This is a genomic window from Cystobacter fuscus DSM 2262, assembly GCF_000335475.2.
Classification (GTDB): Bacteria; Myxococcota; Myxococcia; order Myxococcales; family Myxococcaceae; genus Cystobacter; species Cystobacter fuscus.
This window is the reverse complement of record NZ_ANAH02000011.1, coordinates 346,029-460,444: the sequence shown is the minus strand read 5'-3', so window position 1 is coordinate 460,444 and position 114,416 is coordinate 346,029. Positions and strand designations below refer to the sequence as shown.

At 69.9% G+C, this 114,416-nt stretch carries 99 protein-coding genes; 51 read left to right on the top strand and 48 right to left on the bottom strand.

Features of this window, described 5'->3' with window-relative positions; translation table 11 throughout:
- Positions 1 to 105 precede the first annotated feature (105 nt).
- Positions 106 to 525, top strand: a complete 420-nt coding sequence (gene queF / locus D187_RS22190) for a preQ(1) synthase (protein ID WP_002622837.1) — start codon at positions 106 to 108, stop codon at positions 523 to 525.
- A gap of 6 nt (positions 526 to 531) precedes the next feature.
- Here the strand turns inward: queF and D187_RS22185 are convergent, their stop codons facing one another.
- The 5 genes from D187_RS22185 to D187_RS22165 all read right to left on the bottom strand — a co-directional run bounded on the left by D187_RS22185 (position 532) and on the right by D187_RS22165 (position 4,757).
- Positions 532 to 747 (bottom strand): hypothetical protein, encoded by a 216-nt coding sequence (locus tag D187_RS22185; protein WP_002622836.1) that lies wholly within the window; start codon positions 745 to 747, stop codon positions 532 to 534.
- Between the two features lie 18 nt (positions 748 to 765).
- Positions 766 to 1,776, bottom strand: coding sequence for a serine/threonine-protein kinase (locus D187_RS22180; protein WP_043430967.1), 1,011 nt, complete (start codon positions 1,774 to 1,776; stop codon positions 766 to 768).
- Between the two features lie 204 nt (positions 1,777 to 1,980).
- Positions 1,981 to 2,340: a response regulator gene (locus D187_RS22175; RefSeq protein ID WP_002622834.1), complete on the bottom strand. Its 360-nt coding sequence runs from the start codon at positions 2,338 to 2,340 to the stop codon at positions 1,981 to 1,983.
- Positions 2,337 to 3,917: a DUF7125 family protein gene (locus D187_RS22170; protein WP_002622833.1), complete on the bottom strand. Its 1,581-nt coding sequence runs from the start codon at positions 3,915 to 3,917 to the stop codon at positions 2,337 to 2,339. Before D187_RS22170 ends, D187_RS22175 begins: the two co-directional genes overlap by 4 nt.
- Positions 3,918 to 4,046: 129 nt before the next feature.
- Positions 4,047 to 4,757, bottom strand: coding sequence for an Imm52 family immunity protein (locus D187_RS22165; protein ID WP_002622832.1), 711 nt, complete (start codon positions 4,755 to 4,757; stop codon positions 4,047 to 4,049).
- Positions 4,758 to 4,894: 137 nt separating this feature from the next.
- On the opposite strand from D187_RS22165, the gene D187_RS22160 reads away from it, so the two are divergent.
- Positions 4,895 to 6,397, top strand: a complete 1,503-nt coding sequence (locus D187_RS22160) for a Ppx/GppA phosphatase family protein (protein WP_002622830.1) — start codon at positions 4,895 to 4,897, stop codon at positions 6,395 to 6,397.
- Positions 6,398 to 6,559: 162 nt separating this feature from the next.
- Positions 6,560 to 7,780: a zinc-dependent alcohol dehydrogenase gene (locus tag D187_RS22155; protein ID WP_002622829.1), complete on the top strand. Its 1,221-nt coding sequence runs from the start codon at positions 6,560 to 6,562 to the stop codon at positions 7,778 to 7,780.
- A gap of 19 nt (positions 7,781 to 7,799) precedes the next feature.
- On the opposite strand, the gene D187_RS22150 is transcribed toward D187_RS22155, so the two are convergent.
- The gene (locus D187_RS22150) at positions 7,800 to 8,411 is read right to left on the bottom strand and encodes a 2OG-Fe(II) oxygenase (RefSeq protein ID WP_002622828.1); all 612 of its coding nucleotides are present in this window, start codon (positions 8,409 to 8,411) and stop codon (positions 7,800 to 7,802) included.
- A gap of 48 nt (positions 8,412 to 8,459) precedes the next feature.
- Here D187_RS22150 and D187_RS22145 point away from each other — a divergent pair, with 48 nt between their 5' ends.
- Positions 8,460 to 9,080: a DUF4230 domain-containing protein gene (locus D187_RS22145; RefSeq protein WP_002622827.1), complete on the top strand. Its 621-nt coding sequence runs from the start codon at positions 8,460 to 8,462 to the stop codon at positions 9,078 to 9,080.
- Between the two features lie 40 nt (positions 9,081 to 9,120).
- Here D187_RS22145 and D187_RS22140 read toward each other — a convergent pair whose 3' ends face one another.
- A complete protein-coding gene (locus D187_RS22140) occupies positions 9,121 to 10,761 on the bottom strand; it encodes a zf-HC2 domain-containing protein (RefSeq protein WP_002622826.1) in 1,641 nt (546 codons plus the stop codon).
- Positions 10,758 to 11,315, bottom strand: coding sequence for an RNA polymerase sigma factor (locus D187_RS22135; RefSeq protein ID WP_002622825.1), 558 nt, complete (start codon positions 11,313 to 11,315; stop codon positions 10,758 to 10,760). Before D187_RS22135 ends, D187_RS22140 begins: the two co-directional genes overlap by 4 nt.
- Positions 11,316 to 11,669: 354 nt before the next feature.
- On the opposite strand from D187_RS22135, the gene D187_RS22130 reads away from it, so the two are divergent.
- The 4 genes from D187_RS22130 to D187_RS22115 all read left to right on the top strand — a co-directional run bounded on the left by D187_RS22130 (position 11,670) and on the right by D187_RS22115 (position 17,771).
- The gene (locus D187_RS22130; RefSeq protein WP_076606195.1) at positions 11,670 to 14,393 is read left to right on the top strand and encodes a CHAT domain-containing protein; all 2,724 of its coding nucleotides are present in this window, start codon (positions 11,670 to 11,672) and stop codon (positions 14,391 to 14,393) included.
- A 114-nt stretch (positions 14,394 to 14,507) separates the two neighbouring features.
- Positions 14,508 to 15,131, top strand: coding sequence for a hypothetical protein (locus D187_RS22125; protein ID WP_002622823.1), 624 nt, complete (start codon positions 14,508 to 14,510; stop codon positions 15,129 to 15,131).
- Positions 15,132 to 15,347: 216 nt separating this feature from the next.
- On the top strand, positions 15,348 to 15,569 hold the full coding sequence (locus D187_RS55365; protein ID WP_155893504.1) for a hypothetical protein: 222 nt from the start codon (positions 15,348 to 15,350) through the stop codon (positions 15,567 to 15,569).
- A gap of 372 nt (positions 15,570 to 15,941) precedes the next feature.
- Positions 15,942 to 17,771, top strand: coding sequence for a hypothetical protein (locus tag D187_RS22115; RefSeq protein ID WP_043430962.1), 1,830 nt, complete (start codon positions 15,942 to 15,944; stop codon positions 17,769 to 17,771).
- 58 nt (positions 17,772 to 17,829) lie between these two features.
- Here D187_RS22115 and D187_RS22110 read toward each other — a convergent pair whose 3' ends face one another.
- From D187_RS22110 to D187_RS22080, 7 genes are all read right to left on the bottom strand, one after another.
- The gene (locus tag D187_RS22110; RefSeq protein ID WP_002622820.1) at positions 17,830 to 19,074 is read right to left on the bottom strand and encodes a tetratricopeptide repeat protein; all 1,245 of its coding nucleotides are present in this window, start codon (positions 19,072 to 19,074) and stop codon (positions 17,830 to 17,832) included.
- A gap of 33 nt (positions 19,075 to 19,107) precedes the next feature.
- Positions 19,108 to 19,764 (bottom strand): DUF2378 family protein, encoded by a 657-nt coding sequence (locus D187_RS50220; protein WP_002622819.1) that lies wholly within the window; start codon positions 19,762 to 19,764, stop codon positions 19,108 to 19,110.
- Positions 19,765 to 19,789: 25 nt separating this feature from the next.
- Positions 19,790 to 20,392, bottom strand: a complete 603-nt coding sequence (locus D187_RS22100) for a TIGR02265 family protein (protein ID WP_051256468.1) — start codon at positions 20,390 to 20,392, stop codon at positions 19,790 to 19,792.
- Positions 20,393 to 20,420: 28 nt separating this feature from the next.
- Positions 20,421 to 21,044 carry a TIGR02265 family protein gene (locus D187_RS22095; protein WP_020918197.1) on the bottom strand — a complete coding sequence of 208 codons (624 nt, stop codon included), beginning with the start codon at positions 21,042 to 21,044 and terminating at the stop codon, positions 20,421 to 20,423.
- 232 nt (positions 21,045 to 21,276) lie between these two features.
- Positions 21,277 to 21,972, bottom strand: coding sequence for an HAD family hydrolase (locus D187_RS22090; protein WP_002622816.1), 696 nt, complete (start codon positions 21,970 to 21,972; stop codon positions 21,277 to 21,279).
- Positions 21,973 to 21,985: 13 nt separating this feature from the next.
- Positions 21,986 to 22,612, bottom strand: a complete 627-nt coding sequence (locus tag D187_RS22085) for a TIGR02265 family protein (protein ID WP_063725007.1) — start codon at positions 22,610 to 22,612, stop codon at positions 21,986 to 21,988.
- Between the two features lie 148 nt (positions 22,613 to 22,760).
- Positions 22,761 to 24,821 carry a hybrid sensor histidine kinase/response regulator gene (locus D187_RS22080; protein WP_002622814.1) on the bottom strand — a complete coding sequence of 687 codons (2,061 nt, stop codon included), beginning with the start codon at positions 24,819 to 24,821 and terminating at the stop codon, positions 22,761 to 22,763.
- Between the two features lie 79 nt (positions 24,822 to 24,900).
- On the opposite strand from D187_RS22080, the gene D187_RS22075 reads away from it, so the two are divergent.
- Both D187_RS22075 and D187_RS22070 read left to right on the top strand, forming a co-directional pair.
- Positions 24,901 to 25,686 (top strand): DUF2270 domain-containing protein, encoded by a 786-nt coding sequence (locus tag D187_RS22075; RefSeq protein WP_002622813.1) that lies wholly within the window; start codon positions 24,901 to 24,903, stop codon positions 25,684 to 25,686.
- Positions 25,687 to 25,714: 28 nt separating this feature from the next.
- Entirely contained in the window at positions 25,715 to 26,719 is a 1,005-nt protein-coding gene (locus D187_RS22070) for an isocitrate dehydrogenase (NAD(+)) (protein ID WP_002622812.1), read from the top strand.
- Between the two features lie 3 nt (positions 26,720 to 26,722).
- Here D187_RS22070 and D187_RS22065 read toward each other — a convergent pair whose 3' ends face one another.
- Genes D187_RS22065 through D187_RS22055 form a run of 3 tightly spaced genes read right to left on the bottom strand, consistent with a single transcriptional unit; the run spans position 26,723 to position 28,764 of the window.
- Positions 26,723 to 27,100: a translation initiation factor gene (locus D187_RS22065; RefSeq protein WP_002622811.1), complete on the bottom strand. Its 378-nt coding sequence runs from the start codon at positions 27,098 to 27,100 to the stop codon at positions 26,723 to 26,725.
- Between the two features lie 9 nt (positions 27,101 to 27,109).
- The gene (locus D187_RS22060; protein WP_002622810.1) at positions 27,110 to 28,441 is read right to left on the bottom strand and encodes a vitamin K epoxide reductase/DsbA family protein; all 1,332 of its coding nucleotides are present in this window, start codon (positions 28,439 to 28,441) and stop codon (positions 27,110 to 27,112) included.
- Entirely contained in the window at positions 28,438 to 28,764 is a 327-nt protein-coding gene (locus D187_RS22055) for a cupin domain-containing protein (RefSeq protein WP_002622809.1), read from the bottom strand. Before D187_RS22055 ends, D187_RS22060 begins: the two co-directional genes overlap by 4 nt.
- Positions 28,765 to 28,802: 38 nt before the next feature.
- Here D187_RS22055 and ygfZ point away from each other — a divergent pair, with 38 nt between their 5' ends.
- Complete coding sequence (gene ygfZ / locus D187_RS22050; protein ID WP_002622808.1) at positions 28,803 to 29,870, top strand: CAF17-like 4Fe-4S cluster assembly/insertion protein YgfZ; 1,068 nt, start codon at positions 28,803 to 28,805, stop codon at positions 29,868 to 29,870.
- A 29-nt stretch (positions 29,871 to 29,899) separates the two neighbouring features.
- On the opposite strand, the gene D187_RS22045 is transcribed toward ygfZ, so the two are convergent.
- Both D187_RS22045 and D187_RS22040 read right to left on the bottom strand, forming a co-directional pair.
- The gene (locus D187_RS22045) at positions 29,900 to 30,736 is read right to left on the bottom strand and encodes a dihydroneopterin aldolase (protein ID WP_002622807.1); all 837 of its coding nucleotides are present in this window, start codon (positions 30,734 to 30,736) and stop codon (positions 29,900 to 29,902) included.
- Positions 30,733 to 31,458 (bottom strand): SDR family oxidoreductase, encoded by a 726-nt coding sequence (locus D187_RS22040; RefSeq protein WP_043430960.1) that lies wholly within the window; start codon positions 31,456 to 31,458, stop codon positions 30,733 to 30,735. Before D187_RS22040 ends, D187_RS22045 begins: the two co-directional genes overlap by 4 nt.
- Before the next feature lie 142 nt (positions 31,459 to 31,600).
- On the opposite strand from D187_RS22040, the gene mutM reads away from it, so the two are divergent.
- Positions 31,601 to 32,455, top strand: coding sequence for a bifunctional DNA-formamidopyrimidine glycosylase/DNA-(apurinic or apyrimidinic site) lyase (gene mutM, locus D187_RS22035; RefSeq protein ID WP_002622805.1), 855 nt, complete (start codon positions 31,601 to 31,603; stop codon positions 32,453 to 32,455).
- 26 nt (positions 32,456 to 32,481) lie between these two features.
- On the opposite strand, the gene D187_RS22030 is transcribed toward mutM, so the two are convergent.
- From D187_RS22030 to D187_RS22015, 4 genes are all read right to left on the bottom strand, one after another.
- The gene (locus D187_RS22030) at positions 32,482 to 33,645 is read right to left on the bottom strand and encodes a 4-hydroxyphenylpyruvate dioxygenase family protein (protein ID WP_002622804.1); all 1,164 of its coding nucleotides are present in this window, start codon (positions 33,643 to 33,645) and stop codon (positions 32,482 to 32,484) included.
- Between the two features lie 50 nt (positions 33,646 to 33,695).
- Positions 33,696 to 34,343: a maleylacetoacetate isomerase gene (maiA, locus tag D187_RS22025; RefSeq protein WP_002622802.1), complete on the bottom strand. Its 648-nt coding sequence runs from the start codon at positions 34,341 to 34,343 to the stop codon at positions 33,696 to 33,698.
- Positions 34,340 to 35,317 carry a fumarylacetoacetate hydrolase family protein gene (locus tag D187_RS22020; RefSeq protein ID WP_002622801.1) on the bottom strand — a complete coding sequence of 326 codons (978 nt, stop codon included), beginning with the start codon at positions 35,315 to 35,317 and terminating at the stop codon, positions 34,340 to 34,342. The genes maiA and D187_RS22020 overlap by 4 nt, the downstream gene beginning before the upstream one ends.
- A 159-nt stretch (positions 35,318 to 35,476) precedes the next feature.
- The gene (locus tag D187_RS22015) at positions 35,477 to 36,475 is read right to left on the bottom strand and encodes a hypothetical protein (RefSeq protein WP_002622800.1); all 999 of its coding nucleotides are present in this window, start codon (positions 36,473 to 36,475) and stop codon (positions 35,477 to 35,479) included.
- 250 nt (positions 36,476 to 36,725) lie between these two features.
- Here D187_RS22015 and D187_RS22010 point away from each other — a divergent pair, with 250 nt between their 5' ends.
- From D187_RS22010 to D187_RS21925, 19 genes are all read left to right on the top strand, one after another.
- A complete protein-coding gene (locus tag D187_RS22010) occupies positions 36,726 to 38,060 on the top strand; it encodes a sensor histidine kinase (RefSeq protein WP_002622799.1) in 1,335 nt (444 codons plus the stop codon).
- Between the two features lie 145 nt (positions 38,061 to 38,205).
- Entirely contained in the window at positions 38,206 to 38,397 is a 192-nt protein-coding gene (locus tag D187_RS22005; protein WP_002622798.1) for a hypothetical protein, read from the top strand.
- A 116-nt stretch (positions 38,398 to 38,513) separates the two neighbouring features.
- Positions 38,514 to 38,687: a hypothetical protein gene (locus D187_RS55360; protein ID WP_002622797.1), complete on the top strand. Its 174-nt coding sequence runs from the start codon at positions 38,514 to 38,516 to the stop codon at positions 38,685 to 38,687.
- Positions 38,688 to 38,953: 266 nt separating this feature from the next.
- Positions 38,954 to 39,475 (top strand): hypothetical protein, encoded by a 522-nt coding sequence (locus D187_RS22000; protein ID WP_020918195.1) that lies wholly within the window; start codon positions 38,954 to 38,956, stop codon positions 39,473 to 39,475.
- 36 nt (positions 39,476 to 39,511) lie between these two features.
- Entirely contained in the window at positions 39,512 to 40,261 is a 750-nt protein-coding gene (locus D187_RS21995) for a hypothetical protein (RefSeq protein ID WP_002622794.1), read from the top strand.
- 35 nt (positions 40,262 to 40,296) lie between these two features.
- On the top strand, positions 40,297 to 42,168 hold the full coding sequence (locus D187_RS50215) for a tetratricopeptide repeat protein (RefSeq protein WP_002622793.1): 1,872 nt from the start codon (positions 40,297 to 40,299) through the stop codon (positions 42,166 to 42,168).
- 146 nt (positions 42,169 to 42,314) lie between these two features.
- Positions 42,315 to 43,529, top strand: coding sequence for an IS3 family transposase (locus tag D187_RS21985; protein WP_002622792.1), 1,215 nt, complete (start codon positions 42,315 to 42,317; stop codon positions 43,527 to 43,529).
- A 110-nt stretch (positions 43,530 to 43,639) separates the two neighbouring features.
- Positions 43,640 to 45,214 (top strand): NAD(P)-binding domain-containing protein, encoded by a 1,575-nt coding sequence (locus D187_RS21980; protein WP_002622791.1) that lies wholly within the window; start codon positions 43,640 to 43,642, stop codon positions 45,212 to 45,214.
- 21 nt (positions 45,215 to 45,235) lie between these two features.
- The gene (locus D187_RS21975; RefSeq protein ID WP_002622790.1) at positions 45,236 to 46,315 is read left to right on the top strand and encodes an alpha-hydroxy acid oxidase; all 1,080 of its coding nucleotides are present in this window, start codon (positions 45,236 to 45,238) and stop codon (positions 46,313 to 46,315) included.
- Complete coding sequence (locus D187_RS21970) at positions 46,300 to 47,697, top strand: cytochrome P450 (RefSeq protein ID WP_002622789.1); 1,398 nt, start codon at positions 46,300 to 46,302, stop codon at positions 47,695 to 47,697. Before D187_RS21975 ends, D187_RS21970 begins: the two co-directional genes overlap by 16 nt.
- Entirely contained in the window at positions 47,694 to 48,521 is an 828-nt protein-coding gene (locus D187_RS21965; RefSeq protein WP_002622788.1) for an iron-containing redox enzyme family protein, read from the top strand. Before D187_RS21970 ends, D187_RS21965 begins: the two co-directional genes overlap by 4 nt.
- The gene (locus D187_RS21960; RefSeq protein ID WP_002622787.1) at positions 48,518 to 49,876 is read left to right on the top strand and encodes a cation:proton antiporter; all 1,359 of its coding nucleotides are present in this window, start codon (positions 48,518 to 48,520) and stop codon (positions 49,874 to 49,876) included. The genes D187_RS21965 and D187_RS21960 overlap by 4 nt, the downstream gene beginning before the upstream one ends.
- Before the next feature lie 163 nt (positions 49,877 to 50,039).
- Positions 50,040 to 50,768: a response regulator transcription factor gene (locus D187_RS21955; RefSeq protein ID WP_002622786.1), complete on the top strand. Its 729-nt coding sequence runs from the start codon at positions 50,040 to 50,042 to the stop codon at positions 50,766 to 50,768.
- Positions 50,765 to 52,141 carry a sensor histidine kinase gene (locus D187_RS21950; protein ID WP_002622785.1) on the top strand — a complete coding sequence of 459 codons (1,377 nt, stop codon included), beginning with the start codon at positions 50,765 to 50,767 and terminating at the stop codon, positions 52,139 to 52,141. The genes D187_RS21955 and D187_RS21950 overlap by 4 nt, the downstream gene beginning before the upstream one ends.
- 87 nt (positions 52,142 to 52,228) lie before the next feature.
- On the top strand, positions 52,229 to 53,590 hold the full coding sequence (locus D187_RS21945; protein WP_002622784.1) for an efflux RND transporter periplasmic adaptor subunit: 1,362 nt from the start codon (positions 52,229 to 52,231) through the stop codon (positions 53,588 to 53,590).
- 22 nt (positions 53,591 to 53,612) lie between these two features.
- Positions 53,613 to 54,359 (top strand): ABC transporter ATP-binding protein, encoded by a 747-nt coding sequence (locus D187_RS21940; RefSeq protein WP_002622783.1) that lies wholly within the window; start codon positions 53,613 to 53,615, stop codon positions 54,357 to 54,359.
- Complete coding sequence (locus tag D187_RS21935) at positions 54,356 to 55,591, top strand: ABC transporter permease (protein WP_002622782.1); 1,236 nt, start codon at positions 54,356 to 54,358, stop codon at positions 55,589 to 55,591. Before D187_RS21940 ends, D187_RS21935 begins: the two co-directional genes overlap by 4 nt.
- On the top strand, positions 55,591 to 56,943 hold the full coding sequence (locus D187_RS21930) for a TolC family protein (RefSeq protein ID WP_002622781.1): 1,353 nt from the start codon (positions 55,591 to 55,593) through the stop codon (positions 56,941 to 56,943). The genes D187_RS21935 and D187_RS21930 overlap by 1 nt, the downstream gene beginning before the upstream one ends.
- 230 nt (positions 56,944 to 57,173) lie before the next feature.
- Positions 57,174 to 62,168: a protein kinase domain-containing protein gene (locus tag D187_RS21925; RefSeq protein ID WP_002622780.1), complete on the top strand. Its 4,995-nt coding sequence runs from the start codon at positions 57,174 to 57,176 to the stop codon at positions 62,166 to 62,168.
- Between the two features lie 6 nt (positions 62,169 to 62,174).
- On the opposite strand, the gene D187_RS21920 is transcribed toward D187_RS21925, so the two are convergent.
- From D187_RS21920 to D187_RS21900, 5 genes are all read right to left on the bottom strand, one after another.
- Positions 62,175 to 63,350: an NAD(P)/FAD-dependent oxidoreductase gene (locus D187_RS21920; RefSeq protein ID WP_162159672.1), complete on the bottom strand. Its 1,176-nt coding sequence runs from the start codon at positions 63,348 to 63,350 to the stop codon at positions 62,175 to 62,177.
- Between the two features lie 29 nt (positions 63,351 to 63,379).
- A complete protein-coding gene (locus D187_RS56405) occupies positions 63,380 to 65,611 on the bottom strand; it encodes a LodA/GoxA family CTQ-dependent oxidase (protein WP_162159671.1) in 2,232 nt (743 codons plus the stop codon).
- A gap of 17 nt (positions 65,612 to 65,628) precedes the next feature.
- Entirely contained in the window at positions 65,629 to 67,587 is a 1,959-nt protein-coding gene (locus D187_RS21910; RefSeq protein WP_155893501.1) for a fascin domain-containing protein, read from the bottom strand.
- Between the two features lie 299 nt (positions 67,588 to 67,886).
- Positions 67,887 to 68,822 carry a class I SAM-dependent methyltransferase gene (locus tag D187_RS21905; RefSeq protein WP_438356961.1) on the bottom strand — a complete coding sequence of 312 codons (936 nt, stop codon included), beginning with the start codon at positions 68,820 to 68,822 and terminating at the stop codon, positions 67,887 to 67,889.
- 173 nt (positions 68,823 to 68,995) lie between these two features.
- A complete protein-coding gene (locus D187_RS21900; RefSeq protein ID WP_002622775.1) occupies positions 68,996 to 69,289 on the bottom strand; it encodes an acyl carrier protein in 294 nt (97 codons plus the stop codon).
- Positions 69,290 to 69,499: 210 nt separating this feature from the next.
- On the opposite strand from D187_RS21900, the gene D187_RS21895 reads away from it, so the two are divergent.
- Together D187_RS21895 and serA are read left to right on the top strand one after the other, a co-directional pair.
- Positions 69,500 to 69,877: a SpoIIAA family protein gene (locus D187_RS21895; RefSeq protein ID WP_002622774.1), complete on the top strand. Its 378-nt coding sequence runs from the start codon at positions 69,500 to 69,502 to the stop codon at positions 69,875 to 69,877.
- Positions 69,878 to 69,927: 50 nt separating this feature from the next.
- Positions 69,928 to 71,178, top strand: coding sequence for a phosphoglycerate dehydrogenase (gene serA, locus D187_RS21890; protein ID WP_002622773.1), 1,251 nt, complete (start codon positions 69,928 to 69,930; stop codon positions 71,176 to 71,178).
- Between the two features lie 49 nt (positions 71,179 to 71,227).
- Here serA and D187_RS21885 read toward each other — a convergent pair whose 3' ends face one another.
- Both D187_RS21885 and D187_RS21880 read right to left on the bottom strand, forming a co-directional pair.
- Complete coding sequence (locus D187_RS21885; protein ID WP_002622772.1) at positions 71,228 to 72,628, bottom strand: FAD-binding oxidoreductase; 1,401 nt, start codon at positions 72,626 to 72,628, stop codon at positions 71,228 to 71,230.
- Between the two features lie 63 nt (positions 72,629 to 72,691).
- Positions 72,692 to 73,567 carry an SRPBCC family protein gene (locus D187_RS21880; protein ID WP_002622771.1) on the bottom strand — a complete coding sequence of 292 codons (876 nt, stop codon included), beginning with the start codon at positions 73,565 to 73,567 and terminating at the stop codon, positions 72,692 to 72,694.
- A 212-nt stretch (positions 73,568 to 73,779) separates the two neighbouring features.
- On the opposite strand from D187_RS21880, the gene D187_RS21875 reads away from it, so the two are divergent.
- Together D187_RS21875 and D187_RS21870 are read left to right on the top strand one after the other, a co-directional pair.
- Positions 73,780 to 74,424 carry a hypothetical protein gene (locus D187_RS21875; RefSeq protein WP_155893500.1) on the top strand — a complete coding sequence of 215 codons (645 nt, stop codon included), beginning with the start codon at positions 73,780 to 73,782 and terminating at the stop codon, positions 74,422 to 74,424.
- Positions 74,425 to 74,437: 13 nt separating this feature from the next.
- Positions 74,438 to 75,004: a hypothetical protein gene (locus D187_RS21870; protein WP_002622769.1), complete on the top strand. Its 567-nt coding sequence runs from the start codon at positions 74,438 to 74,440 to the stop codon at positions 75,002 to 75,004.
- Here D187_RS21870 and D187_RS21865 read toward each other — a convergent pair.
- The gene (locus D187_RS21865) at positions 74,994 to 75,653 is read right to left on the bottom strand and encodes a hypothetical protein (RefSeq protein WP_002622768.1); all 660 of its coding nucleotides are present in this window, start codon (positions 75,651 to 75,653) and stop codon (positions 74,994 to 74,996) included. The genes D187_RS21870 and D187_RS21865 overlap by 11 nt on opposite strands.
- Positions 75,654 to 75,778: 125 nt before the next feature.
- Here D187_RS21865 and D187_RS21860 point away from each other — a divergent pair, with 125 nt between their 5' ends.
- From D187_RS21860 to D187_RS21845, 4 genes are all read left to right on the top strand, one after another.
- The gene (locus tag D187_RS21860) at positions 75,779 to 76,849 is read left to right on the top strand and encodes a ketopantoate reductase family protein (RefSeq protein ID WP_002622767.1); all 1,071 of its coding nucleotides are present in this window, start codon (positions 75,779 to 75,781) and stop codon (positions 76,847 to 76,849) included.
- A 48-nt stretch (positions 76,850 to 76,897) separates the two neighbouring features.
- Complete coding sequence (locus D187_RS21855) at positions 76,898 to 77,575, top strand: lytic transglycosylase domain-containing protein (protein ID WP_081713793.1); 678 nt, start codon at positions 76,898 to 76,900, stop codon at positions 77,573 to 77,575.
- 58 nt (positions 77,576 to 77,633) lie between these two features.
- Positions 77,634 to 79,253 (top strand): vWA domain-containing protein, encoded by a 1,620-nt coding sequence (locus D187_RS21850; RefSeq protein WP_002622765.1) that lies wholly within the window; start codon positions 77,634 to 77,636, stop codon positions 79,251 to 79,253.
- 74 nt (positions 79,254 to 79,327) lie between these two features.
- Positions 79,328 to 79,819, top strand: coding sequence for a hypothetical protein (locus D187_RS21845; RefSeq protein ID WP_002622764.1), 492 nt, complete (start codon positions 79,328 to 79,330; stop codon positions 79,817 to 79,819).
- Here D187_RS21845 and D187_RS21840 read toward each other — a convergent pair whose 3' ends face one another.
- On the bottom strand, positions 79,820 to 80,563 hold the full coding sequence (locus D187_RS21840) for a glucosamine-6-phosphate deaminase (protein WP_043430952.1): 744 nt from the start codon (positions 80,561 to 80,563) through the stop codon (positions 79,820 to 79,822).
- 210 nt (positions 80,564 to 80,773) lie between these two features.
- Here D187_RS21840 and D187_RS21835 point away from each other — a divergent pair, with 210 nt between their 5' ends.
- On the top strand, positions 80,774 to 81,811 hold the full coding sequence (locus tag D187_RS21835) for a 6-phosphofructokinase (RefSeq protein WP_020918194.1): 1,038 nt from the start codon (positions 80,774 to 80,776) through the stop codon (positions 81,809 to 81,811).
- A gap of 130 nt (positions 81,812 to 81,941) precedes the next feature.
- Here the strand turns inward: D187_RS21835 and D187_RS50210 are convergent, their stop codons facing one another.
- Both D187_RS50210 and D187_RS21825 read right to left on the bottom strand, forming a co-directional pair.
- Entirely contained in the window at positions 81,942 to 82,715 is a 774-nt protein-coding gene (locus tag D187_RS50210; protein ID WP_245591781.1) for a type VI immunity family protein, read from the bottom strand.
- A 278-nt stretch (positions 82,716 to 82,993) separates the two neighbouring features.
- Positions 82,994 to 83,593: a hypothetical protein gene (locus D187_RS21825; protein WP_155893498.1), complete on the bottom strand. Its 600-nt coding sequence runs from the start codon at positions 83,591 to 83,593 to the stop codon at positions 82,994 to 82,996.
- Positions 83,594 to 84,382: 789 nt separating this feature from the next.
- On the opposite strand from D187_RS21825, the gene D187_RS21820 reads away from it, so the two are divergent.
- The 4 genes from D187_RS21820 to D187_RS21805 all read left to right on the top strand — a co-directional run bounded on the left by D187_RS21820 (position 84,383) and on the right by D187_RS21805 (position 89,054).
- Positions 84,383 to 85,315: an HD domain-containing protein gene (locus D187_RS21820; protein WP_002622759.1), complete on the top strand. Its 933-nt coding sequence runs from the start codon at positions 84,383 to 84,385 to the stop codon at positions 85,313 to 85,315.
- A 105-nt stretch (positions 85,316 to 85,420) separates the two neighbouring features.
- Positions 85,421 to 86,911: a YcaO-like family protein gene (locus tag D187_RS21815; protein ID WP_002622758.1), complete on the top strand. Its 1,491-nt coding sequence runs from the start codon at positions 85,421 to 85,423 to the stop codon at positions 86,909 to 86,911.
- A gap of 91 nt (positions 86,912 to 87,002) precedes the next feature.
- The gene (locus D187_RS21810) at positions 87,003 to 87,839 is read left to right on the top strand and encodes an aldose epimerase family protein (protein WP_002622757.1); all 837 of its coding nucleotides are present in this window, start codon (positions 87,003 to 87,005) and stop codon (positions 87,837 to 87,839) included.
- Between the two features lie 9 nt (positions 87,840 to 87,848).
- On the top strand, positions 87,849 to 89,054 hold the full coding sequence (locus D187_RS21805) for a threonine synthase (protein WP_002622756.1): 1,206 nt from the start codon (positions 87,849 to 87,851) through the stop codon (positions 89,052 to 89,054).
- A 56-nt stretch (positions 89,055 to 89,110) separates the two neighbouring features.
- Here the strand turns inward: D187_RS21805 and D187_RS21800 are convergent, their stop codons facing one another.
- Positions 89,111 to 90,028, bottom strand: coding sequence for a hypothetical protein (locus D187_RS21800; protein ID WP_043431101.1), 918 nt, complete (start codon positions 90,026 to 90,028; stop codon positions 89,111 to 89,113).
- Between the two features lie 326 nt (positions 90,029 to 90,354).
- On the opposite strand from D187_RS21800, the gene D187_RS21795 reads away from it, so the two are divergent.
- Both D187_RS21795 and D187_RS21790 read left to right on the top strand, forming a co-directional pair.
- On the top strand, positions 90,355 to 90,597 hold the full coding sequence (locus D187_RS21795; RefSeq protein ID WP_002622753.1) for a hypothetical protein: 243 nt from the start codon (positions 90,355 to 90,357) through the stop codon (positions 90,595 to 90,597).
- Positions 90,598 to 90,815: 218 nt separating this feature from the next.
- Positions 90,816 to 91,382 (top strand): DNA-binding transcriptional response regulator, encoded by a 567-nt coding sequence (locus D187_RS21790; protein ID WP_162159670.1) that lies wholly within the window; start codon positions 90,816 to 90,818, stop codon positions 91,380 to 91,382.
- A gap of 62 nt (positions 91,383 to 91,444) precedes the next feature.
- Here the strand turns inward: D187_RS21790 and D187_RS21785 are convergent, their stop codons facing one another.
- On the bottom strand, positions 91,445 to 92,665 hold the full coding sequence (locus D187_RS21785) for a hypothetical protein (protein ID WP_002622751.1): 1,221 nt from the start codon (positions 92,663 to 92,665) through the stop codon (positions 91,445 to 91,447).
- A 111-nt stretch (positions 92,666 to 92,776) separates the two neighbouring features.
- Positions 92,777 to 94,357 (bottom strand): FAD-dependent oxidoreductase, encoded by a 1,581-nt coding sequence (locus tag D187_RS21780; protein WP_002622750.1) that lies wholly within the window; start codon positions 94,355 to 94,357, stop codon positions 92,777 to 92,779.
- Between the two features lie 87 nt (positions 94,358 to 94,444).
- On the opposite strand from D187_RS21780, the gene D187_RS21775 reads away from it, so the two are divergent.
- Entirely contained in the window at positions 94,445 to 95,095 is a 651-nt protein-coding gene (locus tag D187_RS21775) for a TetR/AcrR family transcriptional regulator C-terminal domain-containing protein (protein WP_002622749.1), read from the top strand.
- Positions 95,096 to 95,199: 104 nt separating this feature from the next.
- Here D187_RS21775 and D187_RS21770 read toward each other — a convergent pair whose 3' ends face one another.
- The 9 genes from D187_RS21770 to D187_RS21725 all read right to left on the bottom strand — a co-directional run bounded on the left by D187_RS21770 (position 95,200) and on the right by D187_RS21725 (position 110,628).
- Positions 95,200 to 95,517 carry a hypothetical protein gene (locus D187_RS21770; RefSeq protein WP_002622748.1) on the bottom strand — a complete coding sequence of 106 codons (318 nt, stop codon included), beginning with the start codon at positions 95,515 to 95,517 and terminating at the stop codon, positions 95,200 to 95,202.
- Positions 95,518 to 95,532: 15 nt separating this feature from the next.
- Positions 95,533 to 96,177: a hypothetical protein gene (locus tag D187_RS21765; RefSeq protein WP_155893497.1), complete on the bottom strand. Its 645-nt coding sequence runs from the start codon at positions 96,175 to 96,177 to the stop codon at positions 95,533 to 95,535.
- An 8-nt stretch (positions 96,178 to 96,185) separates the two neighbouring features.
- A complete protein-coding gene (locus tag D187_RS21760) occupies positions 96,186 to 96,566 on the bottom strand; it encodes a hypothetical protein (protein ID WP_002622746.1) in 381 nt (126 codons plus the stop codon).
- A 22-nt stretch (positions 96,567 to 96,588) separates the two neighbouring features.
- On the bottom strand, positions 96,589 to 96,825 hold the full coding sequence (locus tag D187_RS21755) for an SH3 domain-containing protein (protein ID WP_155893496.1): 237 nt from the start codon (positions 96,823 to 96,825) through the stop codon (positions 96,589 to 96,591).
- Positions 96,826 to 97,465: 640 nt separating this feature from the next.
- Complete coding sequence (locus D187_RS21745; RefSeq protein WP_002622743.1) at positions 97,466 to 99,118, bottom strand: alpha-amylase family protein; 1,653 nt, start codon at positions 99,116 to 99,118, stop codon at positions 97,466 to 97,468.
- Positions 99,119 to 99,164: 46 nt separating this feature from the next.
- Positions 99,165 to 99,761: a D-alanyl-D-alanine dipeptidase gene (gene ddpX, locus D187_RS21740; RefSeq protein WP_002622742.1), complete on the bottom strand. Its 597-nt coding sequence runs from the start codon at positions 99,759 to 99,761 to the stop codon at positions 99,165 to 99,167.
- A gap of 3 nt (positions 99,762 to 99,764) precedes the next feature.
- Positions 99,765 to 100,466, bottom strand: a complete 702-nt coding sequence (gene queC, locus D187_RS21735; RefSeq protein ID WP_002622741.1) for a 7-cyano-7-deazaguanine synthase QueC — start codon at positions 100,464 to 100,466, stop codon at positions 99,765 to 99,767.
- Positions 100,453 to 101,073 carry a hypothetical protein gene (locus D187_RS21730; RefSeq protein WP_002622740.1) on the bottom strand — a complete coding sequence of 207 codons (621 nt, stop codon included), beginning with the start codon at positions 101,071 to 101,073 and terminating at the stop codon, positions 100,453 to 100,455. The genes queC and D187_RS21730 overlap by 14 nt, the downstream gene beginning before the upstream one ends.
- A gap of 12 nt (positions 101,074 to 101,085) precedes the next feature.
- Positions 101,086 to 110,628 carry a hypothetical protein gene (locus tag D187_RS21725; protein WP_020918189.1) on the bottom strand — a complete coding sequence of 3,181 codons (9,543 nt, stop codon included), beginning with the start codon at positions 110,626 to 110,628 and terminating at the stop codon, positions 101,086 to 101,088.
- Between the two features lie 322 nt (positions 110,629 to 110,950).
- Between D187_RS21725 and D187_RS52515 the strand changes: the two genes are divergently transcribed.
- The gene (locus D187_RS52515) at positions 110,951 to 112,174 is read left to right on the top strand and encodes a helix-turn-helix domain-containing protein (RefSeq protein ID WP_155893495.1); all 1,224 of its coding nucleotides are present in this window, start codon (positions 110,951 to 110,953) and stop codon (positions 112,172 to 112,174) included.
- A complete protein-coding gene (locus D187_RS52510; protein ID WP_076606192.1) occupies positions 112,161 to 112,517 on the top strand; it encodes a type II toxin-antitoxin system PemK/MazF family toxin in 357 nt (118 codons plus the stop codon). Before D187_RS52515 ends, D187_RS52510 begins: the two co-directional genes overlap by 14 nt.
- Before the next feature lie 19 nt (positions 112,518 to 112,536).
- Here the strand turns inward: D187_RS52510 and D187_RS21715 are convergent, their stop codons facing one another.
- On the bottom strand, positions 112,537 to 112,863 hold the full coding sequence (locus tag D187_RS21715) for a hypothetical protein (protein WP_002622737.1): 327 nt from the start codon (positions 112,861 to 112,863) through the stop codon (positions 112,537 to 112,539).
- A 463-nt stretch (positions 112,864 to 113,326) separates the two neighbouring features.
- Between D187_RS21715 and D187_RS21710 the strand changes: the two genes are divergently transcribed.
- Together D187_RS21710 and D187_RS21705 are read left to right on the top strand one after the other, a co-directional pair.
- Positions 113,327 to 113,779, top strand: a complete 453-nt coding sequence (locus D187_RS21710) for a hypothetical protein (protein WP_155893494.1) — start codon at positions 113,327 to 113,329, stop codon at positions 113,777 to 113,779.
- Entirely contained in the window at positions 113,776 to 114,369 is a 594-nt protein-coding gene (locus D187_RS21705; RefSeq protein WP_155893493.1) for a hypothetical protein, read from the top strand. Before D187_RS21710 ends, D187_RS21705 begins: the two co-directional genes overlap by 4 nt.
- Positions 114,370 to 114,416: the final 47 nt, after the last annotated feature.

Here is a 114,416-nt window from a genome sequence, read left to right as displayed (position 1 = left end):
GGGTCGATCTCGTTGAGGGCCGGACAACCCGACAGCCCGGGAGGCAGGAGAGCGTTCACCATTGGCGTCTGGAATCCCCGAGGTGTGTGTTAGACGACATCCGCCATGGCTTCCCAACGTGCCCCGTCCCAACCCACCCAGCCCACCAAGGAGCTGCAGACCTTCCCCAACCCCGCGCCGGATCGCGACTATGAGATCGCCTTCGACGTGCCGGAGTTCACCTGCCTCTGTCCCCTCACGGGGCAGCCGGACTTCGCCCGGTTCCGGATCCGCTACGTGCCGGACACACTATGCGTGGAACTCAAGAGCCTCAAGCTCTACATGTGGTCCTACCGCGATGAAGGCGCCTTCCACGAGAAGGTGACCAACACGATCGCCGACGACATCGTGCGCGCCATCCAGCCGCGCAAGCTCACGGTGGAGGGGGACTTCTTCGTGCGCGGCGGCATCGGCACGGTGATCACCGTCACCCACGAGAAGCCGGCTCGGAGCGCGAAGAAGGCCGCCCCGGCGCGCCGCAAGTAGGCTCCGTCAGGGGTCCGCCCGCATCTTCGCTTCCAGCTCCTTCGCGCGCGCGTCCGCCTCCGACTCGATGCGGCTGGCGGCGCCGCGCACGTTGTCGAGCTGCCGCTTGGGCGCGCTGGTGCCAGGGGCGGTGGAGTCCCCCGCCGCCGCGCGCTGGAGGGCGTACCACGCACCGCCCCCGAGCAGGGCGAGACCAAGAACCGCGGTGAGAACCTTTCCCATGGAGCCGCTCCGGAGACGTCAGCGGACGGAGAGCCGCTGCACGAGCTCCATCCAATAGGATTGGGTGGACAGCAGTCCAGCCCCCACCCCTCCGGCGGCAATGGCGAAGGCGGCGAGCCAGCGCTTCCACGGCCGCACGGGTGCCGACTCCTTGGCGAGATTGCCCGCCACGCCCAGCTCCTCCTGGGTGAGGTGGGCCAGCGCCTCGCTCTCGGTGAGCTTCTCGCGGTGGCGCAGGAAGCCCACGAGGAAGGCCTCGCAGGACATGCCCAGACGAGGCGACAGGAAGGCCTCCAGGTCGCGGCGCATGGCGGCGGCGTTGGGGTAGCGCTCCTCGGGCTTCACGCGCAGGGCGCGGTGGATGATGTCCGCCAGCGCCTTGGGCACCTGGGGCGCCACCTTGTGCAGCGGCTTGAAGGCGCCCTCGCGGATGCGGGCGAACACCTCGCCCGCGTTGCGGCCCAGGAAGGGGCGCTGCCCGGCGAGCGACTCGTACATCAGCACCCCGAGGGAGAACAGGTCCGTGCGTCCGTCGATGGGCGCCCCCGTCACCTGCTCGGGGGACATGTACGAGGGCGTTCCCACCGCCATGCCCTGCGCGGTGAGCGCCTCCAGGCCCACGTCCTTGGCCACGCCGAAGTCCATCAGCTTCACGTCCCCCGCCTTGGTGAGCATCACGTTGGCGGGCTTCAGGTCGCGGTGGATGATGCGGCGGAAGTGGGCGTGCTCCAGCGCGTCGGCGATGCGCGCCCCCACCGCGGCACCCACCTCGGGGGGCAGCGCGCCCTCCTTGATGAGCTCGTGCAGCGTGGGCCCATCCACGTACTCCATCACCATGAAGAGCACGTCGTTCTTCTCCACCAGATCGTACAGGGTGACGATGTTCTGGTGACGGAAGGCGGCGAGCGCGAGCGCCTCGCGGCGGAAGCGCGACACGGACTCCTTGTCCCTCAGCGGGTCCGCGAGCATCTCCTTGATGGCCACCTCGCGCTGCAGCATCTCGTGCAGCCCTCGGTACACCTGGGCCATGCCACCACGGCCCAGCTCTCCGAGCACACGGTAGGCACCTATCTTGCGATGTTTGACGACGGGTTTGTCAGTGGAGGGCACGGGCGCGAGGGTAGCGATTCGTCCCGGAGGCGTCGACCCGTCCGGAGGGGCGCACAGCCCCGCGGTAGAAATCGCCAGTCATCGCACACACTTACTCCGTCACGTCACACCCAGAGTGAGGGCTCAGCCCCGCCCATCCGGGGAGGACACGCGGTTGACCGCGTCCAGGAGCTGCTCGAGCCGGAAGGGCTTCTTGAGGAAGAGCTGCCAGGACTGGGCGATCCTGGGAATGGCCTCGCTCATGAGGATGACGGGCACCCGGTCCAGGCCCGGCGTCTTGCGCATCACCTCCAGCACCTGGAGGCCGGAGAGCACGGGAAGCATCACGTCCAGGAGGACGACATCCGGGCGGGACTCGCTCAGGCGCCGCAGCGCCTCGGCGCCGGAGCCGCACACGGACACCTCATAGCCCTCGTCCTTCAGCACGTCGGCGACGACCTGCTGCACGTCGAACTCGTCCTCGACGACCAGGATGGTCTTCAACGGCCCCTCCCCGAGGGCCGCGCGCGCTTCTTGCCCGCCGGCTTGAGGGTCCCCGCTCCCTTCTTCTTCGGGGCCTTGTTGGGCCTGATCATCCCATGCGCCTCCCGCACGCGCCCGAGCCCGCTGAGGATGGACTCGGCGCTCTGGAAGGACTCGGCCACGTCGATGCCGCCGGGGGTGATGTGGAACTCGCGCAGCGAGGTGTCGTAGCGGCTCTCGCGCATCTTCATGACGGACAGGAGCCGGTAGATCTGCGAGCGCAACTCCACGTAGCGCAGCAGCACCACGGACTCCGCCACGTTGGCCAGCTCGGGGGTGGGCAGCACCAGCTCGGACTGGAACAGCTCCAGCTCGTCGGTGATGACGGTGGTGATGTCCAGGGAGCGCAGCTGGTTGGTGAGCGCCGACAGGAAGATGGGGACGCGCTCCGGGTAGACCGCCGCGGCGCGAAAGCCCTCGGCCCCGTCGATGAACAGGCGCCGGCGCTCCCTGGTCGACTCGGCCCGGACCTTCTCCAGGAGCTGCTCGGCCAGCGAGTCCATGAGGTGCTCGAGTGGAGGCTGCCACTCCAGCGAGATGCTGCCGTCCCGGACGTAGCGCCCCAGGGGGATGCCCACCTCCTCGGCCTTCTCCATGAGGCGGGGGGGAGGCTCATAGAAGCCGAAGTACGTGCCCCGCTGACCCCGCCGGGCCCCCTCCACCAGGAAGGAGAGTCCGAGCAGCGTCTTGCCCGTGCCGGGCGAGCCCACGAGCGCGGTGGTGGACCCCGAGAGCAGCCCTCCCCCGAGCATCTCGTCGAAGCGGGGCAGGCCGAAGGCCATGCGCAGACGCGACTCGCGGGAAGAGGGGCCCGGATGGGCGAACTGCACCTCGGTCCGGGGATGGATGGAGATGCCGTCCGAGGAGATCTCCACCTCGTGACGGCCCCGGAGGTAGTCGCTGCCCCGGAACTTGTGCACCGTCAGCTCGCGCACCGCCCGCGGGCCGATGAGCCGATCCGACAGCTCGACGACGCCGTCGACCAGGGCGTTCTCCGTGTGCGTGCGATCGCGCACGTTGGAGACGAGGAACGTGGTGCACCCCAGGAGGCTGGCGAGCGCCTGGAGGGAGTGCACGAACTCGCCATAGGCCTGGGCGGTGGGGGCGAACTGCTCCGCGCTCTCCATGCCATCGATGACGAAGACGGTGGCCTTGCGCTCGCGCAGCGTGCCGCGGATGAGTTCCAGGAGCCCGCTGAAGCCCTGGTCCCGCACCACCTTGTAGCCGCTGATGTAGTAGAGATTCTCGGGGATCTCCTCCAACCGGAAGAAGCTCAACGACGCGAGGTGGCGCAGCATCTTCGCGTGCGACTCGATGAGCAGCGTCATGTAGACGCACCGCCCCTCGCTCTTGTCGATGTGGTTGAAGCACAGCTGGTTGACGAGGATCGTCTTGCCACTGCCGGGCGGGCCCATCAGCGCGTAGATGCCGCCCTGTTTGAAGCCCCCCTTGAGGATGAAATCCAGGCGGGGAATGCCGCTCTCGACGCGCTCGTCGCGCGGGGGCTGCCCCGAATCGTCCGTGTCGGATCCACTCATGCCGCCTGCCGTGCTCCAGGGTTGCTCCCGCGCGGAGGGATGTGCCACAAGCCGGGAGCCTCCGAGCCGCGGAAAGCCGCGGGCCCGGACCAATCGTCACGTGGCGGACGGATGCCCACGCGAAAGGCCTCACCCGGCCCGGGCGGGCAGCAGGCCCGAGCGCTCCAGCCGCTCGCGAACGCGCCCGGCCAGCTCCGCGTGCGCCGGATTGCCCGGCGAGAAGGGCTGCGGCGTGAGGATGATGAGCGTGCCCAGCTCCTCCACCGGCTCGACGCGCACCGGGCGCGGCAGGGAGGGAACGCGCCCATGAGCCCGCGAGAAGTACGTGAGCCAGCCGACGCACGCGCCGTCCGCCTCCACCATCCGCCTGGCGGAGGGATCCGCCTCGGACACCACCGCGCACCGGTCCGGCTCCCAGGCCCGCGCCATGGCGCGCACCACCTGCTTGAGCACCTGCACGGTGAGCACGCGCTGCGCGGCAGCCCCCTCGCGCGGCAGGTGGAGCAGACAGCCATTGGCGTAGAAGGGCGTCCCCGAGCCACAGGTGAGGTTGAGCAATCCACCCCGCCCCGTCTGCTCCTGCCCCGTCCATGCATCGAAGTAGAAGGCATCCCGGCCGAGCCGGTACTTCTTGCGCTCGAAGAAGCGCAGGAACGTCTCCGCGGTGGGCTCGAAGGGCAGCCGCAGCGCGTTCTTGCGGGAGTACGCGTACTCGAACCAGCGGGAGTAGGCCGGATCGCACTCGGCCAGCAGGCGGAAGAACTCTTCCGCCCGCGCGGCACACGCCGCGGCGGACTCCTTGCGGCCTCCCCAATGCGCCCCCGCCTGGAAACGTTCCATCCGCCATGTCATACGCCATGGGTAACAAAGGCACCACCCGGAAGCACATCGGAGCCGGGAGGAAACACCCGGCCGCGGCGCCCCCGCCCCAATCTGTTACCAAAGACCCCCCTGGAACTTTGGTAAGCAGGGTCTCCATGGCCCCTCCGCCCCTGCAAACCGTGCTCGCCGCCATCGACGTGGGCACGAACGCCGTGCGCCTGGAACTGGCGCGGCCGGACGCCGACGGCTCCCTGGAAACCCTGCACCAGGAGCGAGATCCCATCCGCCCGGGAGAAGGGGTGTTCGCCAGTGGGATGATGCCCGAGGAGACGGCGGACCGGCTCCTGTCCACGCTGCGGCGCTACGCGGCGCTGTGCCGGCGGCACAAGGCGCGGGTGCGCGCGGTGGCCACCAGCGCCATGCGCGACGCGCGCAACCAGCAGCAGATCGTCCAGCGGGTACGCGACGAGGCGGGGCTCAACCTGGAGGTGGTCAGCGGCAAGGAGGAGGCGCGCCTCATCTGCCTGGGTGTGCTGCACAGAAAGCCGCCCAACGTCCGCTCGCTGCTGGTGGACATCGGCGGAGGCTCCACCGAGGTGGTGCTCGCCACCGGGGAGAAGCCGGACGAGCTGTGGAGCCTGCCCATGGGCTCGGTGCGGCTCACGGAGATGTTCGACGCGGCCGGCAAGGTGACGCCCAAGCAGTTGCGGCTGATGCGCAGCTACGTGGAGGAGCAGTTGCGCAAGGCCATCCCCGAGCGCCTTCCGGGCCTGCCGCGCATGGCCCTGGGCTCCTCGGGTACCATCAGCGCGGTGGTGGGCTTCGCGGCCAGCGAGGGCACGGCGCACGCGTCGCTGCGCCAGTTGCAGAGCACGGTGGAGACGCTGGCGGAGATGACGCCCGAGCGGCGGCGCAAGCGCTTCGATCCGCGGCGCGCGGACATCATCGTCGCGGGCGCCACCATCCTCGAACGCGCGGCGCGGCACCTGGGCGTGGAGAGCATCGCCGCGGTCAACCGGGGCCTGAGAGACGGGCTGCTGGTGGACCTGCTCTACCGGCAGGACGAGACGCGCGAGGACCACTCGCTCGCGGACGCGGCGGTGGCCATGGGGCGGCGCCTGTTCTTCGACGAGAAGCATGCGCGCCAGGTCACGCGGCTGGCGCTCACGCTCTTCGACGAGCTGGCGGCGCTGCACAACCTGCCCCTGTCCGCCCGGCCCTACCTGGAGACGGCGGCGCTGCTGCACGACGTGGGCAACGCCGTGAGCTACGAGCGCCACCACAAGCACGCCTACTACCTCATCCACCACGGAGACATCCCGGGCCTGGCCGACCGCGAGCGCGAGCTGGTGGCGCGAGTGGCGCGCTACCACCAACGCAGCCCGCCGGAGCTCAACCACTCGGGGATGCAAGGGCTGAGCGCCGCCGAGGCCCGCCTGGTGCGCAAGCTGGCCACGCTGCTGCGCATCGCCAACGCGCTGGACGGCAGCCATCACCAACCCATCAAGGAGCTGCGCGCCACGAATGGCCGCGACGCGGTGGCCCTGCACCTCAAGGCGCGCCAGCCCGTGGACCTGGAGCTGTGGTCCGCTGAGCGCGAGGTGGCCCTCTTCCGCCGCGTCTTCGGCAAGCGGCTGACCTTCCACATCGGCCGCTGACAGCCCCCACCATGGCGGCCGGTCCCCCCGCCGCCCGCCCTCCACGAGGGGAAGCATCCGCCGCTGGCACCCGCACGGGCACGTGCCCACTCCTCACCGGGAAGAGTCCAGACCGGTGGCGCCCCTGGCGCCCGGCATCCCCCGAGGGGAGAAGGAGCGGCAATGAAGGCGGTCGTCTTTCATGGAATTGGAGACATCCGGCTCGACGACGTGCAGGAGCCCGTCCTCCAGGAGGACACGGATGCCATCGTCAAGCTGACGGCCAGTGCCATCTGTGGCACGGACCTGCACATGGTGCGCGGCACGATGCCGGGCATGGTGCCGGGCACCATCCTCGGGCACGAGGGCGTGGGCGTCGTGGAGGCCCTGGGCAAGGACGTGCGCAACCTGCGCGTGGGCGACCGGGTGGTGATTCCCTCCACCATCGCCTGCGGCAGCTGCTCGTACTGCCGCTCGGGCTACTACGCGCAATGCGACGTGGCCAACCCCCATGGCAAGCGCGCCGGGACGGCCTTCTTCGGCGGTCCGGCGCCGTCGGGCCCCTTCCATGGCTTGCAGGCGGAGAAGGCACGCATCCCCTACGCCCACGTGGGGCTGGTGAAGCTCCCGGACGAGGTGACCGACGAGGAGGCCATCCTCCTGTCGGACATCTTCCCCACGGGCTACTTCGGCGCGGACCTGGCGGAGATCAAGCCGGGTGACACCGTGGCGGTGTTCGGCTGCGGACCGGTGGGTCAGTTCACCATCCTGAGCGCCAAACTGATGAACGCCGGGCGCATCTTCGCCATCGACTGCCACGAGGATCGGCTCGACGCCGCCCGCGCCCAGGGCGCCGAGGTCATCAACTTCGAGGAGGAGGATCCGGTCGAGACGCTCGTGCGGCTGACGGGTGGCATCGGCGTGGACCGGGCCATCGACGCGGTGGGCGTGGACTCGATGCACGCGCACCACGGCCCCGCGGGCAAGAAGGCCGACGCGCTCAAGACCGAGTTCAAGCGCGAGCAGAAGGAAGCGGCGCCCAAGACGAAGTCCCACGGGGACAACTGGGTCCAGGGCGATGCGCCGATGCAGGCGGTGCTGTGGGCGGTGGAGGCGCTCGCCAAGGCGGGCACCCTGTCCATCATCGGCGTGTACCCACAGCAGATGAACACCTTCCCCATCGGCATGGCGATGAACAAGAACCTGTCGCTGCGGATGGGCAACTGCCACCACCGCAAGTACATCCCCCACCTGCTCGAGCTGGTGCGCACCGGCGCCGTGGAGCCCACGGAGCTGCTCACGCGCGTGCAGCCCATCACCAGCGCCATCGAGGCCTACCAGTCCTTCGACCTGCGCCAGCCGGGCTGGCTCAAGGTGGAGCTCGAGCCGCAGCTGCTCACCTGAGCCGACTCACTGAGCCGACTCACCCCGCGTCGCGGCCGTAGAACCAGGCCGTGAGCGCGAGCCGGGGAGCCCGCGCGGGTAGGACTTCGTGCTCGATGCGCTCGCTGAGGAACACGACGAGCCGATCGAGCCGGGGCTCCACGTCCACGGGCCCCCCCTCCGGGTAGAGGCGCAGGAGCCCCCCGTGCTCCGGCGTCCACTCCGGGTTGAGGTAGTAGATGGCCGTCACCCGCCGGTTGGACTGGCCGGGGAAGGCATCGGCGTGGCGGGCATAGCGCTCGCCTCCGCCCGGATACCAGGCGAGCTGGAGATCGAAGCGGCCGAGCCCCAGGTAGGCCCCCGCCGACAGGGCCTCCCCGAGCGCGGTGTACGTGTCCCGGAGCCGGCCGAAGGCGGTGTCGGCCTCTCCCGGCTCCACCCAGGTGATGAAGTCGCCCCGCGTGGAGCGGTCCAGGGTGAGATCCGCGCCCCGGCGGATGCCCGCGGGCCGCAGCCGGCCGGCCTCCACGCACGCCCTCGCCTCCACGAGGAGCGCCCGGGCCTCGCTCTCCCCGAGGAAGCCCTCGCGGGTGAACCAGCCGTGCTCACCGAGTGCTTGGACTTCCTCATCGCGCAGGGACAGGGGGTGCATGGCGGGGCGAACCCTACCGCACCTCCAGATGGCCTAGAATGGCGGACCATGGTGCGTCTGCTCGTGCGGGTGGTGGTCGTCGTTCTCGCCCTGGTTGCCGGTGCCGTGGGCACCTTCCTGTTGATGCGTCCCAAGGCGCCCGCCCTGCCGGACACGCCCGCGCTCGTCACGCGCGTGCGCGAGGTGGCGCGGCTGGAGACCCTGACGGTCTCCCTCTACAAGAAGGTGGAGTTCTCGCCGGAGCCCCAGAGCACCAACTCGCTCTGGAAGGACGTCATCAACTGGGCGAGCTACTCGCTGCACACGCCGCGCGGCCGCGCCATCGTCTTCGCCGACGTGCACCTGGGCTACGACTTCGGCCGGCTCGATGACTCCGCGCTGCGCGTGCAGGGCTCGCGCGTGGACGTGGTCCTCCCGCCCCTGGAGACGAAGGTGGAACTCAAGCCGGGCGAGACGGAGATCATCGGCTCCAACCTGGACAGCGCGGAGACGACCCAGCTCCTGGAGAAGGCGCGCGAGGCCTTCGAGCGAGAGGTGAAGGCGGACGCCCGCCTCAAGGAGCGCGCCCGGCGCTCGGCGGAGAACACCCTGCGGGTGCTGTTCTTCTCCGTGGGCTTCAGCCAGGTGAACGTGGTGGACGTGCTCCCGCCCAAGGCCAGCGCGGGGTGACGCGCGAGGCCTCGTCCGAAGGGAATTACTCGAAGACGACCTAGGGCAGCCGTGAAGCCGCTTCATTCAAGTAGGCCCGGGCCAGGGCGAACGCGCCCCGGTCACGGCTGATGTCGCTCAAGTGTTGGAGGAAGCGCGTCTCCAACTCCATGTTGTTCGTGGCGCGTGCGCGCTGCCCACCGTGGAGCGCGTGCTCGCGCGCTTCCACCAACCGATGCTGCACCGTGTAGAGGTGCGTGAGGAACGACTCGAGTTCCCCGCATCGAGCATCCAGCCCCTGCCGCTCGCACTCGGGCAGGGCCGTGAGCACCGTGGCCTCGGCCTCACCCAGACGGGTCTCCGCGAATTGGGCCTCGGCGCGTCGCAGCTCCACGTTCATCAGGAACCAGGGATCTCCCAACTCGCGCGCCGCCCGCGTGTACTCGTCCAACCGGGCCGGGAGCAGTCCGAGCAGGGGCAGAGCCCCCAACAACAGATCCGTCTCGCCCGCTGCCTGGATGTTCCGAATGAACGTCTCCGCCGCGCCGGGGGCGCTCCGTCCCGCCAGCACCTCGGAGAAGGTGGCCGCCAGCGGCCCTCGCTGGCGGAAGTCACGCCGGGCCATGCGCTCGACGTAGGGCTCCAGTACCCGGGCGCCATAATGGGCGTCCAGTTCCCGGGCCAGGGGCAGCAGCTCGCGGAGGCGCTGCGCGCTCGGTGCCGACCAGACCGACAGGTACAGGTGCTCGCGCGCGAGCGACGGCGCATCACGCAGCGTCCCCTCGGGCAGGGGCGTACCCTTCTCGAGCAGCGCCTTGTTCGCGTCCCTGGCCACCTCCCACCGGCGGGAGCGCGCCTCGGTCCGTGCCTTCAACGACGCGGCCCTCTCGCGCGCCTCGGTGCTCCAGCCCGGCTCGTTGCGCTCCGCCACGCGCGTGAAGGCCTGGGCCGCCAGGAGGTTCAGCTCCAGCTCGCGCAACACCAGCCCGCGGTTCCACAGCGCGGCGGAATGGTTCGGGTCCCGCTCGAGCACGTCCTCGAGCAGGATGAGCGCCGCCTCCAGCTCGCCCTTGGACAGCAAGGCCAGGGCCCGGTCACTGTCCGCGTCCGGTGTGGAGGGCGCCCGCTCGAGGGCCTCGGCGGCCTGCTCCCGCTCGCCTCGCAGCAGGTGCGCCGCCGCGACGCCCTGGAAGTCCCCCTCCTCTTCCAGCCGCACCAGCACCTTGAGCGGCACCGGATCCGTCGGGCGCTCGTTGCCCGAGCGGTTCACCGCATAGGGCCGGTACGTGCTCGTCCCCCGCCAGCTCAGCCGTCCCTCGAGGGAGCGGGTCGGCCCCAGCGCCAGCGCCTCGGGCCCCCACTCCTCCGAGCCCGACAGCCGTGGAAGGACGAGGAGCAAGGCCGCGGCGAGCGACACGCCCACCGCGGAAGCCAGCCAGGTGCGGTGGGCCCAGACGGTACGGAAGGCTCGCGCCCTCGGGGCCTTCTCCGGGCGGGAGGTATTCCGGAGCGGAGGGGATGCCTGTTGCCTCGCCAACTGCTCACCCAGGGACTGGAGCTGGAGCACGTCTTCCATTTCCTCCTGGCAGCGCGTGCACTCCCCGAGGTGGTCGCGAAAGGCCTCCGCCTCGGCGGGCTCCAGCTCGCCATCCACGAAGGCATGCAGCCGATCATGAATCTCTTCATCGATGGGCGTGCTCATCGGGAGACATCCTGTCCGCTGGTGGGGGGGATCAGCAGATCCTTCAACCGGCGGCGCGCGCGGATGAGGCGCGTGCCCACCGTGGCCTTGGGGATGCCCAGACTCTGGGCGATCTCCTGGTAGGAGCGGCCCTCCAGGGCGTGGAGCCGGTACACGGTGCGAAACTCCTCGGGAAGCCGCTCCAGCGCCGCGTGCAGGGCGTCCGGCCCCAGCGTGGCCCACGCCGGAGCGTCCTCACGCTCGGGTTGCGCCACGTGCTCCTCGAGGGTCTCCGGGGACACGTCCGCATGGGGTTCGCGCTTGCGCGAGCGGCAGCGGTCAATGAAGAGGCGGTTGAGGATGGTGAGCAGCCAGGCCCGTCCGTTCGTCCCAGGCTGGAAGCGCGCGAGGTTGCGCAGGCCCTTCTCGAGGGTGTCCTGCACCAGATCCCGCGCGTCCGTGGAATTGCCGCACAGCCGGAGCGCGGTGGCTTGAAGCGCCGCCTCATGCTCCCTCACGAAGGCAGTGAACCAGGGACCGTCCAGGGCGACGGCGGCAGGAGGAGGCGATTCCAAGACATCAGCACATTGGACCGTGCCCGCCGGGCCGGTCAAGCTCCGTGAAATCCAGGAACTCCGTACCGAAGGCTGCGCTGAGAGAGAGAAGGCATTCATGTGGTCCGCCTTCTCAACGCCACGGCCCCGGGATCTTCCCGGGCCGATTTTCCTCCCTCCAGAAGATCGACTCCTCGGGCCGGGCCGTCTGCTCCAGACAGCACGCCGGGCCCGGCGGCCTGGCGGCCGATTCGGTACACTGCCCCCCTTGGGAACTGACTCCGTCCCACCACGAAAGGGGAATTGAACCCGTGAAACTCCCGGTGCCGCTTCGACTCCTCGAGCGCCGCGATTGTCGCGTCTGGTGAACGCCCCGTGAGGCGCCAGGGAAGCGGGTGGGGCGTGGGGCTGGTGCTCGCCGCGGTCGCGGCTGGAGCGCTCTTCTTCTTCTTCGCGCGGCCGCGAAAGCCCTCGGGGGATGTGTGGCTCGCCCGGACGCAGACGCGCGCGCGAGAGGCCCGCCTCGGCTATGCGGCCGCCGATGTCTACCGCCCCCACTCCCCCGTGCGCGCGGGAGCCTCCGCCATGCTCCCTCCACCGCTCCTCCAGGAGCTCGCCGCGCTCGAGGAGGCCCAGGACTTCCACGGCCTCGCCGCCGCGTATCTGCTGCGCGGCAACGCCACCCAGGCCGCGGTGTACCTGGACAAGGCCGGGCACTCCCCGGACGTGGACTGCGACCGCGCCCTCCTCGCCCTGGACAAGGGAGACCTGCCCGAGGCGCTGGAGCTGCTCGACGGCGTGCTGACCGCCTCCCCCCGGCACCCGCGGGCGTTGTGGAACCGCGGACTGGTGCTGCGTGAGCTCGGCCTGGGCCTGATGGCCGCCGACGCCTTCGAGCGTGTCGCCTCCGTGGGCGAGCCCGGCTGGAGCACCGAGGCGAAGCAGCGCGCGGAGGAACTGCGCCGACAGGTGGAGGCGCACCAGTCCGCCTACGCCAGGGCGCTCGAGGTCGGCAACGCGATGCGCGCCGGAGGCCCCGTCCCGCTGGAGCAGGCCCGCGCCTTCCCGGGACTCTTCCGCCTCTTCTTCTACGATGCGCTGCGCGCCGCCCCCACGCGGGAGCGGACGCTGGAACTGCTCCCCCTGGCCCAGGCGCTGGACACGCACGAGGGCCAGGGCACCCTGGTGGCGCTGGTGCACCACGTGGCCGGGCGGGACTTCTCCCGCCGGGGGCCGCTGGCGCGCGAGCATGATCGGCTCCGCCGCGAGCGCGGCCCTCCCGCCGGGTGGCGGGCCCTCATCGAGAAGTCCCGCCGGGCCGGTGAGACGGACGTGCTCATGGGCGCGCTCTTCCACAGCCAGTCCATCCCCACCCACCTGGAGGATTACGAGGCGCTCGCCGCCAGCACCGGTGACGCCTGGTTCACCCTGCTCGCCGCGCACTGGCGCGCCGGGGCCGTGCAGAAGCTCGGAGACCGTGTCCACGCCGAGCAGCTTCTCCGGGCCGCGCTGCGCACCTGCTCCACGAGCAAGCTGGACTACCTCTGCGCCGAGCTCGAGAACGATCTCGCCTTCGTCTATTCCGTGCTCCACCGCCCCGCCGACGCACGCCAGCACGCGCTCGCTGGACTCCAGCGTGCCCGGCGAGACCACGACTGGGTGATGGAAATACGCCTGCTCCTCGCCCTGGGGCAGATCGCGTACCTCGTTCGCAGCCCGCCGCTGGCGGAGGCCTGGTTCGGCGAGGCGCTCGCACGAGCGCCTCGGGACTGCCCCATGGTGCAGGGCATCCAGCAGAACCTCGCGGTGATGTACCAGCTGGCCCTGCGTCCCGCCGAGGCCCGCGCGCGCCTCGAGCTGGCGAGGGCGTGCGGCCCGCTCAACCTGCTCTCCGGCGTGGCCGTGCTCGCCGAGCTGGCCCGCTCCAGCACCCAGCTCGACGAGGACGCGAAGCACTTCGGGGCCGCGCTGGCGTCCCTCCGGGCCAGCGGGACGCTCAACCCCGGCGAGCAGCTCCTGCTGGCCCACTACGAGGCCCGCTTCGAGCTGGAGCATGACCCGGCCCGGGGCCGCGAGCTGCTGCGCGGCAATCTGGAGGACACGGCGAAGCTCGCGCGCGAGGACGTGAACGCCCGCAAGGCCCGCACGGCCAGCTACTCCTCGCTGCTGTTCGACGCGGGAGGGGCCGGGGACTTCGAGGCCGCGCTGACGCTCTTCGCCGAGGAGCAAGGCCTGCCGGTACCGGAGCGCTGCTCGCTGGCGGTGGCCGTGGACGACGAGCGCACCCTGCTGGTGGCTCGCGGCCCCGAGGGAGGTGTGCGGGGCCATCAGGACGCGAGCCGCACCACCCCCTTCCGCGAGGCCGAGGGGCTCGTGCCCGCCCCCCTCTTGGAGATGCTCCGCCCGTGTGAGCACATCCAGGTGCTCGCGCGTCCCCCCGTGCAGGGGCACGCGGGTCTGCTGCCCCCCGAACTGCCCTGGAGCTACCACGTGGGCCGCGCCGCTGCCCTCCACCCGGCTCCCGTCGCGGCCCGTCACCTGGTCGTCTCCGACGTGGAGCCCCCGGCGGAGCTCGGCCTGCCTCGGCTCAAGGCCTGGGCACCGGGCGAGCCGGACGTGCGGCGCGGCGTGCTCTCCGGGGCCTCGGCCACTCCCGGACGGGTGCTCGCGGAGATGGCGGACGCCACCGAGATCGAGATCCACGCCCACGGCCTGTTGAATACCGAGGTCTCGGAGGCCTCGCTGGTGGTGCTGTCCCCGGAGCCGGACGGGCGTTACGCCCTGACGGCCCGCGAGGTCCGCGCCCAGACCCTGCGGGGCTCGCCGGTGGTCATCCTGGCGGCCTGCCGCGCGGCGCACACCGCCCCCTTCCTGCACGAGTCCTTCAGCCTGCCGGTGGCCTTCGTGGAGGCCGGAGCCCGTGCCGTCTTCGCCGCCACCGTGGACCTTCCGGACGCCGAGGCCGGTCCCTTCTTCGAGTCCGTGCGTGGGCGCATCCGGGCCGGAGCCGCGCCCTCGGTGGCCCTCCGGGACGAGCGTCGGCTCTGGCTCCAGCGCTCCCACACCCCTTGGGTCCGTGACGTGCTGCTCTTCGAGTGAGAAAATCCCCGGGAAATTCCCCCGGGAAGATTCCAGGGGGGCAGCGTTCTGCTGGCAGCTCGTGAGAGTTCCAGCAGCCATGTTCCAGGAGCCATGGGGCGAGGGAGAATGACGATGAAGGACGTGAAGCCGTTGATGGGGGCGCAGGGGTCTGGGTTGTCCGTCGCGGGCGGCATCAAGCCGACGGAGCCCCCTCAGGGGGCGAGCGGGGCGGGCGCGGCCCCGGCGCACCCGGGGGTTCCCCCTCCCGTCATCACCCTGTCGAGCACGGTGAACCTGAACCAGCTCTGGCGGACGACGAGGACCGCGCGCAAGTTCGTCCAAGTGGTGGCGTACACGCTCCCGCCCAATGCCGTGGGCCAGGTTCCTCCGCCGCGCTTCCGCGCCTTCGGCCTGGACATGTCCACCGGCGCCTACGTCTTCGTGATCGATGGGCAGCTCCAGACGGAGCTGGGCCCCTTCACCGAGAACATGCTCCGCCAGAAGGCCATCCTCATCACCACTCCTCCCGGGGTCAGCTACCACGGCTCGTTTCCGAGCCAGACCACGGACGTGGCGACCGCGGATGCGGGCCCCCCCATCTCGTGGGGCACCGAGCCCGTCCCCCCGCCCCCCCCGCCCCAGGGCAGGGATGGTTACGCGCCTGACTGGGACGTCGATTGGGATCGATTGCCGGAGATGGTCCGCGCGGTGAACACCGTCCTCCCCGACAGCTTCCTGCCGGGCGGGTCCAGCTGACCCGGGCCCCGGCCCTCGTGCGCCGCGAGGCAGGTGCACACGTCCCTCCCTCACACGCAACGTCTACCATCACCTGTCCAGGCTTGATTCCCCACAAGGAGTCGCCTGGCAAATGGTCACGACACCCTGAGTCGACGAGATGACTCAAGAAGCCCCACGTCCCAGCCGCATGTCTACCTGCTCGACCAATTGATGCGCATGCGGCTGGGAATGCCCATGCAACTCCTGTTGAGCATGGGCGAAATCAACACCACCCGGGGGTGGCCTTCGTCGCTGGCTAGTACGGAGGCGTGGGCTCAGCTCTTCGAGGAAGTGGCCTGCCGCGCCCGCTCATCGCAGACATCCTGGGAAGCGTCCCGCGGCTCCTGGGTGTCCTGGGCCTCCTGGGTGGAGGAGGCCTGGGAGACCGAGGCCTGGATGACGCTGGGCCGGCAGTAGTCCACGCAGATCTCATCCGCACAGCTGCTTCGGAAGGTGCCCTGATAGCAAGGCGCGGCACAGCTGCTGTTGCATGAACAAACATCCATACACTGCGGGGGATAGGCCAGGGCCGCCGACGAGGTCCCCAGAGACAAGAAGAGGCCGAGACTCATACCGAGCTGCTTCATTCCATTGCGCATGCATGCTCCTGGTGAAGTTGCCGACACAGCCTATCCCAGGTCCCCATTGCGGAGGGGCTCCAAAAAAAGACCGGGAAATACCCAGCGGGAAGATCTCCTCCAGGCTTCGTTTCCTTCACAAGCGCCCCGGCAAACGGATGAGCGCGAGGAAGTTGAATGAGCCTGAAGGCTCACGGAGAGACGACTCGTGATGAAGAAAAAGAACTCCTGGACCGCCGTTTTCGCACTCACCCTGGCTGGCTGTGGGGTGGGGGATCCCCAGACGGACCTCGCGGCCGACGTGCCACAACGCCCCGAGCCGCGGGCCGAGCAGCTCTTGATGAGCAGACAGGCCCTGCCGATCACGCGGGTGCCGCGGGAGTCCTATCGCCTGGCGGCGCAGCTCCTCGAGGACATGCGGGGGACCGAGAGCGCACCGACCTGGGGGAGCGCCCTCCTGGCTCCCGATGTGCAGCCCCTGTACCGGCCAGATGTCCTGGGCGTGGCCTACTACGAGTTCCGCGTGCTCGTCCGGGATCGGTCCATGGGCTTCATCATCGTGTCGACGGGCTCCCACGACTATCCCATCGCCCACTGGAGCTTCGAGGGGCTGTCGCCGACCGAGACCCTGACCCGGACGGCTGGCAAAGCGGTCACCACCTTCTACAAGGTGGACGCCCTCTCCTATGTGGCCGAGGGACTCGAGGGCGAGATGCTGGCGAACATGGGCGGCTTGCCCCACCGCATCGTGGGTCAGGACCCGGCCGCGCTCGAGGGCCCCATCACGCCAACGGATGTCTCGTGGGTGCCGGAGGTGGCGATCGCCGATGACCGCGAAGCCTCCAGGGCCGTGGCCCGCCGGGTCGTCGATGGCCCGAGCACTCCCACCCAACCCCTCGAGCTGACCGGCTGGCGATCGTGGCAGGAGCTCAAGGCGGGCTACCGTGAGTCCTATGCCCCCATCGCGGAGTCGCTGAAGCGTCAGGCGGAGGAGGAGTGGACGACGGATGCCCTGGCGCGGGACTCGGGGGAGGGGCTCGTCGAGGGCCGGACCGCCGAGCTGGCGTTGCTGTATCCCCAGGCCGAGTTCCGGCTCAGCGGGGAGGGCTCCCAGTTCGTCAGGGCCCAGCTCGTCACCACCTCCGCGGGCAACCAGAAGCTGGTGCTGACCGCGGTCGCGGCCAAGCCCGGCGTCGAGCTGCCGCTGACCGTGGACATCTATTACCCCGGTGCCCCCGCCGAGTCGGTGCGCTTCGTCGTCCTGGCGCGCGAGGATGTGAGTCCGGAGGCGTCCACCTCGAAATCCGACGGCTCCGAGAGCCTGCACTGGGCGGACCAGGGACTGCTGGGAGCCTGGAGTCCCTGGTCCACCTCCTTCGCCGGCAGTCATGCGAATCAGCGCCTCTACGGGCAGATGTCCTCCGGCACCGGGCCGAACACCTCCGGGTGCTACAGCGGTTGTGGCGCCACGGCCTGGTCGATGCTGTTTGGCTGGGGTGATCTCCAGGCGTCCCTGGGCAACCCGACCTGGGCCAAGCGCTGGGGCATGTACCGCGCGAATGGCGGCTACGACGCCGACGCGGTGGCGCCCGCGAGCATGGACACCGGCGTGCGCAACATGACCTGGGAGCTGCGCAACCACGTCGACACCTTCTGCAACCCCTTCAATGACAATGGTGCCACCGCCCCCTGGAACATGGACGAGGCCAACGGCTACCTGAAGAATCGCTCGGGGGCGACCGTGTCCACCCACTACAACGTTCTTGGTTACCACGCGACGAGGCTGCGCGAGAGGGCGCGTGACTCCATCAAGGATCGGAAGGTGCCCGCCATCATCGGCACCGGCTGGCTGACCCACTACCCGCTGGCCTACGGCTACCGGTTCCGCAGCCGCACCGTGAAGAAGTGCGTGCTCTTCATCTGCTGGAAGGACACCGAGTACCAGCGCCAGTTCTACGTCAACCAGGGTCACAGCGGGTACGGCAACAGCTGGATCGGCGCGGGCACGTGGTTCGCGGGCGAGCTCTCTCCCAACAACTGAAGCGCTGAGCGACGTGCTGCCGCCCAAGGCCAGCGCGGGGTGACACGCGCCGCGGGACTCAGAGCACCTCGAGTCCCCCGTCCGCGAGCCGGAAGAGGCCCTCGATTCCATCCGGGGCCGCGCCCAGCCGGGAGAGCGCGCCGCGCGAGGCCTCGTCCGACTCCCGGCACACCAGCGCGAACTCGCGCCAGCCCAGGTGCACGCACCAGGGCCCCTCGCCCACGTGCGCGACGAGCCGCCGCCGCTGGGCCTCGGTGAGCAGCCGGGCCCCATCCAACCCATCGCCCCCCGCCACCGCCCAGACACCGGTGCCCCGCTCCACGAGCACCACCCGTCCCTCCTCCAGCACCACGGCGCGCACCGGCGCGGGGTTCGCCTCCAGGTGGCTCCAGGCGAGCGCGTCCACCTCGGGCGCGGAGAGCCCGGCGGGCCCCAGCGACGTCTCGGGCAGGTAGCGCACGAAGGCCTCGTCCTCCAGGACATAGAAGACCTCGAGCCCCGCGCCCGCGGGCCGGTGCAGCGCGCCCACCGCCCGCTCCGAGAACCGCGCGGGCCGCAGCACCGGGCGCACCCGCCGCTCCCACCCGTCCTCCGCCCCCGCGGGCCCCGACAACCCCCGCAGCCGCGCCACCAGCTCCGCCACGTGCTCCGTCAGCGGCTGCGCGCTCTCGCGGTAGGCGGCATGGAGCGAGTCCACGTCCATCCGGCCCACCCCTCCCGAGGCGAACTTCACCAGCAGGTGCGTGCCCTGCCGCCGGCACGCCACGCCCGCGCGGTGCAGCGCGGCGAGCAGCGCGGCGAGGAACTCCGCGCGCGACGCCGGAGCCGGAGGCACGGGGGGTGGAGGAAGCTCACCGGACTCCAGCTCCTCCTTGAGCAGGCGCGCCTCCGCGTCGAAGGGATCCCGCGCCAGCGCCTCCGCCACGAAGGCCCGCGCGCGGCCGTGCTCACCCCGCCGCAGGGCGAGCACCGCGAGCACCTTGAGCGCCTCGGGATCTCCCGGGTTGAGGGCGAGCACGTCGCGCAGCACGGTCTCCGCCTCGCCCATCCGCTCCAGCCCGAGCAGCGCCCGCGCCAACCCCAGGCGCACCTGAATGTCCTGGGGGAAGTCACGCCGCAGGGACTCGAGCAGAGGCAGGGCCTCGCGCTCGGCGCCCGCGTTCACCCACGCATGCGCCAGGGTGAGCCGCAGCGTGGGCCCCGGGGTGTCCCGGGCCGCCGAGCGCAGCACCTCCCACTCCCGCTCCTCCAGGGGCTCGCCAGCCTCCACCTTGCGACGGATCCGCTCCAGGGCAGTCAGCACGAAAGGAGTCTAGCCCTCCGGCGCCGTCCCGGCTCAGCGCCAGGAGATGTCGTACTCGCCCTCGAGCGTATCCAGTTGCCGGCCGTACACCGTCACGCCCAGGATGCGTGCCTCCTCGAACAGGCCCAGGATGACGCCTTCCTGGAACGGCATGGGCATGAAGTCGCGGTGCATGCTCCACACACAGCGATTGGTCCCCAGCCACCGCAGGGAGTGCACGCCGGCGTTCACGGCGATCCGATAGGCCTCGGGGGCATGGTTCATCAGCCGCCTCGCGTCACTGCCCGCCGCCACGAGCAGCGCCCGGCCGACGTGGGACGCCAGGAAGTCGCGCACACACCGCCGCCCCAGCATCCGCAGGACCTGGGCGGGGCCTCCATGCCGGGCGGCCAGGGGCTCGAGGGCCACGCTCAGTACCTCGAGCTGCAGCCGGGAGGGGTACTGGAAGGAGTCCACGTACGTGTCGTGCTGCGCCCACACCTGGCGGCAGCGCTCCAGCACGTCCGCGTCCCCCTCGCCGAGCGCGAGGACCGCCGCCTGGAAGCTGCGCACGAACAGCCCCCGCGTGGTGTGCGAGGACGGCACGAGTTCCAGCCGCCGCGAGAGATCGGGAACCCACCCGGCTTCGACTAAAGGAGAAGCAATCAATCGGACCTCGGATTCGAAGGGGGGCGCGAAGCCCGGATCCAACCGCTGGGGTACCTCATCCCCACACTCACCGCCAGGAGATGTCGTACTCGCTGTCCAGCACGCCTGTCTGCACACCCACCACGTGGACACGGCGGGCATCCATCCGCTCCAACATGGCCACCAGCATGCCCTCGTGGAACGCCGCGGGCGCGAAGTCGCGCTTCATGGTGAAGCGGCAGTGCTGGGGGCCCAACCACTCCACCGAGCGCGTGCCATTGACCGACACCAGATAGGTGGACGGCAGGTGATTGACGAGCCGCCGCGCCTCGCCGCGCACCAGCACCTGCATGGCCCGGCCGGCCTCCGACTCCAGGAAGTCCGTCGCCACGCAATGCCCCATCAACCACAGGGTGCACTCCGCCTCGCCATGGCGCTCCATGAGCGGGGGCAGCGCCGTGGACACCATCTCCAGGAAGAGCCGGATGGAGTAGTTGAAGAAGTCGAAGAACCAGGCCTGTCCGCACGCGGCGGCACACCGCGCCGCCAGCTCCTCGTCGCCGAGGACCCGGATGGCCCGCAGGGCCCCCTGGAAGAACAAGCCACGCGCCATGTCCTCCGAGGTCGCCTGGGCCAGCCGTGGCGCCCACAGCGTGGCCTCGCGTCCCGGAAACTCGAGGGGGGGGCTCACCGTGCTCCCTCGCCCATGAAGGAGCCGCTCACTGCCACCAGAAGTCGCATTCACTGTCGAGCCCACCTGTCTGCCTGCCACTGACACGTACCGCGCGCCCCCCCCACAAACCCAACGATGTCTTCACCACGCCCTCGTGGAACGGATAGGGCATGAAGCCCTGCTTGAGCGTCAGCCGTCCGCTGCACGGCCCCATCCAGCGCACCTGGTACTCGCCGAAGCTCACCGACGTGCGATAGGCCATGGGCAGCGCGGACTGGAGCTGCCGGGGACTGAGCGGTGACAACGACAGCATCACCTTGCCCACCCCGAGCCCCCACACCCGTTGCGCCACCTGCTGCCCCAGTTGCCGCAGCCCCTCCTCCGCTCCCCCGTACTCCCGTGCCAGTGCCGGCAGCGCCGTGGAGACCATCCGGTAGTGCAACCTCGCGGGGTAGCTGAAGAAGTCCAGGAAGTGGGATTCGCCACTCTCCTCCACACAACGTCTCACCAGCGGCTCGTGCCCCAGGGAGCGGAGCGCATCGAGTGTGCCATTGAAGTACATCCCACGCACCGTGTGCTGCTCCGCGACCAGACCGCCGCGCCGCGCCAGCTCTCGCTCCCAGATGTCTGCCTTTGCCCCACCAAGGCCCACGCTGTCATTCACGGCCATGAGTGCCCCCTGAGCGGCAACCCGTTCGAACGACCAATTCCTAGCGTAGGGCATCCCCGCCGGGATGTCGGTAACAGCCAGCGCCATCTTATTCCCTTTTCCAGGGAAAAGGATAGGCATTGTCTGTCTTTCCATTCCCCTTGTGGGATTGCGCTGTCATCACCCGGCCCCTACCGGAACGTTGAAAGCTTTCAATCCGGCCACAGCGAGGGGGCGCGCGCGGTGTCGAGGCTCAGCGCGCGTGCAGCAGCCAGCGCTCGAGTTCCTCGGGCAGCGAGGCGAAGTCAGGAATGACCCAATGGGCGCCCGCCTCACGCAGCGTCTGTTCCGGCAGGAGGGTGGTGACACCCACGGCGAACATGCCGGCCGCGCGCGCCGCGAGGATGCCGTTGAAGGCGTCCTCGAAGACGACGCACCCGGAGGGCTCCACGCCGAGCGCCCGGGCGGTGGCGAGGAAGATGTCCGGCGAGGGCTTGCCCCGCTTCACGTCCTCGGCGCCGACGACGCGCGAGAAGAAGGGGCGCAGCGCGAGCCCATCGAGCACGAAGTCCCGGTTGGCCGCGGGCGCGGCCGTGGCCACCGCGAGCCCCCGCCCCGCCTGCCGCAAGCGGGCGAGCAGTTCCAGGGCCCCGCGCAGGGGCGTGAGGTGCGGCCCGTACAGCTCGCGGTAGTGCGCTTCCTTCCGTTCGGCCAGGCGCGTCACCTCCTCGGGGGCCATGGGGCGGCCCAGGAGCGCGGGGAGGATCTCCTCGTTGCGCTTGCCAGCGAACTCCCGCTCGAAGCGCTCCTCGGGCGCCCCGGCCTCATCGAGGCCGAGCGAGCGCGCCAGGGCGACCCAGGCCTGGACGTGGAAGCGCATGTTGTCGACGAGCGTGCCGTCCATGTCGAAGAGGACGGCGGTGGGGGCAGGCAGGGGGGACATGGACATGCCCCACGCCCTATCACGTCTGCCAGGAGACCTCGTACTCGCTCTCCAGCGTGGAGAGCTGGTGGCCGCGCACCTGGGCGTCACGCGCGCACGCCTTGTCCAGCACCCCCATCAACACGCCCTCGAGGAACGGGTAGGGCATGAACTCCCGGCGCATGATGAGCCGGCCGCGCGTGGGGCCCGTCCACACGATGGAGCGGCTGCCAAAGCTCACCGAGGCCCGGTACGTCGCCGGCAGGTTGTCCACCAGCTTCTTCACGTCCCCATTGGCCAGCAGTTGCAGCGCCATGCCCGCCGCCGAGCACAGGAAGCCATCCGCGGCGCGGTAGCCCAGGGCCCGCAGCGCCTCGTCGATGCCTCCACAGCGGTCCTCCAGCATGCGCGCCGCGATGAACACCATGCGCAGGCTGGCGCTGACCGGATAGGCGAAGAAGTCGACGAGCTTGTCCTCGCCACTGGCCCGCTGGCAGTCGCGCACCGCCTCCTCGTCACCCAGACAGCGGACCGCGTCCAGCGTGGTGCGCAAGAACATGCCCCGCGCGGTATCCGTGGGCGACGCCATGGCCAGACGTCGCGCCAGATCCTCATCCGAGCCAGGCGGGGCCACGACCCATGGGTCCTGTTCATCGTGTCTGTGCATGAGCCCCAACTTCACACCGCTCCCCCCCTCGGCGTCCACAGCCCCCGCGCATCTTTCCCTCCATGGGCGCCAACATGTCTGATCATTGACCAGCTCAATCTGGCTGCATAAATCCATCCCACCTGCAAACCAGAACTGAAGAGAGGGATTAACCCGGAAAAGAGGGCGAGGCGGAGCCGGAGGAGGAGAGGTCGGACTGCCCGAGGAAGTCGTCCAGGGCGCCCACGTCGATGGGTTTGCGGAACACGGCGTCCACGAGGGCGAGGTTGGCGCGATTCTGCCCGCGCACGTCCATGCCGGTGACGATGGCGAGCAGCGCATGGGGAGAGCGCTGGCGCAGCTCGCGCGCCACCTCCCATCCGGACAGGTCCGGCATCACCGCGTCCAGGAGCGCCGCGTCATAGAGCCGCTCGTCCCACATCTTGAGCGCCACCTCGCCGCCCGGGGCCACCTTCACGTCGTAGCCCTCCTCGCTGAGCAGCTCCGCCATCATCCGCGCGTTGTCCGGATCGTCGTCCACCACCAGCACCCGGCGCGTGCGCTGGAAGCGCCGGGGTCCCGCCATGCCAAAGCCGTCCCCCGCGAGCCGCTCGTCCTCCTCGCGCTCCTGGGCCGAGCGCACCAGCGGCATGCGCACGACGAAGGCCGCGCCCGGACGGCCGGCGAGGTTCTCCACCGTCAGCTCCCCGCCCCAGCGCCGCACCTGCTCGCGCGCCACCGCGAGCAACAACGACAACTGGGGAGCGCCCACGTCGCGGTTGAGCGGATCGAACATGCGCGTCAGCTCCCCGGCGGAGTAGGGCGTGCCCGCGTCCTCCACGCGCAGCATGCCCTGGCCCCCCGGCTCCGCGCGCGTCTGGATGACCACGCGCCCGCCCCCATCCCCCAGCCGCTCGCGCTCGGCCAGGAGCAGGTTCACCACCAGCTCGCGGAAGAAGCCTGGATCGGCCCGCACCGCGCCGGGACTGCCCAGGCGCAGCTCCACCGTCACCGGGTGCTCGCGCTGCTCCAGCTCCCCGCGCGCCAGCTCCAGCGCCTCGCGCACCATGGCATCCACCTGCACGTCGTGCAGGTGCTCCTCGCTGCGCTCCACGTTGAACTCCTGCAGCCGCGCCACCAGCTCCCCCACCTGCCCCACCGTCCTGTCCAGCGAGTCCAGGTGCTCGGGGTTGTACTCGCGCCGCAAGAGGGTGATGCGCAGGCGCAGCACGTTGAGCAGGTTGTTGAGCGCGTGCGCCGCGCCACTGGCCAGCTGCCCCAGGGCCTGCGTGCGCGTTCTCTGCAACAGCCGGTCCTGCAACCGCCGCAGCTCGTCATGGGCGCTCAAGAGCGCCTTGTTCTGGTTGGCCGCCTCGGTGCGGTCGGTGAAGGTCTGGATGACGCCGGCGAGCTCGTCGCCCTCCTGCCGCAGGGGCGTGGCGCTCAGCTCCAGGGTGGCCTCGTCCCCACCGGGCCGCTCCACCACCATGAGCACGCCGCGCACCGGCCCGTGCTCGCGCAGCGCGCGCATGAAGGGCATGTCGGCCACCTTGAAGGGCGTGCCGTCCGGGTGGCGCGCGTTCACCTGCGAGAGCACCGTCGCCAGCGACGTGTGCGAGCGCGCGCCCACCACGGCGCGCATGGGCATGCCGATGAGGCGGCTGACCGGCGGCGTGGCGAAGGACACCGTCCCATCCAGCTCGGCCAGCAGGATGCCCACCTCCACGTGGTTGAGCACCGACTCCATCACCGCCGCCTCGCGAAAGCGCACCTCCTCCGTCTTGAGCACCCGCGTGAAGGAGGCCTGCGCCGAGGCGTGCGCCTCGCCCACCAGCTCCACCATGAAGGTGGCCACCTCCGGCTCCAGCCGCTGGCGGTTGCGCCGCGCGTACACGTAGAGCAGCACTTCCCCCAGCGCCTTGAACTCGCGCGCCAGGTCCTCCGCGTCGAAGCGCTGGTCGTAGCGCCGTGCCCCGTGCGAACGCACCACCTCCGGCCAGAGGATGAGGGCGTCCCTCCCCCGGTCCCTGAGCAGGCGGACGAGCTCGTCCACCAGCGGGCGCAAGGGGGCTCGCAAATCCCGGCCGGGCACATCCAACTCATGGGTCTCGGCCCGGATGCGCTTGGCCCACAGACGCACCACGCGCTCACCCTCCTCTTCCAGCAGGGCGAGCAGGGCCGTCACCGGGTCCACGGGCCGTGGGGTGTCTTGGAGGAAGGGAATGACCATGGTTCCTCCCGTACAGGGTGGGCATGGGAGCTGGGACCGGCCAGCCGCAAATGCGACGGTCCCCCTTGGGAGGGTGCGGATGGCGAACGACGGTAATGATCGCGACAAGAACGAATTCGAGGTCCCACCCGTCTCGGACTCGGCCATGGCGCAGCTCTTCCGGGGCGAGCTCAGCCGCTCGGATACCTGGCGCTCACGACTGGACAACACCACCAACTGGTCGCTCACCACCACCGCGGCCGTCATCTCCTTCGGCTTCACCACCTCGGCCTCGCCGGTGGTGTTCCTGGTGGGCCTGTGGATGGTGCTGACGTTCCTGCTCATCGAGGCGCGGCGCTACCGCTACTACGACTTGTGGATCCGCCGGGTGCGACTGTTGGAAAACGGCTACTGGGTGCCGCTCTTGCGCCGCGAGCCGGTGGACCCGGACGCCATCCGCGAGCTGGTGAGCCTGGTGGAGCGGCCACAAATCCAGCTCTCGCTCTTCTCGGCCATCTCCACGCGGCTCAACCGCGCCTACGGCCCCATCCTGCTCGTGTTGACGCTCACCTGGTTCGTCAAGGTGTACACCCACCCCTACGCCCCCAAGGACGTGGGCGAGTTCATGCAGCGGGCGAGCGTGGGCCCGGTACCGGGCGGGGTGGTGACGGTGGTGGTGGGGCTGGTGGTGCTCGTCTTCACCTATATCTTCGCATCCTCCTTCTTCACCCGGGCGCCCATGGGTGAGCTGCGCCCGCTGCCCCGGGGCCGACGCGCCGCGCTGTGGGAGTCGTTCTACCGGCCCTACGCCACGCTCGCCCCCCGCCGCCGCGGCCGCCGCTCCGCTGCGCCCCCGCCTCCGCCTCCGCCTCCGTCCTTGAATTAGCGCGGCTCGCGTGGTTGAAGCGAACGCCATGGCGACTCCGCGTACGGTCACGGTCATCAATGGCGACGGTATCGGCCCCGAGGTCATGGCGGCCACCCTCCGGGTCCTCCAGGCGCTCGAGGTCCCCCTGGAGTTCGAGCACCGGGACGCGGGGGCCGAGTGCATCGCCAAGTTCGGCACCAACCTGCCCGACGCGACGGTGGAGTCGGTGCTGCGCAACGGCGTGGCGCTCAAGGGCCCCACGGGCACGGTGGTGGGCGGCGGCATGGCGTCGGCCAACGTGGGGCTGCGCAAGCGCCTGGACCTGTACTCCGCGCTGCGCCCCGTCAAGAGCGTGCCTGGCGTGAAGACGCGCTACGAGGGCGTGGACCTGGTGGTGGTGCGCGAGAACACGGAGAGCCTCTACGCGGGCCTCGAGCACATCATCGTGCCGGGCGTGGTGGAGTCCTTGAAGATCATCACCGAGAAGGCCTCCACCCGCATCGCGCGCTTCGCCTTCGAGCACGCGCGCAAGAACGGGCGCAAGAAGGTCACCGCGGTGCACAAGGCCAACATCATGAAGCTGTCGGATGGCCTCTTCCTCGACTGCGCGCGCAAGGTGGGCCGCGAGTTCCCGGAGATCCAGTACGAGGAGGTCATCGTCGACAACATGTGCATGCAGCTCGTGAAGGATCCGAGCCGCTATGACGTGCTGGTGATGGAGAACCTCTACGGGGACATCCTCAGTGACTTGTGCGCGGGGCTGGTGGGAGGCCTGGGACTGGTGCCGGGGGCCAACATCGGCGAGCGCACGGCGATGTTCGAGGCGGTGCACGGCACGGCGCCGGACATCGCGGGCAAGGGCCTGGCCAACCCCACCGCGCTGATGATGTCGGCGGTGATGATGCTCGACTGGTTGGACATGAAGGACGCCGCGCGCCGCTTCGAGAACGCGCTCACCCGCGTGCACTCCGAGGGCAAGGCGCGCACCGGAGACCTGGGCGGCACCTCCAGCACGCGCGACTTCACCGACGCCGTCATCGCCGCGCTGTAGCGCTCAGCCGACGGTGACGCGGCGCACGCCGCGGGCTTCCAGCAGCGCGGGCAGCCGCTCGCGCTGATCCCCCTGGAGCACCAGGGTGTCTTCCTCCACCGCCCCGCCACAGCCCAGCGCGCCCTTGAGCGCCTTGAGCCACTTCTCGCGCTCGGCCTCGGGCAGCCCCAACTGCTCCACCACCGTCACTTCCTTGCCGCCGCGGCCCTTGCGCTCCATGCGCACCACGGCGCGCGCGGGCCCCCGCGCCGGCTCGTCCTTCACGGGCGAGGGCGAGGGCCCGGCGGGCAGCGCCTCGCGGTTGAGCGCGAGCGAGGCGAAGGGGTTGTGGAAGGGCGCCGCGGGGGCAGGCGCCTCGGGCTTCTTGTCGCGCTTGCCCATGACGTCCGCTCAGTGCGCCTGGTGGGCCTGGAAGGCGCGGGGCGTGGGCAGCGCGCCGAAGGCGCTCGCGTCCGGGTTGCCGTCCGCCAGGATGAGGGCGTAGAGGAACGCCGGGAACGCGCGCGCCTCGCGGCCATTGATGACCACCAGGGGCGTGCCGTGAATGTCATGCTGCCTGGCGTAGGCGATGTCGTCGCGCAGCTTGCGCTCGGTGTCCTGCCGGGCGACGCACGCATCCAGTTGCATGCGGGACATGGAGCCCGAGGAGAGCACCTGCAGCACCGCGTCGCGGCTGGTGAGCGAGCGCTGAGCGGCGAAGAGCTTCTCGCGCAGCTCCCAGTAGTCCGGAGCGTCCTCGATGCAGATCTGCCCCTTGGCGGCGACACAGCGGATGCCGGAGCCATCGGTGGCCTGGGGCGGCATGGTGAAGTTGCACTCGCTGTCGAGCGGGTACTGGCGGGCCTCGAGGGACAACTTGCCCTCGGGCAGGCGCTTCTTCATGACGGTGAGCGTCTCCACCAGGGCCTTGCAGTGGGGGCAGCGGCTGTCGGTCCACTCCACCATCTTCACCGGCGCGCTCGTCGTGCCATACAGGCGGCGCGCGGGAGAGGGAGCCGGCAGGGGGGTGGCCTGGCGGTAGAGGGCGAGCGCGTCGGAGACGGCCTGCTGCTCCTGCGCGGACAGGCTCTTGAGGTAGGCCTCCAGGGAGCCCGGAAGCGGAGCCACCTGGGCGACGGACTCCGAGGACGAGGAGGAGCGGGGCGTCTGCGTGCCGGGCACGAGCAGCGCGACATAGGCGGCCGCGGTGAAGCCCACCGTCCACTTCAGGCTGGTGGCCCACTCCCCCGCCTGGGGCAGGAGCGCGCCGGGCAGACCCTTCCAGGCCACGGCGGCGAAGGCGAGCGTGAGGACGTAGGTGCCCAGACACGTGGGGCACAGCACGCCGGTGCTCGCGCTCACGGCGGCGAACACGGCGCAGGCGGCCACGCCCGCGGCGGCCGTCAGGCGCAGCCCGTTGACGGCGGGCCGCACGGGACGAGCCCCCCGCTGCCAGACGAGGTAGAGCGCGGAGAGCGCCACGGCGACGAGGCCCCACACGAGCCCGAGTGCCGCCACGGGCATGCGCAGCAACTCGTGCACCGCGCCGGCGAAGGGCGTGTTCCACACCGCCTCGCAGTTGACGCGCTCGGAGACGCCACACACGGTGGCGCCGCCCTGGCGCAGGGTGAGCAGCTGGCTCCACTGGAAGAGGGAGAGGGCGCTCTCGGCGATTCCCAGGGCGAGCAGCACCTGGGCTCCGCGAACGGGAGGGGGAGGGGGCGGATTGGCCTTCTTGCTCATGCGTGCTCCGGAGGGGGGGTCATCAGGACGAGGAGGCGGGCGTTGCCGGGACCATCATTGGTGACGCCGTGCTCGACGCCCGCGGGTGCGAAGAGAGCGGCGCCGGGGCCATGGGGGGCCTCGTCCGCGCCGATGCGGAAGCGGCACTGCCCTTCCAGGACGAGGTACACCTTGTCCGAGTGGGCGTGCTGGTGGGGCTTCTGGGTCTGGCCGGGCGCGAGGCAGTACACGTCCAGGAAGAAGCGCTCCGACTTGAAGAGGTTGTGCTTCTGGAGCTTCTCGGCGGAGAAGCCCATGAAGTCGGACAGGTGTTTCACATCCATCGTGGCATTCACTCCCGGGCCTCTATATAGCGACGGTCATGCAACCGCTGTCTCTGCATTTTCTTCACGAGCAGGCAGGCGCCCGCTTCCTGGAAGCCAACGGCCGCGAGGTCGTGGCGGATTATGGGGACGCGGAGGCCGAATACCGGGCGGCCCGGGAAAGCGTGGCCCTGCACGATGCCACCTACCGCGAGGCGCTGCGCATAACCGGGGAGGACCGTACAAGCTTCCTGCACGGCATGGTGACCCAGGACGTGAAGGGGCTGGTGGCCGGGGCCTCCGCCTACACCGCCCTCATCACCGTGAAGGGCGCCATGGTGGCCGACGCCCGAATCCTGCGCCGTGAGAATGACCTGGTGCTCGACCTGGAGCCGGGGCTGGGCGCCAAGGTCCGGGAATTCCTGGAGAAATTCCTCATCTCCGAGGACGCGGAGCTGCACGACGCCACGGAGGAGCAGGGCGTGCTGCGGCTGCTCGGCCCCCGGACGTCCGAGCTGCTCGGAGCCGTCCTGGGCCAGCCCTTCGCCCCCCTCGCCCCGAACGCCACCCGGGGAGCCACCCTGGCCGGCCAGGACGTCCTGCTCCAGGGCTCGACCTGGCCCTCCGCCCAGGGCGTGGAGATGTGGGTGCCGCGCCCCGGATTGGAAACGGTCTGGAAGGCGCTGGTGGCGGCGGGTTCGGGCCTCGGCCTGCGGCCCCTGGGCTGGCGCGCCCTGGAGGTGCTGCGGGTGGAGGCCGGGGTGCCTCGCTATGGCCAGGACATGGTCGACACCACCATCCCCCTGGAAGCCAACCTCACGCATGGCATCTCGTACAACAAGGGGTGCTACATCGGGCAGGAGGTCATCGCCCGCGCCACCTTCCGGGGGCACATGAACCGGAAGCTGGCCGGCCTGCGCCTCGGCACGGCCGAGACGGCGCCCGGGACCGAGCTGAAGAAGGACGGCAAGAAGGTCGGCTGGCTCACCACCGTGGTGCGCGCTCCGGGCTCCGGCCAGTTCCTGGCGCTGGGCTACGTGCACCGCGACCACCTGGAGCCGGGAACGGTGCTGACGCTGGGCGACGGGCCCGCCGAGGCCACCGTGTCCGCGCTCCCCTTCGCCTGACATCCGCGTCCCCCCGCCCCCGGCCCGGCTCATCCGGGACCCGGCGCATCCCGCCCGGAAGCCGCCTGCTCGTCGCGCGGGTAGTACGCGTGCCCGGGCACGGGCTGGAGGCCCTCCACGGGCAACTCCGTCGCCGGCCCGGCCGGCAGCATCAGGCGGGGCCGGGCCACGCACAGCACCGTCTGCTCGCTGCCCGTGGGGTTGTCATAGCGGTGCGCCATGCCCCGCGGCCAATGGAAGGCCGTGCCACGCGCCACCGGCTGGCCCTGCGCCAACAGCCCGGAGCCCAGCACCAGCTCGCTCTCCTCTCCCTCTGGATGCGCGGGCATGGAGAGGACACCGCCGGGCTTCACGCGCAGACGATAGACGCCATAGCCGGTGCCCTCGTGCAGCACCTCCACGCGCCCGAACGACGCTTCCCGCTCCGCGTAGACCATCTCCCGCGCCGCGCGGTGCACCTGGAGCGAGGGCACCACCAGGCCACCGAGCGCCTGGGGCTTGGTGATGCGCACGGAGGCGGCCTCCAGGCGCGTGCGGGGCGAGTCCTCGCGGGGAGGCACGAGGAGGTAGTGGCACACCGCCTCCGCCGCGGACTCCAGCAACTCGAAGCGGCAGGCCTCCAGCAGGAAGCGCAGCTCTCCGGCGAGCCGCCCGTAGTGCACCGTGTCCCCGAGCCTTCCGCTGGCCCCGGCCGAGCGCGTGTCCAGGAAGAGCGCCACGTCGAGCCGCAGCGGCTGGGCCGCCACGCGCTCGCGGTTGTAGATGCCCACGATGCAGTCCACCGTGAGGCCCCGCAGCGCGATGATGTCCAGCGGCCGGCCCCGGTCGTCCATCACCTGGGGGGGATGAAAGGCTTCCGCGCTCACAGTTGCGCGCTCCGGCCACCGTCCACGGCGATCACCTGCCCGGTGACATACGGCGCCTCTCGGGCGAGGAAGAGCACGGTGCGGGCCACGTCCTCCACGCTGCCCTCGCGGCCGAAGGGGATGCGCGCGAGGATGGCCTCGCGCTCGGCGGCGCCGAAGTCCTCCGGAAAGGCCACCGTGCCGGGAGACACGGCGTTGACGCGCACGTGCGGCGCCAGCTCCACCGCCAGCGCCCGGGTGAGCATGATGAGCGCGGCCTTGCTCACCGTGTAGTGCGCATACCCGCTCTCCGCCCGCTCCCCGCCGATGTCGGTGATGTGCACCACCAGCGGCTGCGTGCCCTGGCGCAGGGATGGCAGCAGCGCCTGCGTCAGGAAGAAGGGCGCCTCCAGGTTCACCCCGAGCATCGTCCGGTACTGCTCGCGGGAGATGGCGCCGAAGGCCACCCGCTCGTAGAGCCCCGCGTTGTGCACCACCACGTCCAGGGCCGGGTGCTCCGCGCGCACGCGCGCTCCCAGTTCATCCACCGCGCCGGGCTGGGACAGGTCCGCCGCGTAGAGCCAGACACGGCGGCCGAGCGCCCGCAGCTCCTCGGCCAGCGCTTGCGCCGGTTCCATGGAACGATTCACGTGGAGCGCGAGGTCATACCCGGCGCGGCCCAGCGCACGAGCCACCGCGCTGCCCACGCGGACTCCAGCCCCTGTGACGAATGCGGTCCCCATATGGGCGGCATCCTTATCGCGGGCCGAGCAGGCGGGCGAGCCCCTCGACCCACCCCACCCCAAAAGTCCCTTCGTCCGGGATGACCGGTTGAGTCTCCCCCGCTGGCTGCTTACGTTGAACGGGAGAGGAGGACTCCAGGCCATGGCGGAAGTGCCCGAGGTGGAAACGCTGGTGCGCGACCTGCAACAAGCGGTGGTGGGACGGTGCTTCACCGGCGCGGAGGTGCTCGAGCCCGCGGCGGTGCGCTTCCCCTCGCACCGGGAGCTGTCCTCGCGCCTGGAGGGACGCCGTGTCACCGCCGCGCGGCGGCGGGCCAAGCTCATGCTCCTGTCACTGGACGACGGCCAGGTGCTGGCCCTCCACCTGATGCTCTGGGGCAACCTCGCGCTGCGGCCCGTGAGTGGCACGCGGCCCGAGGCCACCCTCGTCGTGTTCGGCCTGGACGGGGGTGAGGAGCTGATCTTCAGCGACACCCTCGGCTATGCCCGGGCCGCGCTCGCCCCCGCGGACGAGCTGGCCGAGCGCCTGAAGCTGTCCGAGCTCGGGCCCGAGGCGCTCGCGGATGACTTCACCCCCGAGCTGCTCGCGCGGCAACTGCGCCGGCGCCGGGGGCCGCTCAAGACGGTGCTCCTCAACCAGCGCGTCCTCGCGGGGCTCGGCAACCGCGACGCCGACGAGAGCCTGTGGAGCGCGGGCCTCCATCCCCGCCGCGCCGCCGCCTCGCTGACGCCGCCCGAGGTGGGCCGCCTCCACGAGGCCATCCGCGAGGTGCTCGACGAGGGCATCCGCCTGCGGGGCACCCAGCGGGATCTCTTCGGCGTCCAGGGACAGGCCCGTCACCACCGCCACGTGTTCGGCCGCACGGGCGAGCCCTGTCCCCGCTGTGGCACGCCGGTGCACGCGAGCAAGCTCGGCGGCCGCAACACCCACTGGTGCCCGCGCTGCCAACCCGAGCACCCGTCCACCCACGCGCCCGCCCTGCCCCTGGGGCCCTGAACCACGAGCCCCGGGGACTTCCCGGGTCAGACCCGTCCTTGCGCCTGCTGCGCGCGCTCGATGCTCTCGAAGAGCGCGCGGAAGTTGCCGAAACCGAAGCCCTGGTCGCCCTTGCGCTGGATGAGCTCGTAGAAGAACGGACCCGCCTTCTGGTCCTTGTAGAGCCCTGCCCCATCCTGCATGAAGATCTGCAGCATGTAGCTGTGCTCGCCGCCACCATCCACGAGCACCTGCAGGTCGCGCAGCACCTCGACGTCCTCGTCGATCTTCTTGATGCCCAGCTTCTGGATGTGCTCGGGCAGCCCGTCGTAGTAGGCGCCCGGCGTCGGCATGAAGTTCACGGCCTTCGAGTCCCTCATCTCACGCACCGTGGTGAGGATGTCCTTCACGATGAGCGCCAGGTGCTGCACGCCATCACCCCGGTGGTCCTCGTTGAAGAGGTTGACCTGCGAGGCCTTGAAGAACGGGCGCAAGGGCTCGTTGTTGGCGAACTTCACCCGGCTCGCCGGATCCCACATCACCTCGGAGCGCAGGCCCGAGCCGTGCGAGCGCTTCTGCTGCGCCTTCACGTCCTCGGTGTGGAACTGCACCTCCCAGAACTTCTCGAAGCCCATCACGTGCTCCATCCACAGGAGCATGGGCTTCATCGTCTGGAAGTTGGTGGTGATGTGGTCCACGTGGCTGAAGCCGTAGCGGTTGGTGCCCCCGCGCGGCTCGGGGTGCGCCACGAAGCCCGGATAGAGCGGCTGATACCCGTCGCGCTGGATGAAGCGGAAGGTGGTGTCGCCAAAGGGCGTGGTGATGGAGAACTGGGCGAGCTTGCCGCCCTTCTCGTCCGTGTAGCGCTCGATGTCGTTGATGAAGGTGGCGCCACGCTCCTCCAGCAGGCGGAAGGCCTTCTCGATGTCCTCCACCTGGAAGTTGAGCGTGCCCACCCCGTCCGGGTGCTTGCGCAGGTAGCGCCACGCCCGGCCGCCCTCGCCCACCGGCTGGCTCACCACCAGCACGATCTGCCCCGCCTGGAAGACGGCGGACTTCTGCTTGCCCTTGGCCTCCAGCTCGGGGGAGGACACACCCCGCTCCGTGAAGTCCAGACCGTTCACGTAGAAGCGGCGGCTGCGCTCCAGGTCGGACACATACCAGTGAACGCTCTCCAAACCCTTGATGCCCAGCGATTCAAGCTTTGCCATGAGTCATCGGCTCCTTCGGTGCGTGGCGATTGGATACTGCGAAAACCATTTCAAGCGGGGACGGCGTCGGGCTGCCGTTCCGCGTGAGCCGCCTGGAAGGCGGGAAGGGAGGCACACGCCGCTTCCACGCGGGTGAGCAGTCCATACGGCTGGAGATCGACCCCAAAACGCCGGGCGGAATAAAGCTGCGGCACCAGGCACGCGTCGGCGAACGACACGCTGTCCCCCACACAGTAACGGCCCGCCGTCTCCTGGGCCATCGCCTGGAACGCCGCCAGCCCCCGGGCAATCCAATGCGCGGCCCAGGCCTTGTCGTCCGCGTTGCACTCGGTCTTGACGCGCTGGAGCACCGTCAGGTTCTGCAGCGGCTGGATGCCCGAGTTCACCACCTCCGCCAACATCCGGGCCCTGCCCCGGAGAAAGGGGTCGGCGGGCAGCAGGGCAGGCGAGGGATGACGCTCCTCGAGGTACTCGAGGATGGCCATGGACTGGCTCAGGCGGTGGACGCGGCCCCCCTCGGTGACCTCCAACAGGGGCACCGTGCTCAAGGGGTTGAGAGCCCGGTAGGCCTCGGAGTGCTGCTCGCCACCGTCCTTCACCAGGTGCACGGGCACGTACTCGTAGGACAGACCCTTGAGGTTCAGCGCGATGCGCACCCGCCACGAGGAGGACGAACGCCAATAGTTATAGAGCCTCATCCCGCCACCACCTTCTGGGAAATGCGGCCGAACAGGCTCGTGCCCTCCGGGCCGAACATCTCGATGTCGATGGTGTCGCCCACCTTCATGAAGGGCGTCCGGGGCGCGCCCTGCTCGATGGTCTCGATCATCCGCCGCTCGGCGAGGCAGGAGATGCCCCGGGCGCGCTCCTCGTTGGACACGGTGCCGCTGCCGAGGATCGTCCCCGCGGTCAAGGCGCGCGTCTTGGTGATGTGCTGGATCAAATCGAAGAAGGAGAAGTGCATCTCCGGGCCGGCGTCCGTGTCACCCACCACCTGGCCATTGAGGGTGGAGCGCAGGCGCAGGTGGACCCGGCCGTCCTTCCACGCCGCGCCCAGCTCGTCCGGGGTGAGCGCGAAGGGGCTGAAGGCGGTGGAGGGCTTGCCCTGGAAGAAGCCAAAGCCCTTGGCGAGCTCGGCGGGGATGAGGTTGCGCAGGGTGATGTCATTGCAGAGCATCACCAGCTTCACGTACTGGCCCGCGTCCTTCGCCTGGGTGCCCAGCGGCACGTCACCGAGGATGACGGCCACCTCGGACTCGAAGTCCAGGCCCCAGCTCTCGTCGGGCAGCACCAGGTCCTGCGTGGGCGCGAGGAAGGTGCCCGAGCCGCCCTGGTAGACGAGCGGATCCGTCTTGAGCGTGGCGGGGGGCTCGGCGTTGCGCGCCTTGCGCACGAGCACCACGTGGTTGAGGTAGGCGCTGCCGTCCACCCACTCGTAGGCGCGGGGCAGGGGCGAGTGCAGGGCGCGCACGTCGAGCGGCTCGCCGCGCACGCGGCCGGACTCCAGGTCCTCGGCCAGGGCGCGCAGCCGGGGCTCCAGCGCGTCCCATTGATCCAACGCGGCCTGGAGCGTGGGAACCACGGAGGTGGCGGGCACGAACGCCGACTGGTCCCGCTTGACGACGATGAGCCGTCCGTCGCGCGTTCCGTCCTTGAGGGTGGCGAGCTTCATGTATCGGGCTCCTGGCAGGTGGCTTGCCCCCCGGCTTTTCCGTGCCGGAGCACGGGGTGTCAAGCGGAAGGCGGGCACCTCGCACCGCGTCATGCGGAGCATCGCTCATGCGATGCCAGGACTTCACTTCATGGACACCATTCAGCTCGCGGGAAGGTCTCACTCCAGACAGGTGAGCGTCAGCTCCATCACCGCCACCACACGGCCCCCCACCGACGCCCAGCAGTCGAAGTAATGGTCACGGCCCTTCACGGCCAGCCGGTGGGCGTCGAAGCGCACCGTCTCTCCGGCGTGGGCGAAGCTCTCGGTGCGCACATCCCCGCGCGTCACGAGGTAGCGAGCCGGCGGCTGGCCCTCCCCCTGGCCCAGCAGCGTGCCCGCCAGCCCACACAGGCCCTCCACCACCGCCGCCATGGGCAGCACCGGGAACAGCTCGAAGTGACCCCGGCACAGCTCCGGACCCACCGGACCGAGCGTGCCCCGCAGGCACTCCCCCTCGCGCACCACGTCCCGCAGGGACGGAAGCGGAACCTGGACGGCGGGGTCCCGACACGGGCCCTCGAGCCGGGGATCCTGCCGTGTCCCCTGGAACAGCCGCACGAAGGACTCCGCGTGCAGCACGTTGTAATCCACACCCATCGCGAAGAGCGGCTGGCCCTCGGGATCCGACAGCAGCGCGTGCGCGATCGCCGTGCGCCGCTGGTTGAACTCCGCCTTCGCCGAGCCGTGCAACGGCTGGGTGGCCTGGGGCAGCGGCCCCTCGTGGAGCCGCTCCACCCACGCGCGCCGGGGCAGGTAGCAGTGCGGACCCTCGCTCGGGTTCACCAGCGACGCCGCGCACGCACCGAGGACCGACAGGTGCCGGTACACCTCCGAGGCAGGCAGGGGCGACCCCTCCGCCCCCGGCCGCGGCTCCACGGGCAGACGCGCCATCACCTCACCCCGCCCTACCGCCTTCACCTCCTGCGGCGCGAAGTAGGGCGCACTCACACAGATGCGCGCGAACAACTCCGGCCGGCTCAGCTCCCGCTGGGGCTTTTCCCCTTCGGGCGCGAAGGGCAGGTGGCCTCCCCAGAGCGTCATCAACGCGGGAGTCGCCAGCGTGGAGATGGCGGGCGAGCACGACATGCCCGTGGAGAACCGGGGGGCGCGTCCCATGTGGAAAGCCTCGGGTGTGGAAAGCCTTGGTGAAGAGACCCACCCGAGCGGGATGGGTCCGTGGCGACAGCGAACGTGCCAGCGCCGACACAAGGAGAATTCTATCCCATTCAGGGGGTGACGTCTTGATTTGTCCCCTATCGAGCAACCCCATGAAAACCCTGGGACCGCCGCGCGGGCCCCCATTCGTTCTCACCGTGTGAGAGCCCACCCGGGAGGCACGAATGCGACGTGTAGGATTCACTTCGCCATGGGACCCGACCTCTCCGACACGAAGGCCATGCGGGAAGTCCAGAGGAAGAGCTACTTCAACGGAGCGGCCTGTCTGGTGGGCGCGCTGCTCGTCCACTGCGCGGTCACCTGGAGCCTCTCCCCCGCGCTCGTGGGCTCCCTGTTGTTTTTCATCCTGGTCTACGTGGGGCTCGGCCTGGCGCTGGAAAGAGGCTGGTTCGAACCAGAGCAGTTGGGGGTGCCGAGCGGACTCGTCGGGCTGCTGTGCGCGACGACACTCGTGCACTTCAGCGGCGGACCCCTCAGCCCCTACTTCCACGTGTTCGGCGCCCTGCCCTTCATGCTGGCCCTGTTCACCCCGGGCAGCCAACTGCCCACGCTCGTGAGCGGAGGGGCGGCGCTCCTCGCGGTCCTGCTCGTGGGCGTGCTGGCCCAGGTGCCACCGAGCACGTTGGTGCTCCAGGCCTTCAGCTCGCTCGCGCTGCTGTGGCTGGCCCTGTTCGGCACGCGCGTGTACCGGCGAATGATCGCCGCGCAGCAGGAGTCCCACCAGTCCCGTCTCCAGGTGCTGGAGCAGCTCGCGGAGAGCGAGCGCCTGCGGGGACGCGCCGAGCGGGAGCGCGCCGAGGTGGAGCGGCTCGTGCTCATGGGACAACTGGCCGCGGGCGTGGCGCACGAGGTGAACAACCCCCTGGCCTTCGTGAAGGCCAACCTGAGCTTCCTGCGCGGCGAGGCGAACCACGGCGGCATCCCCCGCATGGAGCCGTGGGAGCTGTGCGAGCTGCTCGAGGAGACGTTGCAGGGGGTGGTGCGCATCCAACAGATCGTCACGGACCTGCGCGGCTTCTCGCGCTCCGGCCAGTTGGGCGAGGCCGAGGAGGGCGTGCTGGAGGAAGCCCTGCACGAGGCGAGGCGTCTGGCCTCGGTGCGACTGGGCCGGGAAGGCGAGGTCGCGTTGGAGATCGAACCGGAGCTGTCGGCGGTGCGGCTGAGCCAGCGGCACATGGTGCAGGTGATGGTCAACCTGCTGCTCAACGCCGCGGACGCGGTGGAGGCCGCGCACCCCCCGCGCCACGCGCACATCACGGTGAGCGCGCGGCGGGAAGGACAAGCGGTGTGCCTGCGGGTGGAGGACAACGGACCGGGCATCCCCCCGGAGGTGCTGCCCCACATCTTCGATGCCTTCTTCACCACCAAGCCCCCCGGCAGGGGCACGGGGTTGGGGCTCGCCCTGTGCAGTGAGTACGTGTCGCGGGCCGGGGGCACACTCCACGCGGAGAACCGCCCCGAGGGCGGCGCCCGCTTCGTGATGCGCTTGCCCCTGGTGGCGCAACCCCCTCCCGGTCCGTCATGAGGGCAGGCGGGCGATAGTGGACTTCGCGGCGGGGAGGACGTCGAGAATCTACCCGCCCCGCGGAATGGGGTGCCGCACGAGGGGCTCGGGATTATCTTCCAAGAAGTCCCGATACGACAGCCACCTCAACGCAGGGAGCCACGCCATGACGTTCGCCGCTCTCGCCGTCCAGGATGCATGCCTTTTCAATGAGGCCGCGGAGACACTCGCTCAGGTATACGCCATCCTCTTCGAGGAGGGGAACTCCAGCAAACTCAGCCGTTTCGCGCGCATGCCGGGAGCCCCCGGCTGCTTCGTTCAAATCCCTCCCGCCTCGCGCGCGAAGCTGCGCGGCTGAGGCGCACGCGGGCCGCGCGTCTTCCCCGCCTGCTCTCCCCGCGGGCGCCCGGCGCGTTGTCTCCTCTTCGCCGTGCGCCCGCCGTGTTCAATCCCCACCTTTGGATGACAACGGAGGTGGTCGACATCGCAGGCGTTCGCGCATCCAAGGCCAAGAAGATGCAGGCCGAGGCAGCCCAGGCTTCAGACCGCTCGCGCAAGGGGCGGAACAAGGTGCCCAAGGTGTCCCGGGCCGACAAGAAGAAGGGCAGTGAGTCCCGCGGAAGAGGAGGCCAGCCGCCGCGAGGCTAGGACACATCCGCTCCACAGAAGAGGAAGCGACGACGTCCGGCGCGATGGAGTTCCGTGAACCCGGCTCCGTCCGCCTGGACGTCCGAGCCGACACCTCCGGACGGCACGAGGACGGCGCCGGTCAAGCGGACCACGGAACGATACACTCCTCCGCGCGCTCGCCCGGTCCGGGGGCAGGTGATAGAAGCCAGCGCCATGTCGCGCCGCGACCTCTGGCGACAACTCGACAACTCTACGAGCGATTCGACCCGGAGTTGCCCGCCCCCATGGAATGGCGGGCTCCCCGTCCGCACAGTCCAGCGAAGAAGATGTTGGAGACGTTGGATCAACCCTTCGGCATCCCGCGCATCCTGCTGATGGGAACGGTGGGCACGGGGAAGACGACGGAGTTGATGCGCGTCGCCGAGGAGCGCGAGCAACGCGAGCTGGTCGTCTTCCTGGACCTCGAGCGGCACTTCGCCAACGTGGTGAAGGATCCCAACGCGCTCTACCGTATCCAGGCGTGGGAGGTGTGCTTCCTCGCGGGACTGGCGCTGGTGTTCCGATTCAAGGAGCGGTTGGGAACCGAGCTGGACCCGGAGATGGTGAAGCAACTCGGCCAGGCCTGGCAGGGGCTGGCGGAGGCCACCAAGACACCCGCCCCCCAACTCGACCTGGGCTCATTCGCGAAGGAAGCCCTGGACCTGGGGGCGACCCTCGCCACCACGGGAGCGCTGGGCCCGGAGGCCGCCGGAGCGGCCCTGGCGCTCAAGGGTGCCAAGACCGTGATGGGTTCCCTGCGAGCCTAGACCTGGAACCTGCCGCTGGGACGCAGTGAGAAGGCGGTGCCCGACCAGGACCGGCAGGTGCAGGAACTCCTCGGTGCCGTCAACCTGCTGTTGGGCGAGGTGCAGCAGAAACACCGCAAGGTGCTGCTCGTCATCGATGGCCTGGATCGCATCCGGGATCTGCCTCGCGCCAAGGCGCTCTTCGTCGAGTCACAGCTCCTCTCCCAGCTCATCTGTCCCCTGGTGGTGTGTGGCCCCTTCGCGCTCCGCCACGACGTCGCCACGGCCGGAGTGCGCGGCTTCAAGGCCAACGCGCTGGTGAACGAGCCCGTGCTGAACCATGACGACCCGAGCCAACCTGGGGACGGAGTGGGCTTCTTCCGCGAGCTGTACGCGCAGCGGGTGAACGACCTGGGGAACGAGGCCCTCGGACTGGTGAGCCCGGAGTTGCTCGGTGAACTCGCCTATCGCTCGGGTGGGAGGGCCAGGGATTTCGTCCGATTCATCCGCTCGCTGTCCGAGGTGGCGTGGGACCAGGATGCTCCCGCCGCGACTCCGGAGTTGGTGAAGCAGGTATTGGATGAGTGGCGATTGAGGCAGGAGACAGGACTGAACACGGATCACATCCGACTCCTGCAAGAAGTCATGAAGGATCCGCAGCACCTGCTACCGCCAGGAGAGCTGGCGCATGAGCTGCTCGACTACCAACACCTGCTGCCCTACCCCAACGACTCGGAATGGTACTACCCCCATCCGCTCCTGACGATGCATCTGGTCCGGCAACCCCCGGCTGGCTCCGCAGACTGAAGGTCTCGCTCGGGCTGTCTCGCGCCGGGCTGCTGGTGCTGGTGGACCACGCCCGCCCCGAGCGGTTGGGGGAGTTGGTGCGGGCGCTGTTGCCCATCTCCCCGGAGCTGGAGGTCCACACCGAGGCCCAGCAACTCGTGGAGACCCGTCCCGGCTCGACGCTGGTGCTGATTCCACGCGCGGAGGACGCGGACTGGCTGAACATCAACCGGCCCCTCTTCGCCTCGCGTGCGCTGCGCGTGGTGCTGTTCTGCACGCGCGAAGTGTCCGTGGCGCTGTCGCGGGGCGCCGTGGACTTCCTCGACTGGGTCTCGCTCCGGTTGGAGTGTCCCGCGGGGCCGCCTCCGTACGCGGTGGCGGGACTCCGCCGTGCGCTGGCGGCCCGGGTGCCCGGCATCGTCTGGACGGGAGGCAACCTGGAGGCGAGCTTCGCGGTGGCGAGGCCCCACCGGGTGATTAGGAAGGTCAGCGCGACACGGCCGTACGCGGAGCTCGTCGCGGAGATCAGGGCGAGCGGTCCCGGAGAGTGGCTCGCGTGGACGGACGTGGATGGAGACTTCCGGCTCCGGCGGGTGCGCTGGGCGCTGGCCGAGGCGAGGCGCCAGACACGGACCCTCCTGGTCGAGCCATCTGTGCGATCCCCGGGTTGGTGGGAGGTCCATGGTCAGGTCGCGGAGCCAGGAGAAGCCTACGAGCGGTTGAGGAAAGCCGGAGCGAAACAACCGGGCCGGCTAGCCGCGCTGGTGGACCTGGAGCCCGAAGCCATCCAATTACTGGGCGATCTCCTGGAACGAGGTGTCGGCGATCACTCCTTGGAGGGGGCGATTCTGAAGGAGACAGATCCGGGTGCGACCGTGGGGCGGCTGGCCTCCGCGCATGGGCTGGTGACAGAGAAGCAGCTGGCCCGAGGAAGCGCACCGCCTCCCTCCATGAGGGCATTTGGAGCGGAGCGCGACGGGATGCGGCGGCGGCACCGGGCGGAGTTGGAAACCATCGAACGGCGATTGAGCCAAGGGGAGCGGGTAGACGCCGAGGATTTCAAGTGGTGGTCCGCGTGGGCGAAGGCACTCCCCTCTCAAGAATGGATCAAAGGCATTGGGGCGAGGGATGAGATCGCTGAAATACTGCTTCGGTGCTCTCCTCGGACAGAATGGCTTTGGAGCCAAGTAGCACTCAGGGCCCTCACCGTACAGGACCTCGATGTGGCTTACGTCTGGGCTAGACGTGCAGTGGATGCCGATCCAGAGCACTGGGTACTGCTCGTCCGGGTGTTCAGCTCACGAGGTCAACTCGCGGAAGCCGAGTCGCTTCTTCGCCATCAACTCAATTCAACCGAGCAGGTCCATCCCGCGGTTCGTGCACGGATTCTCCACGAACTGGGCTATGTCCTTTACGAACGAGGCCATTACGCAGAAGCGGAGACACTTCTGCGCCAGTCGCTTGCCATTCTAGAGCAGTCGCTCGGCCCGCGAAACGTCGACTACGCCAATTCGCTTCACGAGCTGGCCAGGGTACTCGCCAGTCATGGCCGTTACAGCGAGACGGAGGAGTTGCTGCGCCAAGCTCTTGCCATCCAAGAGCAGGCGCTCGGGCCTCAACATCCCAAACTCTGCGCAACCCTGGCGAACCTGGGCTTCGCTCTAACTCTGCAAGAGCGTCCACAGGAAGGAGAGCCGTTACTGCGCCGCTCCGTTGACATCGCTCGTGAGACCTGGGGTCTACACCATCCCGAGACAGCCCAGGCACTCGACCTGTTGGCGAAAACCCAGGCCGCGTTGAGAAAGCCCGAAGCCGTCACGACAGCCCATCAGGCCATGGAAGCACTGCTGCACTCCCTGGGCGAAGAGCACCCCATCACGAAGAATTCACTCCCCGGACTGCGCCGCATCATCGCGGGCGGTGAATGAATTAGCCGACGACTGGCTCCGCCCCCACGCCGCGAGCAGAAGACGTCCGGGGTGAAGTTCATTCACCGCATCCACACTCCCCGAGCCCGCCTCCCAGCCGCCGAGAACCCGTGCGGAATCGAATGTCCCTCTGAGAAGATGCGCGGATGGACGTCATGGCCGCACGGGTGAAGCAACTCGAGCGAGAGCACGAGTGCCAACGCAGGGCCCTGTTGGAAGCACGGGCGCTGTTGATGCTGGCGGTGAAGGCACGCGGGCTCACCTTGGGAGGACGGGGTCGGCTTCATCCCCCCGACACCCGCGGCCGGGTTCTCGCCCTCGTCGAGCGGGCCGTGGCCGAGGGCGCGCGGCAGGCCTCCGCCTGCCAACTCCTGGGCCTGTCCTCGCGCACCCTCCAACGCTGGCGCCACTCCGCGCAGGCGATGGATGGGCGGAGCCAGACCCGGCGCCCTCCGCCCAACCGGCTCGGCGAGCAGGAGCGGCGCTACGCCCTGGAGTTGCTCCGCTCCCCCACCTTCCAGGGGCTCTCTCCCCGGCAGATCGTCCCCAGACTCGCGGACCAGAACCGCTACCTCGCCTCGGAGTCCACCCTGTACCGGCTCCTGCGCGCGGAAGGGATGACGCCCTCCGTGCGCAGTGGCTCCCCGCCATCACGGCCCATGCACGAGCAGCCCGCCATGGCGCCCAATCAGATATGGAGCTGGGACATCACCTACCTGCGAGGCCCCCAGCGGGGAGCCTTCCTCTATCTGTACCTCGTGATGGATGTCTTCAGCCGGCGCATCATGGGCTGGCGCATCCACCCCGAGGAAAGCTCCCGGCGCGCCGCCCGGCTCATCCGCCAGACCTGCCGGAGCAACGGGGTCGAGCCCTCCGGACTCATCCTCCATGCCGACAACGGCAGACCCATGAAGGGCCGCGCGATGACGAACACGCTGCGGCGGCTGGGCATCATCCCCGCCTACAGCCGCCCACGGGTGAGCAACGACAACACCTTCGTGGAATCCCTTTTCGGAACCCTCAAGGGCCGTCCCAACTACCCTCGCGAGCACTTCCCGTCCGCCGCGGCCGCCCGCGCCTGGATCTCCCGCTTCGTCGACTGGTACAACCGCGAGCACCTGCACTGCCGCCTGGGTTATGTCACCCCGGAGGATCGCTACTTCGGCCGTGACACGCGAATATTCCAACGCCGGACGCTGCTGTATGAGCGGGCCCGAGCCCAACATCCAGGCCGCTGGTCGCTGCGCATCCGCACCTGGGCGCCCCCCACCACGCCCCCACGAACCCGGCTCCGCGCTCCCCCTGCATTCCCAGACATTGAGAGGACGAAAAGACAGACTTCCAGGCGACAACTCCGTTGACACATCTCGGTGACACGTGCCACCCTTCTTGTCGTCTCGAACGGAGACGACGAGGGGCCCCCCGGCATCGAGACGTTCCACACGATGCCCCTCGAGAAGACGACACCACCATGGATTACCTCATCATCGGCGCGGGTCCGGCGGGACTGCAGTTGGGCTATCTGCTCGCCAAGACGGGCCGGAGCTTCCGCATCCTCGAGGCGGGCTGCTCCGCGGGTACGTTCTTCAAGACCTATCCGCGCCACCGCACGCTCATCTCCAGCAACAAGGTCTACAACGGGACGAGCGACCCCGAGCTCAACCTGCGCATGGACTGGAACTCGCTCCTGTCCGATGACCCGGAACTCCTGTTCACCAAATACACGGACCGCTACTTCCCGCCCGCCGACGTGATCGTGAAGTACCTGAGTGACTTCGCGAGCAAGACCCAGCTCCCCATCGAGTACGACACCCGCGTCACCCGCGTCAGTCGCGCCCCGGACGGCGGCTTCCGCGTCGAGACCCAGCAGGGCCGTACCTTCGAGGCGAAGCGGCTCATCGCCGCCACGGGCGTCACCAAACACAACATCCCCCCCATCCCCGGCATCGAGCACGCGGAGCTCTACGGGGACGTGTCCGTGGACCCCAAGGACTTCATCAACAAGCGCGTGCTCATCATCGGCAAGGGCAACTCCGCCTTCGAGACCGCCGACAACCTCATCTCCACCGCCGCCGTCATCCACGTCGCGGGCCCGTCCTCCATCCGCATGGCGTGGCGCACCCACTACGTGGGCCACCTGCGCGCGGTGAACAACAACTTCCTGGACACCTACCAGCTCAAGTCCCAGAACGCCCTGCTGGACGGCAACATCCAGCGCATCGAGAAGCAGGACAACGGCTTCGTCGTCACCCTGAGCTTCTCGCGCGCCAACGAGGTCACGAAAGACCTGCGCTACGACCGCATCATCCTCTGCACGGGCTTCCGCTTCGACGCGTCCATCTTCGACGAGAACTGCCGGCCCGAGCTGGTCATCCGCGACCGCTTCCCCAACCAGACCGCCGAGTGGGAGTCCACCAACGTCCCGGGCCTGCACTTCGCCGGCACGATCGGCCAGGTGCGTGACTTCAAGAAGTCCACCGGCGGCTTCATCCACGGCTTCCGCTACAGCGTGCGCGCCCTGCACCGCATCCTCGAGCGCAAGTACCACGGCGCCGAGTGGCCCCATCAGGTGCACCCGGCCGAGCCCGATGCCCTCATGGAGGCGGTGCTCGCCCGCGTCAATCGCAGCTCCGGCCTCTGGCAGCAGTTCTCCTTCCTCGGCGACTCCATCCTCGTCGGTCAGGACGGCCAGGCGAAGTACCTCCAGGAGGTGCCGCTCGCCTACACCCAGGACAGCTCGTTCGGCGACACCCCGTGCCACTTCACCGTCAGCCTCGAGTACGGCCCGGGCCACGCGGACGTGGATCCCTTCGACGTCGAGGTGGGCCGCATCGCCCAGAACGACGCCATGCGCTCGGGCGAGGGCCGCTACCTGCACCCCGTGGTGCGCTGCTACCACCAGCGCGAACTCGTGGCGACACACCACGTGACCGAGAACCTCGAGAACGACTGGACGAGCGAGACCGTCCACCGCGCCCCCCTGCGCGCCTTCTTCGAGCGGGAGCTCGCCAAGGCCGCCGAGAAGAACAACCGGCCCGCGGCCTGAGCACACACGGAGCCCGTCGCGATGAAGGCCCTCTCCCTGCGGGAACTCGAGGCCGCGGCCCGCGCCCTCCTCGAGCCCGGTATCCATGATCTCTTCGCGGGGGGCTCCGAGGACGAGGTGTCGCTCCGGGCGAATGAGGACGCGTTCGCCCGGGTCGGTCTCGTGCCGCGGGTGCTCCGCGGACGGGGCGCCCCCCGGCTCGACACCGAGTTGCTCGGCTGCCGCGCCTCCCTGCCCATCGTCCTCGCGCCCACCGCCTTCCACCGGCTGGCCCACCCCGAGGGCGAGCGCGCCACGGCTCGGGCCGCCGCGGCCGCGGGCGCCATCTTCACCGTGAGCATGGCGTCCACCACCGCCATCGAGGACATCGCCCAGGCGGGCGGTCCCCTCTGGTTCCAGCTCTACCTCCAGCCCGACCGCGGATTCACCGAGGCGCTCGTGCGGCGCGTGGAGGCCGCGGGCTGCAAGGCGCTCGTCGTCACCGTCGACTCGCCCGTGTTCGGCCGCCGCGAGCGCGACCTGCGCAACGGCTTCATGGATCTGCCGCCCGGCCTGTGCTGCGAGAACATGCGCCCGCTCGGCCCCGACGGCGAGCGCGGCCCGGCGCGCTCCATCGCGTTCTCCCCCACCCTGTCCTGGGCGGACGTGGACTGGTTGCGCGAGCTCACCTCCCTGCCCATCGCCCTCAAGGGCGTGCTGCACCCGGAGGACGCGAAGCGCTCCCTGGACAGCGGCGTCGACGCGCTCTTCGTCTCCAACCACGGGGGCCGGCAGCTCGACACCGTCCCCGCCCCCCTCGAGCTGCTCGCACCCATCGCCGACGCCGTCGGGGACCGGCTCCCCCTGGTGCTCGATGGGGGCGTGCGGCGCGGCACGGATGCCCTCAAGGCCTTCGCCCTCGGGGCTCGCGCCGTCGCCATCGGCCGCCCCGTGCTCTGGGGACTCGCGGTGGGCGGCGAGGCCGGCGTGGCCCATGTCCTCTCCCTGTTGCGCTCGGAGCTCGAGCGCGCACTGGCCCTGTGCGGTTGCGGCTCGGCGGACGACGCCAGCCCCGAACTGCTGCACTTCTCACGATGGGAACCCCGATGGCGAACCTCCTGACGTCCCGCCTGCCCGCCGCGATCATCGGGCTGCGCACGCGCATCTTCACGCGCATCAACGGCGAGGAAGGCCTCCCCGTCCCCAGCGAGCACATCGACGTGTCGCGCTTCAAGGAGCTGTACTCGCACCCCGCCGCCAACGGCCGGAGCAAGGGCGCGGGCCTGTCCGACCTCTTCTGGTACTGGCTGTCCCCCGGCGCCGAGCTGCACCAGGAACACCTCGAGCCCGGTGAGCGCTACGAGGAGGTCGCCCGGGTGACGAAGCGCATCCTCGCGCTGCCAAGGAAAAGCGCGGAGGAGCTCGCGGCCCGGTGCGCGGCGCGCGTCCTCGACGAGCAGCGCTTCCAGAAGGCGACGAGCGTGCGCCTGCGCGACCTGATGATGCCCATCTGGGCCGAGTTCTATTACGAGGTCGTCTTCGGCGAGCCGTGCCCCCGCGAGGCGCGCGGGCTCATCGTGGACAACGCGGACGACGTCGTCACCTCGCTCAAGGGCTCGAGCCTCCGCCACATGCGCCGGCGCCTGCGGCTCACGCGCTATCTGCGCGGGCGGCTCGAGGCGGGTCACGTCGCGCACGAGCTGCCCTCCTGGATGTCCCTCGAACAGCGGGCGCTCTACCTGCAAGGCGTCTACTTCAACACCGCCGTGGTGCAGATGTCCGAGGCCATGGCCCACCTGCTGCTCTTCCTCGCGCAGGACGCGGCCGTCCAGGAGCGGCTCGCGGACACGCTGGACGACGATCGCTACCTGGACCGGATCATCACCGAGTCCCTCCGGGTCCATCCCCTCTTCGGCATCGCCCACCGCATCACCACCGACGACATCACGCTCGAGGGCGTGCCCCCCATCCCCAAGGGCTCGGTCCTCTGTTTCAACTATCAGGCCTACCACCACGCGGGCTTCGAGGACCCGGGCCGCTTCGATCCGGATCGCTGGCTGAAGCAGTCGACGAAGGACGTGAACTACATGCCCTTCGGGGCTCCGGCGAACCGTCCCTGCCCCGCGCAGGCCATCGCCCTCGTCACCATGCGGGCCGTGGCGCGAGAGACGATCCGGCGCTTCCGGGCCTTCTCGACGGCGACCCATACGCGCTCGCTGCCCCACCGTGGGCCGTGCGTGCTGGAGCCGAGAAACAAGGCCCCCGAGCTCCGTGCGCGCGAGCGCCTCCTCGCGGCCATGAGCGCCCGCGAGCCGTGGGAGGACGTCGGGCGAAGCGTCCTGCAGCTCGTCCTGGGCACGTACATGGTCCTCGACGCGCGCCGCCTGAAGCTGTGCCAGCGCTACTTCGAGGCCGAGCGTAAGGCCGCTCCCCCCAGCGCCCCACCCGCCGGGTGCCCCTTCTCCAGGCTCCGCCCCCCCTCGAACGAAAAACGGAGTGCATGATGGAACGCCTCACGGATTCAGAGCTGCTGAAGGCGTGCGTGGCCCGGATGGGCTCACGGCTCGAGCCGGCGGAGGAGAGTGCGCTGAGCCAGTGGTGGGCACGAGAGCATGGGCACCGGAGCACCTTCGCGAACGCGCTCCTCGCGACCCCCGAGTCCCGGTGGGCAGCCGCCATCTTCCAGCACCCGGCGGCCCGCCACTCCTGGTACGACCGGCTGGCCCACGAGGTGGGCGTGCACGAGTACGCGACGTTCCTCCTGGAGAACGCCGCCTACCCCTCCTTCCTCCCGCTCGTGCGGCGCACGCTCGACCTGCCGCTCACCAACACCGCGCGCGCCGCCATCGTCCGCAACATCGAGGACGAGCAGGTGCCCATCCCCCACGCCGACCTGATGCGGCGGCTGTTCCTCGCGGTGAAGGCGAAGGCCAGCCCAGAGCTCCCGCTCGCGACGTACCCGAGCCTCGTCGATCGCTGCCTCGTCCTCTATTACGGCTACTACCTCGAGCCCTGGAACCTCATCGGCTCGCTCTTCGCGACCGAGGCCATCGCCCATTACCGGCTCGAGCACATGGGCAAGGGGCTCGAGCGCCTGGGCTTCGCGGCCGCCGATATGGAGTTCATCCGCGTCCACCTCGCCTGCGACGACGACCACGCCCGCGACTGGGGCGACAACGTCATCGAGGAGAGCGTGCGGCGCGATCCGCGCGTGCGCCTGCCCATCGCGGAAGGGATCGCGGCGGCCCTCGAGACATCCGCGCACTACTTCGACGACCTGTGCCTCCGGGCCACCCGTCCGGACTTCTCCATTGAGGTGCACCCATGAACCCGCTCGCGCTGCTCCCCACCCTCGTCCAGGCCACCACCGATGGGGCCCAATCCGCCGTCGGCACCAAGGCGGAAGAGCTCGTCCTGCACCTGCTCGGACAGTTCATCGCCATCCTCGCCACGACGCGCCTGGTCGTGTACGTGGCCCGGAAGCTCGGCCAGACGGACGTCTCGGGGGAGATCCTCGCGGGGCTGGTGCTCGGCCCCAGCATCCTGGGTGCCCTCGCGCCGGACCTGATGCACACCCTGTTCGATGGCTCCACCTCGCAGACCTTCGTCGGAATCTCCCAGGTCGGCCTCATCCTGTTGATGTTCCAGATTGGCCTCGAGTTCGAGTTCAAGGCCAACCTGGGCACGTCGAAGAAGTCCATCGTGGTGGTGAGCATGGTGGGGTTGCTGCTGCCCTTCGCCATGGGCTACCTGACCGCGCCCTGGTTCCATGAACGGCTCGCCGAGCCCCGGCCCGCCCTGTTCGGGTTCCAGCTCTTCTTCGGCATCGCCATGTCCATCACCGCCATCCCCATCCTGGGGCGGATCTTCATGGAGCTGCGCCTGTCCCACACGCGCGTCGCGGCCCTGAGCATCGGCGCGGCGGCCATCGACGACATCGCCGGGTGGCTGCTCTTGGGCGTCGTGACGCTGCTCGTGCAGCACCAGTTCGCGCCCTCCAAGCTCCTCTTCCGGGCGGGAACGCTCGCCGCGTATGTCGCCTTCGTGCTGTTGGTGGCGCGGCCGCTCCTCAAGCGCTTCGTGAGCACCCACCTGCGGCGCCGCGGTGGGCTCCAGGCGAGTGCCGTGGCCCTGCTCCTGCTCGTGATCTTCGCGTCCGCGTCCATCACGTCGCTCATCGGCGTGTTCGCCATCATCGGCGGGTTCGTCATGGGCGCGGCCCTGCACGACGACCGCCAGTTCGTGAACGAGTGGAAGACGCGGGTGTCTCCCCTGGTGAACACCTTCTTCCTCCCCCTCTTCTTCACGTACACGGGGCTGCGCACGAACGTCGGCTCGCTGTCCTCCCTGCGCGAGGTGGGCATCTGCCTGCTCGTGATGGCGGTGGCGTTCGTCTCCAAGTTCGGGGGCGCCTACGTGGGGGCCCGCCTCGTCGGCGAGGACCACCGCTCGTCCCTGGTGCTCGGCGTCTGCATGAACACCCGGGCCCTCATGGAGCTGATCGCGCTCAACGTGGGGTACGACCTGGGCGTGCTCCCCCGGAGCATGTTCACCATGCTCGTGCTCATGGCCATCGTCTCCACCTTCATCGCCACCCCGCTCATCCGCTGGTTGATGCGCGGCGAGGAGCGCGACCCCGCCCCCCTCCCCCTGGACGCTCCCTCGCTCCCACACGGAGCGTGAGGGCGCGCCGTAATATTTCTTCATCCAGGGGAAGCCCGCCCGACATGTCCCGGCGGCATCCTGCGGTGCGGCCTGGGGGAGCACCCCCCCATCCGCCGCGCCCAGGCCGTATCTTCACCCCGGTGGACCTGGGCAGGCCCCGCGCGGCAGGAGGAATCGGGACATGGAGGAGACAACACACTCCCCTTCGGAGGAAGGCACCATCCAGGTGCTGCTGGTGGAGGACGATGACCGGCTGGCGCGGCTCACCAGCCGCTACCTCCAGGAGCATGGGCTGCTCGTCACCGTGGCGGGCACGGGCCCCGAGGGCCTCACCGAGGCCAACCGCCACGCCTATGACGTCATCCTCCTGGACGTCATGCTCCCCGGGAGAGATGGCATCGAGGTGTGCCGCGAGCTGCGCACCCGCAGCGACATCCCCATCATCATGGTGACGGCGCGCGGCGAGGAGGTCGATCGGGTGATTGGCCTGGAGACGGGCGCGGACGACTACCTGGCCAAGCCCTACTCCCCCCGCGAGCTGCTCGCGCGCATCCGCGCCCAGGTGCGCCGGGCCCGCGGACGTGCCGGCCCCTCGTCCCAGCCCATCCAGGCGGGCAAGCTGTCGCTCGATCCCCGGAGCCTGCGCGCCACGCTGGATGGCAAGGTGCTGCCGCTCACCACCTATGAGTTCGCCCTGCTGCGGGTGCTCGCCGAGCGCGCCGGCCGCGTGCTCAGCCGCGAGCAACTGCTGGATCTGGTCAAGGGCAACGCGGAGGAGGTCTTCGACCGCTCCGTGGACGTCCACATCTTCCGCATCCGCCAGAAAATAGAAGAGGACCCACGCAACCCGAAGCTGCTGCGCACCGTGCGCGGCGCGGGTTATCTGCTCGCCAGTGGAGAGGAGTCGTGAGGCTCCGGCGGCCTCGTTTCGCCAGCCGACTGCTGCTGCGCATCTACCTGGTGGGCGTCGCGCAGGTGGTGCTCTTCCTGGTGTGCATGACGTTCCTGCAGAAGTACGTCCTGGATGCGCCCTGGAAGGAGGGCGTGGAGCGCGACATGGCCAGCCGGGTGGCCGAATGGTCCTCCGCGAGGAACGACCCCGACGCGCTCCAGGACGCGCTGCGGCAGATGCGCCCGGGAGCCCGGGCGACGGTGCTCACTCCCGAGGGCCGGCTGCTCGGCGCCAACAGCTCACCGCCCCTCGAGGCCCTTTCTCCGAAGATGCTCCGCGAGCTCGAGGAGAAGCGGGTGATGCTCTACTCCGAGCGGCCGCACCGGGTCGCGGTGGCCATCCCCGAGACGGGTCCCCTGGAGGCCTATGCCCTCATGCAGGAGACACGGCCACCGAGGCCGCCCCCACCCCCCGGCCGCCTGATGGTGCCCCTCTTCATCATGCTGGGCAGCCTGGCCGTCACGTCGCTCTTCTTCGCCCGGACCCTGGCCGTGCCCCTGCAGAAGCTGGCGGCCGCGGCGCGCTCGCTCGGCGAGGGCAACCTGAGCACGCGCGTGGGCCTGCGCCGCCGCGACGAGCTGGGGCAGGTGTCCGATGCGTTCGACGAGATGGCCGAGCGCATCACCCACCTGCTGCGTTCACAGAAGGAGCTGCTCGCCAACGTGTCGCACGAGCTGCGCACGCCCCTGGCCCGCATCCGCGTGGCGTTGGACCTGGCCAACGAGGGCGACGCCGTGCTCGCGCGCGAGTCGCTCGCGGACATCGCCGAGGATCTGGGGGAGTTGGAGCGGTTGGTGGACGACGTGCTCACCACGGCCCGGTTGGATCTCACCACCACCCAGACGCCGGGAGCCACCCCGCCCCTGCGCCTGGAGCGCGTGGAGACTCGCGCCCTGGTGGACAAGGCCGCCGCGCGCTTCCGCTCCGCCCGGCCCGAGCACACACTGGACGTGCGGATGGATTCCACGCTGCCCGAGCTGGAGGCGGATCCCGTGCTGCTGCGCCGGGCCCTGGACAACCTGCTCGACAACGCGGGCAAGTACTCCGAGCCCCACACCACGGTGCGCCTGAGCGCCCGGAACTCTGGCAATGGCCTGGAGGTGGAGGTCGCCGACCAGGGCATCGGCATCGACGCCAAGGACATGGAGCACCTCTTCACGCCCTTCTTCCGCAGCGACCGGAGCCGGGCGCGGCGCACCGGCGGCGTGGGGCTGGGACTCGCCCTGGCGCGCCGCATCGTCGTCGCCCACGGCGGCTCGTTGAGCCTGGAAAGCCAGCCGGGTCAAGGAACAACGGCCCGGGTCCAGCTTCCGGGGGCCCCCGCCGCCTAGCAGCCGACCAGGCCCGGCGTCACATTTCGTAATCTGCACTTCATCCATCCAAATGCTCTGGCGCTTAATTCTTGGACCATGAGGCCCATGAGTGAGCTGCCACAGCGCGACGAGAAGTCCTCCCCTTCCACCCAGAACCGCCCCGCGCCCGCCGAGCCCACCCGGCGTAGAGGCCCGCCCCAGGGTCTGGGCTGGTGGTTGCTGGGCCTCGCGGTCATCGCGGCCGCGGGCACCTGGTTCTTCTGGCCCAAGCCCAAGGATCCCGCCGCCGGCTTCGAGCTGGTCCCGGTGCAGCGGCGCACCGTCGAGGCGCGCGTGTCGGCGACCGGCACGCTGTCCGCGCTCGTGACGGTGCAGGTCGGCAGTCAGGTGTCCGGCCGCATCCAGGAGATCCTCGTCGACTACAACTCGCTGGTGAAGAAGGGCCAGGTGATCGCCCGGCTCGATCCCCAGTTGCTCCAGGCGGCCCTGGAGCGCAGCAAGGCCAACCTCATGGCCGCGCGGGCCAACGTGCAGCGCGCACGCGTGGAGGCGCAGAACGCCCGGCTGCAGGCGGAGCGGGCCAAGGCGCTGCGCGCCCAGCAGTTCATCGCCCAGGCGGATCTGGACACCGCCGAGGCCACCGCCCAGTCGGCCCAGGCCCAGGTGACGTCGACCGAGGCGGCACTCGCACAGGCCCAGGCGGCGCTGAGCGAGGCGGAGGTGAACGTGCGCTACGCCACCATCGTGTCGCCCACGGATGGCATGGTCATCTCGCGCAGCGTGGACGTGGGCCAGACGGTGGCCGCGTCGCTGCAGACGCCCACCCTGTTCACCATCGCCGAGGACCTGCGCAAGATGCAGGTGAACACCAGCATCGCCGAGTCCGACGTGGGCCGGCTGCGCGACGGCATGCCCGCGACCTTCACCGTGGACGCCTGGCCGGGGCAGACCTTCGACGGCGTCATCCGGCAGATCCGCAACGCGGCCCAGACGGTGCAGAACGTCGTCACCTACGATGCCGTCATCGACGTGCAGAACCCGGAGATGAAGCTCAAGCCGGGCATGACGGCCAACGTCAACATCGTCACCGCGCGCGGCGAGAACGTGCTCACCGTGCCCAACGCGGCGCTGCGCTTCCGTCCCCCCGCGCCCCCCGAGGGCTCCAGGCCCGAAGGCCGCGGAGGCGCGGACAGGCAGGCCGCCGCGGCGCCGCCGCCCGCCGGCTCCAAGACGGTGTACGTGCTGCGCGAGGGGCGTCCCGTGCGCGTGAACGTGAAGGCCGGCGTGACGGATGGCTCGTACACGGAGGTCGAGGGCGAGCTGAACGAGGGCGACCAGGTCATCACCGCCCTGAGCACGGCGGCGGGCACAGGCACGGGCGCGGCTCCGGGCGCGGGCGGAGGCCAGCGTCCCGCGGGCGGGGGCGGAGGCTTCGGTGGCGGCCGGCGTGGTGGAGGTCCCTTCTAGGGCCGGTAAAGGCGCGACGACCATGAACGGCAACCCAGAACAACAACCTCTCATCGCGCTCCGGGGCGTGAAGAAGATCTACCGCACGGGCGACGTGGAGGTGGCGGCGCTCAAGCACGTGGACTTCACGGTGAACCACGGCGACTTCGTGGCCATCATGGGCTCGAGCGGCTCGGGCAAGTCCACGCTGATGAACATCCTGGGCTGCCTGGACCGGCCCACCGAGGGCGAGTACCTGCTCGAGGGCCAGGACGTGGCGCGCCTGGACCGCAATGACCTGGCGCTCGTGCGCAACCGCACCCTGGGCTTCGTCTTCCAGAGCTTCAACCTGCTGGCGCGCACGAGCGCCCTGGAGAACGTGGAGCTGCCCCTGCTCTACGCCGGGGTGCCCGCGCGCGAGCGGCACCGGCGGGCGCGCGAGGCGCTCGAGCGCGTGGGCCTGGGCGCGCGCCTGGACCACCACCCCCGTCAGCTGTCCGGCGGTCAGCAGCAGCGCGTGGCGATCGCCCGGGCCCTGGTGAGCCGGCCGCGCGTCATCCTCGCCGACGAGCCCACGGGCAACCTGGACTCGCGCACCAGCATCGAGGTGATGGCGCTCTTCCAGGAGCTGCAACAGGAAGGCATGACGCTCGTGCTGGTGACGCACGAGCCGGACATCGCCGGCTACGCCGGACGCGTGGTGGTGGTACGCGACGGCCTCATCCGCTCGGACCAACGGCAGACGCCGGTGGCCGCGCACGTGCCCCCCGTGGAGGAGGCCGCTTCATGAACATCCTCGAGACCCTGATGCTCGCGGTGCGCTCGCTCTTGCGCAGCAAGATGCGCTCGTTCCTCACCGCGCTGGGCATCATCATCGGCGTGGGCGCCGTCATCGCCATGGTGGCCATTGGCGATGGCGCCCGCGCCAACGTGCAGAAGGTGTTCGACGCCATGGGCACCAACCTGCTCATCGTCATGCCCGGCTCCAGCAACACCGGAGGCGCGCGGGGCGGCTCCGGCACCCAGCCCACCATCACCTGGGAGGACCTGGAGGCCATCCGCACCCAGCTGCCGAGCGTGCGCGCCGCCGCGCCCGAGATGCGCACGAGCGCCCAGGTCTTCAGCGAGGACCAGAACTGGACCACGAGCGTCACGGGCACCACGCCCGACTTCTTCGACGTGCGCGGGTGGAGCATGGCCCAGGGCCGCAAGCTCAACGAGGCCGACGTGGAGGCGGGCGCCAAGGTGGCCGTCATCGGCCAGACGGTGGTGGAGAAGCTCTATGGCCCGGGCATCAATCCGGTGGGTCAGGTCATCCGCATCAAGAAGACCCCCTTCACCATCGTGGGCATGACGGCGCGCAAGGGCCAGTCACCCATGGGGCAGGACTACGACGACAGCATCCTCGTGCCCGCCACCACCTTCCAGCGGCAGATCCAATCGCAGAGCCTCGCCCGCTACATCACTGGCGTGCTCTACGTGCAGGCCGACGCGAGCGCTGGCACCGCCCGGGCCCAGAAGGAGCTCACCGCGCTCCTGCGCGAGCGCCACCGCATCACCTCCGACGAGGACCCCAACGACTTCGACGTGCGCGACCTGTCGGAGATCGCCAGCAGCCGCCAGCAGAGCACCGAGACGCTCAGCCTGCTGCTCGCCTCCATCGCCGCCGTGTCCCTGGTGGTGGGGGGCATCGGCATCATGAACATCATGCTGGTGAGCGTCACCGAGCGCACCCGGGAGATTGGCGTGCGCGTGGCGGTGGGCGCGCGTCCCCGGGACATCCTCCTGCAGTTCCTCATCGAGGCGCTGACGCTGTCGCTGCTCGGAGGATTGCTCGGCGCCGCGGTGGGCCTGGGCGTGGCCCGCTTCCTCGCGTCCCAGTTCCAGTGGCCCCTGCTGGTGCGGCCCGACGTCATCCTGCTCGCGCTCGGCTTCAGTGCGCTGATCGGCGTGGGCTTTGGCCTCTACCCGGCGCGCAAGGCGAGCCGGCTCGACCCTATCGATGCCTTGAGGTACGAGTAATGCGTTCCTTCCTCCCGATGACCGCCCTCCTGCTCGCCGCCACCCCGGCGCTCGCCCAGGAGCCGCCGCAACGGCAACCCCAGCAGCAGCAACCGGCGCCGGCCCAGCCGCAACAGCGCGTGCTCACCCTGGCCGAGGCGCTGCGCACCGCCCAGGAGCGCCAGCCCCAGCTGCGCCAGGCCCAGGCCAGCACCACCGCGGCCAACGCCCGCGTGGATCAGAACTTCTCCTCGCTCCTGCCCCAGGTGAACGCCAGCGCCTCCTACCAGCGCTCCTTCTCCAGCAACACGAACTTCGGCACCGCGGACCCCACCTCCGGCATCATCCGCCGCGAGGGCTTCAACGTGGGCGCCAGCGTCAACCAGCTCGTCTGGGACTTCGGCCGCACCACGGGCCGCTGGCGCGCCGCCCAGGAGTCCGCCGCCGCCCAGAAGAGCAACGAGCAGCAGACCCAGAGCGACGTGCTGGCCAACGTGCAGACCGTCTACTTCAACGCGCTCGCCCAGCAGGTGCTCGTGCAGGTGGCGGAGGAGACGCTGCGCAACCAACAGGCGCACCTGGACCAGGTCCAGGCCCAGGTGCAGGTCGGCACCCGGCCGGAGATCGATCTCGTCCAGCAGCGCACCCTCGTGGCCAACGCCCGGCTCCAGCTCATCCAGGCGCGCAACAACTCCGCCACCCTCAAGGCCCAGCTCAACCAGGCCATGGGCGTGGAGGGCCCCACCGACTACGCCGTGCGGGAGGAAGTCGTCGGACTCGTGCGGGGCGAGGACGAACCCATGGACACCCTGGTGGACCTGGCATTCCAGAACCGCGCGGACCTGGCCGCCACCGAGCACCAGTTGCTCGCCCAGGAGCAGCAGCTGTCGGCCACCCGGGGCAACTTCTTCCCGAGCATCAACGTCTCCGTGTCGGCCAACGAGTCGGGGCCCACCCCGGCCGAGCTGCAGTGGGGCGTCACCGGACAGGTGGGCCTGAGCTGGCCCCTCTTCCAGGGCGGCCTCACGCTCGCCCAGATGCGCGAGCAGCGGGCCAACATCAGCGGCGTCCAGGCCCAGCGCGATGCACTGCGGCAACAGGTGCGGCTGGAGGTGGAGCGCGCCCAGCTCTCCGTGCACGCCGCCAAGGAGAGCGTCACCGCCGCGGACGAGGCCCTGCTCAATGCCCGCGAGCGGCTGCGGCTGGCCGAGGGCCGCTACCGCGCGGGCGTCGGCAACATCATCGAGCTGTCCGACGCCCAGCTCTCCGCCACCAACGCCGCCGTCCAGCGCGTCCAGGCCGCCTACAACCTGGCCACCGCGCGCACGGAACTCGCCCGCTCGCTCGGGCAGCAGACCGCCCCCCAGACGTGAGCCGGGCACCGCGAGCCCGTCCGCCCGCCCCACAGGCGGCACAACGGGCCTCGGCCTTCTTATTCGAGCGGATGCGCGAGCAGGGAAGCCGGCGCATCTGATGAACCCTACCTTTTGGCAAACGGCACCACACCGTCCCCCTTGGCACCGCACCACACGGTCCCAAGCTTGTCGGTGGACGTGCCGACCCCATCACGTCCTGGTGGTGCGACCCGAGGGGAGGGGCTTTCATGTCGGAGGGCTACGAACAGGTGGGACCCTCACGGGAAGGCGTGCACGCGGGCCGCAGGCTGGGTAACCGCTTCGAATTGACCCAGCGCATCAAGCAGGGCCGGGGCATCGTCACGTGGTTGGGGACCGACCTGCATACCGGTGCCCGACTCGTCATCAAGACGACCTCCGCCCACTCCCTCGTGCCCACGGCCCGTCAGCGTCTGGAGCACGAGGCCCGGGTCCTCGGCTCACTGCACAACCCCCATCTGGTGCCCCTGCTGCACTTCGGCACCGGCGGGGAGCTGCTCTTCCTCGTGACGCCCTTCGTGCCCGGCCGGTCGCTCCAGGAGCGGCTGACCAGCGGTACGCTGTCCGTCTCCGAGGCGCTCACGCTGGGCCAGGGGGTGCTGTCCGCGCTCGCCGAGGCCCACGCACAAGGCGTCATCCACCGGGACGTCAAACCCTCCAACATCATCGTCGACGGTTTTCCCAACGTCACCCACGTCACCCTGGTGGACTTCGGACTGGCGCGCAGCGAGCGCCTGGACCCGTCCCTGAGGGATCTGCCGGTGGGCACCGCGCGCTACCTCTCGCCCGAACAGGCGGGACTGCTCAACCGCCCGGTGGAGGCCACCTCGGACCTGTACGCGCTGGGCGCCGTCCTCTTCGAGGCGCTCGCGGGCCATCCGGCGTTCGACGGCACCTCGGTGGGCGAGGTGTTGCGTCAACACCTCACCTCGCGCCCGCGCCTGCGCGCCACCGGCGTCGAGGTCCCCCGCGCCCTGGAGGAAGTCGTCGCCCGGCTGCTGCAGACCGACCCCCAGGATCGCTACCAGTCCGCCGAGTCCGCGCGCGAGGACCTGCGCGCCATCGCGGTGGCCCTGGCCCAGGGCGATCAGGATCCGGAGCTGGTGGCGGGCGCGCACGACATGCGCCACAGCCTCACCGAGCCGTCCTTCGTGGGCCGCCACGAGGAGCTGGTGCAGATGGAGCGCGAGCTGGAGCGCGCGCGCTCGGAGCCCGGACGCCTGGTGGTGGTGGAGGCCGAGAGCGGCGGGGGCAAGAGCCGGCTCCTGGAGGAGTTCGCCTCGCGCGCCCCGCGCCACCGCGCCTCGCTGCTCAAGGGACAGGCCGTGGCCCAGGCCGCGCAACGCCCCTTCCAGCTCTTCACCGACGTGGCCGCGGGCATCACCCAGATGGCCCAGGAGCGGCCCGAGCTGGGCGAGCGGTTGCGCGAGCGGCTCAAGGAGCAGGCGGTGGCGGTGTGCACGGTGCTGCCGCAGCTCACGCCCATCCTGCGTCCGGAGCAGCAGAACCTCGGGCCCGAGTCGCTCGGCGCCAGCCGCGGCATCGCCGCCCTCTCGGCCCTGCTCGGGGCGCTGGGCAGCGAGGCCGAGCCCGCCATGGTGCTGCTCGACGACTGCCAGTGGGCCGATGAGCCGACGCTCAAGGCCCTGGAGGGCTTCCAGCGGGGACCGCTCCAGGACGGGCCGGGCCATGTGCTGCTCGTCATCGCCTATCGCAGCGAGGAAGTGGGCGCCGAGCATCCGCTGCGTCGGCTCCGCCCGGACGCGCACCTGCGGCTGGCGGCCTTCGGCCCCGAGGATCTCACCCGCCTGCTGGAGTCCATGGCGGGCCCCCTGCCCCGCGAGGCCATGGAGCTGGTGGTGCGCCTGTCCGAGGGCAATCCCTTCATGGCCTCGGCGGTGATGCACGGGCTGGTGGAGGACGGGGCGCTGGTGCCCGGCGAGCGCGGCTGGAAGGTGCACCCGGCGGCCATGGCGCACGTGCGCTCCTCGCGGCAGGCCGCGTCCTTCCTCGTGCGCCGGCTCAAGCTGCTGCCCGCCGAGTCCCTGCACCTGCTGTCCGTGGGGGCGGTGCTGGGCAAGAGCTTCGCCTTGGAGCATGTGGCCGCGCTCTCGGGCACCCCGCAGGAGCAGGTGGTGGCGGCGCTCGTGGAGCCCCAGCACCGCCACATGCTGTGGGCGGGACAGGAGGGCCACTACACCTTCGTCCACGACAAGCTGCGCGAGGCGCTGCTGGGCATGCTCGCGCCGGACGAGCGCCGGGAGCTGCACCGCCTGGCGGCGCGCACCTTCGCCGCCCGCGACAAGGCGGACTCCTTCGAGCTGGCCTACCACTTCGACGCCGCGGGCGAGCACGCCCAGGCGCTCCCCCACGCCATCGTCGCCGCGGAGCGCGCCCGCACCCAGTTCGCCCTGGGCACCGCGGAGCTCAACTACCGCATCGCCGAGCGCGGCGCGGCCCAGGCCGATGCGAGCACCCGCTTCCGCATCGCCACCGGCCTCGGCGACGTGCTCATGCTGCTCGGCCGCTACGACGACGCCCAGCCCCAGTTCGAGCTCGCCCAGAAGCTGGCCCACAACCCCCTGGAGCAGGCGCGCATCTCCTCCAAACTCGGGGAGCTCGAGTTCAAGCGCGGCAACATGGAGGAGAGCAACGCCGCCAACGAGCAGGGACTCGCCCTCTTGCGGCGCTGGGTGCCCGGCCATGACATCACCTATGGCCTGCGCGCCGCCTGGGAGCTGCTCATCCAGGCGGGCCATACGATGATGCCCCATCGGCTCGCGCGCCGCTCGCTGGAGCACGCCGAGGAGGATCTCCTCGCGGTGCACTTCTACAACCGGCTGACGTATGGCTATTGGTACAAGCGCGGCCCGGTGCCCACCTTCTGGGCCCACCTGCGCGAGGTGAACACCGCCGAGCGCTATCCGCCCACGCCGGAGCTGGCCCAGGCCTACTCCACACACTCGCCGGTGATGACCCAGGTGCCCTGGTTCTCCCGGGCCATCGCCTACCTGGAGAAGTCGCTGGCCATGCGCCGGCAGTGGGGCGACACGTGGGGCCAGGGCCAGACGCTGCACTTCTACTCGCTCGCGCTCTACGTCTCCGGCCGCTTCGAGGAGAGCATCGAGAAGGCGCGCGAGGGGATGCGGCTGCTCGCTCGCACCGGAGACAAGTGGGAGATGCACAACGCCCACTACCACCTGGCCATGTCGCTCTACCGCCTGGGCCGGCTGCGCGAGGCGGAGGAGTCCAGCCAACAACTGCACGCCTCCGCGCTCGCCATCGGCGACCGGTACGCCGTGCGCCTGAGCCTGGAGGTGTGGGGCAAGGCCGCCGTCGGCCGCATCGCCAAGGGCCTGCTGGACGAGGGGCTCGCCGACGCGGGGCTCGACACGCAGACGCACACGGGGCTGCTCCAGGTGGAGGCCCTGCGGCGCATGCGCGAGGAGGACCTGGAGGGCGCGGTGGCCACGCTGGAGACGGCCCACCGGATGGTGGAGAAGGCGAAGCTGCGCAACGAGTACGTGACGCCCGTGGGCCCCTGGTTCATCACCGCGCTGCGCCTCCTGGCCTCGCGGGTGTCACCGCTCGCGCCCCACCGCCGCGCGGCGCTGCTCAAGCGGGCGTGGCTGGTGGAGAAGCACTCCCGCTCCTCGGCGGAGGCCTTCCGCAACAACCTCGCCCACCTGCTGCGCGAGCGCGGCCTGCTGCATGCCATGGAGGGACACCCCCGCCGTGCCCGCAGGTGGCTCGACGACAGCCTGCGCGTGGCCGAGTCCCTGAAGATGCGCCACGAGGCCGCCCAGACCCGGCTCGCGCGCGGCCAGGTGGGCCAGGAGCTCGGCTGGCCCGGGGCGGCGGAGGACCTGGAGACGGCCCGGCGCGAGTTGCAGGAGATGGAGCAGGGGCTGGGCACGTCGGGGCCTTCCGCGCTCGACAAGGGGCCGGAGCGCCTGGAGACGCTGTCGCTCGTGGACCGCTTCCCGCGCGTGCTCGAGGCGGGGCGGCGCATCGCCTCCGCGCTCACGGGCGAGGCGGTGTTCGACGCCGTGCGCCAGTCCATGCAGGAGCTGTTGCGCGCGGAGCACTGCGTGGTGTTCGAGCCGAGGACGCTCCTGCCCGAGGAGGAGCTGGCCTCCGCGGGCGTGGCGCGCACGGCCCTGCACCGCACGCTGGAGACGGGACGCCCGGCCATCATGGGCCAGGGCATGCCCGGCGGGGTGAGCGAGAGCATGGAGATGCTCGGGGTGCGCTCGCTCTTGTGCGCGCCCATCCAGGTGCGCGGCAAGACGGTGGCGTGCGTGTGCGCGAGCCACCGTCAGGTGGGCGAGCTGTTCGGCGAGGACGAGGAGCGGCTGGCCTCCTTCGTCTGCATCCTGGCGGGCACCGCCCTGGAGAACGCCGAGGGCTTCGAGCGCATGGCGGCGCTGAGCGAGGAGCAGGGCCGGCTCTACCGCGAGGAGCAGGAGGCGGTGCGGCGCCGGGACGACTTCCTCTCCATCGCCGCGCACGAACTCAAGACGCCCCTCACCTCGCTCCAGCTCCACCTGCAGGGGTTGATGTCGCAGTTGCGCCCGGGCGCCCGCGCCATGCCTCCCGAGCGGCTGGCCACCAAGCTCGAGTCGGCCAACCTCCAGACGCAGCGCATGGGCAAGCTGGTGAACGAGCTGCTGGACATCTCGCGCATCGCCCAGGGCAACCTGCTCGGAGACCTGGAGCCGGTGGACCTGGTGAAGGTGGTGCACAGCGTGGTGGAGCGCTCGCGTGACGGCCTGGCGCGCGCCGAGTGCGAGCTGCGGCTGCACCTGGCCCCCGAGGTGATGGGCCATTGGGACGCCATGCGCCTGGAGCAGGTGGTGCTCAACCTGCTCACCAACGCGATGAAATACGGCGCGGGGCGGCCCATCGACATCACCTTGGAGGGGGACGCCACCCACGCGCGGCTCGAGGTGCGTGACGAGGGCATCGGCATCGCCCCGGAGGACACCGAGCGCATCTTCGAGCGCTTCGAGCGCGCGGTGTCCGTGCGCCACTATGGCGGCTTCGGCATCGGCCTGTGGATCGTCCGGGAAATCATCCAGGCGCTCGGCGGCCGCGTCGAGGTGCGCAGCACGCCCGGGCAGGGCGCCACCTTCACCGTGCTGCTGCCGCTCGAGGGCCCGAAACCCCGCGCCCTCAATGGCGCTCCACCGCCCGGGAAGTGAGCCCGGTCATGCCGCCACGGACGTGCCCAGCCGGCGCCGCCAGAAGTCCTCGCCCGCCCAGCGCCGCTCCTGGGCATAGTGCGCCTGGCGCGCGAACAGGTAGTGGGTGAATTCCTCGGCCCGCCGCCGGTCATAGTCCTTCAGCGCGCCACCGTCTCCGCCCAGCGCGGCCACCAGGGCCCGCGCCGCCTCGCGCCCGGTGCGCAGCCCCTTGAGGATGCCGCTCGAGGAGAGGGGATCCCACATCGCCGCGGCATCCCCCACCGCCGCCCAGTCCGCACCCGCCGCGTGCTCCAGGCGGCTCGTCTCGCAGCGGCGCACCTGCAACCGCGCCACCGCCGGCAGCGGCCCCAGCCTGCCGGACAGCTGCCGGGTGGAGGAGAAGAGCGCGCTCCATCCCGCCGGCTTCAAGGCCCCGTGGCGCTCGAGCACATCCACGTCGCTCATCAGGGTGAGGATGAGACGTCCCTGGGGCAGCGGCGCGGCGTACCACCAGCCCAGGGGCGTGGCCTCCACCACCAGTTGCCGCTCCTGGTGGCCCGGCGGCCTGTCCAGGATCGCCGAGACGCTGCACAGCTCATCCCAGTCGAGCCGCCGCACCCCACAGTGCCGCGCCACCTGGGCCGAGCGCCCGGTCGCATCCACCAGGGCCGAGCAGCGCAGTTCCAGGGGGCCCTCGGGAGTGCGCGCCCGCACCCGCCACCCGCGCTCCCGCCGCTCCAGGTGGGTGACACAGGACTGCCGCCACATCGGCACCTGGTGCGCCTGGACGTGGCGGGCCAGCAGCGCATCCAGGTGCCGTCGTTCCACATGCCAGCCGCTCCCGTAGGGGTTGGTGAGGAAGGAGTGGTGGTGGGGCTGCTCCGAGCCCCAGGTGGCCTCCAGGCCGTGGGAGACGAGGAAGCCCTCGGTCTCCAACGCCAGGGGCTCGGGTGCCAGCAATTGCTGGAGTTCGGCGTACGCCACCGGGGAGAGGGTTTCCCCGGGGCGCCATGGGGAGTAGTCCGTGCGCTCCAGCACGCACGCGGACAGGCCCGCCCTCACCAGGGTCAGCGCGGCACTCAGGCCCGCCACGCCGCCCCCCACCACCACGACGTCATGGGAGGAGACGCGGGGGGGCCGGGCCTCGAAGTCAGGGGTGTCCATCGGGTCCATGGAGCTGGAAGAGAGAGGAGTGCTCATGAGGGGGGCCGTGTAGGGGGTCCGGTCGACTACAGCACTTCGACCTGCCAGAGGTTGCCGATGCCCTCGCCCCAGGTGGTGACCCCTTGAGCCGAGTCGGGCCGGTGCAGGCAATCGCCCTTGGAGGACTTCAACATGAACTTGCCGTTGGCGGCCTCGATGAGCCACTCGGCACTGACACCCGGGCCCCCGGTCGTCACCCCTTGCGGCGTGTCGGCCCGCAGCAGGTAGTCGCCCTTCCACGACTTCAGCTTGAGCTTGTTGTTGCTCACCCATTCGACGTTCCACTCCGAGCCGATACCCTCGCCCCAGGTGGTGACCCCTTGAGCCGCGTCGGGCCGGTGCAGGTAGTCGGTCTTCCACGACTTCAGCTTGATCCGGGTGGCGCCGTACAGGGGAGTGCCGGTCGGGGCGGCGCTGCGCTCCTGGGTCTCGAAGTGGCTGTCGCCCTCGTTGATGACGAAGCCCAGCTGCGGCCAGTTCTGCTGCATCTGGATGTACATGGTCAGATCGATGGCGGGGACGTCCTCGGTGGCGATGTTCGTGAACTCCGGCTTCTGTGCCTCGACCGCGGCCACCGCCTCCAACTTGCGCGTCCAGGGAACCATCTGGAAGTCGCCCTTCTTCTCGTAGACGTCATCCGGACGGTGGGCGGACCACCACATGTGATACATGCCCTCCCCCTGGTACTGGACATGCGGCTGGGGGAAGAACTGCTTCTTGCACTGGTAGAAGTCCGCCTGCCAGGGCAGCGCCATCTGCTGGGAGAAGAACCCCGGGCCAATGGGCAACTTCGCCGTGTTGGGGAACGCCACGCCCGTGTGTTTGATCCGGAAGGGAGACGCATACAGCTCGGGCTGACGCACCATCCAGCTGCAATCGATGCCGGGGAAGAAGGGGCCTCCCACGCTGTTCTCCAGCGAGGCCCTGTCCAGACCCTCGGCGGTGATGGCCGGATCGATGGCCCGGGCCGCCGCCTCGTTCCAGTCCTCCTCGAACTCCCCCTCGGACCAGCGCTTGAGCAGCGCGTACTGCACGCGCGTGAGGGTCGTGAAGTAGCCCGGCCGGGGACCCTCGGTGTCCGAATAGTTGTCGCCCAACCCCTTGGGCATCAGCAGGGGTTCGCTGTTGTCGTTGGAGGGGTCGCGCATGTAGTTGAAGATGGTCTTGCGCAGACGCTTGCCCTTGGAGGACGCCACCGTCCCCATATCCACCTCCGCGCCCGCGAACGTCCCGTGGTAGGCCTTGGAGGCCTCGGGGTTGTGCACGTGCCGGTGCCCCAGGGCGCGCTCGAGGATGGGGAAGATCTCCTGCCGGAAGGAGGGGCGGTAGGTCTGGAAGGACTGTGTCTGCTCATTCCAGTCCTTGCGCTGCTTCTTGAGCCGGGCCAATAGCCCCTGGTCGAAGAGGCCATCGGTGTCGAACAGCTCCACCGAGGGGGAGCGCACCGCCACGTCCCACATGGTGTCGAGCAGGCGGACGACGTTGCCCACCGAGGGCGCGAAGTCCGGCGGCCCCACCAGCACCCAGGCGCCGGTGGAGCCCTCCAGCGTCACCGTCTGGGCCTTGCCGCCCTCCGTGTAGGTCACCTCGGCGCTCACGGGCCCATCCGACATGTCATCGAACCAGTGATCGTTGTTCACATAGTTGTCGATGAGCTTGCCCTGGGGGAGCTTGTTGGACTGCCCGAGTCCACCGAGCACGAGCAGGTGGCCATTCTCATCCGTGCGCAGCTCGCCCAGGGTGGCGATGGGGATGTGGCTCTTGGTGTTGGTGAAGGCCACGGGTGCCTGGCTACGGCCGGAGATGGACTTGAGGCCGGGATCGATGACGAGCAACCGCTCCCGCTCGGCCGCGCCCCGCACGTGGGCATTGCGCAGGTTGACCCGCGGCTTGCCCGCCTCCGGCTCGGGTCCCTTCCAGATGCCGTCCACCCCGTCCTGTCCGTCGAACGTGAAGAAGGCCGCCTTGCGATTGGCCAGGTGCACCTTCCACTTGATGCCGACGACGCCGTTGCCGCCCGCGGTCACCTCGCGCAGGGGAACGATGCTGCCGCCCTTCAGCTCGTACTCGAAGACGCGGAAGCGGGCCGCCTGCCGCTTGATGCGGCCCTGGCTGTCCTTGAAGGGCCGGAACTTCTTCTGGGCGAGATCGAAGTTGGCGGGCTCTCCGGGCCGCTCGGGGCCGACGAAGAACTCCTCCGGGGAATTGCCCACGCGGGCGACGCCCACGGCGGGATGGATTCTGAAGAATCGGGTCATGGCGTGTTCCTTCGTGTTCAATGGGTTTCGTCGTACAGCTTCTCGATGAGTTCCATCAGGCGCTGCTTGTCTTTGGGATCCATGTCGCGATCCACGGGCATCTTGAAGCCGAGGATCTTCTGCTGCGTGGGATTGGGATCGAGCCGGTCGAGGATGGGGCTGCTCTCGTCGGCGACCATGTCCTTGCTGAAGACGTCGAAGCGGACGGCGCCGTGGCAGCGGTAGCAATACTTGTTCATCAGGCCGATCAGCTCCCGGTCCTCGGCGCTCGCCGTCCAGTTCAGGGGGGCGCTGGAGGGCTTGCGGTCCTTCTTGAGCGGGTGGCCGGTATTGAAGAAGTTGACGGAGCGCTTGACCAGGTCCAGCTCCGGCGCCACCGCGGTCTGGTGCATCTCCAACCACTTCCGGGTGGCGGCGAGATGGAAGCCCGCGGGGTTGGTGCGCTGCTGCATGGTCGCGATCTCCTGGTTCAGCCGGCGCAGCACGTCGAAGGCCGCGGCGTACTGGGGAGACTTGATGTCCTTGCCCGCGTCGAAGAGCACGGCGGGAGCCTCGGGCCTGGCCAGGGCGGGAAAGTCCCCATCCGCGAGACGGTCCATCCAGTGGTCCGTGTCCAGGTGGTTGAGCACGGCGTTGCCACGCAGGGAGCCATGGCAGGTGTCACACCCGTTGGGGACGAAGTAGGGCGCCTGCTGCTTGTCCCCGGGCAGGGAACCGGCGTCGAAGAAGGCGTCGAGCTGGTAGGACAGCTTGTAGCCCTTCTCCGACGGGCCGAAATCCAGCCAGTAGATGCTGTTCAGCGCCGCCCCCTGGCATTGGGGCGTGGACTCCGGACAGCGGGTGACGAGCGCCACCTGCGTGTTGACGGAGCTGTTCTTCTTCGACGGCGGCGTGGAAACCGTCACATTGCCCCAGGGCGAGGGCTTCACCTCCAGGGTGGGGACGTTGCTGCCGCCAAAGGGGCTGTGGATGTCGGGACCGGTGAAGTGATTGAAGAGGATCCAGGCGCTCTCCACGAAGTGCTTGTTCGCCTCGGAACCGGGACGGGAGTTGATGCGCACCAACCGGCGCCAGCCCGTCTGCCGTTTCTCGGCGGAGACGGCGAAATTGACGATCTTGGGCGCGAAGAAGCGGGAGACGAGGATTTCTCCCGGGCGCGGCGCGGGAGCGGGAGTGGGGCCGGGAGCGCGCGTGACGACGGTCCACTGGGCCGAGGTGTCCTTCAGGGGATCCGTGACGTTGATGGTGACCGTGTCCGAGGCGGTGGCGGAGGAGCACCCCCTGCACCGGTTCACGTACTTGCCCGTGTCCGCCTTGAGGGCGATCTTGCCGTTGGGCAGCACTTCCGGGGTGAACTGGGCGAACGGCGGGGGAATCGGACCGATGGCATGGACCGTCACGAAGTCCGGGAAGCGTCCCCCGATGATGCAGTTCAGGCACCGGGCCACGAACTGGCCCGTGTCCGCCTTGAGGGCGATCTTGCCCTGGCCCGCGTCGACCACCTCGAACACGATGAAGGGCACGGGGTTCGGACTGGTGATGTGGGTGGTGATCGAGTCCGGAGCACCGTTGTTCACGCTGCTCTGGCAGTTCCTGCAACGGGCGAAGAACGAGCCCGTGTCCGACTGGAGCGACACCTTGCTCCCGATGCGCAGGACTGGCGCGCCGGTGCCCGGTTTGCCCGGTGCCGGCGCCATCAACGATTCAGGCGTCGCGAACTCGATATCCTCGGGGGAGAACTCCTGATACCCGAGGTAGTTCAGCAGCACCTTCACATTGGCCTGCGCCTCGATCGTCGTGGGCGTGAGCAGCCCCAACTTCCCGGAGAGTTCCTTGTAGTACTTGGACGCTTCCTGCGGGCTGCCATTGTTGAGAGCGCTCGGCAGCGGCGTGGGGACGGTGGGAAGGGTGGAAGTGGATGCTGGAGCAGGTGCGGGACGCTGCGCGGCGGCAAGCGGCGCGTACAGCGCCGCCATCCACATGCCAAAGGCAAGGAGTGTTCTTCGACGCGGACGCGACGAAGAGAAGCGGAACATGGTCATCTTTGATTCCCTCAGGACCAGACCCCACACGAGGGTGGTCCTTGGGAATCAAGGCCTAGCAAACACCATACCCGCGCTCGGCGGACCCCCTCCACAACGTCTCACGAGAGACGAAAGGGCCCGCCCCGGCACCCTTCTCGGGACCCGGCCTCCACGGGGATGACATGTCAGCCCGCAGGGCTGACATGTCATCCCCTCGATAACGTGTCAGGCAACCAGGGCCTGGAGCCCCGTCAGCGCCGCTCCAACTCCAGATAGATGACGTGGCCCACGCTGTCGCGGAACAGGTTCATGTGGGAGATGTGCGCGGGGTCGATCTCCGCCGCCAGGTCGCGCATCTGCTCCTCGTCCCGGTAGACGAGCCACCAGTCCATGAAGGCCTCCAGGTAGCCGGCGTCCGGAGTGCTCAGGGCGAAGTTGGCGATCACCAGCCGGCCGCCCGGGCGCAACATCTCGAAGAGCCGCCGGGTGAGGCGCTGGGCCACGTTCTGCGACAGGTAGTCGTACAGGCCCGCCGAGTAGACGAGATCCTGCGGCTCGAAGACGCTGCGGCCCAGGACGATGGAGCGCACGTTGTCACAGACGGGACGCACGATGCCTCCCGGGTGCTGGCGCGCCACCTCTTCCAGGCTCGACGTGTCCTGGTCCATCGCGAGGAACTGCCCCACGCGGCGCTCGGCCACGGCGCGCGACTGCTCGGCCTCGCGCAGGTGTCCACAGGCGATGGAGAGCACCCGGGGCTGGTGCACCCGCTCGGCGATGGTGTCGATCTCCCGCGCGAGGATCATCCGCCGCTCCCGCACACACTGGGGCCCCGTCTGCTGATACAGGAAGCGGTAGATGGATTGACCGATGGGAGGATCCTCGGTCTTGCGCTGGGAGTAGACGTAGTCGATGAGATCCGCGTCACCCGCGTAGCCCCTCGGGCGCTCATAGCTGTGGCGCGAGTAGGGGCACAGGTGTAGCAGCTCACGCAGCGGGTGGGCACGCGTGGACTCGAGACAGAACACGTGCCACTCCTCCCGGTCGCACTTGCGGCGCAACAGGTGGAGCCCCTGGTACAGCGCCGACATGTTCGCCTCGACATTGCCCCGTTGAAGCCGGACGAAGATGTCGTGCAACCACACGTCCGCCTGTAGGAAGGCATCACTTCGCTCGACCCACTCCATCACGGGCGCGGCCAATTCATTTCGGTGGGACCAGGACTCACCATGACCGATGGCGTGTTTGAAGGGGAGGGAGGGATCGTCCATGCCCCGCACAACGGGAAATCTTCTCCGATCCTTTCCGAAGAATGCACACGTGTGCCCTCCGCACGCTCCTCCGCCCGGAGGGCAACGTGTCAGCGTGCGAGGGGCTCGCTTCCCTCCCGTGTCTCTTGCCTGCCTCCGCCCGCCGCGCGCTTCGCCTCGATGAAGGCCGTGATGCGCTCGAGCGTGTCCAGGTTCTCCGGTCCGGCTTCGTCGTCACCCACGGTGATGTCGAACTCACTCTCCATATAAAGGAGCAGCTCGAGCGCGTCCGTCGAATCCAACAGTCCCGAGGTGATGAGCGGGGTGGTGTCGGACAACTCGAGGTTGTCTCCTCGCAGGAAGGTCGTCCGGATGAACTCGCGCAGTTGGTCGGAAATCTCCATGTTCTATCGAACGACCGATCCCTCCCCGCCGCATTCCCGACCCCCTCCACCTCGCCTCCGAGTGCCATGCCACCTCTCCCCACAGCCGCTCCCATGGCGGACGAGAGAACGAGGGTCGAGGGGGAGTGGTGAGGGGAGAAAAGGGCGAGGTTGTCGACCCGGGCCGCGCAGCGGGTAGAGTGCGCCGCCACCGGGAGCACCGAGCAACACATGCCCTTTCAGATCACCGTCCACGAGGCGGATCGCATCATCGACGTCGTCTATCCTCCGCACCCCAGCGCGGAGGACGTGGCGGACTACCTCAAGCGCATCCGCGAGACGATCCTCCGGCTCAACGGGCCGTGGAGCGCCCTGGTGGACCAGGAGCAGCTGCGGGTGATGTCGCCGGAGATGGTGGACACCATGGCGAGCCTCAACGCCTTCGCGCAGCTCAACGGCATGAAGCGCTCGGCGCGCGTGGTGAGCGACGCGGCGTCGGGACTCCAAGCCTGGCGGATGACCAAGCGGGCGCTGTTGACCATTCCCACCCGGACCTTCGAGACGCGAGAAGCGGCCCTGGCGTGGTTGCGCCATCCCGACGACGAGTGACGGGTGATGACGCTTGACAGCGTGGGGGGCGGGATCTAACGCGCGGAGCCATGAGCACGACTCCATTCCCGTCGCCCTCCACGCCGATCTCCATCGAAGGTCCCCCGAAGGTGCTGTTGCTGGAGAACATCCACCCGTCCGCGGAGGAGATGTTCCGCGCGGAGGGCTTCGAGGTGGAGCGGCTCAAGGTAGCCCTCAAGCCCGAGGAGCTGGAGCAGCGCCTCCAGGGCGTGCACGTGCTGGGCATCCGCAGCAAGACGAACGTGTGGGAGCCGGCGCTCGCCAAGGCCCCGAACCTGCTGGCCGTTGGCGCGTTCTGCATCGGCACCAACCAGGTGGACTTGAAGGCGGCCAACCGCCACGGCACGCCCGTGTTCAACGCGCCCTTCAGCAACACGCGCAGCGTGGCGGAGCTGGTGATCTCGGAGATCATCATGCTCAGCCGCCAGCTCGTGGACCGCATCCGCGAGGTGCACGCGGGCCAGTGGCGCAAGGTGGCCACGGGCAGCTACGAGGTGCGCGGCAAGACGCTGGGCATCATCGGCTATGGGCACATCGGCTCGCAGCTCGGCGTGCTGGCCGAGTCCATGGGCATGCGCGTCATCTTCCATGACGTGATGACGAAGCTGCCGCTGGGCAACACGCGCGCCACGGCCACGCTGGACGAGCTGCTCGCCTCCTCGGACTTCGTGACGCTGCACGTGCCGGCCACGGCCTCCACGGAGAAGATGCTGGGCGAGGCGGAGCTGGCGCGCATGCGCAAGGGCGCCTTCCTCATCAACGCGAGCCGCGGCACGGTGGTGGACATCGAAGCGCTGGCGCGGGCCATCCGCGCGGGCCACATCGGCGGCGCGGCGGTGGACGTGTACCCGGAGGAGCCGGAGACCAACAGCGACGGCTTCACCACCCCGCTGCAGGGGCTGCCCAACGTCATCCTCACCCCGCACATCGGTGGCTCCACCGAGGAGGCCCAGGCGTCCATCGGCAAGGAGGTGGCCACCTCGCTCATCAAGTTCGTCAAGAGCGGCGCCACCACGGGCGCGGTGAACTTCCCCCAGGTGGAGACGCCGCTGATTCCCAAGACGCACCGCATCCTCAACGTGCACCGCAACACGCCGGGCGTGCTGCGCGACATCAACCGCATCGTCTCGGACCTCAACGCCAACATCCACGCGCAGGTGCTCAGCACGGACTCGGACATCGGCTACCTGGTCATGGACCTGGACCAGAACGTGGGCCGCCCGGTGTGCGAGGCCATCGCGGGCCTCAAGACGGACATCAAGACGCGCATCGTCACCTGATGCGCGGACGGGGGGGAGCTCCCAGCACAGAGGGCCCCCCCGCCCCGGCTCACACGTCGAAGATCTTCCCCGGATTGAGGATGTTGTTCGGATCCAGGGCGCGCTTGAGCGTGCGCAGCATCTCCAGCTCCGCGGGCGAGCGCGAGTAGGACAGGTAGTCCTTCTTGAGCAGGCCGATGCCATGCTCGGCGGAGATGCTGCCGCCGTGCTTGCGCACCAGCTCGAACATGGTGGGGTCCGCCTGCTTGGTGCGCGCGAGGAACTCGGCCTTCTCCATGCCCTCGGGCTTCATGATGTTGATGTGCAGGTTGCCATCCCCGATGTGGCCGAACAGGGCGATCTCCCAGTCCGGGTAGCGCTCGCGGAAGACCGCGTCCAGCTCGGAGCAGAAGGCCTCCAGCCCGGCCACCGGCAGCGACACGTCGTTCTTGTGGGGCAGCCCCGTGGCCGACAGGCTCTCGCTGATGCTCTCGCGCAGCGCCCACAGCTCACTGGCCTGCGAGGGGCTCTGCGCCAGGGTGCCGTCCGTCACCAGCCCACGCTCGAAAAGCGAGCCCAGCCACTCCTCCACGGCGGCGGCGTCCTTGCCCTCGGCCTCCATCAGCACGTAACAGCCACTGGGCGCCTCGAAGGGCGAGCGCAGCTTGCGGTGGCGCTGCACGCGCGCGAGGCACTTGTCGGTGAAGAACTCGTAGGCGCTCAAGAGCAGCGGCGCGCGGCGTGCCTCGCGGAACAGCCGCAGCACGGCGGCCACGTCCGGCACGGCGAAGAGGAACACGTCCTGCTTGCCCGGCAGCGGCGTGAGCTTGAGGGTGGCCTCGGTGATGATGCCCAGCGTGCCCTCGCTGCCGATGAAGAGCTGGCGCAGGTCCGCCCCGGTGTTGTTCTTCTCCAGCGAGCCGTTGAGCTCCAGCACCTTGCCCTGGGCCGTCACCACCTGCAGGCCGAGCACCCACTGACGGGTGAGGCCATAGCGGATGACCTTCACGCCGCCCGCGTTGGTGGCGATGTTGCCGCCCACCTGACTGGAGCCCTTGGAGGCGAAGTCCACCGGCCAGGTGAGACCATGCTCGGCGCAGTGCTGGTGCACCGCCTCCGTCACCGCGCCCGCCTGCACCCGGACCGTGTTGCCCAACAGCTCCACCGGCTCCATCCGCGTCATCCGCCGCAGCGACAGCACCAGCTCGCCCCGCGCGGCCACCGCGCCCCCCGCGAGCCCCGTGCGCCCACCGGAGGGCACCACGGGGACGCGGTGCGCGTCGCACAGGGCGAGCAGGCGCGCCACCTCCTCGGTGGTGCGCGGAAAGGCCACCGCCGAGGGCGCGGGCGTATGGACCCGGGTCCAATCGCGTCCGTACTCCTGGAGCTCGCTCGGCTCACGGGTGAGGAAGTCCGCCGGGAACCCTTCGGCCACGGCGCGCAGGAACGCTTCGGGAAGCACATCGGCCATGAGCCGAGCACTAGTGCAGCGGGCCCGCCATGGCAAGCCAACGCGCGCGCGAGGAACCGCTGCCTAACGAGGCGTTCCCGCGTCACCCGGCGCGGGCGGGGGCACGGCGGCACCGGCATCCCCTGGCGAGGAGCCGCCCGTCGAGCCCTGCGCGGGCTGCTCCGGGGCGGACACCCCGCCCCCATCGGTGGGCGACGTCGGCGCCGTCACGACCTGGTCCGCGGCGAGCACGGGCGGCGTGCCCCCCGGGGACGGCGTCGCGGTGGGCTCGGAGACGGGCGCGGACACCGTGGGCTCGGCGGGGGGGAGGACGGGCGGAGCCGCGATCACGGGAGAAGCGCCAGGAGCATCGGGGAGAGCGGACGGGGTGGGCCCGGCCCCGGCGGGTGTCTCCCTGGAAGGGGCCACGTCCTTCGACGACTCCGCCACCTGCTTGAGACGGGCGAGGCCCTGCTCGAGGCCAGCGCCCAGGCGGGAGCGGATGAAGGGCGCGAGGTAGCGCCGCAGGGGACTGCGGCCGAGGCTTCCCTCATCCACCCACGTCACCTGGGTGCCCCCTTCCGCGGACGCGAGGGAGATGCGGCCCCGCGCGGAGAACCGGCCCCCATCCAGCGACGCTTGATAGGCCACGCCCGTCTTCGGGTCCGCCTCGGAGAGGGAGAGCGTGCCACGGCCCAGGGAGCCCCCCTCCCAGGTCCGCACCGAGCCCGCGCCCAGTTCCGGCCCTCCGAACATCCACTGCCCACCGGGGTAGCGCTCCGCGTTCCAGGGAGTCCACTCCCCCCAGTGCCGCGGTTGGGCCACCTGGGCGTACACCGCCTCGGGAGGGGCGAGGATGAGCAGCGAGCGCTCGACACGGTACGTCGTCGGCAGCAACAGGCCAATGACGAGCAGGAGCCCCAGCAGGCTCGCGAAGGCGATGAGGATCTTCTTGGGCATCGAACGATTCCGGGCAGCGGGTGCACCCGGATGGCGCACCGTAGCAGAACCCACCTCCCGCCCGAACCCTGTCCGCCAGGGCCCCCCGCGAATTCCCGCACGGGCCTTCTCTCCCTCATCGGGCTCGCGAATAATCCGTCCCCCCTGCTCCGGCGATGCTCCCCTTCCCTTCCTCCCACAAGGCCTTCCCCCTCCCCCGCGGACTGCTCCCGTTGCTGCTCCTGGGCCTTCCCCTGGGCAGCGCGTGGGCGCAGGAACCGGAGGACGAGGACCCACCGCCGGAGACCGAGCTCACGCGGCCGGCGCCCACTCCCGTCAGTCCCGACACCGAGCCCGAGTGGAAGACGCGCTTCGGGGCGAGGCTGTTGGCGGGTGCTCCCGATGGCACGGGGGCCGCGCTGCTCATCCACCCGAGGTCCTGGCTCCGGGTGCACGCGGGAGCGGCGAGGAACAGCCTGGGAACCGGCGTGCGCGCGGGGGTGGATCTGCTGCCCGCACGACTGCTCGTCTCGCCCGTGCTGGGACTGGAGTATGGGCACACCTTTCGCGCGGACTACGAGCGGCTGCTCACGCGGCTGCACGGCCAGCCCACCACCCCCGTCACGGGCATCCGCCAGGTGGATTACGACCAGGTGAACCTCAGCGTGGGACTGGAGTTCTCGCCCTGGCGCCACGTGACCTTCTTCGGTGGCGCCGGCATCAGCTACTGGTTCCTCGGGGTGAGCGACGCGACGGCCTTCATCCGCGAGGCGGAGGCGCAAGAGGGGCAGGAGGAGCCGTCGCTCACCGCCAACCCCCTGCTGCTCAACCTCTCCACTCCCGTGGTGAGGCTCGGCCTCATCCTCTACTTCAACTGACGGGGTGTCCCGCGTGCCCGCCCTTGCCCGAGCCCTCCTGCTGACCACCCTCGCGCTGCTCGCTTCCGGCTGCCGGAAGATCGCCGACACCTTCTTCGTGGTGACGGCCGAGACGGATCAGATCTGCCAGAGCGAGTCCGGCGTGTCGTTCTCCGGTGCCGCTCCGGGCCAGGAGACGCTCGAGCGCACCCTGGAGGTTCCCCTGGGGCAGATCGGCCAGGACCTACCCGCGGGACGGGTCGACACGGACTTGTCCTTGCAGTTGTTCACGCTCGAGGTCACGGGCGGGGACGCGGACCTCAGCAAGCTCCAGACGGTGAAGGTCTCGCTGCGCCGACAGGGCTCGACGGAGCTCATCCGGACGCTGCTGGAGTACAGCCAGCCCTCGCAGGCGTTCTCCGAGAAGCTGCTCGCCCTGCGAGCGGTGGAGGCGACGAGCGTGCCGGATCTGGCTCGGGACGAGCGGCTGGAGCTGGTGCTCGAGGCGCGCGGCACCCTGCCCGCCCAGGCGTGGACGGCGAACCTCCGGGCATGCGTGGGGGTGCGCGCCGAGGTGCACGCCTTCAAGTTCATCTTCTGACGCCCGCGCCCAGCCGGTGCGCCACCCACTCGCGCGCCCGGGTGTTGGCCTGGAGCAGGTGGTCGAAGTGCCCGGCCTGGATGCGCCGCACCAGCACCTCGTCGCGGGCGATGAGGTCGGCGGCGTCCCAGGGAAAGGTCCGGGGCGGAGGCAGATCCGCGCTGTCGGCCGAGGAGGAGGGAGCTACCTCCAGGTAGCGCGCGTAGGTGGCGAGGAACCGGTCCACGCTCGAGGCCACGGGGATGGCGTACAGCGACTCGTACACGTCGACCCACACCACCGGCTGCAGCCCCTCGGCGTCCGCCAGCTCGGGCACCGTGGCGTAGCAGTAGGCCAGCCGGTCATCCTTGGCGAACACGAGCAGCGAGCCGAAGGGCTCCTCCCAGTCCCGGCGCCAGTGGGCATTCACCCGGTGCAGATCCGGCCGCCGCTCGTGCCGGAGCGGCAAGAGGAACAGCTCACCGCGGATCCACAGGTAGCCCGCGCGCGAGTGGATGGCCGCCAACTGGGGATCCATCGGCTGCCCGGCCACGGAGTCCTCCGCGCGGCGGCTCGGGGCCAGGGGCGGCTCCAACTTCAGGGGGTGGGCCCGGATGAGACAGATCTCCAACAGGCGCTCGAAGCCGGGCAGCTCGATCACGGACGGCATGACGGGATTCTCCTCGGAGGGGTGTCCTCGGCGGTCACTTCACTGTAGATGACTGCGAAGGTCATGTCACGTACCGAGCCGAAGCACCCCCGGACCGGAGCGGCTCGTGGTAGGCAGCGGGAGCCATGGACTCCACGCGAACCGCTCCTCGAATCCTCGTCGTCGGCTGTGGTGGCATCGGCGGCGTCCTGCTGTCACGGCTGCTGGAGTCGGGCCGACAGGTCTCCGCGGTGGCCCGCCGCGAGGAGATCGCCCAGGTGCTGCGCACGCGCGGCCCGGTGCTGCGCGACACGAAGGGCGAGCGCACCGTGCGGGGAGCGCTGGAGGTCTTCGTCCAGCCGCCCACGCAAGGGGCCTATGACTTCCTCCTGCTGGCCACGCCGCCCACCGGGGTGGAGGAGGCGGCCCGGGACACGGCGCACCTGCTCGCGCCCGGCGGCGCCATGGCCGTGCTCCCCAACGGGCTGTGCGAGGAGCGGGTGGCGGCCCTCGTGGGCGAGGAGCGGGTCATCGGCACCATCGTCGCCTGGGGTGCCTCGTCACCGGCGACGGGCGTCTACGAGCAGACGGCCGTGGGCGGCATGGTGCTCGGCACGCTCCGGGGCGAGCCGGATGCGCGCCTGGAGCGCCTGGCCGAGGTGCTGCGCGCGGTGGGTCCGGTGGACTTCACCCCCAACCTGCGCGGCGCGCGCTGGAGCAAGCTGGGCATCAACTGCGCCATCTCCACCCTGGGCACCGTGGGGGGCAGCCGGTTGGGTCCGCTCCTGCGCCACCGCTTCATCCGCGAGCTGGCACTGGAGATCTTCACCGAGGTGGTCCAGGTGGCGCGCGCCGAGGGCGTGAAGCTGGAGAAGGTGGCCTCCTCGCTGGGGCTGGACTGGCTCGCGCTGAGCGACTCCGAGCGGCACGCATGGGGCTCGCCGTCGCTGGTGCTCAAGCACGCGGCCCTGCTCGCCGTGGGCCTGCGCTACCGCCGGATGCGCTCGTCCATGCTGGCGGCGATCGAGCGGGGGCGCGAGCCCCCCGTGGACTTCCTCAATGGCGAGGTGGTGCGGCACGCGCGCACGCATGGCCTCGCGGTGCCGGTGAACGAACAGTTGCTGGAGGCGGTGCACGCCATGGCCCGACGGCAGCTCACGCCCGGCGTGGAGACGCTGCGCCGCATCCACGAGCGGACACGTCCGAAGAGGTCCTGACGGGCCGGAAGTTGGACGGGACACCGGGGGGCCCGTAGGAAGGAAGGCGTGCGGCGCAAACGGGCCAACAGGGCCAACAGGATTCCCTGGGTGAAGGTGGGGCTGTGCGCCCTGGTGCCGCTCGTGCTGCTCAACCTGGCGGTGGCCTTCTTCGGCGACACCACCGTGTCCCCCCTCTCGGTGTCCTTCCTCTCGGAGAAGGCCCACGCCCTGGCCGCCTACGCGCGCCACCGGCCCCAGTGCCTGCTCGAGGGACACCCCGAGCTCGAGCCCCTCATCCGCGACAGCGAGCGGCGCCACCACCTGCCCCCCGGCCTGCTCGAGGCGGTCGTGGAGGTGGAGTCCAACACCCAGGCCCACCGCATCTCCCCCGCGGGCGCCATGGGCCCCGGCCAGCTCATGCCCTCCACCGCGAGCCTCATGCGCGTGGAGGATCCGTTCGATCCGGCGCGAGCCCTGGACGGCAGCGCGCGCTACCTCGCCGAGCAGCTCGCGCGCTACCGGGGCAACGTGACGCTCGCGGTGGCCGCCTACAACGCGGGCCCCGGCAACGTGCGCGGCCGCGTGCCCGTCAACGGCGAGACGGAGTTCTACGTGAAGAAGGTGCTCGCCGCCTACGCGCGCCACCGGCCTCCACCGCCTCCTCCGGCCAGCGTGAAGCGCCAGGCCCGTCCGGTGAGTTCCACCGCGCGCCATCCTCCGGGTGACCGACCCTCGGCCGGTTGACCGATCTCCGCCGGATGACCGACGCGGCGAGCAGGCGAAGCGTGCGATCTCCGCATGCATGAACAAACGCTCGAGCCTCGCGAAGCGCGTCGTCGTCCTGTGCATGGGAACCCTGGTGGTGGGCGCGGGGGGGGTCACCCTCTTCGGCAACAACCTGCGCAAGCTCATGGGCGCGAGCGCGGAGTCCCTCGCGGGCAACGACCTCGAGTACGCCCCGCCCCTGGCGCGCAAGTCCCTGCGCAACTTCGGCAGCAACAGCGAGGAAGGCGGCACCTACGCCCCGGTGGCCGGGAGCGGGCGCGCCGTGGCCGGCTCCACCCACTCCGCCGAGCGCCCCAACCCCTTCACCCGCGCGAGCGAGGATCGCCTCTCCACCTTCGCGGTGGACGTGGACACCGCCTCCTACACGCTCTTCCGCCGCTACGTCACCCAGGGCAACCTGCCTCCGCCGGAGTCCATCCGCGTGGAGGAGTGGGTGAACTACTTCCGCTACCGCTACCCCTCGCCCACGGACGGTGACTTCCGCGTGGACCTGGAGGGAGCGCCCTCGCCGTACACGCGCGGCCGGCACCTGGTGAAGGTGGGGCTGCAGGGCCGCACCATCGCCAAGAGCCAGCGCAAGCCCACGCACCTGGTCTTCCTGGTGGACACCAGCGGCTCCATGAACTCCGCGGACAAGCTGCCGCTCGCGCAGAAGTCCATGAAGCTGATGGTGGACGGACTCAACGAGACGGACACCGTGGCGCTCGTCACCTACGCGGGCAGCGTGCGCGACGTGCTGCCCCCCACCCCGGCCTCCGCGCGCGACACGCTCTTTTCCGCCATCGACTCGCTCAGCGCCGGGGGCGGCACCGCCATGGGCAGCGGGCTGGAGCTCGCCTACCGCCACGCGGCGCGCCACGCCCATCCCCGGAACGTCTCGCGCGTCGTCGTCCTCACCGATGGCGACACCAACATCGGCGCCCGCAGCCCGGACGCCCTGCTCGAGAGCATCCAGGGCTACGTGCAGGAGGGCGTCACGCTGTCCACCATCGGCCTGGGCATGGGCAACTACCGGGATGACCTGATGGAGCGCCTGGCCAACAAGGGCAACGGCAACAGCTTCTACATCGACAGCGAGCGCGAGGCGCGCCGCGTCTTCCAGGAGCGGCTGGCCGGCACGCTGGAGGTCATCGCCCAGGACGTGAAGGTGCAGGTGGAGTTCGACCCGGAGGCCGTGCGCGGCTACCGGCTGATCGGCTACGAGAACCGCGCCATCGCCGACCGGGACTTCCGTAACGACAAGGTGGACGCCGGGGAGATTGGCGCCGGCCACACCGTCACCGCCCTGTACGAGGTGGATCTCACCGGCGAGGGCTCGCGCGTGGCCACGGTGCGCGTGCGCTCCAAGCGGCCCGGTGGCGCGGAGGCCGCCGAGCAGACCTTCCCCCTGGAGCGCGCGAGCCTGCACGCCCACCTGGACGAGGCCTCCTCCAACCTGCGCTTCGCCGCCGCCGTGGCGGGCACCGCGGACATCCTCCGGGGCGCTCCCGAGGCCCGGGAGTGGAGCCTGGCCACCGCCGAGACCCTCGCCGAGGAGTCCGTGGACGGCCAGCCGGATCGCTCCGAGTTCCTCGGCCTGCTGCGCCGGGTGCGCGAGTGGCACACCGCGTCCGTCGCCCGAAGCACGCCCTTCTGAGCATAAGGAATGGAATTGCCTCAAAACAGGAATTCTTGTATCAGCCTGTCATTCCTCGGGATGGAGTTCGCATCATGAAGAGCGTGGCGCTGGCGGTGGGTTCGATGTGGCTGATGATGGGCTGTGGCGGCGCGGAGCTGGACGCGGCGTCGTCGGAGCAGGCGGGCGCGATCGAGCAGCGCGGCGGCACGACGTCCTACGCCACTCCGCCCACGCCCACGACGGGCACGCAGACCTACACCCGCACCGGGCTGACCGCGGCCAACTGCACCGTCACCCAGCAGATCGGCCGGTCCCTGGACGGCACGAAGATGTACTCCTATTGCGTGACGACCTGTAAGGACAAGACCGCCATCAACATGCACAACACGCTCTACAACCGGGATCTCCCGGGGCAGATCGTCTGCGGCTCGCCGACGGCGGGCGGGCTCGACCGGACGAGCCAGAGCGTGGAGTGCAGCGGCCCCTACACCCCGGGCGGCTACTCGGACTCCTGCTTCGTGGACATCTACTTCAAGAACAGCGGCCAGTACGCCAGCGGCACCACGCCGTACTGGCAGTTCTGATCAGGCCGCCGAGCCCTCCAGGCCGTGCCCGGCCTCGGGATCCACCCACACCTCCACCTGCCCGTGCAGTTGCAGCAAGGACGCCGGGCAGTGCGAGGTGATGGGGCCGCGCACCATCGCCGTCACCGCCGCCGCCTTGTTCACCCCGAAGGCCAGCAGGATGACGCGGCGCGCCTTGAAGAGCGCCCCCATCCCCAGCGTGAGCGCCGCCATGGGCACTCGGGAAATCTCATCCCCGAACATGGGCGTCATGGCCTGGCGCGTCTCGCGCGACAGCCTCGCCCGGTGGCTCGCCGCCTGGAGACTGTCCCCCGGCTCGTTGAAGGCCACGTGCCCGTTGGACCCGATGCCCAGGAGCAGCAGATCGATTCCCCCCGCCGCCTCCAGGGCGGCGTCGTAGCGGGCGCACTCCCACTGGGCCTTCTCCGCGCTGCCGTCCAGGAAGTGCACGCGCTCCGGGACCAGGTTCACGTACTGGAAGAGATGGCGGTCCATGTAGGCGCGCAGACTGCATGGGTCGTCCGGCGGCAGGCCGAGGAACTCGTCCAGGTTGAAGGTCGTCACCCGGGAGAAGTCCAGCTCCCCGCGCTGATGGAGCGCCACCATCTGCCGGTACACGTTGAGGGGGCTGCGTCCCGTGGGCAGACCGAGCACCAGGGAGGGCTTCTCACGGACCGCCGCCGCGACGTGAGCGGCACAGGCGGCGGCAGCTTCCACTTCCGAGGAGAAAACGCGGACGTTCAAGGAGGAAGGACCGGGGCCTGGGGAAGGGCTCCAGCATAGCGCCCACCGAGTCCCCCGTCACCCATCGCATCGGGCGAGGCACCCTCGGCGGGGTGGGTAGGGTCGGCCCGGGTCCCGCCCCCCCGGGGCTGGTGGCCCCCCCCTCGGACGGGCGAATTCACCTCAACTTCGAGGATGACTCGCGCGGGAGGTGAGCTAGAAGTCGCGTTCATGAAAGTCGCCGTTCTCACGGGCGGGGGTGATTGCCCCGGCCTCAACGCGGTCATCCGCGCTGTCGTTCGCCGCGCGAGCGCCCATGGTTTCGAGATGATGGGCCTGCGCGATGGGTGGAAGGGTCTGCTCGACGACAACCACTTCCGTCTCACCCGGGAGACCACCTCGGGCATCCTCCACCGGGGTGGCACCATCCTGGGCACCTCCCGCGTCAACCCGTTCAAGGTCGAGAACGGGCTGGAGCGCGTCAAGCGCGCCATCGAGCGCAATGAGATCCACGCCGTCATCGCCATTGGCGGTGAGGGGACGCTGTCGGCCGCCACGCGCATGTCCCAGGAGGGCGTGCGCATCGTGGGCGTGCCCAAGACGATCGACAACGATCTGAACGGCACGGACTTCACCTTCGGCTTCGACACCGCGGTGGGCATCGCCACCGAGGCGATTGATCGGCTGCACTCCACCGCCGAGTCGCACAAGCGCGTCATCGTGTGCGAGGTGATGGGCCGGCACGTGGGGTGGATCGCCACGTACGCGGGCCTGGCTGGCGGCGCGGACGTGATCCTCGTGCCCGAGGTGCCCGCGGACCTGGAGCGCGTGGCCGAGCACATCAAGCACCGCCACGCCTCCGGGCGTACCTTCTCCATCGTCGTGGTGGCCGAGGGCACGCGCATCAAGCTGTCGCACGAGGGCCAGGAGCAGCTCATCACCTCGGGCGCGCTGGACGAGGCGGGCCGGCCCCGGCTGGGAGGCGTGGGCGCCCTGCTGGCCAATGAAATCGAGCGGCGCACGGGCTACGAGACGCGCGTGTCGGTGCTCGGCCACATCCAGCGTGGCGGCGCGCCCACGGCGCATGACCGGGTGCTCGCCACGCGCTACGGCGTGCACGCCTGCGACATGGTGGCCCAAGGCGAGTTCGGCAAGATGGCCGCCCTGCGCGGCAATGAGATCGTCAGCGTGGACCTGTCCGAGGCCACGCGCGAGCTCAAGAAGGTGCCGCAGGAGTTCTTCCAGGTCGCCCAGGTGTTCTTCGGCTAGAGCGGACGGCCGGGCGGGAACATCCGAGGAGGGCCAGGCAACTGGCCGCCAGGAGGACTCGCCCGCCCCCCGTGGCTCCGGGCCCCGAGCGCGAACGCGGAGGGGCACGGCATCCGCTCACGGAGCCGGCTCAGTCGAGGAAACGTCTCCACCAGCGCCGTGCCTCGTCCTCGGTGAGCAGGAGCGAGGTGTAGCGCGTCTGCCCGGCGACCTCCCCGGAGGGGCGCAGGACCAACGGCTCGAGCCAGGGCTCCAGCACCTGGGCGAGTTCACGATACGCGGGAAGGCTCTTCCCAACGGACAGGTCTCCCACCTCCGGTCGCTCGCCCAGGGAGACCACGGCGCGCTCCTCGTCGAGCGCCACCACGGTCGTCTCCGAGGACCGCAGCCGGGAGCGTAGGGCGTTCGCGCCGCCGAGCTGGGTGAGGACGTGAGGACCGAGGAAGTTGAGCCAGTGGACGCCATCCACCTGAAGGCCCATCCACTCCTCGCGACGCCAGGCATCCCGGAGATCCAGGCCCGGGTAGCGCAGGGGCCCGACGCGCAGGGCCTCATCCTCTCGCGGAAGCCACCAATAGAGCCGCAAGGACAGGCCCGCGTGACCCGAGGCGAAACGCAGTTGGGAGGCCATGTCGAGCACCAACTGGCGCACGGGCCCCGGCCCCTGCCGTTCGAGGAATTCGGTGGGAAGCGTCGCCGTGAGCAGGCTCACGGATGTTGGCTCGGGATCGGGCCGCCACGGAATGCGGGCCTTGTATTCGAGCTCGTAGCCGTTCCGGCTGCCAGAACTCCCCGTGAACAGGAGCCCCCGCTCGAAACCTCGCTTCTCGATTTCCCTCTGCTTCCAGTCCTCGTAATCGTCCGGGAAGGACCAGCGTCTGGTGTTGTGGAGAAGAAGGCGCACCCATCCCCATTGTTCCGCGGTCAAGGCGGAGCCCTCGTCATGGGAAAAGCTAACATAATTGATGGTCTTGGGTCCCTCCCCCACGGCGCGCATGTAACAATCGATGGCATGACTCACCCCATGTGAGATGTCAGGGTGATCGTACGGCAGGTAGAAAACGATGCGGAATACGTCACGCGCGAGCAATCGTCGCCGGGGGCGCTGAACTCCTCCAGGGCACATCAGCACCCGAACCTCGGGAATACCTCGGAGGCGGAATCGGGGGTAGCCGTTCGCCATCACTTTCCCTCGTACGGTTTGATCCCGCTCGGTGTCACGAGGCTCACCCGGCAATCCTTGGAGAGGCGCATGTAGCTTTCCAATTGAGCTACCACCCCAGGAGAACGCATCGGCTCAAGCCTATGTCTTTCATAACAAGGAAACTTGAACTCCAAGACACACTGAATATTGGTGGCATTCCGCGTGGCATGCACCACGAGATCCGGCTTGAGTGAATTGGCCTTGTTGTTGGTAAGCACGACACCATTGACCTCGGGCTCCCCTTTGTAGCGCGGCTCGGTGGAGAAGTTACCGCGGATTGTCCGCGGTAGACGGTCTCTGATGCAGGCGAAGGCGGCGGCATGTTTCAGGAGTCCGAGTTCCTGGGCGAGGGTGACCTTCTCGCCCTGCTCATCGATGCGCAGGGTCCGGCCACACTCCGCGTCGCTAGGGAACTTCCCATTCTCGAATTTGAAGCCCCCTTTCTGCTTCTGGTAGGTCTCGTTGACGTCGGCATGAGCCTGGGCGACGCACTGCTCCACGACGGCTTCGACTTCGGCGAACTCCGCCTCGGTGAGAAGCCGTTCAACGGTGAGCAGACCCTGAACGGTCTCGGCCACCTGGACAACCTTCTCCACCACCGGACCAAGCCGAGTCACCGTGGGCGCGACGAACTCGCCGGTGCTCGCATTGACGGGGGTGGTGCAAGCCGCACCACAGGATTGGTTGAATCGGGAGTACCCACTGCCAAGCGGTCCACTCCAGGATTGCTGGGGTTGGATGCGAACGGCCACCGTGGAGCAGGAGAAGCAGAAGGACACCGTGGCCGCGGTGGCGAGGAGAAGCCACGTAGGCAGCCCCTTCCGAGAACAGGTTGGTCCAAGTCGTGGAAAGAACACCGTGCATCCCTCGAGTGCGTATCCCAGGTGAATACCCTCGATTACACGAACCTGGTTCCCGTCCGTCAAGCCGGACATGCGCATGTGCGCCCCTCTGATCGCGCGACCACGAGCAGGCCCCCACGCTCCGAACTCGCGAAAAGACCCTTCGTGCCGTCCGCTTTCACACCTTGGGACCACCCCGCGGGACAGAATGAGCGGAGCCCTCGTTTGACTTTCAGACCCGGACCTCGTCTCGAGGAGCCGTATTGGTTTCCAGGGCTTGTGACATAACGAAGACGTGCCAAATCATTGCCCACGCCCCCGGGAATGACCCAGTGATAGGGACTCACCTGAACGCACCTCGCCTCGAAAGCGTGGCGTCCGTTCCGGCCAGGGAAGCACAGGGGGCGCTCGTGCAGTGACCACAGGGGGGACAGGCACATGTCTGGGATGGAGCGTCTGGGAGTCGCATGGGTCGGTCCGGGTGGAACCGTGGCGACGACGGTCATGGCGGGGATGAGCTAGGCCATGGAGAACCCCGCGCTGGAAGTGGCCCCGGTGCTCAACCGGCTGGCCGGGCTGCGCTCCCTCTTGTGCGAGCTGGTGGCCCTCAAACGCGTGCACACGCCCGAGCAGCCCGACGGGCTGGCGGCCCACGGCTTCCGCCGGGCGTGGGCGGCACTCGTCTCGGGCGAGGATCCGGCCATCCTGGCGCTGCGCGAGACGGCCCTCGCCCTGAGCGCCGTGCGGTTGGGGGGAATGGACTTCGACGTCCTGCGCCGCGTCGGCCTCTCCCCCGAGCAGATCCTGGGAGTGCTGCGCCGTGGCTTCGAGGCCGCGACAGCACCCGTGGACGCGGGACTGCGCGATCGGCTGCGCACCGCGCTCGCCGGGGCCTCCACGTGGGTAGGCGCCGAGCCTCCCGCCTTCGTGGAGCGTCTGGTGCGCCAGCCGCGGGCCGGTCCCACCCACGCCAACAAGCAGCGGGTGGTGCTCCTGCCCGCGGAGAGCCACGCCGACCACTGCTACGTGGTGGCCGTCACCGCGGTGCTCGTCTCGCCCCTCTTCGGGGCGGATCCCACCAGGCCCTTCGTGGCCGCGTTGAGCCACCACCTCTCCAACGCCGTGTTGCCCGACGCGGGCGGCCACGGGAACCGGCTGCTCGGGGAGCACCTGGCGCCCCTCATGGCGCGCATCACCGAGCAGGTGCTCGACACGCTCCCCTCCGGGCTCGCCCTCCGCGTGCGTGAGGCGCGGCGGCTCCTCCCCCATACCGACACGCCCGAGGCCCGCGCCTTCCATGCCGCCAACACGCTGGATCGGCTACTGGAAATGGAGGTGCACGCGCGCGCCGCGGGCTTCACCCCGCGACAGGCGCTGGAGGACCTGGAGTTCATCCAAGACGGGCCCATGCGGGCCTACGAGAACGCGGTGCTCGCCGCGGTGGGCCTCTCCCCCTGAGCACAACCCTGGAGTCGTGCGGACCCGCGCCCAGGCCCTGGCCCCGTTCGACCGGCTGCTGTCGGGCGAGCCGCACACCCGGCCCCTTGCCCTGAAGGAGTTGTCATGAGCGCGAAGAAGAGTCTGCAGGAAGCGTGTGAAGCCTACCGCGCGGCCTTTCCGCCCGGCGAGTTGGAGATGTTCCGCGCGGATCCCATCGATCGCGTGGGCATCCCGGCGGTGGCCGCGAGCCTGCGGCTGAAGACCGGCACGCAGTTCGCCACCCATGGTCACGGCGCCACCCAGGATGAGGCCGAGGCCGGCGCGCTCGGGAAGCTGGCCGAGAGCGTCTTCACCGAGACCGCGCTCCGGGCACACGCACGCGAGAAGGGCACCTACCGCGAGCTGGCGCGCACCCGCGGTCCCTCCGGCGTGGTGGATCCGCTGAAGCTGTGCCTCCCCGCGGGCAGCCCCTACCACGCGGACATGGAGCTGACGTGGGTGACGGTGACGCGGCTGACCACCGGGGAGAAGGTGCTCATCCCCGAGGAATGGGTGGCCACCAGGAGCGGGCAGCTCGAGGGCCGCACGCCCCTCATCCCCCCCATCACCCACGGCCAGGGCGCGGGCCTCACCCACGAGCAGGCCCTGACCCACGCCATCCTCGAGCTGTTCCAGCGCGACGGCAACGGCCTGCGCTCCCGCGCGCTCGATCAAGGCGTGGTGCTCGACCTGAAGGACGCCGCCCTCGGCCCCGAGCTCCAGCTGCTGCTCGCTCACTACGAGCGCGTGGGCATCGAAGTCATTCCGAAGCTGGCCTGCACGGACTTCGGGCTCGTCGGCCTGTACGTGGTGGGTCGCGACCCGGCGCTGCGCGACCAGCCCATGGCCCTCACGGCGTGCGGCGAGGCGGCGGACCTGGATCGAGAGTGGGCGCTGCGCAGGGCACTGCTGGAGTACGCGGGGTCGCGCACGCGCAAGGCCTTCGCCCACGGTCCCCTGGAGCTGGCGGAGAAGCTCGCCCCTCCGGGGTACATGAACCGCTTCCTGCCCTACCTCGAGCTGGAGGACGAGGAGCCCCGCGCCCTGCAGGCCATGGCCGACTGGACCCAGCTCTCCGCGACCCAGATGCGCTCGCTCATGGAGCAGCGGGTGCTCGCCGAGCGCGGCCGGGTGCCCTTCGCCTCGCTGCCCACCAGCCCGAACCCCGGCGACGCCCGGCAACGCGGCGACGTGCTCGTGCGCAAGCTCACCCAGGCGGGCTTCGACATCCTCGTGGCGGACATGTCGCCCACGAACCACTCCGTCGTCTCGCTCAAGGTCATCGTCCCGGGGCTGGAAGGGGAGACGATGAGCGACCACCGCATCGGCGAGCGCGGCGTGGCGAAGCTGCTCGCGCGACAGGATCCACTCGCGGGCCTGGGCAAGCCGCCCGAGGGCGCCCAGCGCGTGCGCCTCACGCCGGAGGCCGAGGAGCGGCTCGGAGGCCCCGCCTGGTTCCACTCGCGCCTGGCGGAGGCCATCGTCGGCCGGCTCTACGCGCTCTACCGCGAGCCCGAGCGCCATGCCGCCCAGCTCATGCCGCGCCGGCGCCGCCACGGAGGCGCCCCGTCGTGAGCCCGCGGTTGGACCGTCCTGACATGTGGGAAGCACTTGGCCCACGGGCCCCGTGAATCCCCGCGGCACCTGGGGTAGGACGCGCCCTCCCATGCAGGAGGAGGACACGGTGCTGCTCAAGGATGGCGACTGCGTCGCCGAGATCGTCCCGGAACGTGGAGCGCTCGTCAGCCGCTTCACCGTCGGAGGGGAGGAACTGCTCTTCCTCGACGCGAGCACCCTGGCGGACCCCGGCAAGAACGTCCGGGGTGGCATCCCCGTGCTCTTCCCCTCTCCCGGAGTCCTTGCCGGGGGTACCTACCCCGCCGAGGGCCGCGACTACACGATGCGCCGCCACGGCTTCGCCCGGGACCTGGCCTGGGAGGTGCGTCACCGGGAGAACGCACGCGCGGAGCTCGTGCTCGGACACTCCGAGCAGACGCTGCGCGAGTTTCCCTGGCGCTTCGAGGCGCGCCTCACCGTGACGCTCTCGGGCGGCGCGCTGCGCCTGGACTTCGCCGCCGAGAACCTCGACACCCGGCCCATGCCCCTGCACCTGGGCTACCACCCGTACTTCCACGTGCCCCAGGCGAACAAGGCCGTCACGCGGCTCGACACGGACGCCACGCGCGCCTGGGACAACCGCACCGGGGCGCCCGCCACCTTCTCCGGCCTGGACCTCACCGGCACCGAGGTGGACATGCACCTGCTCGACCACTCCCGGCCGGGCACCACGCTCCATCGCGGCCCCGGGCTGCGGCCGGTGGTGTTGTCCTGGAGCGAGAGCTTCACCACGGTGGTGGTGTGGACGCTCACGGGCCGCAACTTCGTCTGCGTGGAGCCGTGGACGGCGCCCGGCGGCGCGCTCCGCACCGGCGAGGGGCTGCTGAGCGTGGCCCCCGGAGCCACCTTCTCTTCCGAGTTCGAGATCCGCGCCGGAAGGGAATAAGACACGGCCATGTCTTTCCTCTCCCATCTCGAGTGCTCGCGCTGCCACCAGACCCATGACGCGGACCGGCTGCAGAACCTGTGCACGTGCGGTGGTCCGCTGCTCGTGCGCTATGACCTGAAGGCCGTCGCCCGCGCGGTGCGCCCCGCGAATCTCGCCGGCCGCGTGTCCTCCCTGTGGCGCTACCGCGAGCTGCTGCCGCTGCGCGATGACAAGAACCTCATCACGCTCGGCGAGGGCATGACGCCGCTGTTTCCCCTGCCCCGGCTGGGCGCCTCCGTGGGCCTGCCCGACCTGTGGTTGAAGGACGAGGGGCTCAACCCCACCGCCTCGTTCAAGGCGCGGGGCGCCGCCACCGGGGTGAGCCGGGCCAAGGAGCTGGGCGTCACCGCGCTCGCCATGCCCACCAACGGCAACGCGGGCGGCGCCTGGGCGAGCTACGGCGCGCGCGCGGGCATCTCCGTCACCCTGGTGATGCCCACGGACGCGCCCGCCATGAGCGTGCTGGAGGCCACGGCCGTGGGCGCCCACGCCTATATGGTGCGCGGGCAGATCACCGACGCGGGCGCCATCGTGGGCCGCTCGGCCAAGGCGCACGGCTGGTTCGAGGCCGCCACGCTCAAGGAGCCCTACCGCATCGAAGGCAAGAAGACGATGGGCTACGAGATCGCCGAGCAGCTCGGCTGGAGCCTGCCCGACGTCATCCTCTACCCCACCGGCGGCGGCGTGGGCATCATCGGCATCTACAAGGCCCTCCTGGAGATGCGCGAGCTGGGCTGGTTGCCGGACAGCGTGCGCTTTCCCAAGCTCGTCGCCGTGCAGGCCGAGGGCTGCCAGCCCATCGTGAAGGCCTTCCGCGAGGGCAAGGACGTCTCGGAGAAGTGGGAGAACGCGTCCACGGTGGCGCAGGGCATCCGCGTGCCCAAGGCGCTCGGGGACTTCCTCGTGCTCCAGGCGGTGCGCGAGACGGGTGGCACCTGCGTGGCCGTGTCCGACGCGGACACGCTGTGGGGGCTCGAGCAGATCAGCCGCCAGGAGGGCGCCTTCATCTGCCCCGAGGGCGCCGCGCTCGTGGGCGCCGCGCGCCAGCTGCTGCGCGAGGGGTGGTTGGACGCGGGCCAACGCGTGCTCCTGCTCAACACCGGCGCGGGCATCAAATACCCGGACGTGATGTCGCCGAAGCTCCCCATCCTGGAGCTGAACGCGACCCTGTAGAGCCCCCGCCCAGGAGCCTCCGAGTCCCTCCGGCGGGACTCGGAGGGAAAGGTGCGTCAGAAGGCCCGGTTCACCGCGTAGGCGGCGATCTTGTGCTCGGCCTTGTAGGTGTTCGGGCCGGGGATGCCATCGATGGGACCGGTGTAGCCGAAGCTCCGGCCCACCGTCTGGACGCGGCGCCAGTAGATGGACCCGGGAACCCCATCCTCCTGCGCGGAGGTGCGGGGCGTGCCCCGGTTGTTCAGCTCGCGCGCGGTGATTCTCACGCGCACCTTCTCCGTCTGGGGCCCCGTCACGCCATCGATGGGACCGGTATAGCCAAAGTCGCGCCGGCCCACCGTCTGGATGCGCTTGTAATAGATGACGCCCGGAATGCCGTCCTGCTCGGTCGTCGTCTGGGGCAGGCCCCCGCCACCGCCGCCCCCCGGAGGCGTTCCACCCCCCGCGATCCGGCCCCCCGCGTAGTCCATGGACCAGCCGAGGTACTGCGCACCCGCCACGCTCGTGTAGCCGGAGACGCTGTTGACGCCGATGGCGTCTCCCCACGACTGGGCGAGCTTCCGGGTGGCCATGAAGACCGTCGAGCCTCCGCCATTGAGGTCGGCGCCGACATGGCCGTAGGCCCCGATGTTCCACCAATGGAAGGCGCCGGTGGGCGCCTGCGCGGGGTCCCTCGAGAGGATCGTCGAGGCCCGGTAGGCCTCGATGGCGGAGGGCCGGACGGCGGAGTCGGGCAGCTGGCCAAAGCGCACCATCAACGAGCCACACCACTGGTCCCACGTCCCGCCGTCCCGCTTGGGATTGGCGGCGGCGAACGCCCGCGCCCGGTCGTAGATGGGCGAGTTCAGCTCCGAGGCGAGCGTGCTCGTCTCGGACGCGCCGGACTCCACCTCCTCCAGGGTTCCTCCACACGAGGCCAGCACGAGACCCGCCGACAACAGCGCGGTGTTCCACCTCATCCGAGTCGAATTCATCGAGAGCATTCTCCATTCTCGGAAAAAGAGGTGTCGGGGTTTCCATGTGGTTCGGCACGGCACAAAGTGGGACATTGCGTCAGCACATCCGCTGACGCGGTGGCCGGCCCGTGCCACGGGAAAGTTTCCCGCGTGGGCATGTTTGTCTTCTCCCCGAGCCGGCTCGGGAATCGAGCAGCCGGGGATTCCCCGAAGACTTGGGCGGCGAGGTATGCGAGAACGGCGGGCTACCGCGAACGGGACCGGGAAGCGGAAGACCCGGCCGGTGCACGGGGCGGCGGAGGTGTCCGCCCCGCGGACAGAGGCCCCTCGGGAGGAAGTCGAGCATGCAGCTTCGGACGATGGCGTGGATGAGGGTCGCCCTGAGCGCGCTGGGCCTGTGGGGGACGGCCTGCGCCTCGGTGGACCTGTCATGCCGGGAAGACCAGGACTGCCTCGACTCCGAAATCTGCCACCCGGACGAGCAGGAGTGCGTGCGGCGCTGCGCCACGAGCCTCGACTGCTACGAGGCGCGGCCGAAGTGCCTGGAGATGGGTTCCTCGAACAACACGAGGATCTGCCAGGCATGAGCAAGGACCTGGACCTCCACCGCTCGCCTGGCCTCCGCGCCTTCCCCCGGACCACGGGCACCGCAAGCGCCCTCCGGCCCCTCGGAAGGAGTAGGAGCATGAAAGCGGTGTCTTCCACCTTTTCTGGACCCACGTAGAATGGCTGGGAGGACAACCCAATGCCGATGAGCAGCACCCCGACGGCTCCGCTCCCCTGGCGCCCCGATCCATTATCCTGGATGGCCGCTTCCCCTCCCGGGCTTCCGGGCGCGGGGGTGCGTCCGCCGACCGCGTCGAGCGGGCCCAGGACCGAGGGGCAGGGCCAGCGGCGCATCCTGGTGGTCGACGATGACCCGGCCATCCTCAAGGTCTGGCGCCGGGTGCTGGGGACCCGCACCGCCCCCTCGTCGTTGGATCACCTGGAGAAGAAGCTCTTCGGGGCCACCCCGCCCGCCGCGCCCGCGGACGCGGGCTTCGCCATCGACACCGCCTCGCAGGGCATGGAGGGCTACCAGAAGGTCATCAGCGCCCTGGAGGAGGACCGGCCCTACACGTTCGCCCTCGTCGACATGCGCATGCCGCCCGGCTGGGACGGGCTGGAGACCATCCTGCACATGCTGGAGAAGGACCCCCGGCTGGAGGTGGCCATCTGCAGTGCCTTCTCCGACATCTCCCGGGATGAAGTCGCCCAGCGCGTGGGCCGCTCGGATCTGCTGTGGATCCGCAAACCCTTCGAGCTCGAGGCCGCGCGCGACCTCGCCCGGAAGTTGAGCGAGCAGGGCGTACACCGGCGCCAGACGCGCTGAGCACCTGGGCGGGCCTCGCGGCGTGAACGCGCCGCGCCCGGGCGCTCCCCCTCCCTCGGAACTCAGCGCTTGGACGGAGCGGGCGGCGGGGACGGCTTGCGCCCGGGGGTGGCGGGCTTGTTGGAGGAAGCGGCGGTGACGTTCGTGCGCGCCGGTGTCTTCGTCTCGGGCTTCGGGGCCGGGGGAAGCACCGCGGGGCTCGCCGCCAGCACCGTCTTCACCGACTCGCGCAGCTCGCCTCGCACCACCTCGCGCACGTCCGCGCGCACCGCCTCCCGCACCTCGCGCCGGATGAGCTCCTGGAGCTGCTCGCCCTGGAGCGCCGTCTTCAACTCGGCCCGGACCAGGGACGTCATGTCCTCCTGCAGCTCGCCGCGCAGGCCCTTCCTGAAGTCCGTCTTGAGCGACGTGTCCAGCCCCTTCACGTCCGCGTGGATGGGGTCCAACGCCTTGCTGATGCCCTCGAGCGTGGCACCCGTGACGGCGCGGATGAGCTGCTGGGTGCTCTCGCTCTGGCTCTGCAGCTCCGTCTTGAACGAGCCCAGCGCGTCACGCATCACCCCGAGCGAGGCGATCTCCCGCTTGAGCTCCTCCAGCTCCTCGGCACGCGCGTCCAGCTCGCCCTTCTTCTGCTCGAGCTTCTCCTGGGTCTCGCGCAACAGCATCGTCTGCTGCGAACAGCGCGCGTCCACGGAGAGCAGGTTGGCGTAGGTGCCGCCCGTCACCTGGCACATGGACAGCGTCTCCTGCTCGTCGAGCAGCACGAGCGAGACGCTCAGCGCCACCAGGACGACGGTGAGCATGGACACGGCGGCCCCCCGCGTGATGCTCAGGCTCAGGCCCTGACGCTCCAGCCAGCCCTTGCGCTGCACGCCCAGGGTGCCCGCCAGCGAGATGACCACCAGCGACAAGAGCGACAGCATCTTGCCCGGGGAGATCTCCAGCACCAGCCGGGAGAGCAGCTGGACGGACTGCCACGTCGAGCCCTTCTCGATGTCGAGTTCGGTGCGGGCGCCGCCCTGCTGCGCGGTGCCCCAGGTGGGCTGGGTCACCATACAGCGCCCGCGCATGTCGCTCGCCCACCGGGGCTCGGTCTCCGCGAGCGGGGTGCTCGGGCACAGACTGAAGATGTAGTTCGTGGTGCCGGTGCTGAACGCGTGGTGCATCCGCTGGCGCTCGGAGGACTTCGAGAGGGCCCACCTCCACGTGTAGCCGAGGGCGGCGATCGCCAGGACGAGCGCGACCCAGGGCAGGGCCTGCTTCACGAAGTTTCGCGGGGACATCGGGTGGACTCCTGAGGGTGGCACGAGAGGATCGTCCAAGCGCCGCCAGGAAACAACGTGCCCTCCTCACCACTGTCTGTCGGACATCGGCACGGGGAGCACCCACACCGCTCACCCGGAGGCCACGGCTCCCCGGCGGAGCGAGGGAGCAAGCACCCCGGCGAGGTAGTCATCCACGCGCTCCGTGCCAAGGCCCGGCGTGACGAGTCCGAGGTAGCCATCCGGGCGCACCAGCACGAGCGCGGGGCCCTCGAGGTCATACCCCCGGCGCGCATGGCCGTGGGTGTCGACGAGGACGTGCCTCCCCGAGCCTCCTCCCGGTGGCACCACGGCGCGCACGCGCACCTTCGAGCCATACCGCGCCTCGAGCCCGGCGACGGTGTCTCCGGGGAGGGAGCCAAAGGCCAGCAGCGTGAAGTGCGGTCCGCGGAACACGTCGAACAAGCGGATGGGATTGCCGGTGGCATCGTGGCAGGGCGCGTCCGGGGCGCGGTCTCCCGCCTCGACGCGTCCCCTCACGGAGCGCTCGTCCCGGGAGAGGGGACCTTCCCGGTAGTGCAGCCCGAGCTGCTGCGTCTCGGCGTCGCGCTGGGGGGCGTTCGCATCGCTCCGGACTCCGCGCTGATGCAACCGCGTGCTGAGGCCGAGCACCTGGGCGGCGACGGGCAGCCGCTCCTCCTCATAGGTGTCCAACAGGGCCTCCGGGGCGCCCGCGAGCACCTCGCCCAGCTTCCAGCCCAGGTTGTGGGCGTCCTGGACGCCGGTATTCAGGCCCTGCCCACCGTCCGGCGGGTGCACGTGCGCGGCGTCACCGGCCAGCAGCACCCGGCCCACCCGGTAGCGCTCCGCCAGCCGGATGTTGGTCCGGAACACCGACAGCCAGCGCACCCCGTGCAGCCGCAGGTCCGAGCGGCCGGACCTCGCGTTGAACAGCCGCTGGACTCCCTCCTCCGACTGCTCCGGCACCTCGCCGGGAGCCAGCGGGGCCATGAGCTGGAAGACGTCCGTGCCGGCCAGCGGGCACAGGCCCACCTTGAGCGTGCGCGTCTCCAGCTCCGACCACATGTGCCAGGACTCGCGATCCAGCCCGTCGACATGGAGGTCGGCGATCAACATCCGGTCCTCCTCGCGCGTCTCTCCCTCGAAGGGCACCCCGAGCCGCTTGCGCACGAGGCTGCGCCCCCCATCGGCGCCCACCAGGTAGAGCGCCCGGACCCGCTCGGGTGCGCCCTCCGGGGAGACGAGCGTGGCCGTCACCCCCTCGCCGTCCTGCTCGAACGCGCTCAACTCGGTGGCGAACTCCACCCGCCCGCCCAGCGCGGCGAGCCGCGCCCGCAGCGCCTCCTCCATCAGGTACTGCGGGAGCATCAACGGGAGGGGATGGGGCACGTCGGGCGAGGGCTCCCGGTGCTCGTGCATGAGGCCCTTCCACACGACCTGGCTGCCCTTGTAGGCGTGCAGCGGCGGATAGGGCGCCGCGCCCAGGGCCTTCACCCCATCGAGCACGCCCAGGTCCTCGAGCACCTCCAGGCTGCGTGGCTGCACCCCCTTGCCCCGCGAGCCCGCGAAGGGGGTGGCCACCTTGTCGATGACCCGGCAGGCCACGCCCCGCCTCAGCAGATCACACGCCAGCGTGAGCCCGGTGGGCCCCGCACCCACGATGAGAACCTGAACCGTTCCTTGATGCGCCATGTGCCTCTCCCTCGGCCAATTTAACGACGTTAAGTGGTAATTTAACGTCGTTAAGCTGTCAAGCTCGCGAGCCGGAGGAGAAGCCAGGTGGCGACGCGACTGGACCGAGCACGGGTGGTGGAGACGGCGCTGCGGGTGCTCAACGAGGTGGGGCTGGAGGGGCTGACGCTGCGGAAGATCGCGGGCGAGCTGAACGTGCAGGCCCCGGCGCTCTACTGGCACTTCAAGAACAAGCAGGAGCTGCTCGACGAGATGGCCACCACGATGCTGCGCGAGCAGCTCGGAAAGGCGAAGCCCGCGCAGCCCCAGCGCGGCTGGGAGGAGAACCTGGCGGAGATGGCCCGGGGCATGCGGCGGATGATGCTGGGCTATCGGGACGGGGCGAAGGTGTTCAGCGGCACGCGGCTCACCGACGGCACCATCTACGAGACCATGGACGCCTTGCTGCGCGGGCTGGTGGATGCCGGCAGCTCGGTGCGCGACGCGGTGTGCGGCTTCTCCACGGTCTACAACTACACGGTGGGCTTCACCATCGAGGAGCAGGCGGTGCAGCCGATGCCGGGCGAGCGCGACCCGGGCTACGACGTGGAGCAGCGGGCCGAGCGCATCGACGGTGAGCGGCTCCCGCTCGCCCGGGCGGCGGGCGAGGAGCTGTTCACGGGGTTCGACGATCGCTTCGAGCGGGGCCTGAAGCTCATCCTCCGGGGAATCGAGGCGGGCCTGTCGGCCTCCTCCTAGTCCGTTCCCGAGGGGAAGCAGAGGACGGCGCGGGTGGATTGGGCCGGGCTGCTCCGCAGGATGTTCGCACTGGGTTGGGAAGGCGCATGAATCGAGCCAGGGATTCACCCGATGAAGACACTGGCGATCTCCTCGGGTTTCACCTCGTCGAGGGCTTCGAGGATGAAATCGATACGTTCCAGGAGTGCTGCCTTCCTGGGATCGACCGACAGTGCGGCGCGTAACTGTCGGATCTCATCGACCACAATGGGCAGGTCTTCCACGTCCACGGGGCTTCCGGTGCGGAACAGCGGTAACCATTGGAGGCCGAGCTTCCTCGCCATGGGGACCCACTCGGTGCTGTACACCCCCTGGGCGGCCACCGGGATATAGAGTTCCTCCCGGTCTGGTGCCTTGAACTCAATGAGGATCGCCACGGACATCAGGAGTCTCCGCGATCAATGTCCCGCAGTCGCCCAGTCGGGGAGAGGCGGCAGGAGCAGGTTGACACCAAAACGTACCTCGAACATCCATCCCGAGTGATTCGCACGGAGGGTATTGAGCGCCTGCGCCACGGCTGTGCGCAGTGCTGGCGTGTCACCATCAATGCGAAACTGGATGCGCCGGAAGCCTCGAATCTCCGCGAGGGTTGGCACCTGGGTCGAGCCATTCACTGTCGATCGAGTCCTGACCGCATCGTGGAGAAGGGACTGGATACGCTTCTCGGTCTTGGCTCGAATCTGCTTTTCGGCCCACTCGGCCGGGGTCTGTTGGACCTGGCCCGTGCGTGGATTCTTGCGATGGAGATCCCGGGTCGCCTTGTATTCAATGAACAGCTTGCTGTTCATGTCGACGCCATCGAACTCCCCGTTGGGCTTCTCCTTTCCCTTGGAGGTTTGCTCGACGAGTTCCACTCCTCGGTAGAAGCGGCCCAGGACATCCCGGGGACGTCCGCCACGCTTCTCCCGAAAGGCATCGAGGCGCTCGTTGAACCATTCCGCCATCCGGGCCTCACCGATGGCGCGGCCGGTTGCGGTTCCGCGCAGCGTCCTCACCATCCAAATCACACCACGAGAAGCCGCTAGCATGAGCAGCCCTTCCATGAGGGCGCTCAGCAGGAGCGCGACGGCCTCAGCGAACTCCCGTCACGCAGATAGCGCACCGACAAAGCGATTGCCCGGCCGAAATCATCCCAGAGTTGCCCGATTCGAACGGCCGAGGAGGCAATGCTCGTGGCGAAGTTGTGCGAGATGGACCCGGAGTTGACGACGCCCAGAAGGGACTGGGCGTAGCGACGACTCGGGATCCAGATCAACGTGCCATGGTTGAAGTGGACCTCGCGCCATCCGGTCGTGCTCGCAGGCACCGGGATTCGATTCGCATAGGCGAGGACATTCACATAGAAGCGCAGATCCTGGCCCCATTGCTCAGCGACGTCGTCGTAATACGTCTCGGCGATGGCAATAGCCGTGCCGGAAGTGCCCGGTTCCACTCGGTGTAACCGCGCGCCCGGTTCAGGGAGGTGGGTCCAAAGGTATCCGGAGGCGATGAAGCCCATCTGGGGTGGAGATGTAGGACCACCCGTTGGCATAGCGCCTGATGACCTGGACGTGCGTGTTGAAGGGCAGCGTCTGGAGGATGTTCTGCTCGGCGGTGCTTCGTGTGGCGCGCAGCCGTACCGCGGACGAGCCATCCCAGTTGATGATTCCCACGCGGCCTTCCGCCTCGCCGTCGTTTGGTGTCGTCCCCATGCTGGCAGGCTACTCGATACGGTGCACCAGTCATCCCCCTTGACAGGCATCCCATTCGTCCTATGCGTCGTCGCTGGCTACCGGGAGCAGGAGTGTCTCCTCTCCACCCAGCCCTCCAGAAGCAGCGAAAGCTCGGCTACCCAACGACATGGTGGTCATTCTCGTCTCTCACGACATCGGTGTCGTCGAGAAGTATTTGGACCGGATCTAGGTGATGCACTCCGGCAAGATCGTCGAAACCGGATCGACGGATGTGCTGAGCGGCCGCAGCCGCCATCCTTATATCCGGGGACTCCTGCAAGCGTTGCTGACGTATGTGACGGCCCCCGCTGAGGTGCGCTCGATATTGGAGCACCTGGGACTTCCCACGCAGGCTCTGAAGCGGGCCCCGGCCCGGGGACCACCCCAGCAGGCGTGGTGCTGAACCTGGCGCAGCCGCTGTCAATACGCCCCAACGTCCTGCCTCTCTCCTCAAGCGAGGGCGGCCACGACAGGGGGTGCCCCAAAGGGGTTGCACCGTCCCGTGTACCGGCGCAGCGCGCGGGCGAGGAGCTGTTCACGGGGTTCGACGATCGCTTCGAGCGGGGCCTGAAGCTCATCCTCCGGGGAATGGAGCAGTCCCTGCCCCGCCGCCGGTGAGCTACTTCGTGCGCCGCTGGATGTAGTCGAGTCCTCCCACGCGGAACCACCGGTAGCCGTAGCCCTCGAGCTCCACGCGGTGCTGACCCCGCCCGTCGGACTGGGAGGAGTCGCCGGAGAGGAGGTTGGCGAGCAGCTTGCCGTCCTCGCTCCCCGCTCCGAAGGTGACCGTGCGGCTCTTCGCATCGAAGTTGTGGAGGAACACCACGGCGTTGTTGCGCCAGTCGTAGCGCAGCGCGAGCACCTGGGGCGAGCCCGTCTTGAGCACGCGCCACGTGCCCCAGCCGATCTCGGGGCACTCCTTGCGCGCGCGGATGATGCGCTCGGTCCAGTTGAGCAGGGAGTTGGGATCCCGGCGCTGGTCGGCGACGTTCACCCGCGGGTAGCCGAAGGGGCCCTCGGAGATGACGGGCAGGAAGGTCTTCCTCGCGGAGGAGAAGCCCGCGTTGCGCTCGGTGGACCACTGCATGGGCGTGCGCACGGCGGCGCGCTCCTTGAGCGACAAGTCCTCGCCCATGCCGATCTCGTCGCCGTAGCGCAGCACGGGCGTACCCGGCAGGGTGAACATGAGGCTGTAGGCCAGTTCCTGGCGCCTGCGGTCCCCGGAGAACATGGGCGCGAGCCGGCGCCGCAGGCCGCGCTCGTACACCTGCATGCGCGGCTCGGGGCCGAACTCCTCGAAGACGAGCTGGCGCTGGGGCTCGGTGAGCCGGCCGAGGTCCAGCTCATCGTTGTTGCGCATGAAGTGCGCCCACTGCGAGGTCTCCGTGGTGATGCGGGTGCTCTCGAGCGCCTTGACGAGGGGGCGCGTGTCGGCGCTGGCCAGGGCGAGGAACGCGTTCTGGTTGACCAGGAAGTTGAACATCATGTGCATCCGGTCACCTTCGTCGCCGAAGTAGTCGACGTTGCGTTTCGGCACCACGTTGGCCTCGGCGAGGAGGATGGCGTCCCCCGCGCGCCACTGCAGGAACGTCCTCAGGTCGTGCAGCATCTGGTAGTGCAGGTCATGCGAGGCCCTGGCGCCATCGCGCTGGATGACGAAGGGGACGGCATCCATCCGGAAGCCCGACACGCCCAGCTCCAACCAGAAGCCGGCGATGCGGCGGATCTCCTCCTGCACGTCGGGATGGGAGGTGTTGAGGTCCGGCTGGAACTCGTAGAAGCGGTGGAAGTAGTACTCGCGGGCCTTGGGGTGGCGCGTCCAGGTGGTCTTCTGCACGCCGGGAAAGACCATGCCCTCGTCGGCGCCCGCGGGCTTCGTCTTCGACCAGAGATACCAGTCGCGGTAGCGGGAGCGGGGATCGCTCACCGCGGACTTGAACCAGGGGTGTTGGTCCGACGTGTGGTTCACCACCAGGTCCATGAGGACGCGGATGCCGTGCTTCTTCGCCTCGTGGGTGAAGTCGACGAAATCCCCGAGCGACCCCAGGCTGGGCTGGATGCCGTAGAAGTCGGAGATGTCATAGCCGTTGTCCCGCATGGGGGAGGTGTTGAAGGGCAACAGCCAGAGGGCGTTGATGCCCATGCCGGCCAGGTAGCCGAGGCGGCGGGTGAGGCCCTCGAAGTCCCCCACGCCATCGCCGTTGGAGTCCATGAACGTCTTGACGTCCAGGCAGTAGATGATGGCGTTCTTGTACCAGAGGTCGTCGATCATCCCGACCTCTTAGTCCCTCCCGGCGGGCCCGGGCGCTCGCGTGTCGTTACTTCGCGGAAAAGGGAACATCCAGCACCGGCAGCTTCGTGGCGCCCGGCAGGTCGTAGTGCCACCACTCCATGGCGTTGCGCTTGAAGCCCGCGCCCTCCATGGCCGCGCGGAGGATTTCCCGGTGCTCGCGCGAGGCCTTCGTGCCCCCTTGGTAGCCGTGGTGCGCCGCGCGCTCGAAGGAGTCGAAGGGCGTGGGCATCTCCACCTCGGCCCCGTCCGCCGTCACCAGCGTCAGGTCCACCGCCGCGCCCCGGTTGTGATTGCCCCCCTTCTTGGGGTTGGCCACGTAGCCCGGCTTGGGCATGATCTTCCACATCTGCCATTGCACCGCGATGGGCCGGTAGCAGTCGTAGACCTTCAGCCGGTAGCCCTGGGCGCGCAGCGTGTCCGCCGCCTTCTTCAAGCGCTCGGCGGTCTGGGGCAACAACAGACACCGGGCGCCGTCCGGGTACACCTTCTGCTTCAGGAAGTTGTCCGGGGTGGCGTAGCGCATGTCCACCACCAGGTCCTCCACCACCTCGGTGGCGTCCACCACCGGCGAGCCCGCCGCGGCGAGCCACAGCCCCAGCACCCCGTTCGCGAGTCCACCCATGGCTCAGGCTCCCGTCGTGTAGCGCGTGGGGTCCGGCACTCCCGCCAGCTCGAAGCCCCGGCGCCGCAGCGAGCAGCTGTCACACCGCCCGCACGCCCGGCCCTGCTCGTCCGGGTCGTAGCAGGAGTGCGTCATCCCGTAGTCCACGCCCAGCCGAACGCCCTCGCGGATGATGTCCGCCTTGGTCATCCCCGACAGCGGCGCGTGCACCCGGAAGCGCGTGCCCTCCACGCCCGCCTTCGTCGCCAGCACCGCCATGGCCTCGAAGGCGCGGATGAACTCGGGCCGGCAGTCGGGGTAGCCGCTGTAGTCCACCGCGTTCACCCCGATGTAGAGGTCGCTCGCGTCCACCGACTCGGCCAGCCCCAGCGCCAGCGAGAGGAAGAGCGCGTTGCGCGCCGGCACGTAGGTGACGGGGATGCCGTGGGACATCTCCTCCTCGGGCCGATCCTTGGGCACGTCGATGTCCGCGGTCAGCGCCGAGCCGCCCACCTGCCGCAGGTCCACCGTCACCACCCGGAAGTCCGTGACGCCCAGCGCCTGGGCCACCCCGCGCGCCCGCTCGAGCTCCACCGCGTGCCGCTGTCCATACGCCACCGCGAGGCACACCGGCTCGAAGCCCGCCGCCTTCGCCATGGCCAGACAGGTCGTCGAGTCCAGCCCGCCCGACAGCAACACCACCGCCTTCTTCTTACTGGCCCGCATTGAAACGCCGCTCTCCTTCCACGCCGTACACCGCCGTGCACGACGTCGTGCAAGTGCAGACCCCACTCGTGCCCGGGAGGAAGGTCACCTTCAGGCTCCCACAGGCCCGCGCGGCGTCATACCCGTTCACCGTGGGGCCGGGCGCCGAGCCCTCCGGCAGCCCTCCGTCCGTGGGCAGGTTCGCGCACCGGCTCCCCATCGCCCCGGACTGGCTGTCGCTGAGCACCACCACCGACAACGTCTCCTCCATCTGCGCGCCCTGGCACGTCTCGCCACAGCTCGGCAGCGGAGCCCCGGAGCGCTGGACGGACACGTAGCGCTGGGTCGCCGGATCATAGGTCGCCGAGCGCGGGAAGCCATTCACCGTGAGCCACGCGCCCCCATCCACGCTGTCGCGCGAGAAGCTCCCCGAGAACTCGAAGCCCCCGTCGACGAGCCGGCCGAAGTCCGGGCTGCCCGCGTCGCAGTCCGTGCGCGACCAGTCCGCCTGCGCGTGGAAGCCGAACAGGCCCACCACCACGTCCCCTGGGTACACCGTCTCCGCCACACACGCGGAGGCCACGAACGTGAGCAGGGGCAGCAAGAGCGGACGTCGCGAGAGCGGCATGACCTTTCGACCTTACACGCTCTCCAGCGCCGCGCGCGCCACCGCGTGGAAGGCCGGGTCGTCGCGCAGCACCGCCCCCACGTCCAGCCCGGAGGGATCCGAGCCCCGGACCTCGGGCGACAGGTGCGCCAGCACGCGCGAGGCGGCGAGCGACGCGGGCACCGCGCGGAAGGCCTCCACCGCCGCCTCGTCGAAGCCGGGCACCGGACCGGGCCGGCTCAGCGCCTCGCCCGAGGCGCCCAGGCACAGCGCCAGCGCGCACAGGTAGCCCAGCTCCACCAGCCCGAAGCAGGCCAGAGCGCCCACGCCCACCACCAGCTCCTCGGGCGAGGCGAGGTACGCCTCCGCTCCGCCCGCCGGAGCCAGGAAGACACGCACCCCACCCGCCCCCAGTGACTGGAGCGTGAGCTGCAACGCCGTGTGCAGCCGGGGCATCGCCTCGGCCGTCACCGGAACCACGTCGGGAGGCAGCGCGTGCCGGAAGCCGTCGCGCGAGGCCACCGGGGAGATGCTCACCCCCGGGGCGCTCGCCGTGCTCGACACGAGCGCCGCGCCGAAGCCGTCCACCCGCGCCACCTCCACGGGGATGTCGTTGCTGGCCGCCAGCGCCTCGGCGAACAGCGTCCACCCGTCCGCGTCCGCCGGCTGCCGCCGCAACAGCTCCGGCCAGATGTGGGTGGCCAGCGCCGCGCCATGCACCGTGGGCGAGAGCCGCTCGGCCACCAGGCGCTTCATCTCCGGCGAGAGCTGGTCCGCCTGGAACAGGCGCTCGGCCAGGTGCACCGCGAACACCACCAGCTGCGCGTCCAGGTACTGGCGCAGGATGTCCTGCAATTGCTCCGGCTCGTCCGTGAGGCGCTCGCGCAGCCGCAGCGCCTCGCCCGTGAGGCCCTGCGCCTCGGCGATGCGCGCCCGCCGCTCCAGCCGCTCGGGAGTCTCCGGCAGCGCCTGGAGCTGCTCGGCCGCCTCGGGCAGACGGCCCAGCGCCTCGTAGGCCTCCGCCAGCCGCTCGCGCCACAGCCCCATGGCCGCCGGGCCCGCGAGCACCGCCGCCAGTTGCTGCGCCACCTCCACGAAGCGCGCGTGGTTGCGCTCCTCCTCGTACAGGGGCAGCAGGAACTCCAACGCGCGCACCGTGCCCGGCGCGTCCACCAGCGCCTTCTCGAAGGCCTCGCGGGCGCGCGCCTTGTCGCCCGCCCACATCAGCATGTCGCCCTGCTCCACGTAGAGCTCGCCCCGCGCGCGCGACTCCGTCTCCAACAGGATGAGCAGGCCCAGCGTGTCCGCCGCGTCCGCCGTGAGTCCTCCGTCCCGCTGCAACCGGAAGCGCTCGCGCAACAGCTTGCCCCGCCGCTCCGGCCAGCCATCCGCCGCCTCGGCCAACGCCTCGACGCGCTCGGGCACGGGCAGGGCCCTGACATGCGTCAGCACCGCCTCGGCCAGCTCCGCCGGAGCACTTCCCAATCCCGGCAGCAGGCGCCACAGCCGCTGCTTGAAGTCCGGCGTCGTCGAGAGCGATTCCAACGCGAGCAGGCGCGGCTCCACCGGCGCCGACTCCGCGTTGACCACCTCGTCGCGCAGCCACGTGGCCAGGGCCTCGTCCCTCGGCGCGAGCAGCTCCGCCAGCCGCAGCAGCCCGTCCAGCTGGGCGCCCTCGCGCAGCATCGCGGTCAGCCGCGTGACGTGGGACTCCTCCGCGCTTCCCGCCTCCACCATCGCCCAGAGCGCCTCGCGGATCCTCGCCTCGTCCTGGGCCCGCTCGGCGAGCGACAGGGCCCCGGCGGGGTCCCCCGACGCCAGCGTGGCGGCGAAGCCCACCTCGGCGGCGCGGACGGGGACGTCCAGCCGGAGGAAGCGCTCGGCGACCACCCGCGGATCCACCGCCTCGGAAGACGCGCTGGCCAGGCGCTCGAGCACCTCGAGGGCCTCGGCGCGCTCGCCCGCGGCCTCCCAGAGGTCGACGAGGTCCAACTGCAACGCGGGGCGCTCCTCGGCGGACACGAGGCGGACGGCCTGGGCCAGGGCCTGGGCCGCTCGCCGGGACTCGCCCAGGGCGCGGTGCAGCGCGGACACCCGGCGCAGGGCCTCCCCATCCGGCGCGACGGACACGGCGGACCAGGCCGCGCGCACCGCCTCCGGCAGCCGGCCCGCGGACTCGAACTCACGCACCGCCGCCCACAGCCACTGGGTGCGCTCGGCGTCGGGGAGGATCTCCGCCCGCGCCAGGTACACCTCCGCGAGGCGTCCCGGGTTCTCCACGAGCAGCGGCTCCAGCGACTCCAGCGCCTCCTTGTAGCCCGCCCCCGAGGCTCCCCGGGCGACCACGGCCTCCAGGGCCTCGCGGGCGGAGGACTCGTCCCCGGCGGCCCGCGCGAGCGACGCCAATTCCAGCCGCAGCAGGGAGGCCTCGTCGGCGTCCTCCGTCACGCCGATGAGGCGCGTGAGCACGTCGCGCAGCGCGGCCTGCTCTCCGCGCGCGCGCAGCCCCACCAGGCGACCCCGGAGCGCGGGAAGGTTGTCCGGGTCGGCGTCGGCGGCGCGCTCGCGAAGGGCCGCGGCGCGCGAGGCATCATCGAGCTGCTCGGCGGCGACCTCGGCGGCGGCCAGGAGCAGCTCCGCGGCCCTCGAGCCTCCCGCTGCCTGGGCCCCGGCCTCGTAGACGGCGACCAGGTCCGCCGGACGGCCCAGGGAGCGCAGTCCCCGCACCGCGCGGTCGATGATGGTGGCGTCCGCGGGACGCAGGCGCATGAGGTGCAGCAGCGCGTCGATGGCGTCCTTGGGGTCGTCGAAGAGGTCCGCGGCGCGGCGGTACAGCACCTCGGCGGTGGCCGCGTCCGCCTTGCGCGCGAGCTTCAGCGAGGCCCGGTACAGGCCCTTGGAGTCGCCCGTGTGGCCGTAGACCTCGGTGAGCAGGGACAGGGCTTCCTGGCCCCGGGCCCCGTCTCCATCCAGCGACACCACGGCCTCGAAGGCGCGCGCGGCGTCATGGTGGGCCCCCGACGCCAGCGACGCGTGTCCGAGCCGCATCTGCGTGCGCACCCGCAGGGGTACCGGCAGCGAGTCCCCTCCCGCGGCGAGCAACCGCCGATCATAGGGCCACGCCGCGGCCGGTCCTCCGCCCTCGGCCGCCAGCTCCGCGCGGGTGGCGAGCGCCTCCACGTCGTCTCCCGCGCGCGCGAGCAGGTCATCGAAGGCCTGGGCGGCGAGCAGCGACTCGCCCGCCTTGAGCAGGATCTCCGCGCGCTCGCGCAGCAGGGGGATGGCCTGCTCGGGAGACACGGCGCCCGCGCGCAGGGCGAGCAGCTCCGCCTGGCGGCGCACGTCGCCCGCGGCCCGGGCCCGCAGCAGGTGGAAGGCCTCGGGGCTGGAGGGGGCGAGCTCGAAGGCCTGGTCCTCGCACAGCAGCGCGCGCTCCAGGGCTCCGGCCTCGCGGAAGGCCCGGGCGGCGGCGAGGTAGCTCTGTGCGGCCTCGACGGGAGGCTGGCGCTGGGCCCGGCGCGACAACAGCGCGGCGAGCGACTGGTAGTCCTCCGTCTCCGACAGGAAGGCGCGGTGGCGCGAGTAGCGCGGCTCCTGGAAGGGGTCGGCCTCCAGGAGGATGGCGTCGAACTCGGCGGCGTCCGCGGACCGGCCCATCTCGTGGAGGAGATCCGCCACCTGCCGGGTCAGGTCCAGGTCATCCGGCAGCGAGGCGCGCGCGGCGAGCAGCGCGATGGCGGCGGCATCCGGGCGCCCGGCGCGCTCGCGGTAGAGGGTGGCGGCGCGCATCAGCAGCTCCGCGCGGCGCGACGGCTCCTCCACGCGGGAAGCGGCGTCCTCGAACCAGGCGGCCAGCTCGGCCACCCGGCCCTCGCGATCGAGCAGCTCGCACAGGAGCGTCTCGGCCTCCTGGAGAGCGCGATCCTGGAGGAGCGCGTCGCGCAGGAAGCCCTCGGCCTTGTCCGTGTCCCCGAGCTCGTCGAGGAAGAGGCGCGCCAGCCGCAGCAGGGAGCGGGCCCGGGCGGGGGTGGCCGGCATGAGCGGCAGGGCGCGCTCGAGCCACCGGGCCTCGGCGGCGGCGTCGTTCCGGCGGCTCGCGAGCTCCATGCCCATGCGCGCCGTGTCGAGCTGGGAGAACAGCGAGAAGGAGCGCTCCAGCGCGGCCTCGGCGGCGGACATGTCCAGCTTCACGTCGCGCAGCATCTCCGCGCGGTGACGCTCGCAGGCGGCGGCCTCGTCCTTCCGGTCTTCCTTCTCCAGCAGGAAGCACAGCGCCTTGAGCGAGCGCATGGCCTCGTCCACCCGGCCGGACATCTCCGCCAGGTGCGCGTGCTCGGCGCAGGCGGAGATGGCGGCGTCGCGCTGGCCGGCCTCCTCGTTGAGCGAGGCGATGATCTGAAGCTGCCCCATCAACTCGGGGAGCTGCCCCGCCTCGCGGTGGAGGGCCGCGAGCGCCTCGTGCAGGGGCAGCGGGTGCTCGGCCATGTTCGCCGCCTGGGCCAGCAGCGCGGCGGCGAGGGCGGTATCGGCGAGGGACTCGCGGGCGCGCTCGGACAGCACGACGAGACGCTGGGCGGTGGCCACGGAAGGAGGCAGGGCGCGCGCGTGGGCGACGAGCACCTCGAAGGAGGCCCGGGGCTCGTCCTTCTCCAGCAGCGCGGCGAGCCGCTGCACCGCCACCTCGTTCAACGGGCGCTCGGCGAGCAGGCGCTTGTAGGCGGACACCGCGCGCCGGGTGTCCCCGAGCTTCTCGGCGAGCGCGCCCAGGCGCAGCCAGGCCTTCTCCGAGGCCTCGGCATCCGAGGAGAAGTCCGCCGCGGCGGCGAGCTGCTCCTGAAGGGGCAACGCCTCGCGCACGTCGCCATGGAGGAAGAGCAGCTCGGCCAGCTCGGCCAGATCTCCATCCCGCGCCGGGACGAGGGCATGGGCCCGGCGGGCCAGATCGAGCGCCCGCGACATGTCGCCCGCGGCGCGGGCATGGGAACTCGCCTCGCGCAGCAGGGAGGCGGCCTCGTCCGGAGGCAGGAGCCCATCCTCCACGTCGAGCAGCTGCGCCGCCTCGGTGGAGTTGCCCCGGCTGGCGGCGAGGACCACGAGGCGGCGGCGCAGCGCGCTGTCCGTCGGGGAGAGCCGCAAGGCCTGACGCAGGGCGGCCTCGGCGGCCTCGGGTTGGGCGAGGCGCTCCAGGTACAGCGTGCCCAGCTCGGAGTAGAGGGCGGTGGCCTCGGCGGGCGAGGCGTGGGGGGCCTCGGCGGCGAGCAGGGCCGTGAGCCGCGACCAGTCCTCCAGGTCGCGCAGCACGCGCTGGAGCCCGGCGGTGGCCCCGGAATGGCGGGGGGCGAGGGCGAGCGCCGCCTCCAGGCCCCGCGCGGCCTCCTCGCGCTCTCCGGCCTTCTCGAGGAGACGCGCGCGCATGAGCAGCGCCTCCACGCGGCGGGAGACGGGGCCCTGGCGCGCGGCCTCGGCGAGCGCCTCCGCCTCGGCGGCGGGCTGCCCGTCGCGGTGCGCGAGCGTCGCGAGGGCGAAGAAGGCATCACAGCGCTCGGCGGGGGACAGGGACAGGGACACGGCGGCGAGCAGGGCCTCGCGGGCCGGGGCGCGGGCGTCCTTGTCCATGAGCGACGAGGCGAGCGCGAGCAGCCGGGAGCGGGCGCTCTCGGCGAGCTCCGGCTCGGTGGCGAGCACGTGGCGCCACGCCGCCAGCTCGTCCACGTCCTCGCCCTCCTCGCGGGCGATGGCGGCGAGGGCGAGCCACAGGGGCGCGGGCCGGCGGGACAGGCGCGTGGCGGCGAGGAAGTCGTCGCGAGCGACCTGGGCGCGGCCGGCGTTGCGGTGGAGGGCGGCGCGGCGGGCGAGCAGCTCGGCGCGGGACTCACCCTCGGAGGAGGAGATGAGCGTGCCGAGCAGGGTGAGGCGCTCCACCTCCTGCTGGGCGGTGCCGGAGCCCGCCGGGGGCAACAGCTCCAACAGGGCCTGGGTGGCCCAGGTGTCCAGGGGCTCCTCGGCGAGCAGGCCACGCAGGGCCTCGGCGGCCTCGGCGGTGCGGCCCTGGGAGAGACACAGCCCGGCCAGCTCGCGGCGGGCGGCGCGGCGCGCGTCTCCGGAGAGGCGGGGCCAGAGGGACAGGAGCAGGTCCGCCAGCGGCTCCTGTGCGCCCGCCTGACGGTGGAGGCCCGCGAGCTCCAGCTGGGCCTCGAGGTCCTCGGGGGCGAGCGAGCAGTAGTGCCCGAGCAGACGCCGGGCGGCGTCGGGGCGGCCGGCGCGCTGGGCGGCGGAGGCGGCGCGGCGCGTGAGCTCCAGCAGCTCGTCCTCGCGCGGGCCGTCCGGGTCCGTCGCGGGCAGCACCAGCACCGCCTCGAAGTCCTCCAGGGCGGCGCGGGGATCGGCCTGCATGCGCAGCTCACCCCGGCGCATGCGCGCGGGAGCGAAGGAACCATCGCGCTCCAGGGCCTCGGCGAGAAAGGCCTCCTCGCGGCTGGTGCCCAGGGAGAGCACGGAGGCGCGGAAGAGGAGCCGGGCGCCGGCGCGGGGCTCGGGCACGAGCGCGGCCTTGCGCGCGAGGAGCCGGGCGGCCTCCAGCTTCTCGCCGCGCTCCAGCTCCAGCTCGGCGAGCGCGTCGAGGGCCTCGGCGGCGAGCGGCCCGGTGGGGCTCGCGTCCAGGGTGGACGACAGGCGCAGGAGCGCGGGGCCCTTCTCGCCGCGCTCGAGGAGGACGCGGGCGCTCTTGAGGAAGAGGGGCGCGGCCTCCGCGGCGCGGTCGGCGGCGGCGAGCGCCTGGGCGCGCGAGGCCCACAGCTCGGCCAGCTCGCGCGTCTCGCCCGCCTCGGCGTAGAGGGCCTCGAGCCGCTCGGCCAGGGCGTCATCCAGGCGGCGCAGCGGGAAGGCCTGGGAGTAGGCGGTGATGGCGGCCTCGCGGTCCCCGGCCAGCTCACACGCGCGGCCCAGGCGGGCGCGGATGTCCGCGAGGCGCTCGGGGGCGGTGGTGCGGGGCAGCGTGGACAGCAACGTCTCCAGGGCGCGCCGGGCGTGCTCGGGGCGCTCGCAGCGCAGGGACAGGTCGGCCAGTTCCAGGAGCACGGCCTGCTCCGGCGCCAGGCGCGCGGCCTTCTCCAGGGCCACGAGCGCCTCGCCAAGCCGGCCCAGGCGGGCTTCCAGCACGTTGGCCAGCTCGCGCAGCGCCGCCGACGCGAGCCGCTTGTCGCCCTGCGCCTCGGCCACGCGCGCCCGCGCCTGGAGGGCGGTGGCCAGGCCCGCCATGTCGGCGCGCTTGCGCTGCAGGGCGCACAGCTCGCCGAGGGTGGTCAGGTCATCCGGCTCGGACTTGAGCACCTCCTGGAGCGCGGAGGCGGCGAGGTCCAGGTCGAAGGCGAGATCCCTCGCGGCGACGGCGAGGCGGCGGTACTTGCGCGCGCGCTCGGCGGGCTCGGGGGTGAGGCGCGCGAGGGTGGACAGGCACCGGGTGAGCAGACCGCCATCGCGGCGGGCCTCGGCGATGGTGAGCAGCGACTCCAGGGCGGTCGCGTGCTGGGGGTCGGCCTCCAGCGCGGAGGTGAGGAGGCGCTCGGCGCGCTCGGGCTGCTGGAGCCGTCCGCGGTAGAGCTCACCGGCCTCGGCCCAGAGGGCGGCGCGGCGGCCGGGCTCCTCGTGGACGGCGGCGGCCTTCTCCAGGGCCTCGGCGAGTTCCAGCATGCGGCCGGTGGCGCGGAAGTAGGGAATCAGCTCGTCGAGCGCGAGCGCGTCGCGGGGATCCAACGCGAGCGCGGCCTCGAGGTGTTCGCGGGCGCGGGCGGGGTCGCCGAGCTTCGTGCGCGACAGCCGGGCCAGGGCATGGTGGCTCTGGTGGGCGGCGCGGCGGACGGACTCCGAGCGCGGCGAGGGGCCAGCGAGCTCCAGGGCCTGCTGGTAGCCGGCGAGGGCCTCCTGCAACTTGCCGAGCTTCTCGGCCACGCGGGCGGAGGCGAAGAGGGCCTCGGGCTCGTGGGGCAGGAGCGAGGCGGCCTCGCGGTAGCGCAGGAGGGCGTTGTCGGGCTGTTGCAGGCCCTCTTCCCACACGCGGCCGGCGAGCAGGTTGGCGCGGCCGACGCGGTCCAGCTCGTGGCGGGCCATGGCGACCTCGCGCAGACGGTCCAGGGCCTTGAGGGCGCGCAGGTGCTCGCCGCCGCGGTGGCACAAGTCTCCGAGCAGGAGCAGCGCATCGGGATGGTCGGGCGAGAGGCGCAGGGCGGCCTCGCAGTGGAGGCGGGCGCCGGCGACGTCGTCCTCGGTCTGGGCGCACAGGTCCGCGAGGTGCACGTGGGCCTCGGCGGCCTCGGAGGGGTCGCGGGCGAGCGCGGCGATGCGGCGGTAGGCGCGCACGGCGCCGGCGCGGTCGCGGCTCTGGTCGGCGGCGCGGGCGAGGGCCTTGAGGGACGGGAGGTGATCCGGCCGGAGCCCGAGCACCTCGTGGAGGGCCTTCACGGCGACCTGGGGGGCGTGGTCGCGGGCGGCGCGGGCGGCGGCCTCGGCGGAGAAGAAGGCGGCGGCCTCCTCGGAGGCGCGGCGCGAGAGGGCGCACAGGGCGAGGTAGCGCTCGGCGGCGCGGGCGTGCTCACCGCGGCGCTCGCGCACGACGGCCTCACCCCAGAGGGCGGCGGGGCTCTTGTCGCGGCGGCGCAGGAGCGTGGCGGCGACGTCGAGGGCCAGGTCATGGGCCTGGGGGTCGGCGACGAGGAGGGAGAGGAGGCGCTCGGCGGCGAAGGGGTGGGCGTCCTGGGCGTCACCGGCCTGGAGGAAGGCGTCGCGGGCCTCGGCGAGCTTGCCCTGGGCGAGGAAGGCCTCGGCCTCGGCGAAGGCGCGCGAGCCTTCCAGGGCGAGCAGCAGCTCCTCGTCGGGGGGAGCGGGGGGAGGCATGCCGCCGGCGGCGAAGCGCAGACGCAGGCCCGCGGGGCCGACCTCGGCGGAGGACAGGCGCGCGGTGTCGAGCACGGGCATCTTGAAGCCGCGGCTCACGGCGGCGCGCTGGCAGAGGGCGGGCAGCACGCGGGTGGAGAAGCCGGTGGCGCCGCGCACCTCCACCTCGGGGAGGAGGCCGAGTTGGGCCACGCTGGCGGCGAGCAGGCCGGGGATCTGCACGGAGGGGGTGGAGGAGAAGCCGTACAGGCGCACGTCGTAGACGTAGAGGGCGAGCCGCTCGCCATCGGCGTCGAAGGCGACCTTGAAGGTGACGGGGGTGCGCTCGGGGGGCTGGAGGACGGCCTGGCCCTCGAGGTAGCCGGGGCGGAAGTGGAGCTTGAGGTCAGCGAGGCCGGCGACGCGACCGGCGAGTTCGGCCACCTTGCGGGCCACGAGGTCCGCGTCGACGTGCAGCTCGAGGAAGCCGAAGAGGAGCTTCTTGCGCTGGTAGCGGGAGGCGCCGGCGCTGACGTTGAAGGGGAAGGTGACGTCGGGGATCTGCAGGGCGAAATCGGCGATGGACAGCCCGGGCGCCAGCTCGAGGGGGGGGAACCCGACGAAGGCACGGCGATCCAACAGGCGCAGCTCGGGGGCGGCGGCGTTGGAGTCGGGCGCGGGCTTGAGGGAGTCGCTGTCGGTGGCCATCGAACGGGGGATTTCGGAGGGACCACGCAGCGTAGCATGGGGTGCAACCCCCTGGAATTTTTGCCCTTCTCCCGCCCGGAAGGCAGCCGGAGGACCCTCACGGTGAGCCTGGCGGCACGCTGGGGGGCTGGCCGAGCTGGAGGGGGTCCCACACATAGTCGCCGATCAGGGTGAGCGCCAGGTTCATGAACCCGTGGCGGGCGACGAAGTGGGTTCCACGAGGGTGTCAGACACTCCTGCTAAAGCTCCTGATCGTGTTGACGAAACCGGGAAGAAAACCCACGTTTGTCAACGTTGACAAAGGGTGTTAGGGAGGTAGGTCGTGTCAACTTCTGGAACGGCGAACATCGCCATGCGGCTCCGTCAGGCGCGCACCATCGCGGACCTGACTCTCGACGAGGTGTCTGCGCGTCTAACTGCGAATGGTCACCCACTCACCAAGGCGGCGCTCTCGAAGTACGAGACGGGCAAGAGCACTCCGAGGCAGAGCACCCTGCTGGCGCTTGCCAGGATACTAGGCGTCCGCAGTGACTTCTTTGTGCGTGGACCCACTGTACAGATCGAGTGGCGAGCCTTTCGCAAGCACGCGAGCCTCTCCAAGCATCTTCAGGAGCAGATCCAGGCGTCAATCGCACAGATCGTCGAAGGCCATGTCTGGCTTGAAGAGTCGATTCAGCCTGGACAAAAGCCTCGTTTCCCCCGCCCGTACCGTGCGGACACTATTGACGATGCGGAAGCCGCAGCCGAATCGGTGCGCAAGCACTGGAAGTTGAATGAAACGCCCATCGAGTCGATGACTCAAATGATCGAAGATCATGGAGGCGTTGCGGTCTGTTCCATGGATGCTCCGCCGAATTTCGATGGGCTGTCGGGTTGGGCGAATGGGTCGTTCCCAGTGCTAGTGAGCAGTGCACGTCCGTCCATTGATCGGCGACGCTATAATTTCGCGCATGAGCTTGGCCATCTTGCGATGAACTGCACTGGATTGTCGGAAAAAGAAGAAGAACGGCTTGCGCACCGGTTCGCCGCCGCATTCCTCGTGCCTGCCTCAGTTGCTAAACGCGAGCTTGGGGCAACTCGTCAGAACATCAGCATGGAAGAACTCATGCTTCTGAAGAAGAAATATGGGTTGAGCATGCAAGCATGGGCGCATCGCGCGCGCGATCTTGGCATCATTGGCGATGCGGCCTACAAGCGGCTTTGGGAACAGTTCGACGCCAATGGATGGCGCGAGCAGGAGCCCGTTGCCTTCATTGGCAGCGAGGAGCCTGTTCGGCTGAAGCTCTTGACGCTGCGTGCTCTGGCTGAAGGTGTCATTACGCCCATCCGTGCGGAAGAGCTATGCTCGGGCTGCACAGGCGATACGGCCCGAGTCGACAGTACGATTCCCCGGCTCTCGGTAAGAGAGTTGCGGAAACAACCACCGGAGATGCGGGAGGAAGCCCTTCGCCAGAGCGTCGTTGCAGTGGAGGCTGACTATAGGAACGACGCGGACCTCACGGCGTTCGAGGCATTTGGAGAACACGATTTCCATGTCGACTCCTGAGCCCAAGCGCGGCGAGATCTGGTGGGTAAATTTCGATCCATCAGCGGGCGCAGAGATACAAAAGACGCGGCCCGCCCTGGTTGTCAGTGCCGATGGACTTGGCAAGTTGCCCCTCCGCATTGTTGTTCCCATCACGGATTGGAAGCCCAACCATGCCAACTCTCATTGGTTCGTGGAAATTCAGCCCAATCCGTCCAATGGCCTGTCCAAGGCATCTGGTGCTGATGCATTTCAAGTGAAGTCCGTCTCATTGAGGCGATTTCGAGATAAGGTCGGCGTAGTTACCGCCGCTCAACTCGAAGATGTCGCAGCCGCCATCGCCATTTGTGTCGGGGCCCCTTGAACGAGGAGCGCAGCAAGCGTCAAATTCGATAGTCCATGAGCTCATCGAGCGTATGGTGGGTGTCGGGCATCCTGTACGCATAACGTGGGCCCTGGAGCACGTCCCAGAAGCGCAGCATCGCGGCGAGCCACCTGGCCATGCGCTCCGCGCTCCGCGGAGAGGGAGGAGACACGGCATGGTAGAGCGCCCCCCATGGAGTGCGCAGGTAGAAGGACTCGAAGGACTCCTCCATTCGCTGGCGCTGCTCTTTCGGGACGCCTTCACTCAAGCTCAAGAAGATGTCGGCGCACAGGTGCACTCGCCAGCGCGGATGGGGGATGGCGTCGAACTCGGCCCCCGAGATCACTCGCCGGGCGGAACCTGAAGCATCTGCCGAGGCTGGGTAAAGGCACCGGTTTTGAGGTACTCCCGAGCCCACCCCTGGCCCTTGGCCTTCACTTTGCGAAGGACGGCTCCGGTGAGGCCGTGGAGCATCGCGGGAAACTCGAGCACCGGGGACTGGGGCGCGGTCATGTCGCTGGCCCTACCACAGCGGTCACGTGCGCCTCAAGCGCCAGGATCCGCACTCGCTCCGAGAGCGCCAGATGCCTCCCTCTGGCTCAGCGGCAATCCACGGGCAGGTAGATTTGGCCTTGGAAGCCACTGGGGAATTCGCCTCCTTCATAGATCCTACGGCTCGTCTGCCCCCCGGTCCGGAGGATGAATACCGGACAGCACAGCAACGGTGGCGGGAGATTTCGGGCTTCCGCCTGGAGGCACCGAAGTACGCTCTGAGGCGCCATATGGAACGAATGAGGCTCTTCTGGGTAATGGTGATCGCATTGACCGGGATGGCCCAAGGTCCCATGTCGTGTGGCACCAATCGGGTACAGGGCGGGCTGGCACCCGAACACTTCCAATTTCAAGTGCTCGTACCATGCGTCTCGATGTCGGGCCCGGAGGGTTGGCAGGCGGCTTGTGTCCGTGTGCGACTCACCAACCTCAACACGGGCTTGAATGTGATGTGCCAGTTCGAGATCGGCACGCCCCTGCGAACTCATGAGATGGAGATCTCAAGAGCCCTGGCCCAACGTGTCTCCGCCGAGCAAGCCAATCTGGCCGCCTACGCCGTGTTGTCCAAGGCCCTGTTGCCCGGCATGGCCTGCGAACAGTTCAAGGCAATTCTCAAGGGGAGTATGCCGAGGGCCATCGCTGGCGCTCGTGTCAAAGCGGATTGCGACCCCAGACTGGTTCCCGTTGAAGTGACAAGGGAGGAGCCATGATGCCGTTCACGGTCTCCGAGCTGATCGAGCTGTGCCGTCAGTACTACCCCACGGGACGCACCCTCGACGACCATCAGCATGGAACCAGTCCACAGTGGCAACGGTTCCATGCGAAATGGCATGAAGCCCTGGCGGATCAGCATCAGTGGTTGGAACTCCGCCGCGCGGTGGCCGCGGCCTTTCCGATGAGCGCTGTTGGAGACGCGACTGCCTACACCCATGACGGCGGGTACCGCTGTTGTGTCTACGCGGTTGAGCCTCGAGACAAAGCAGACGGGTTCTCTCAAGAGGTGGTGGGATGCGTGAGCCTGCTCGCTCCCGTCTATTTCATCTATTGCACCCAGCATCGATACCGAGGTGGCAGACGTGAGAGCCCCGCCGACACGGTGTTTCTCGAGGAGATGCCGGTGGAGCTGGGTCCTACAGTCTCCAGATTGGCTGACCTGATCGAGTCGGCGCTCGGTTGTCAGTCACTTCCCCCTCATGTCGCCAGGACCCTGATTCCTGATCTGTGCCTCGATCACATCGAGCCCGGTCGTGCCTCCCTCTTCAAGGCCTTGTTCACCTTGGAGCCCGATGTGCTGCCCTGAAGTGAACCTCGCCGCCGAGGCGCTCGCCGATAGGAGCCAGTTGGCTA

Bases quoted from the DNA above. Each gene is read 5' to 3' on its own strand.
- D187_RS22180 (WP_043430967.1), bottom strand. From the start codon at position 1,776: ATGGCCCAGGTGTACCGAGGGCTGCACGAGATGCTGCAGCGCGAGGTG.
- D187_RS21970 (WP_002622789.1), top strand. From the start codon at position 46,300: ATGGCGAACCTCCTGACGTCCCGCCTGCCCGCCGCGATCATCGGGCTG.
- D187_RS22125 (WP_002622823.1), top strand. From the start codon at position 14,508: ATGAAGGACGTGAAGCCGTTGATGGGGGCGCAGGGGTCTGGGTTGTCC.
- D187_RS21955 (WP_002622786.1), top strand. From the start codon at position 50,040: ATGGAGGAGACAACACACTCCCCTTCGGAGGAAGGCACCATCCAGGTG.
- D187_RS21780 (WP_002622750.1), bottom strand. From the start codon at position 94,357: ATGGCGCATCAAGGAACGGTTCAGGTTCTCATCGTGGGTGCGGGGCCC.
- D187_RS22055 (WP_002622809.1), bottom strand. From the start codon at position 28,764: ATGGATGTGAAACACCTGTCCGACTTCATGGGCTTCTCCGCCGAGAAG.
- D187_RS52510 (WP_076606192.1), top strand. From the start codon at position 112,161: ATGTCGACTCCTGAGCCCAAGCGCGGCGAGATCTGGTGGGTAAATTTC.
- D187_RS22140 (WP_002622826.1), bottom strand. From the start codon at position 10,761: ATGAGCACGCCCATCGATGAAGAGATTCATGATCGGCTGCATGCCTTC.
- D187_RS22090 (WP_002622816.1), bottom strand. From the start codon at position 21,972: ATGTCCATGTCCCCCCTGCCTGCCCCCACCGCCGTCCTCTTCGACATG.
- D187_RS21835 (WP_020918194.1), top strand. From the start codon at position 80,774: ATGAAAGTCGCCGTTCTCACGGGCGGGGGTGATTGCCCCGGCCTCAAC.
- D187_RS22065 (WP_002622811.1), bottom strand. From the start codon at position 27,100: ATGGGCAAGCGCGACAAGAAGCCCGAGGCGCCTGCCCCCGCGGCGCCC.
- D187_RS21975 (WP_002622790.1), top strand. From the start codon at position 45,236: ATGAAGGCCCTCTCCCTGCGGGAACTCGAGGCCGCGGCCCGCGCCCTC.
- D187_RS21945 (WP_002622784.1), top strand. From the start codon at position 52,229: ATGAGTGAGCTGCCACAGCGCGACGAGAAGTCCTCCCCTTCCACCCAG.
- D187_RS21755 (WP_155893496.1), bottom strand. From the start codon at position 96,825: ATGGGGACGACACCAAACGACGGCGAGGCGGAAGGCCGCGTGGGAATC.
- D187_RS22010 (WP_002622799.1), top strand. From the start codon at position 36,726: ATGGGACCCGACCTCTCCGACACGAAGGCCATGCGGGAAGTCCAGAGG.
- D187_RS22000 (WP_020918195.1), top strand. From the start codon at position 38,954: ATGGAATGGCGGGCTCCCCGTCCGCACAGTCCAGCGAAGAAGATGTTG.
- D187_RS21770 (WP_002622748.1), bottom strand. From the start codon at position 95,517: ATGTCCGTGGCGATCCTCATTGAGTTCAAGGCACCAGACCGGGAGGAA.
- D187_RS22145 (WP_002622827.1), top strand. From the start codon at position 8,460: ATGGTGCGTCTGCTCGTGCGGGTGGTGGTCGTCGTTCTCGCCCTGGTT.
- ddpX (WP_002622742.1), bottom strand. From the start codon at position 99,761: ATGGGTGGACTCGCGAACGGGGTGCTGGGGCTGTGGCTCGCCGCGGCG.
- D187_RS21800 (WP_043431101.1), bottom strand. From the start codon at position 90,028: ATGAATTCGACTCGGATGAGGTGGAACACCGCGCTGTTGTCGGCGGGT.
- D187_RS21880 (WP_002622771.1), bottom strand. From the start codon at position 73,567: ATGCCCAAGAAGATCCTCATCGCCTTCGCGAGCCTGCTGGGGCTCCTG.
- D187_RS21730 (WP_002622740.1), bottom strand. From the start codon at position 101,073: ATGCCGCTCTCGCGACGTCCGCTCTTGCTGCCCCTGCTCACGTTCGTG.
- D187_RS21895 (WP_002622774.1), top strand. From the start codon at position 69,500: ATGCCCTTTCAGATCACCGTCCACGAGGCGGATCGCATCATCGACGTC.
- D187_RS22070 (WP_002622812.1), top strand. From the start codon at position 25,715: ATGGCGACTCCGCGTACGGTCACGGTCATCAATGGCGACGGTATCGGC.
- D187_RS22165 (WP_002622832.1), bottom strand. From the start codon at position 4,757: ATGGAACGTTTCCAGGCGGGGGCGCATTGGGGAGGCCGCAAGGAGTCC.
- D187_RS21925 (WP_002622780.1), top strand. From the start codon at position 57,174: ATGTCGGAGGGCTACGAACAGGTGGGACCCTCACGGGAAGGCGTGCAC.
- D187_RS21935 (WP_002622782.1), top strand. From the start codon at position 54,356: ATGAACATCCTCGAGACCCTGATGCTCGCGGTGCGCTCGCTCTTGCGC.
- D187_RS21920 (WP_162159672.1), bottom strand. From the start codon at position 63,350: ATGAGCACTCCTCTCTCTTCCAGCTCCATGGACCCGATGGACACCCCT.
- D187_RS22170 (WP_002622833.1), bottom strand. From the start codon at position 3,917: ATGAGTGGATCCGACACGGACGATTCGGGGCAGCCCCCGCGCGACGAG.
- D187_RS21960 (WP_002622787.1), top strand. From the start codon at position 48,518: ATGAACCCGCTCGCGCTGCTCCCCACCCTCGTCCAGGCCACCACCGAT.
- D187_RS22015 (WP_002622800.1), bottom strand. From the start codon at position 36,475: ATGGGACGCGCCCCCCGGTTCTCCACGGGCATGTCGTGCTCGCCCGCC.
- D187_RS22030 (WP_002622804.1), bottom strand. From the start codon at position 33,645: ATGGCAAAGCTTGAATCGCTGGGCATCAAGGGTTTGGAGAGCGTTCAC.
- D187_RS56405 (WP_162159671.1), bottom strand. From the start codon at position 65,611: ATGACCCGATTCTTCAGAATCCATCCCGCCGTGGGCGTCGCCCGCGTG.
- D187_RS21810 (WP_002622757.1), top strand. From the start codon at position 87,003: ATGCAGGAGGAGGACACGGTGCTGCTCAAGGATGGCGACTGCGTCGCC.
- D187_RS21845 (WP_002622764.1), top strand. From the start codon at position 79,328: ATGAAGAGCGTGGCGCTGGCGGTGGGTTCGATGTGGCTGATGATGGGC.
- D187_RS55365 (WP_155893504.1), top strand. From the start codon at position 15,348: ATGCAACTCCTGTTGAGCATGGGCGAAATCAACACCACCCGGGGGTGG.
- D187_RS22115 (WP_043430962.1), top strand. From the start codon at position 15,942: ATGAAGAAAAAGAACTCCTGGACCGCCGTTTTCGCACTCACCCTGGCT.
- queC (WP_002622741.1), bottom strand. From the start codon at position 100,466: ATGCGGGCCAGTAAGAAGAAGGCGGTGGTGTTGCTGTCGGGCGGGCTG.
- D187_RS22160 (WP_002622830.1), top strand. From the start codon at position 4,895: ATGGCCCCTCCGCCCCTGCAAACCGTGCTCGCCGCCATCGACGTGGGC.
- serA (WP_002622773.1), top strand. From the start codon at position 69,928: ATGAGCACGACTCCATTCCCGTCGCCCTCCACGCCGATCTCCATCGAA.
- D187_RS22185 (WP_002622836.1), bottom strand. From the start codon at position 747: ATGGGAAAGGTTCTCACCGCGGTTCTTGGTCTCGCCCTGCTCGGGGGC.
- D187_RS21765 (WP_155893497.1), bottom strand. From the start codon at position 96,177: ATGGAAGGGCTGCTCATGCTAGCGGCTTCTCGTGGTGTGATTTGGATG.
- maiA (WP_002622802.1), bottom strand. From the start codon at position 34,343: ATGAGGCTCTATAACTATTGGCGTTCGTCCTCCTCGTGGCGGGTGCGC.
- queF (WP_002622837.1), top strand. From the start codon at position 106: ATGGCTTCCCAACGTGCCCCGTCCCAACCCACCCAGCCCACCAAGGAG.
- D187_RS21850 (WP_002622765.1), top strand. From the start codon at position 77,634: ATGAACAAACGCTCGAGCCTCGCGAAGCGCGTCGTCGTCCTGTGCATG.
- D187_RS21820 (WP_002622759.1), top strand. From the start codon at position 84,383: ATGGAGAACCCCGCGCTGGAAGTGGCCCCGGTGCTCAACCGGCTGGCC.
- D187_RS22060 (WP_002622810.1), bottom strand. From the start codon at position 28,441: ATGAGCAAGAAGGCCAATCCGCCCCCTCCCCCTCCCGTTCGCGGAGCC.
- D187_RS22095 (WP_020918197.1), bottom strand. From the start codon at position 21,044: ATGGCCGTGAATGACAGCGTGGGCCTTGGTGGGGCAAAGGCAGACATC.
- D187_RS21885 (WP_002622772.1), bottom strand. From the start codon at position 72,628: ATGGCCGATGTGCTTCCCGAAGCGTTCCTGCGCGCCGTGGCCGAAGGG.
- D187_RS21785 (WP_002622751.1), bottom strand. From the start codon at position 92,665: ATGTCCCCGCGAAACTTCGTGAAGCAGGCCCTGCCCTGGGTCGCGCTC.
- D187_RS22080 (WP_002622814.1), bottom strand. From the start codon at position 24,821: ATGGTCATTCCCTTCCTCCAAGACACCCCACGGCCCGTGGACCCGGTG.
- D187_RS21705 (WP_155893493.1), top strand. From the start codon at position 113,776: ATGATGCCGTTCACGGTCTCCGAGCTGATCGAGCTGTGCCGTCAGTAC.
- D187_RS21710 (WP_155893494.1), top strand. From the start codon at position 113,327: ATGGTGATCGCATTGACCGGGATGGCCCAAGGTCCCATGTCGTGTGGC.
- D187_RS21900 (WP_002622775.1), bottom strand. From the start codon at position 69,289: ATGGAGATTTCCGACCAACTGCGCGAGTTCATCCGGACGACCTTCCTG.
- D187_RS22150 (WP_002622828.1), bottom strand. From the start codon at position 8,411: ATGCACCCCCTGTCCCTGCGCGATGAGGAAGTCCAAGCACTCGGTGAG.
- D187_RS21745 (WP_002622743.1), bottom strand. From the start codon at position 99,118: ATGATCGACGACCTCTGGTACAAGAACGCCATCATCTACTGCCTGGAC.
- D187_RS21930 (WP_002622781.1), top strand. From the start codon at position 55,591: ATGCGTTCCTTCCTCCCGATGACCGCCCTCCTGCTCGCCGCCACCCCG.
- D187_RS22040 (WP_043430960.1), bottom strand. From the start codon at position 31,458: ATGGGGACCGCATTCGTCACAGGGGCTGGAGTCCGCGTGGGCAGCGCG.
- D187_RS21905 (WP_438356961.1), bottom strand. From the start codon at position 68,822: ATGGAGTGGGTCGAGCGAAGTGATGCCTTCCTACAGGCGGACGTGTGG.
- D187_RS21860 (WP_002622767.1), top strand. From the start codon at position 75,779: ATGGACTCCACGCGAACCGCTCCTCGAATCCTCGTCGTCGGCTGTGGT.
- D187_RS21965 (WP_002622788.1), top strand. From the start codon at position 47,694: ATGATGGAACGCCTCACGGATTCAGAGCTGCTGAAGGCGTGCGTGGCC.
- D187_RS21815 (WP_002622758.1), top strand. From the start codon at position 85,421: ATGAGCGCGAAGAAGAGTCTGCAGGAAGCGTGTGAAGCCTACCGCGCG.
- D187_RS21865 (WP_002622768.1), bottom strand. From the start codon at position 75,653: ATGCCGTCCGTGATCGAGCTGCCCGGCTTCGAGCGCCTGTTGGAGATC.
- D187_RS21790 (WP_162159670.1), top strand. From the start codon at position 90,816: ATGGCCGCTTCCCCTCCCGGGCTTCCGGGCGCGGGGGTGCGTCCGCCG.
- D187_RS21725 (WP_020918189.1), bottom strand. From the start codon at position 110,628: ATGGCCACCGACAGCGACTCCCTCAAGCCCGCGCCCGACTCCAACGCC.
- D187_RS22020 (WP_002622801.1), bottom strand. From the start codon at position 35,317: ATGAAGCTCGCCACCCTCAAGGACGGAACGCGCGACGGACGGCTCATC.
- D187_RS21805 (WP_002622756.1), top strand. From the start codon at position 87,849: ATGTCTTTCCTCTCCCATCTCGAGTGCTCGCGCTGCCACCAGACCCAT.
- D187_RS21985 (WP_002622792.1), top strand. From the start codon at position 42,315: ATGGACGTCATGGCCGCACGGGTGAAGCAACTCGAGCGAGAGCACGAG.
- D187_RS22155 (WP_002622829.1), top strand. From the start codon at position 6,560: ATGAAGGCGGTCGTCTTTCATGGAATTGGAGACATCCGGCTCGACGAC.
- D187_RS22075 (WP_002622813.1), top strand. From the start codon at position 24,901: ATGGCGAACGACGGTAATGATCGCGACAAGAACGAATTCGAGGTCCCA.
- D187_RS22085 (WP_063725007.1), bottom strand. From the start codon at position 22,612: ATGCACAGACACGATGAACAGGACCCATGGGTCGTGGCCCCGCCTGGC.
- D187_RS21795 (WP_002622753.1), top strand. From the start codon at position 90,355: ATGCAGCTTCGGACGATGGCGTGGATGAGGGTCGCCCTGAGCGCGCTG.
- D187_RS21940 (WP_002622783.1), top strand. From the start codon at position 53,613: ATGAACGGCAACCCAGAACAACAACCTCTCATCGCGCTCCGGGGCGTG.
- D187_RS21980 (WP_002622791.1), top strand. From the start codon at position 43,640: ATGGATTACCTCATCATCGGCGCGGGTCCGGCGGGACTGCAGTTGGGC.
- D187_RS22005 (WP_002622798.1), top strand. From the start codon at position 38,206: ATGACGTTCGCCGCTCTCGCCGTCCAGGATGCATGCCTTTTCAATGAG.
- mutM (WP_002622805.1), top strand. From the start codon at position 31,601: ATGGCGGAAGTGCCCGAGGTGGAAACGCTGGTGCGCGACCTGCAACAA.
- D187_RS21910 (WP_155893501.1), bottom strand. From the start codon at position 67,587: ATGGCGGCGCTGTACGCGCCGCTTGCCGCCGCGCAGCGTCCCGCACCT.
- ygfZ (WP_002622808.1), top strand. From the start codon at position 28,803: ATGCAACCGCTGTCTCTGCATTTTCTTCACGAGCAGGCAGGCGCCCGC.